Raw genomic sequence first — 114,380 nt, 5'->3', positions numbered from 1 at the left:
ACGAACTGGATCGAAACGCTTAATACCATGTTTAATCTTTTGCTGACCAATTTCTTGAACAACTTTCCCACGCTCGTTTAATAATTCAACGATTTTTAAATTAATCTCATCAACCTTATCACGTAATTGCACTAACTCATTATTTGTACTCATTTCTTTTTCCTCCTCAAATTTTAAATGTCTATTCCAATACCACTTCTTTTTTCAAGAAGTAAGTATGTAAAAAATGAAAACAAAAAGTCCCTACTGAATAAACAGTAGGGACGAATTATTTAATCGCGGTACCACCCTAGTTGTGAACAAAAACTCTGTTCACCACCTTCATTTTGTTAACGATCAAAATGACCGTTTCTATTTTCATTAAATGAAATAGAAATTGCTCCAAGAATGTAATTCAGCATACCTTATGTACTGACTCGCAGCTTCCGTCAGCTCTCTTAAACAGGGAAGTTATGCCTACTGTGCCCTTATCAACGCAATATATTTAATTGTCAAAAGATTCATTAAAAAAGTTATTAATGAGGATTATAAAGCACTTTTAAATAGGCTGTCAATGCATTTTTTTTCTAGAATATGTAACGATTTTAAAAAAGATACATCGTTATTGGAATGGTAGCGCTTACTATTTTCAACATTTTTTTTACACAGCTTACATTTTTTTTATGGTACAGACACACAGAATTTGTACATTACATAAATATATAAATAACAACTAACCTTACCTTCCTTAGGAGTGATTATATGCCTGGTTTATTTACCGCCTTAAGTCTTTTCTTAAAAGAAGTGTTTGTGTTTGTTTCCTATGTTAAAAATAATGCCTTCCCTCAACCTCTTTCACAAGCTGAAGAAACGCTCTATTTAAATCGTATGGCAAATGGAGATGGAGAAGCACGAAATTTATTAATTGAACATAATTTAAGACTTGTTGCTCACATTGTTAAAAAATTTGAAAATACCGGAGAAGATGCTGAAGATTTAATTTCGATTGGCACAATAGGTTTAATAAAGGCAATTGAAAGCTTTGTTCAAGGTAAAGGAACAAAATTAGCCACATATGCTGCTAGATGTATTGAAAACGAAATACTTATGCATTTACGTGCTTTAAAGAAAACAAAAAAAGATGTCTCCCTTCATGATCCGATAGGCCAAGATAAAGAAGGCAATGAAATTTCACTATTAGACATATTAAAAACTGAGACAGAAGATGTAGTTGATCAAATTCAACTTAATATGGAATTAGAAAAAATCAAGCAATACATTAAGATTCTAGACGACCGTGAAAAGGATGTCATTATTCAGCGCTTTGGTATTGATATGGATAAAGAACTAACTCAACGTGAAATTGCAAAGAAATTAGGAATCTCAAGAAGTTATGTTTCGAGAATTGAAAAACGTGCTTTAATGAAAATGTACCACGAGTTTTTAAGAGCTGAAAAAGAAAAGACAAAAGATAAAAAATAAACCACTAAAGATGAATATGACCTCCAATTGTTAGTCAGATCTAACAATTGGAGTGAATTCATTTTAGTGGTTTTATGCTTGCTCTTCTTTTTGCATTTTGCGTTTAAAATAAGTTGATGTCAGAAAGAAACCTAATGCAAAAATCAGCATTGTAAAAACGATACTTTCGACTATTAATATTTTATGCTGGGTTAATCCGTCCTTTGGAAGGAGAGTCCCGATATAGAAAAAAGTAGCCAATGCTGTTGTTATTGCTCCAAATGTTTTAAAATCATTAACCTTCGCCTGTAGCTTTTTTAAATTCACGAATACAACACCTTCCCTTCTTGTTGACTTAATAACTTTAACATACTTTATACAAGAAAAGTGAAGGTAATTAAAGGCAGTATATGTAGAGATTAGTAAGTACAATTTGTCAATAAAATAAGTATAGTCTTGTAGATTTCCCTTTTATCTTTTTCTCTAAAATTATATTGATAAAGTATTACCAGTGTAAATTTCAACACAAAGAAGAAAGTGATTATTTATATAAAATCACTTTCTTCTTTGAATGTTTTCACATATCTTAGCTATAGATTATTTCAATCCATTCTTAATAAACTCAATCGTACGTTCAGTTTCCTGATCTTCGTTCCAAAAAGGTGTATTTTCTAGGACGATTGAAGAGATAACTAGACCAATTACTGTTGAGATGATTAATCTTAGTACTGTCGGTATCGGAAGTTCTTTTATTTGCCCTTTATCGATAAACGATTGTAATACAATGGCTACTTTAGGGTACATTTTATCTTTAAAGAGTCTTTTTAGCTCTTCTTGCATATCGTCTTGGAATGGCATTTCTTGTATGATTATTTTTACAGCTGCCTTATTTTTCTTTGCAAATTCTATGCGATTTTTAATAAGCGCATTTAGAAAATCTTCAAATGTTTCGTACTCTAAATGAAATACTGCTTTAGAAAAACGATCCATTTCAAAAGGAGCAATTGTTTTTACTAATGTCGGCTTGATGATACTTTTTAGTAAATCCTTTTTTGTTTTAAAGTAACGAAATATAGTACCTTCAGCAACATTTGCTTTTTTGGCAATTTCATTGGTAGATGTACTAACAAAACCTTTTTCTGCAAAAATTTCAATTGCAGCTTCAAGGATTTTTATTTCTTTTTCATTCATTTCTTGTAATTTTTCTTCTGGAAAAAACTCTTCTAATTTAATTGGTAACACTCCTTAAATTGAACGCTGTTTCTTTAATGCAACTATATTTAAAGAAATAAATACTAATGAAAATCCAAGAAGGATCAATAATTGATATACAATATCAGAAAGCGACTGCCCTTTTATCATAATACCTCTAAGAGCTTCTGCTCCATATGTCAGTGGTAAAATACCCCCGATAAATTTGAACCAATTTGGTAAAAACGCCGTTGAGAAAATACCTGAAAAAAGTATTTGTGGGACAGCAATAACTGGAATAAATTGTACAACTTGAAATTCATTATTTGCATATGCAGATAACAGCATACCAAGTGTAAGAGCAGTTAAAGATAATAGAATATTAACTACGCAGACTTCCCATGCACTTCCTACATTATACATATCTAATACACTGATTGAAAAGACTGTTATAATGATCGATTGGATTAAAGCAAAAAATCCAAAGCCTAAAATATAACCAACAACAATTTCCCATCTTTTGACTGGCGTGACGAGTAATCTTTCAAGTGTTGTTGTTAATCTTTCCCTTACAAATGAAATACCTGATAAGATAAATACAAATAAGAACGAGAAAAATCCAATAAAAATTGGTCCAATTGAATCAAATGATTCCATATTTTTACTACCATAAATTGGGTCCATTACAATTTTAAGATTAGAAGGTGTATTTTCTTTAACTGCAGATTGAATAGCATCCATTACTGCAGTTGTTCTTGCTTTATCTGTCCCTTCAAACTGTACAACTATCTCTCCTGATTTGAACAAGACTGCACCATCAAGATCCATATTTTTCAATTTATCTTCAATGTCTGAGGGATTTACATTTTTTACTTTTGCATACTCTTTCACAATTTGCTCAAATGCTGGAGGGGCATCTACGAGTGCTAAAGTTGGCTTTGTTTCATCTTGTTTTAAGATATAAGAAAATAAAAACAATAATACGATAGGAGCAACAAAAATCATTGCAAGAGATCTTCTATCTTTTAAAAATTGTTTTATTATACGTTTAGAAATAGCAAAGACTCTCATGAGCTCACCTCAGTATTAAAATATAGGTCTTCGATTTTTCCTGTTTTTGATTGCGAGATTAAATTTTCAGTAGTATCTAAAGCGATTAATTCTCCTTCTCTAATTAATCCGATTCGTTCACATTTTTCAGCTTCTTCCATGATATGGGTTGTAATGATTATCGTAGTACCTTGTTTTTTCATTTCAAAAAATTGATTCCAAATTTGCTTTCTTAGTACTGGATCAATTCCGACTGTTGGTTCATCAAGGATTAGTAATGTAGGTTTATGAAGGATTGAGATAGCAAGAGATAGTCGTTTTTTCATTCCCCCAGAGTATTGATTAACTTGCTTGTTTAATGAATCCTCTAACCCAACGATTTGGGCTACTTCTTGAATTCTCGACTTAAGTTCTTTACCTTTTAGATTATAAAGGGCACCAAAGAAACTTAAATTATCAGCACCCGTTAAATCGCTATATAAAGCGTCAGATTGTCCCATATAGCCTATTGACGGAAGGACTATAAAATTAGGCATTTCATTATTGTAAACTAATACTTCTCCTTTTGAACTTTTATCGATTCCAGCAATCAATTTTATTAACGTTGTTTTACCAGAACCTGATGGACCTAAAATCCCAAATATCTCTCCTTCTTGAATGTTCATTGAAATATTTTTTAGCACAGCTCTTTTTCCAAATAAACGGTCAACATTTTGGATTTGAACAACATTGTTCATCTTATTCCTCCGTTCAAGACTATTTCTTTTATAGTACCCAAAATGAGTGAGTACTCACTTTTTACTTTTATCTTAATTCACTTTTTATTGCCAGTCAACAAAAAGTGAGTACTCACTCAATTGTATTTTAATAAAAAAAGAAAGATGCCTATAAGACATCTTTCTTTAAACGATTTATAACGCTTTAATCATTTCCTCAACCATTAATGTTGAGTTAACAGCTGCAGTATGAAGGAATTGATCAAATGAAATATTTGATTCTTTACCTGCAATATCTGACAATGCTCGTGTTACAACAAATGGCACTTTAAAAGCATAACAAACTTGAGCGATTGCAGCTGCTTCCATCTCTACAGCATACAGATCACCAAATTTCTCTTTTACGAAGTCAACTCTTACTGGATCGTTCATAAAAGAATCACCCGTTACGATTAATCCTTCAACAACTTGGATACCATTAATTTTTTCAGCGCATTTTTTAGCGATAGACTTTAATTTATCATCAGAAGGGAATGCTGCTGGCATACCTGGAACTTGACCATATTCATAATTGAATGCAGTAACGTCTACGTCATGATGACGCACTTCAGTTGAGATAACAACGTCGCCAACATTTAAGTCAGTATGAAGTCCGCCTGCAGATCCTGTGTTAATAACAACATCTGGCTGATATTTTTCTAAAAGAATTGCTGTAGCCATTGCTGCATTAACTTTACCAATTCCAGACTTTAATAAAATTACTTCTTTTCCTTCGTATGTACCTATGTTATATTCTGAACCTGCAATTTCTTCTTTTCTTAGGTTGTCTAATTTATCACGTAATACATGTACTTCTTCTTCCATTGCTCCAATAATAGCTATTTTCATTCTTTCAATTCCCTACTTTCTCTTTCAAACTTTAATCATTTTACCATATAGCGACATATCATTCATCTTTAAGAATGCGTACAACAAAAAACACTTTAATTCTTAAAAAGAAGGACGTTATTTACCCTACAGGAGCTCGCTTTCTATGTGGCATAAGCTTTCTGTTTGCTCTTGTAGGGACTCAATATTTAATACCGCTAATACTTTAACTCTTTTACTTCTTGTACCAAAATAGGGAGCCAGCCTTCTTTTACAACCCAGTGTAAGTATACGACATATTTATAACTTAAGTCGTTTGTCGCAACGTATACTTTTATACTTTGTGGATCGTATCCTTGACCAATATGCCAAACTGAATAATCTTCTTTTGTTAAAGAAATCGCATTTGATACTGCTTCTTCCATTTCATAAAAGTCTTGAGACTTATGACTATAGTGAACTGTATGAGGCTCAATTTGTCTTGTTTTGTTAGGTGTCCATTCTTTTACAGTCGATTCGATAATATTTTCATCATTTATTGAATCTTTAATAATCTCATTTACTTTTTCACGATATTTCGCTTGATATGGATTCGGTATATCAGTCATTTGCTTTGGTTCTTGAGCAATCGTAGTAATTTTAGCTTTTGCAGTATTAGGCTCTATGTTTTGTTGGTTGACGATTGGTAAAGTTATTTTTATCCCTAAATAGATGATTCCAAAAAGAAGAGGAATAAGTAGTATTCTGTAAAAATAATTCCCTCTTCGTACTCGTCTTAATTTTTGGACCCTTTTGTTTGGTTCAATCGAAGACATTGACAAAATCCTCCAAAAACAACTAATTTTTCCCTATTTTAACATAGAGTTAATTAATTAAAAATAGCTATTTTGTGTGGTTTTTATCAAAGTTATAGATAGATTTTATTAAACTTGTAACAGTGTCAGAAGTAGATGTAACTTCGTTTGAAACATTTAAACTAACTACTGCGAATGCATACCTTGGCTTATCATATGGAAAATAACCTGCAAACCATTTGTTTTGTTCGACTATTTTACCATCTACTACTTTTGTTTCCGCTGTACCACTTTTCCCTGCTAAAGGGTAAGGCAAACTAGTATATCGATTTCCCGTTCCTTTCGCATCCGTAACTACACCTCGAAGTAACTCTCTTAATTGTTGCATTGAATCTGGAGCTAGATAATCATCAGCTAATGTCTGTTCTGGGAATTTAAACATTTCTGTACCATTTTTATATAATACAGAATCTACTACTTTTACTTGTTTTGGGCTTCCACCTCGCGCAATGGTAGCCATCATATTAGCTACGGCTAAAGGGGATACTTTTACATCCTGTTGCCCAATGGATGTATTTAAGAGCTTATCACTTAAAGAGTTTCCTACAAAATAAGTTGGTTTCCCTTCATTTTGAAATTGACTAAAACTAGACTCATGATAGACAGATCCTGTCCATCCTACTGGACCATCTAAACCTAGCTTTTTGGCATATGTTTGAAACATATCTTTATTTTTTAAAGTTAATTGCTTACCTAATTGGCCAAATGTGTAATTACAACTTTCATAGAAACTTTGTTGAAAAGTTAAATTACCTTTTCGCTTTTTCTCTTCATCTTCGTATTTACCGACTAGATTATTATTGCAATTATACATTTGATTTTCTTTCACAATACCTTGATCTATTGAGGCAGCCGCTACAACTGTTTTAAAGACGGAACCAGGTGTACTAGCTAATAGTGCATAATTAGTCGCCGTATTATCATTCGAAGAAAATAAATTTTGGAAATTCATATTTGGTCGGCTAACCATTGCTAATAAATTGTTCGTCTTTACGTCAATTAGCACTGCTGCACCTTTTTGAAGTTTAGCTTGGTCAACAGCTTGTTCTAAAATTTGTTGTAAATCTTTATCTAGTGTAGTAGAAAGGGCAACTGGATAAAATGGATTACTAGGTTTTGCATATTTTACTTCGTTTCCAAACATCGGTTTACCTAAATTATCTACGTGAAGCATTAAATTAGATGTGCCATCAGATTTTAAGAAATCTTCAAACTGAGCTTCTAAACCAATTACTCCAAATTCTTTAGGCTTAAAATCTCGATCACTTTCATACTGTTTTTCATATTGTTCTTTATTTTCTCTAGCTATTCCAATTAGGTGTTCTGCCAATTGTTTGTCGTCTTTGTCTTGAGACAACATGGAAATTAATCCAGAAACATGTAAATTATTTATTTCATCAATTTTTTCCGATGTTAATGTTTTTTTCATTCCTTCTAATGTAAAAGGTTCTTTTTTACCATTAAACTGATTTTTAATATTTGCAACCGGTACTCCTGTAATCGACGATAATTTATCAATCGGCCAATCGATTGTTTTTAAAAATGGAAATAAAATTACTTTTGGAGTGTAAGCTGCACTTAATAATTTTCCATTTCGGTCAAGTATTTTTCCACGTCCATTATCAATCCGAAACTGAAATGTTCTTTGAGCAACACTGCGTTCAATTAAATCTACCTTTTGTGGGCCAAAATTCTTTTGATGAAGTACACTAATATCGAAACATCTGTATACGATTAAAGAAAATAGTAACGAAATTATAATTAATATGGCTTTTATCCTTCTATGCATATAAAAAACACCTCATCTACAGTGTAGACGGGGTGTTCTTTTTTCAAACAATTAAATTGTTAAACAAATCAAATTATTTAACAGCAAGTATTCTTACTTGCATATCTCCACCTGGAGTATTAATTGTTACTTCTTCACCAACAGTTTTGCCTAATAAGCTTTTTGCGATTGGAGAATCATTTGAAATTTTACCTTCAAATGGATCAGCCTCTGCACTACCTACAATTGTGTAAGTTTCTTCGTCACCAGCTGGTAATTCTAAGAAAGTTACAGATTTACCTAAAGTTACTGTATCTGATGCATCATTATTTTCAGTAATAATTTCAGCATTACGGATCATATTTTCTAAAGTTGTAATACGTCCTTCAACAAATGCTTGTTCATCTTTTGCAGCATCGTATTCAGAGTTCTCTGAAAGGTCACCAAAGCTACGAGCAATTTTAATACGCTCTACTACTTCAGCACGCTTTACTGTTTTTAAATTTTCTAATTCTTGTTCTAATTTTTGTTTCCCAGCTAAAGTCATAGGGAATTTTTTTTCGTTAGCCATTTTGTACACTCCTTTTAGTATCCACCGTATCTTTTATGTAGAACTTCTAAATTTATGTTTATACAATGTAGTTGTACAAACAGTGTATGAGAATAATTATTGAAACATTCTACTTATGAAAACGCATTCTTTTATATAGAAAGATGAAGAAGTGAGTGCTTCTCCATCTTTCCAAAATTATATTTAGGAATTATTCTCTCATATGAACGTATTATAATACACTTACTCTTTCAAGTATAGTCTGAATTTTTGTAGCCATTAAATCAATAGCCACAAAGTTCTGACCGCCTTCTGGTATGATAATATCTGCGAATTTCTTAGATGGTTCACAGAATTGATTATGCATAGGGCGTACAACATTTACATATTGATCTACCACAGAATCGACTGTTCTTCCACGTTCTTTTATATCTCGTTGTATTCGACGAAGTATTCGTAGGTCAGCATCCGTATCTACAAATATCTTTATATCCATTAAATCACGTAAACGCTCGTCTTCTAATACTAGAATACCTTCTAAAATAATAACTTCTTTTGGCTCTACAGGGATTGTTTCTGAAGATCTTGTATGAATTGTATAGTCATATACAGGTTTTTCAATTGCTTTATATTGCAATAAATCTTTTATATGCTCAATAAACAAATCATTATCAAATGCTAATGGATGGTCATAATTTGTTTTCAATCTTTCTTCCATTGGTAAATGCGTTTGATCTCTATAATAAGAATCTTGCTGAATCATTAAAATTGAATGACCTTTAAATTGATCATAGATTGCTTTTGTTACAGAAGTTTTACCAGAGCCAGTCCCTCCAGCAATTCCAATTACAATGGGCTTATTCCCCATACTTCAATCCCTCTTTCTTATCAAACTAACTTTTTTCTCATCATGTTGTAAGGATAGACTTTTTGATCCACTTTAATTTTTATAATTTCTAATGGATGTCTTGCAGCGTCTACTTCTGTTTCATCTTCATTAACAATTACACCAACTGTTTGTTTGAAGTTTTCAATTTCAGGTCCAAAGAATTCAATTTGGTCACCTGGTTTGAAGTAGTTACGTTGTTGAATTGTTGCGATACCAGTTTCATCATCATAGTCTAATACAAGACCTGCAAAATCATACGTTGTTTTTTTGCTATGATTTCCATACATTTGCTCTTTCATTCCTGGGAATCCTTCAAAGAATGAAGAAGCAGTGTCACGATTCGCACATTTATCTAGTTCTTCAACCCATTCTTCTTTAAATTCAAAGTTTTCTGGGTCAGCACAATATGCATCAATTATTTTACGATAAACAGATACAACTGTTGCTACGTAATGAATTGATTTCATACGTCCTTCAATTTTCAAACTATCTACACCCATTTCAATAAATTTAGGAATTGAGCGTAATAAATTTAAATCTTTCGGGCTCATTGCAAATGCTGCATCTTCTTCAGCAAATAAAGCATTTTCTGAAGCACCTGGATTTTGTGACTCAGTTTGAACTAAATCGTAATCCCAACGACATGATTGACAGCATCCACCACGGTTCGAATCACGTGCAGTCATATGATTACTCAAAGTACAACGGCCTGAATAAGCAATACACATTGCTCCATGAATAAATGTTTCAATTTCAACGTCTACTTTTTCTTTGATTTCTTTTATTTCTTCATAACTTGTCTCACGTGCAAGTACTAATCGATGTAATCCTTCTTCTTTCCAGTACTGTGCAGCACGATAATTTGATAAAGATTGTTGTGTACTTAAATGTACCTCTAATTTAGGTGCAGCTTCTTTACATGTTTCAATAATATATGGATCAGCTACAATAATACCTGTAACGCCTGCAGCTTCAATTCCTTGTAAATACTCAACTAATCCGTCCATGTTCTCGTTATGAGCAAATATATTTGTTGTTACATAAATTTTTGCATTAAATTTGTTTGCAAATGCTACCCCTTCAGCCATTTCTTCAATAGAGAAGTTATCTGCATTCGAACGTAAACCAAACTCTCTACCACCAATAAATACAGCATCTGCGCCATATCTTACTGCAATTTTTAATTTTTCTAAATTACCAGCCGGTGCTAATAGCTCAGGTTTTTTCACGATTACACGTTTGCCATCAACTATTTTATCTAATTGTCCAATTGCCATTATTAGTCCTCCTCTTTAATACAAGTAAGGTACAAGGTTCTAAGATACAGCTTTTCCTGATTTCTAGAATTCCCTGGCTTTCCTGCTTTTCCATCATTAATCTAACCCCTATTAATACACTGTTTCTTTAAAGAAGAATCCTGTGTCCAGTGGTCTGTTTACAGGTTGGATTGCTTCGATTTTGTCGAAAAGTTCGTCTTTGATTTCTTCGTAAGCTTCACGGTCTTCTACACATAGGTCTATAGCTTGTCTGTATAGTTTTGTTACTTCAATGATATACTCTGAAGATTTTAAGACACCATCAATTTTGAATGAATCAATACCTGCATCAACTAATTCTTCTAACTCGTTAACAATACAAATATCATTTGGACTCATAATATGCGTTCCATTTTGATCTTCAAAAATTGGATATTTATTATTACGCTCGTGGTCAACTAAGAACATATTTTCTTCGTATTTCTTTTGTTCAACGATTTCTAAATTCTTTCCTTGGTATTCAAAATAGTTACCGACAAGTGAACGTTTTGATTGGAACATAGCAGTCATTCCATGTACTTGTACTTCGATTTCTACTTTAGCATTTTCTTTAATTTCAGCAACAGCTTCAAAGCTTAATTCTCTAGCTAATACCGCACGTTTAGATCCACGTTTACCCCAGTAATTACAAGTAAACCAGTTTGTAGCCGTTGTTTCTGTATTCCAATGTAATTGCATATTAGGTGCAATCGCACGTACTGACATAAGAACTGCAGGATCTCCAAATACAATTGCATCCACATTTGCATCTCTTAAAAAAGCAATATAATCTTCAATTTCGTCAAGAATTTCATTATGGTAAACGCCATTCATCGCTACATATACTTTTACATTTTTTTTATGTGCAATTTCTACTGCTTCTTTTACAGCTTCACGATTAAATTCACCCGCTAAGCGTAATCCAAAACGTTGTTCACCAATAATAACTGCGTCTGCACCAGCATCAGCTAATTTATCTATATCATTTAGGTTAGTTGGCGTAACTAATAATTCAGGCTTAATCATTATTAACTCCCCTTTTCTTACTAATAGCAACTCCATCACCAATTGGTATAATCGTTGAATCATACTTAGGGTGATTCATTAGCCATTCATTGTAATTTTGAATCTTTTTTATTAAAGCTTTCTTTCGTCGATCATCAACTAAATCCGCACTTTCAGCTACTTGGCCTTTAAATAAGACATTATCCGAAATGATTACACCTCTGTCCGATAACAAAGGCTCATATAATTCAAAAAATCGTTTATATTGAGCTTTAGCTGCGTCGATAAAAATAACATCAAATAGTCTGTTCTCAGGCAACTTTTCTTTTAAAAGTAAAGCATCACCTTCTAAAAGTAGAATTCGATTACTGTAATCACTTCGCTCAATAAACTCTTTTGCTTTTCGAATTCTCTCTGCATTTCGCTCCATTGTAACAATCTTCACATTTGGAAACTCTTTTGCCATTCGAATACTTGAATAGCCTATCGCACTACCAATTTCAAGAATGGAAGTTGGCTGTATTAAATAAAGTAAACCAAGCATAAATTCCATACCTGCTTTATCCATTATAGGCACATGATGCTCAAATGCATAAGTTTCCATTTCTTCTATAAAAGGTTCTCTATGTTTATAAAAATTCGCCAAGTATTGACGAACTAAAACGTCATCCATTGCTTATAAAGCCTCCAATAGAAATACAACCTTGTCTAAAAACAAGGTGTAAGTAAAATTTCTGAGTATCTGAATTTTTTTAGACCCGTAATATTCTAACATAAAAAAAAGACCCTTGGCTAGTACCAAGAATAGTTGCAACGCTTTCACTGTTTTTTAATTTACAAAATTCCTCAGTAGATTATTTATACTACTGAGGAATTTAATATTTAGTATACAAGTATTTCCAAGTTTTTATTTTATATGCTTTTCTTTTTCAGTATTGTGCTCTTGTAACGATTTTGTAAAGATTACTTTACCTGTTTTATCAGCAAGGAAATATAAATAATCTGATTTGGCAGGCTCCAGAGCAGCTACAATACTATCAACGCCAGCACTTGCAATTGGCCCTACCGGTAACCCTTTAACATAATAAGTATTATAAGGAGATTTAACTTCTAAATCTTTATATAATACACGTTCTTTATGTTTACCCAATGCATACAAAACTGTTGGATCCGTTTGTAATGGCATTCCTATTTTAAGTCGATTATAAAATACACTTGAAATTAACTTTCGATCTGTTGTACCAGTTGCTTCTTCCTCAATTAACGAGGCCATTGTTAATGTCTGATGAGGCGTAAGTTTTTTGTTACTCATTTCCGCTTTATATTGGTCTAAAATTTTCACTGTTTCATTTAGCATCGGTGTGATAATTTCCTCTAAGCTCGGAGTAAAATCCCCATACATATAAGTTGAAGGATATAAGTACCCTTCTAATGGATAGCGAATTCCAGGTTTAAAAATATCATTCGTTATTAATTGAGGAAACTTTTTTTGTAGCCCCTGAATAAATACTTTATCATTCAACTGTTTTAGTACAGCTGCTTGATCTAATTTAAATTCTTTTGCAATAATCGCTGCGATTTCGTTTAATTGAGAACCTTCAGGAATCATTAAATTCTTTACTGCAACCTGATATTTACCACCTACCTGTAAGTGGTTTACAATCGTTGCAACCCCTTGGTTTTCGCTAAAATGATAATTCCCAGATTTTAGACTAGCGTTGTTATGCAACTTCACATATAGTTTAAAAATTGATGTATTTTTTATTAAGTTTTTCTTTTTAAAAATTGCTGCAATATTATCAACAGAGCTTCCTTCAGGAATTGTTACCAATTTAATTTGTTTATTTGCTGAATTAACAGGTTTTAACATATATTTATAAGTTGCAAAACCCGCTCCAACTACGACAATACAAGCAATAATTAAATATGTAAAAATAAGCATACCTTTGCTTTTTTTATTTGTATTCTTGTATCCATTTTTATCAAAATCATTAAATGTCAAACTTATCTACCTCCTTTTCCACGTTATAGTATACTACAAATATGTGCTAAATCGGCAATTTTCTACATAAAAAAAAAATGCTAAACACTTTTATAAGCGCTTAGCATTTTTAAATCCAGAGATATTATTCTCCTTCTTCTTCGTCAAAGAAAGTGTTTAATACTTCTTCAACCATTTCCCACTCTTCGTCAGATTCGATTGGATATAACTCTCCATCTTCACCATCTTCTGCAGGAATGAAGCTAGATGCATGGTAGATTGGGTCTCCATCTTCATCAAACTCTTGTCCAACCGGACTATAAATTACGTATGATTTACCATAATCATCTGATTCAAAAGTCATGATAATATTACAAAGTATCTCATTACCTTCCTCATCGACAATTGTAATTTGTCTGTCTTCACCGTGTTCCATTTATATCACCTCAATTATTTTAATCCTCTTATGTATAAGTGAATAGTTGGAGGGGCCGCCCAATAAGGTATACTGCAAGTATTGTCGGCCATTCCCCATTCTTCTTTATCACTTTATACTATCTAAGTAGTTTTGTAAAATAACTACTGCTGCCATTTTATCGATTACTTGTTTTCTTTTCTTACGACTTACGTCAGCAGAGATTAGAAAGCGTTCGGCAGCCATTGTTGAAAGTCTTTCATCCCATAGTATAACCGGAAGATTGAATTCTTCTTCAATCATTTTTCCAAAACGCGTACATGCTTCACCACGTTCTCCAATACTTCCGTTCATATTTTTAGGTAAACCTACAACTATTTTTTCGATTTCGTAGCTGTCGATGATTTCTTTTAGTCGGTCTAGTCCAAATTTCTGACGTTCTTCATCAATTTTGACTGTCTCAATACCTTGAGCTGTCCAACCAAGAGCATCACTTACAGCTACACCAATTGTTTTAGTACCTACATCTAGCCCAAGTGCTCTCATTAATTATTCTCCACGATGTTGTAGTAAATAAGATTTAACTAATTCTTCAATGATTTCATCACGTTCTAATTTTTTCATCATACTTCTTGCGTCATTGTGACGAGGAATGTATGCAGGATCACCTGATAATAAGTATCCTACTATTTGATTGATTGGATTATAGCCTTTTTCTTGTAACGCGTCATGAACCTTTAACAAAACTTCATTAACTCGTATATCTTGACCTTCATCTTGCAAACTAAACTTCATCGTTTTATCAAATGAATCCATACAAAGCACCCCACTTATCCGTATATTTTTAGCTAATTACATTGTACCATTTTTATTACGCAGTTACGAATTAGCTAAAAATTTTTATATCTGTTATTGTACACGATTTTTGTATTATTTTGAAATCGTATTCATCCATTTTTCAACAAAAGCAACAGCCTCGTCTAATTTTGAAGGATCTTTACCGCCAGCTTGAGCCATATCAGGACGGCCTCCGCCTCCTCCGCCACAAATTGAAGCAGCTTCTTTTATTAGATTTCCTGCATGATATCCTTGACCTACTAAATCTTTTGTAACACCAGCAATTAAGTTTACTTTACCTTCATTAGCAGAACCAAGTAATACAACAACAGAACCAATTTTATTTTTAAGGTCATCAACCATTGTGCGAAGACTATTCATATCTGCTCCATTTACTTTAGCAGCAACGAATTTTACTCCATTTACTTCTTTCACGTTATTACTAATATTTCCTGCTTCAATATTGCTTAATTTTGAAGAAAGTGATTCATTCTCTTTTTGTACTTGTTTTAAATCTGATTGTAAAGTTTCAATACGAGCAACAACGTCTTTCGTATTTGATTTTAATAGGCTAGCTGCCTCTTTTAGTTGACCAATTTGTTCTTGCATATATTCGTAAGCTGATTTGCCAGTTACTGCTTCAATACGGCGCGTACCAGCTCCAATTCCTGACTCAGAAATTATTTTAAATGTACCGATTGATGCTGTGTTATCAACATGACATCCACCACATAGCTCAAGACTATAATCTCCAACTTGTACTACTCGTACTACATCACCATATTTTTCACCAAATAATGCCATTGCTCCCATTGCTTTTGCTTCAGCAATTGCTTTTTCAGAAATTTGAACTGGAATGCTTTCCCAAATTTTTTCATTCACAATTTTTTCAATTATTTCAAGTTCTTCAGACGTTACTTGACCGAAATGTGAGAAGTCAAAACGTAAGCGTTCTTGATTTACTAATGAACCAGCTTGATTTACATGAGTTCCAAGTACATCCTTTAATGCTTGGTGTAATAAGTGAGTAGCTGTGTGGTTCTTGACAATACTTGAACGGTTAGCTTTATTAATTGTTGATTCAACTTTAGCACCAACTGATAACGCACCTTCAACAACCTTCACTCGATGTAAATTTTGTCCGTTTGGAGCTTTTTGAACATCAAGCACTTCTACCTTTAAACCAGGAGCAGTTAAAGTTCCACGGTCTGCAATTTGACCTCCACTTTCAGCGTAGAAAGGAGTTACATCAAGAATTAAATGAGCTTCTTCGCCATTTGCTACATCTTCAACTTTTTCTCCGTCTTGTACTAGAACAAGAACTGTAGATTCAACCGAACCTTCGCTATAACCTACAAAAGTTGAAGTTTCCTTGATTTCACGAAGTGCTTCACTTTGTACCTGCATTGAGTCAACATCTTGTCTAGCAGAACGAGCACGCTCACGTTGTTTTTCCATTTCAACTTCGAAACCGTCATGATCAACTGTTAATCCTTCTTCTTCTGCATATTCTTCTGTTAATTCAATCGGGAACCCATATGTGTCATAAAGACGGAAAACATCCTCACCTTTAATTATAGAACTTCCTTTTGCTTTCGAATCCTTCATTACATTTGTAAGAAGTGATAATCCTTCATGTAATGTTTCATGGAAACGCTCTTCCTCATTTTTAATTACTTTTTGAATGAACGGTACTTTATCTTTCACATTTGGATAGTAGCTTTCCATAATTTCTGCAACAACTGGAACAAGTTCAAACATAAATGGACGTTCAACACCTAATTTTTTAGCAAAACGAACAGCACGACGGATTAATCGACGTAATACATATCCGCGACCTTCATTTGAAGGAAGAGCGCCATCTGCAACAGCAAAAGATACTGTACGTATATGGTCAGCAATTACTTTAAAAGCAGTATCTTGATCAAATTGTCCATTTCGATATTTTTGTCCAGAAATTGTTTCAACAACATTGATAATCGGCATAAATAAATCAGTGTCAAAGTTTGTGTCTACTTCTTGTAGTACACTTGCCATACGTTCTAAGCCCATGCCAGTATCAATGTTTTTGTTTGGTAATTCAGGGTATTCTTTACGGTCTAAACCATCTTTAGAATTAAATTGAGAGAATACAATATTCCAAATTTCTAAATATCGATCATTTTCTAAATCCTCTTTTAATAATTTAATTCCAATGTTTTCTGGATCATATTTTGTTCCACGATCATAGAAAATCTCTGTACATGGTCCACATGGTCCTTCACCAATTTCCCAGAAGTTACCTTCTAACAGGATAATATGCTCAGTTTCTAATCCTAATTTAATCCATAAATCATACGTTTCTTTATCTTCAGGATAAACAGTAACGAATAATTTTTCTTTTTCAAAACCAAACCATTCAGATGAAGTTAAAAGCTCCCAACCCCATGTTACAGCTTCTTCACGGAAATAATCTCCGATTGAAAAATTACCTAACATTTCAAAAAATGTATGGTGACGAGCTGTTTTCCCAACATTCTCAATATCATTTGTACGAATAGATTTTTGTGAATTTGTTATCCTTGGGTTCTCTGGAATTACTCGACCATCAAAATATTTTTTTAATGTTGCTACACCACTATTAATCCATAATAAAGTTGGATCTTCTACTGGTACTAAAGATGCACTTGGCTCAATAGAGTGACCTTTTTCTTTAAAGAAGTCTAAGTACATTTGGCGAATTTGAGCAGCAGTTAGCTTTTTCATTATATTAACCTCCATTTAGTAAATTTATAATGTTATAAAAACAAAAAAATCCCGTCCCTAAAACAGGGACGAGATGTACTCGCGATACCACCCTGATTATGAATAGAAAGCTTATTGCTTAGGCAAAATACCTCGAAGTCTATTCATCACCTCAAGAGACCGTAACGTGGTCTGACGCGTCAGTGATTAGCTGCATTCAGGAGTAGCTTTTCTGTCACCCTTCATTAAAGTTTCTTTCAGCCTAGGAAACTTCTCTCTTTCGCATACGCTTAAATGGTTTAGTGACATACTTGTTCCTTCAAAATTTTGCAAATATAAATTGTATGAAAAAATAGTATCATTGTCAAAAATGAAAGTCAAGTTGAGAGACGTTCTTTTCTATTACTGTAATAGCGAATAACAGAAATGATAACAACTAATAATGGTACGGCAATTAACAAGCCAATAAAACCAGCTATTTCCCCTGCAACTAATAATGAAAACATAATAATAACTGGATGAATATGAATTGACTTTCCAATTATCATCGGAGAAAGGACGTTACCTTCGATTAATTGTAAAATAATTAATGTAATACCTACTCTAATTAATAAACTTGTCCCTTCCGAAGCGGCTAGAAACAGAGTTGGTACAGCACCAATAACAGGTCCGAAATACGGAATGATATCTGTTAGTCCAATGACCACTCCTAATACTAGCGCATATTTCATTCGAACAATCCATAGAAATATTGTTGCTAATACAAATAGTAAAAAACAAACTAATATTTGACCACGAATATATTTTCCAAATGTATTATTAAGTTCTTTTGCTAAACCTTTTGCTTCATATCGCCATTTGTAAGGGATAATTTTCCAAAACATATTCGATAAGACCTTATAGTCTTTTAAAAAGTAAAAAACGATAAACGGAATGATAAATAGTGAAATAATATTATTTACTAATTGCTTCATCCATTCACCAGATTTATTCAATAATGATAATCCCGATTTTTCAGCACCATTAATCATTAAATCAACACGATTATGAAGAAAAATTGGCATCCTCGAAGTCTTTCGTTCGATTTTTGATAAGAAATTATCATATAATGCCATTACTTTAGGAAAAGCTCTTAAAATATCTTGCCACTGTTGTTTAAAAATAGGGAGTAATAAATAAAGCCCTAATACACACCCTCCAAAAAATAATAAATAGATCAATAAAATCGCAATTACTCGTTTTATCCCTTTATTATGAATATATTCAATTGCTGGATGTAACAAATAGGCAATGATTAAACCAATCAAAAATGGAACCATCGATTTTAAAACACCAATAACAATATGCAAATAAACCGGTTTTAAATAATAAAAAACGATTCCAACTAATCCAATTAGCAAAATTAAACATAATCGGTATATCCATTTTAACTTTAAACCGTCCATAAAAAACCTCCATACTGATAATAGTATGGAGAATTTCAATTAAATTATGTGACTCGTTAAAAATTTTACAAAGTCTTCTCTCTTAACAACATTCAATACACATTTCGTTTTTGCCTCTTTTTCAACGATTGTTAGTTCATTTGGAAACTCCTTCTCTACACTAATTGTCATATAAGCTAATTTCTCTTGTGCACGCCTTGATCTAGTATTTGACTCTTTTGCTCCAGCAAAAACATAGTCCATTTTCAACTCGTTAAAAGCAATTTTTAAAATTTCTATTTTTGAAGCTTCATTATACCCTTGCCCCCAAAATGGAACCCCTATCCAGGTGCCAATATGCCAAATTCCATCACCTCGGTCAATATGCTTTAAACTAGTTATACCAACAACCTCATCTTGCTCATTCAATATTATTCGATTTATTACCTTACCTTCTAATTCCTGCTGAACAATATAGCTAATAAATCCGATTGTATCATCAATATGATCTACTTTTATTCCTAAAACATCTTTCACACCTGGATCTGATGATAACTTAAAAACCTGCTCTGCATACTTTAAATCATTCTTAACAAGCTTAACTCCCACTCCCATATTTACCATCTCTTTTCCATGTTTTTATAAATGATAAAAGAAGATGACCATTTTCTCAATGAAAAAATTTAAAATAAATTAGGAATGTATTGGATTTAATACATTGAATAAACAAAGCACATGTAGTTAAAATGTTTGAGCGGTTTTATAATATCAAAAACTCTAGTAATTGTTTATTCTTGAGAAGTTAGAAAAACAAGTTCAAATGATTATAATTACAAACTGATTAACAAAGCTGTTAAATACTTTATAGACATGTGAAAGTTGCTTTTTTTAAATACGATAATTCTAACCGCAATGGACTTCTTTACAAGGTTAAATACAGTAAAAAAGCACATGCCCTATAGACATGTGCTAAAAAAATTAAAGCATTTTTTTCAATGACTTTCTCATACGTTTCATGTTCTTTGAAGTAAGCCATTTGTTATCGTACATTAACTTCATCGCAAGTGCACCTGCACCTAAACCTAAACCTAATAAAGAGCTTTTTCTAGCCATCAATTACCCACTCCTACATACTAAGTTTTCGATCCTCTTCGTCAAACAAATCATCTAACGAACTTAACGTACCATCTTCTTCAACTTGGTGGGTATAAATTATACCTTTATTAATTGTTAGTTCAATATAACATCCCCAACAATAATATTGATTTACACCTATTTTCCCTAAGTCTTTACTTTGACAATTTGGACAAATCACAACGCTCGCTCCCTTAGCCTAAAAAAGGCAATGTTTCTAAGCATTGTGACCAAATTTTCATAAAAATATACGTTAGTACAGGAATCGTCTTGCACTATATATTCTTAGTCATTTACATGAAATCATAAGGTGAAAGATTTGGTAATTCGTCTGAAAGCTGAAATGGTAAATCTTCGTTTAGTTGTACTTCACCATTTTCAATCCCTTTTAGTTTCATACATAGAGTAGTTTGTCTTTGACCATCATCCGTTCTTCCAATGCCTTGAATAAATGCATCTTGTTCACCGCACATGATTAAGAACTTCTTACTTCTTGTCACTGCAGTGTAAATTAAATTTCTTCGAAGCATTCGATAATAACTTTTAACAATTGGAAGCACAATAATATCAAATTCACTACCTTGAGACTTATGGATTGAACAACAGTAAGCAAGAGTTAATTGAGAAAAATCTGGTCTAGTATAAGTCACTTCATTTCCATCAAATGAAACGATAATAATATCTTGTTGTTCTACATTTTCTTTGGCGAAAAAAATGTTTACAATTTCACCCATATCTCCATTAAAAACATTATTTTCAGGAACGTTTACGAGTTGGAGGACCTTATCACCTGTACGAAAAGTTGTATCACCAAAATTCATTTCACGTTGCTTTTCTTTTTTAGGATTAAACACTTCTTGTAGCCCTTCATTTAGGGCATCAATTCCTGCTGGACCACGATACATCGGTGCTAATACTTGGATATCTCTTACAGGAAAACCTTTTTTATTGGCGTTTTCACACACTTTTTTGACGACTTCAACAACTTGTTGACTTGAACAACCGATAAATGAACGATCTTTTCTTTGTTCAAATAAATCCTCGGATATTGTTCCATCTTTTATATAATGTGCAAGCGTAATAATCGAAGAATCTCCTGATTGACGATAAATATCTTTTAATCGAACGGTTGGAACTGTACCAGAGTTTAATAAATCCTTTAAGACTTGACCTGGGCCAACAGAAGGTAATTGATCCTCATCCCCTACAAAAATGACTTGGCATCCTTCTTGAATACTTTTGAGTAATTGATTCCCTAACCAAACATCGACCATTGAAAACTCATCAATGATCAGTAACTTTCCATTTAAAGGATTTTCCTCATGATGGCTAAACTCCCCTTCTCTTGTCCAACCAAGTAAACGATGGATTGTTACTGCCGGTAATCCAGTTGCTTCACTCATTCTTTTTGCCGCTCTACCTGTAGGTGCTGCAAGCAAATAAGGGAATGGAACATCTTTAGGGTAAGAATGCTGATCTAATGATAAATCATGGATTGTTGAAAACAGATTAACGATTCCTTTAATAACTGTCGTTTTACCTGTACCTGGTCCACCTGTAAGGACCATCATAGCTGACTCCATAGCTTTTTTTATTGCTTGCGCTTGTGAAGGGGCATATTTTACATTCATTTTTGATTCGAGGTCTTCTAGCTCTTTTGCAAATCTAGTTTCAGTCATTTCTCCTAAATCTGGAGCACTGCTTAATAATTTTTGGATCGCATTTACAATGCCTTTCTCAGCATAATAAAGTGCAGATAAATAGATTCTCTCATCTTCCATTACTAGCTTTCCGTCTGCTACCAATCGTTTCATTTCCCGAGAAATGTCGACTGCTTCGACAAGCTCTTTATCCTGTTTCATTAATAATTGTCTAGTTTCATCAATAAACTGATCTTGCGTTATATAAACATGTCCTTCTTGCATCGATAAATGTTCTAAAATATATATACAACCAGCTCGTATCCGATCTGGATGATTTCCTGTAATACCGATTGCTCGACCAATTTCATCTGCTCTTCCAAACCCAATCCCATCCACATCTTCAATTAACTTAAACGGATTTGTTCTGATAACATCTAGAGTTGATTCATTATAGGTCTTATAAATTTTAATCGATAAACCCGTTCCAATACCGTAGCTACTTAAAAAGCTGATTACTTTTTCAAGACCTTGATGAGATAGTATTGTTTCATAAATTTCTTTCGCTTTGGATTTTGCCAGCCCGGGAACACCTTCTAAGCTATCAGCATTATCTAAAATTTTATTAATTGCACCTTCACCTAAATGGTCAACGATTTTCTCAGCTGTTTTCTTTCCAATTCCTTTAAATAAATCTGATGATAAATATTGAATAACACCTTTTTTAGTAGATGGAAGCTCTTTTTCAAATGATGAAATTTGAAATTGTTTACCATACCTCGGATGGTCTTTTACAATCCCCTTAAATGTATATGTTTCATCTTCATTCATTCTTGGTATATTCCCAGTAATGGTCATTTCCTGTTCACAATTTGATAAATTTGTATCAACTACTTTTACCTTTGCAACAGTATAGAAATTTTCTGCATTATAAAAGATGATTGTTGTGATATGCCCTTTAATATATGGTGTCTCATCAACAAACAATTCCATTTCACTTTGGGTTTGCATTTCTCCACCTCCCAGATCTAAACTAGCTTCATTCTACTCTTTATTTTCAATTACTTTTAAAGCGTGCATAGCAAGCATATGATCATCTTGACTTTCAATCGCTTTATTAAAATGGTCTTTCGCAGTTGTAACTTGATCATTAAACATCGCAATTATGCCTAGATTATAATGTGCATCAGCATGAATTTCATCTAATTGTAAAACTTTTTCTAAACTAATTTTTGCTTCATCTAACATTTCTAATTTAGCTAAAGTAAGGCCATATTGGAATAATGCGTCTACATCTTTATCATCAAGCTCAATCGCTCGTTGAAAAAATGGAAGTGCAAAACGATCTTCTCCATTATTAACACAGCATAAACCAATCATAAAATGGACATCACTATCATTCATGCCAAGTTTCACACAATGTTGAAAATGTTTTTTAGCTAATTCAAACTTTCCATCTTCAAAATACACTGTTCCAACTGCATAATGCGCTGCTGCCAATTCCGGATCAATTTCTAAAGCCTTTTCAAAAAAACGACAAGCTCGTTCGACATCTCCCATCGATAGTAAAAGCTGACCAAAATTAACATACGCTAATGAATTAGTAGGATTTTCTTCAATTTCTTTCGTTAAAAAATTAGCTGCATCCTCTAAGTTACCCTCTTGCAGGGCTGCTACTCCACGTTCAAAATTATTCATATATGACACCTCTATGTATTTTCTTTCAATTATTTTTGATAGACTCCATTTTCTATACTAATCAGATTAAGAAACTTAATATATCTATTTAACACTATCACACCATAGTATACATTTCAAAGGAACGTTTCTTCAAAAATTCTACGTTAAATTAAGTATTTCCATTCATAAAAACAACCCCAACCATTATGATTGGGGTAAATAGATTTATCTTAAATAAGTTAATTCATTACCATCGATAAATGCACGATCAATTGTTCCTCCACCTAGGCAGTCTGTCCCGTCGTAAAATACAACAGCTTGGCCTGGAGTGATTGCACGAATATTTTCGTGGCAAAGAATTCTTACTGAGTTATCAGCTAAAATGTGAACTGTTACTTCATTATCTTCAGAACGATAACGGAATTTAGCAGTACATGTAAATGAACCTTCTTTCGGTTTATTTGATGTCCAACTGATATCAGAAGCAAGTACTTCATTACTATAAAGTAACTCATTATGAAAACCTTGTTCAACTAATAAAATATTATTTTTTAAGTCTTTTCCTACAACGAACCAAGGGTCTCCATTTCCACCGATTCCAAGTCCATGACGTTGACCAATTGTATAATACATAAGTCCATCATGTTTACCTTTAACTTCCCCGTTCATTGTTCTCATTTCACCAGGTTGTGCAGGTAAATAATTACTTAGAAATTCTTTAAAGTTACGTTCACCTATGAAGCAAATTCCGGTACTGTCTTTTTTCTTAGCTGTCGCTAAATCTGCCTCTTCAGCAATTTTACGGATTTCTGGCTTTAAATAACCTCCAAGTGGAAACATAACTTTCGATAGTTGTTCTTGACCTAGTTGATTTAGGAAATAAGTTTGGTCTTTATTGCTATCGATTCCTCGTAACATTTTATATTCATCGTCACGGAACTCAACTCCAGCATAATGACCTGTCGCTACATAATCTGCTCCAAGTTCCATTGCATGTTCAAGAAATGCTTTAAACTTAATTTCTTTGTTACACATTACGTCTGGGTTTGGTGTTCTACCTTTTTTATATTCATCTAAGAAATAGGTAAACACTTTATCCCAATATTGCTTTTCAAAATTCACTGCATAATACGGAATTCCTATTTGATTACAAACTGCAATTACATCTTCATAATCTTCAGTTGCTGTACATACGCCAAATTCATCTGTGTCATCCCAGTTTTTCATAAAAATACCGATGACATCATATCCTTGTTGTTTCAATAAATATGCTGTTACAGATGAATCTACACCACCTGACATTCCTACTACTACGCGAGTGTCTTTTGGATCTTTTTTATTCATAAATTATATCCCCTCGCACTTTAAAAATTTATATTTTAACTAATCGTTTGACAATTGAAGATACACGCTCACCAAGTATACGGATTTGTTCGTCTGTATTTCCATAACCAAAACTGAATCGAACCGAAGAACGTATTTTAGGTGAATCTATTCCAAACATTTCAACTAATACATGTGATGGATCTATACTACCAGCTGTACAAGCAGATCCGCTTGAAGCTGCTATACCTGATAAATCAAGGTTTACCAAAAATGATTCAATTGAAATATCTTCAAATGATAAGTTTAACACATGTGGTGCAAAAAACGACTCATTTCCATTCTTTTCAAAACGAATTCCATTTTCTTTTAGAACATTCATTAAGATTTCATGGAAATGCAAATAGCTTTCTATACGTTCATCTCTTTCGATGTGAATTACTTCTACTGCTTTAGCTAATCCAACAATACCAGGAACATTTTCTGTACCCGCACGGCGTTTACGCTCTTGCTGTCCGCCATATTGTAATTGTGTAAAAATTGCATTTTCACTTACATAAAGAAAACCTACACCTTTTGGTCCATTAATTTTATGTGAGGAAATGGATAAAAAGTCGACACCAAGTTCTTCAACATTAATTGGAATTAAGCCGTAAGCTTGTACTGCATCTGTATGGAAATGAGCTTTATGGTTACTAAGAAGTTCACCAATTTCTTTAATTGGTTGAACTGTGCCGATTTCATTATTAACCATCATAATTGATACTAAAATTGTATCATCACGCAGTGCAGCCTTTACATCCTCTACATTCACACGACCTGTATGATCAACAGGTAAATACGTAACCTCAAAGCCTTCCTTTTCAAGAGCTTGGCATGTATGTAATATAGCATGATGCTCAATGCTAGAGGTAATAATGTGCTTACCATATTTTTGATTCGCATAAGCAGCGCCTAACACAGCAAGGTTATCACTTTCCGTTCCACCGCTTGTAAAAATAATTTCATTAACTTTTGATCCTATACTATTCGCACAAACCATGCGTGCAGTATCAATTTTTTGGCGAGCTTGTCGGCCAAATGAATGAATACTAGATGGATTTCCAAAAGTCTCTTGCATTTCTACAACCATCTTTTCAATTACTTCTGGATGCATTGGAGAAGTCGCAGCATGATCTACATAAATACGTTCCATTTTTATTAAACCCTTTCTTTATGAAGCGTTCACCTATCTTTGAACGCATTAAAATTAAATATAAAACATATATCCATTTAAATCATCAGATTCTAATTTTGCTAAATCCTCAAGACTCGTATGGTCTAACACTTCATTAATCGCTTTTTGAACACGAGTCCATAACTCTCTTTGTGCGGGATTTTCATCTTCAAGATTTTCGATTGGTGATAGTGATCCTTCAAGTGCAGTTATCACTTCACCTGCAGAAATTTCATTCGGTTCCTTTGTTAAAATATACCCACCATATGCTCCACGAATACTCTTAACTAATCCTGCATTACGTAATAATGAAATAATTTGTTCTAAATAATGCTCAGAAAGATTTTGTGCTTTCGCAATACTCTTGAGTGAAATTGGTTTATCACAATATCTTTTTGCTAATTCAATCATAACTGTCAGTCCGTATCTACCCTTAGTTGAAATTTTCATTAATTCACTCCGTTCAATAAACTGTATCTCTTATTTTTATCAGATTTATCCTATTTTTAAACTGTAGTATTACAATTATTGTACACTATTTATCCTATAAATTCACATGACAGGAAAAAAATGCACTAAACCAATTGGAAAAGTGCATTATCCATGTAATTGACTAGTCAGGTAAGTTTACTGACTTAAATTTCAACGTTCTATAAATTCTAAAATTTTTTCACTATCATTCTTGCAATTTATCTAGTAATCTAAAAAAACACATGACAAAGATTTTTCAAAAAAAACACCCCTAATGTTATATAGTTTAACTATACGACACTATAGGTGTTATCTATTTCAGTCTGCTTGTTTTTTTCATTTTTTGATTGCTTAACTCTTCAATTTACCAGCACGTACGAATTGAGCGGCTGCCGCTTTTTCATCGAAATCTTCAACATTTTTTCTAGATTCTTTTATGTTGTTTAAAAAGCTTATGACTTGGAATTCGATACTTTTAATTTCGTATTCAGTATCAGCATTTAATAAATCCTCTAATAAATCTAAATAAATGGCTTTCTCTTCGGGTGTTAGCACTAGCCTCATTACATGCCTCCTTCATCTTTTGCCAAGTAAATTATTGAAAATACTACACAATTTGCTTAGAAATATTATGCAGCGAACTTACCCTTTCCCGTTCAGTGTTAAGTGCTCTGCTTAAAAGAAAGCTTTGAGATGAGAGACCAGCTAATATACAGTATCCGATTACCATACGCATATCTTTTAACATGTTTTCTGGTATAAATAAAGAAACAAATAATGTCGCGGCTGTTGCTCCAAATAAAATATCTGCAAGAAAACCTAAATAAAAGCCTTTCTTTCGTCTCACCGGGAGCATAATCGTACCTTTGTTAAACAGGATGTGAAAAATAAATCCGGTCACTCCACCAATGACAACCGCCAGGACATAGAGCTTAACCATGTTCATCCTCCATTCTTAATTTTAGGTACAAAAAAAATTCCTACTTTCGTTTCGAGAATAAGTTAATCGAAATGATCGCTAGGATTGGACAAGTTCTATATAAAATATGAACAGCTTGTTCTTATTATTATAAAAGCATAAAAATAAATTATCAAAACAATTTGTAAAATTTATCCAATTGTGACAAAAAATAAGGTAAAAGACCTGGATTTTTATTTAACCAAATACACTACAAGACTATTTAACTATTTCTCATTACCCTTATTATGATATATTGGAATTAAAAAGAAGCTAGAGGAGGTTTTAAGTTGGCTGTACAAAGAAAATTCAAGAAAATAGTAAATCAATTACGCCACCAAGATCTATATCAGCGCGCAAAAGGCATAGACCAACTTAGAAAGTCTCTTCGATCAGGTGCTTCTATTGAATCATTAATTTATTTATTAGAAGAAGCGGGAAGTAATTTCCCGAAATCAATAGAAGATTGGGATGATGGAAGCTATCACTTAGTTGGATTTTGTTCAGAGTTTGCGCTTCAAGAATTAATAACTCCAATCGAAAAGAATTTTGAAGCATATAGTGAACGAGCAAAACTCCAAGCTCTTTATTTATTAATAAGTCTGAAATCAGAGTTAGCTAGAGATGCTTATATACGAATCATTGAAAAAAATAGTAAACAGTACTCGCTTGATATCGATGTTCAATTCATTTTCGAAGAGACAAATTGGGCTCCAGAACTTGTAAAAAAACTATTAGGTTTAATCGAAAATGAAGAAACTGCCGTTTCAATTTTCCATCTGATTCTATTGTGTAAAAGAAATTCAATTTCTTTACCTTTTTCATCCGCTGAGAACGATTATATAATCGAACAAATTAAAGTTTTATATAAGCTTAGACGAGATTCATATTTAAATTATGATCAAGATTACAACTTAAAATTTGTATACCAGGCTTGGAAGGAATCTTACCTCATCGTTCGAACAGAAATGGGTATTTACCTTCAATTAATGCAATATTATTTTGACGATAGCATGCATGAATATTTAAAAGAAGCAATTGAGTATAGAGATCCTTACCTAAAAGTGGATGCTATTATATCACTGATGGAACATGGCGTACAAATTGAAAAAGAAATCCTTGATTATTGTGCGCATAATATTGAATCAGCGGTATGGTTTTATACAAAATTAAATGAATTTTCAAAGAAAGATATATACACATTTACGGAAGAGCATCAACATAGTTTTGTAAAAAACAGACTGTTTCTTTATTTAATTACTCATGAAGATTTTGGTGTGATTCCCGACGAGATTGAAATTATAAAGCGTTATGATACTTCAAACTATTATGAACAAGAAGTAACTTATTATTTAACTAAATTTCGTAGTCAGCAAGAAAATTGGGAAGAAAATGATTGGATGGCTGCATATGTAGGGGCTTATATTTCTGAACAAATTCCTAGTCCACGATTTTATGATGAAACAATTACAGCATTTACAAAATGGGATAAATATAATGAGGATGAACATAGAACCCAACTTGAATTATTAAATAAAGAAGAAAACGATAAATTAGGTCAAGAAGTCATTTTGGAATCAAAGCCAAGCTGGCATTTTGGTACTTATTTTCTCGGATTTCTAACTGCTGTTAGAACAGGTACTGCTTTTGGAAATCACGATCCTATTTATTTTTTATTACTAGCTTTACTATGGATTATTTTCTTATATAAAGTATATGCAACAATTCAACTTCGAAAAGAATCTAAATTAATTTTAACAAGTAGACAACTAACCTTAAAAAAAGGTAATGAATTGAAGTCAATTGAGCTTCATAAGATAAACCGGATGTCGATCGAACTCCGAAAATGGGGTAAAAACGAAGGTAAAATGGCAGCATATCAACGAAAAGTAAATTATATTGTTTTCTATGATAAAGATGACGAAGAGATTTTATCAATCCCTTCAACTTTTATTAAACCAGATCTACTTTTCCTCGAGATAAAATTATTAACTAATCATTTAGTTGATTCTCCAACTATTGAAGTGTTTGAAAATGATGTTAGTGCTTAAAGTCGAGACTCAGACTGCCCGAAAACGCTCGCTTTCTTCGTTGCTTCGCCTGTCTGCGGTGCTCATTACCGTCAAAGGTAACTCCGCTCCTCGAAAGACAAGCGCTTGCAATTAGTCTGAGAATCAAGTTTTTAGGACATTGTTTACACACCGAGTCGAGATTGTATCTCGACTTTTTTTATTCATGTTCCGTTCATATTAGGTTGTTATGATATTCCTTAAAGATTTTTATTCTAAATTACATATATCAAACTAAATATCGGGGGACAGGTTAATTTATGAATTCTAAAAAAAGTTGGTGGATTTTATTTATTATTTCGCTTTGTGTCATTGTTCCATTTATGGCACCTTATTTTCTTATAGATCCAGAGAAAAGTCGTATCCAAATTAGTTCAACTTCAATTCAATATCCTGCTTTAATTACACATATCTTTTTTGCATTTATTGCTTTAATTGCTGGATTTTTACAGTTTGTAAAAAAGATTAGATCTCGTTATCCGAGAATCCATCGAATAATTGGAACTATTTACTTTACTAGCGTTTTTATAAGTGGAATTTTGTCATTGATAGTAATATTTTATATTGAAAATTTTTCAAAAGTAATGTCTTTTCTTGTTTTAGCTTTACTTTGGATTTTCACTACAATTAAAGGTATTCATAGCGCTAAGAAGAAAAATTACATAGCTCACCAAATCTGGATGACTCGAAGTTTTGGAATCACTTTAGTAGCAGTAAGTGGTCGAGTTTTAGTGCCATTTATATTATTAGCCTACTTTTTACTAAATGGATTGCATATACCTGGTGGAAGAGAGCGAATGGTTGAAGAAGCCCTAAATGTTAATATATGGGTAGGTTTACTAATAAATTTAATCATAATTGAGTGGATCATATTAAAAAGGAAGGTAGATTAAGCGACCAATTTCGCTTTATATCTACCTTCCTTTTTAATTTTTGACTTAATTACGATTTTTCTTAAACTGCTGTAGTTTTTCAAAAATAGCCCCGTAACGTTTTTCGTTACCTGCTTCTTTTGGTTTATAGTAAACTTGATTTACTAATCGATCTGGAAGATATTGTTGATTTACCCACCCGCCAAAATTACCTAAAGGATGATCATGCGGATAAATATAACCGATCCCATGCCCCATATCCTTTGCTCCAGCATAATGACTATCTTTTAAATGTGCTGGGATATCATCATGTAGCCCACTTCTTACATCATTTAATGCTCGATCAATTGATGTTACACTAGAATTAGATTTGGATGACAAACAAAGCTCAATTACTGCATTTGAAAGAATAATTCTTGCTTCAGGAAATCCAACTTGCTTTGCGGCTTCACAAGCAAGGACAATCTTCCATGGATCGCCAGCTAGTCCGATATCCTCATAAGCAATCACTAATAATCTTCGAATAATGCTAGTTAAATCGCCCGCTTCAATGAGCCTCGCCAAATAATAAAGTGCTGCATTTACATCACTTCCACGAATACTCTTTTGGAAACCAGACAATGTGTCATAATGAAAGTCTCCATTTTTATCATGATTAAAACCTTTTGAACGAAGAAATTCATCAATAATTTCATCTTGTACTACAATTGTTCCGTCAGACTCTTTTGTTGATCCGTATACAATTGACTCCAAAATATTTAATGATGATCTTGCATCTCCGTTTACTCCATGAGCAATTTTTAAAATTTGTTCCTCTGAAATTTGGATTTGCAAATTTCCTAATCCCCTATCCTCATCTCTTAAGGCTTTATCTAATAATTTATAAATATGTTTTGGTAAAAGCGGTTCTAATTTTAAAATGTGGTTACATCGAGAGCGTATTGCACTGTTAACATCGTGGTATGGATTCTCAGTTGTTGCCCCAATTAACGTGATAAACCCGCTTTCTACATATGATAATAAATAATCCTGTTGCAGCTTTGACCAACGATGAATTTCATCTGCAAAAAGAATGATCTCACCGAACATTTTCGCCTCATGAACGATATCCTCAAGTTCTTTTTTACCAGAAGTAGTCGCATTTACAGTGACAAAACGTTTATCAACAGTACCAGCAATTGCATGGGCAAACGATGTCTTACCTATTCCAGGTTCCCCGTGTATTAACATTGAAGGAACTCGTCCGTTATGTATTAATCGATATAAGGCTGATTCTTTTCCGATAATTTTTTCCTGACCAATTAATTCATCAATCGTTCTTGGTCTCATACGGTATGCTAGAGGTTCATGACTCATTTTTCTCCCTCCTTTATAACTCTTTTTACTATTGTAATTGAATTGGAAACATTTTTCATCTGCACCCCGCAAATATTTCTTTTTACTAACAATTTATTTGGTGAAGATAATAATAGATGAAATTAAGAAGGTGAAAAAAATGAATGCCCCAAAAACAAAATGGTCACTTGAAGATGAAAACACATTAATTGAACTAGTTGAAAAATACGAAAGTAAAGGTAAATCAAAGCAAGAAGCATTTGAAATGGTAGCAAATATTATTAATCGGACAAAGACAGCATGTGCTTCTAGATACCGAAAACTATCAAAAGATCAATTTAGTGAAATGAACAAACCTAAAGAAGTTTTAAATAAGCCTATAAATCCTCCTTCACTAAATATTGAAATGGTCATCCAATTCTTAATGAATTTCGAACAAAAGCATCAAGCTTCGGAGGAAAATAAGCAGTTAAAGGAAAAAGTAGTTAAATTAAAATTTGAAAATGAAAATTTAAATAAAAAAATTGTTAATTTAAAAACATTAATCCAAAAGAAACAAAATGTATTGATCAATCTAATAGAATAAATTTGGACAAAATAATGTAAAACATTCACAGTATATTAACACTTGTACTATTGTATAATGAAGTAACAAAATGCATGCAATAGTAAGGAGTATAATGAAATGAATTGGAAAAAAGGCGGTTTATGGATTATTATATTTTTTATTATTAAAGGTACGTTATCTACACTTTTAATTGTTACCGGTGCTAAATACTTTAACTTATCATATCTCCAAATTCTACTTCTTGTAGTTGGACTATTAGTTATTTCTCTAATTGGACGTCAATTTGTGAGAAGACGTAAAAATAGAGTTAAAAATGAGAAGGATTTAAATATGTAACCTATTATTCCCTTTAAGGTAATGTGTCCGAACAGACTAAAAACCCCCAATAAATTTGGGGGTAATGTGTAGACAAAGTACAACTTGAATTTTCAGGCTGGTTGCAGCGCTTGTCTTTCGAGGCACGAAGCCTAGCGAGGAGCGGAGTTACCTAAAACGGTAATGAGCACCGTTGACAGGCGAAGCAACGAAAAAAGCGAGCGTTTTCGGGCAGTCAGAACCCCCAATAAATTTGGGGGTCTTTTTTATTTATTTGGCTTACGTTTATTCATTTCAATCGATTCCATATCGTTAACGACGCCATCTTTGCCAACTTTACCATTTTTCTCGACAACATTATTTTTCTTTTTATACTTAACATTAATCCGATTGGATAAATTATCTACATGATGCTGTTTTGAATCTTTTTCCACGTCACTGGTACTACTACAAGCAGTTAATATTGTTAAAGATAATCCGAAAGTACAAAATATCTTCAAGGCTTTATTCAACATCAAACACCTCCTATAGAAGGTAGTTTTTACATTAATAAATAAAAAAACTGTAGGAAATTAATTCCTACAGTCAGCTTGTTATCATTATTCGTTATTCTTTTCCTACACGCTGAATTTCAATGTCCTTTATTAATTCACGAACTGCATGACTAGCTGCGATTAAGCCAGCAACTGATGGCACAAAGGCGTTTGAAGATGGTGGCATTTTTGCTTTACGAATTTTTGTATTTTCATCTGGTACAATTTCTTTACGTACATCTTCACGAATAACAATAGGACTTTCATCTGAATAGACAACTGTTACTCCTTTTTGAATACCTTCTTTGCGAAGTTTAGTTCGAATAACCTTTGCAATAGGATCGTGAGTTGTTTTTGATATATCAGCAATTTTAAATCGAGTTGGATCCATCTTATTAGCAGCACCCATACTTGAAATAAGTGGAATTCCACGACGACGACACTCTTTAATTAAGTGAATTTTATATGTAATTGTATCAGAAGCATCAATTACATAATCTAATGGAATTTCGAAAAACTTTTCAAATGTTTCTTCTGTATAAAACATTCTATGTGTAATTACTTCGCACTCAGGATTAATCTCAAGAATACGTTGCTTCATCATTTCTACTTTAGGCTCTCCAACTGTTGATAATAAAGCATGAATTTGTCTATTCACGTTTGTAATATCAATAACATCTTTATCCACTAATATTAAACGTCCGACTCCAGAACGCGCTAAAGCTTCAGCAGAAAATGAGCCAACGCCTCCAATACCTAAAATAGCTACCGTACTGTTTTGTAATCGCTCTAAACCCGCTTTACCAAAAGCAAGCTCATTACGAGAAAATTGGTGTAACATTTATTCAACTCCCACTATCTTAATCAGATTACAATGATTTAAATATACATGATACAAGCTATTTACATCAAGCTTGAATTAAAGAAAAACAGAATTTATCTTAATCCTTCAACAGAAAAAGGAAAGGATTAAGAAAATTAATTCCTTCACCCTTCCTTTTTATTTTACTCTTCTACAGTTGTTTTTAACGCTAATTCTTCTAATTGTGCAGAAGAAACTGGACTTGGTGCATTTGTTAATAGACAACTTGCTGATGCTGTTTTAGGGAATGCAATTGTGTCACGTAAATTTGAGCGACCTGCAAGTAACATAACAATTCGGTCTAAACCTAGCGCAATTCCGCCGTGTGGTGGAGTTCCGTATTCAAATGCTTCCATTAAGAAACCAAATTGCGCTTGTGCTTCTTCTTCAGAAAATCCTAAGCATTTGAACATTTTTTCTTGTATGTCTCTTTCGTAAATTCGAACTGATCCTCCACCAAGCTCGTAACCATTTAGTACTAAGTCATAAGCTTGAGCTTTTACACTACCTGGATCTGTATCTAATTTATCAATATCTTCACGAACAGGTGAAGTGAATGGATGATGAGCAGCAAAATAACGATTTAAATCTGCATCATACTCAAGTAATGGCCAGTCAGTAACCCATAAGAAATTGAATTTAGATTGATCAATTAAATCTAAGTCTTTACCAAGTTTTAATCGAAGTGCACCTAAGCTATTTGCAACTACTGAAGCATCTGAAGCTACAAATAATATTAAGTCTCCTGCTTCCGCCTCTACAGCTAATTTTAATGTAGCAAATTCTTCTTCACTAAAGAATTTAGCGATTGGACCTTTGAAACCATCTTCTTCAAGTTTTAACCAAGCAAGACCTTTTGCTCCATAACGACCAGCATATTCTTGAAGACCATCGATGTCTTTACGAGAATAATTTGCTGCTTGACCTTTTACATTTAAACATTTTACTTGGCCACCATTTTCAACAGCTGAAGTAAATACTTTAAATCCACTTTCTTTAGCAAAAGAAGAAACATCAATTAACTCTAATCCGAAACGAGTATCAGGCTTATCAGAACCGTAGCGATTCATCGCTTCATCATAGCACATACGCGGAAGTGGAGTAACTATGTCAACACCTTTTGTTTCCTTCATCATTTTAACCATCATTCTTTCGGACATTTCCATTATTTCCTCTTGAGAAAGGAAGCTAGTTTCAATGTCTATTTGAGTAAATTCTGGTTGACGGTCAGCACGTAAATCTTCGTCACGGAAGCATCGTGCAATTTGGAAATAGCGTTCAAATCCTGAAACCATTAATAATTGTTTAAAAATTTGAGGTGATTGTGGTAATGCATAGAACTCACCTGGGTGTACACGGCTAGGTACTAGATAGTCACGAGCACCTTCTGGTGTACTCTTTGTTAAAATTGGCGTTTCAACTTCTAAGAAGTCTTCACCATCTAAGAAATCACGAATTGATTTTGTAATTTTTGAACGTAACTTAAATGTGTCATACATAACTGGACGACGTAGATCTAAATAACGATATTTTAAACGAAGGTCTTCTGCTACCTCCGTTTTATTTTCAATTGCAAATGGAGGATTCTTAGCTTTATTAATAATCTCAAGCTTTTCAACAGAAACTTCAATGGCTCCCGTTTCAAGATTTGTATTAGCTGTACCTTCACCACGAGATACAACTTTCCCGTGAACGTGAAGTATAAATTCATTACGTACAGTTTCAGCTAGAGCTAAAGCTTCACCTGAAGTTTCAGGATTAAAAACGATTTGTACAAGTCCAGAACGGTCACGTAAATCAATAAAAATTAATCCACCTAAATCACGTCTTTTTTGTACCCATCCTTTAAGCGTTACACTTTGACCGATATGTGATTCTCTTAGTTCTCCACATAAATGCGTTCGTTGTTCCATTTTCAATTCCCCCATTTGTTTATTTAGAGCTTACGTATTTTACAAAGATGTCTAATGCAACTTCTTCTTGTACACCAGTCTCTTGGTCTTTTAAATTAATGACTCCACGAGATAATTCTTCTTCACCTAGAACCGCTACATATTTTGCTTTATAACGTTCCGCTGCTTTGAATTGCGCTTTTATTTTACGATCTTGGTAATCTTTCTCACAAACAAGACCAGCTTTACGCAATTGATATAAAATAGCCGTCGCTTCTTTTTTCACTTCTTCTCCAAGTCCAATTAGGAATACATCCATTTCTTGTTGAATTGGAAGTTCGATTCCTTCTGTTTCAAGAGCTAATATTAAACGCTCGATACTTAATGCGAAACCAATACCTGGAGTATTAGGACCGCCGATTTCTTCAACTAATCCGTTATAGCGACCACCACCACTTAAAGTTGAAATTGTACCGAATCCTTTACCTTCTATCATGATTTCAAATACAGTGTGATTATAATAATCTAAACCACGTACTAAATTTGCATCGATCTCAAACGGAATTTTCATAGCTGTTAAGTAAGATTGAACGGCTTCGAAATAGTTCATAGATTCTTCATTTAAATAGTCTAAAATCGATGGTGCTGTCTTCATCGAAGGGTGATCGTGATCCTTTTTACAATCTAAAACACGTAATGGATTAGTTTCTAAACGATTATTACAATCATTACATAGCTCATGTGCTACCGGTTTAAAATGATTCACAAGCGCCTCACGGTGTGCTTTACGGCTTTCTAAGTCACCTAAACTATTAAGTACTAACTTAACATTTTTCAATCCAAGACCACGATATAATTCCATTGATAGCGCTAATACTTCTGCATCGATTGAAGGATCGTTACTACCTAAAGCTTCGATACCGAATTGTACGAACTGACGATAGCGACCAGCCTGTGGACGTTCATAACGGAACATAGGACCGATATAGTACAACTTAGTAGGTTGATTGCTATTTCCGTACATTTTATTTTCAACATAAGAACGAGCGATTGACGCAGTTCCTTCTGGACGTAATGTTAATTGACGATCTCCACGATCAGTAAATGTGTACATTTCTTTTTGAACAATATCCGTTGTATCTCCAACACCACGTTGGAATAATTCAGTATGTTCAAAGATTGGTGTACGAATTTCGTTATAGTTATATCGTTTGCATAACTCTCTTGCAAACTTTTCAATATACTGCCATTTTTCAATCGTACCAGGTAAAAGATCCTGAGTACCTCTTGGGATATTAATCGACATTGTAAATCCTCCTAAATAATAAACCTTTATAAATACAAAAAACCCTCGTGCCTACTGAAATAAAAACAGTAGGGACGAGAGTTATAAGCCCGTGGTGCCACCCTAATTGAAGAACAATAAACTGTTCTCCCACTTTCATCGTTAACGCCGATTACGTTTATCCTTACTAGAAATCGTTCAGAATAAAGCCTCGGGAGTGTCTTTCAAATAGTCTACTTGTGGAAATGCTCTCAGCCACGGCACTTCCTCTCTCTACAAGAGATCCTATCCTACTTTTCTCCGTCTATGGAATGTTACTATGTATCAATATGTTATTTAATATCTTACGTTCGGATACAAAAAATGTCAAGAACAGTTAAAAATTTTTTACGAACGCTCCAACTGTCTTTTTAAATCGCGCACTTCTCTTAAAGTTAAACCAAACTCACTTGCCATCTCTAATGAATTGGATTCTTGTCCCCTATTTTGAAACTCATGAAAATCCATATTCAAGACACCTTTTCTACCTGATCCTAGACTATTACGGTTATTTATTCTCATGCTGCAGTCTCCTTCCAAGTATGTTGTTATATAGGATGTCCAAATAATTAATGGATTAAACAATTAAAATACTTTTTTGAACTTAGGCAAGTTTTATTCTGGATTAAGCAATTTAAATTGGTTCTATGGATTCAGATAAAATGAGGTGGAATTTGATTAAATTTAAGTAGTTTTGGTGTGGATTTTATTGAAAGTAGATTTTATTTAGTACAATTTGATGATTTTATTGATAATTTCATAAATCTATTAAGTTTAATGGTGAATAACAGTTTTTATTTGCGATTTCTGATTTTTATTGTGATTCTTGATTTTTATTTGCTATTCTCGGTTTTTATTTGCTATTTCTGATTTTTAATTGCGATCCCACGTTTTTATTTGTTATTCTCGGTTTTTATTTGTGATTCCTGAGTTTTAATTGCGATCCCACGTTTTAATTTGCCATTCTAGTTATTATTTACTACATCCGACATTCTCATTACAACTAAAAAAACCATGGTGCACACCATGGTCTAATGAAATATTCTTAAACTAGATTGAATGCTTTCAACTGATCCGTCTATGAAATAGATTAATCCGTAATAAACTAGGATGATTAATATAACAAATAAAAGTGCTTTAAAGAAACTTTTGAGGATTGTAAACAAAATTACACCAGCAATAAGGATTAACACGATTGTAATTATGTCCAATTAGCAACCTCCTATAAATTCTTTATAAGAACCCGTGTACTTCAGTATATTCGCTAAATGAAGTTATTATTTTAATAATTAATTCTATCAAAAAAAATTCCTCCTTTTTGAAAAAGGAGGTTAAAGATTGGCTTATTTACTTTCAATCATAATTGTAATTGGTCCCCAGTTTGTAAATGTTACATCCATATCTGCACCAAAAATGCCTGTTTGTACTTCGTATCCTTGTTCACGTAAATATGAATTAAAATATTCGTATAATTCATTTGCGATTTCTGGCTTGGCTGCATCTGTGAAGCTTGGACGTCTACCTTTTCTCGTATCTCCATATAAGGTGAATTGAGAAACGGATAGAATCTTGCCACCTACATCATTTAATGAAAAATTCATTTTTCCGAGTTTATCTTCAAAAATTCTTAGGTTAACTGCTTTGTCAGCACAATATTTAACATCTTCTATAGTGTCTTCATGCGTTATTCCGACTAACAATAATAACCCTTTAGGTATTTGACCTACTACTTGTCCGTCCACTACGACCTTTGCTTCTTTTGTGCGCTGTAATAATACTTTCATAAGTGGCACCTCCTATTAGTGGAAAATACGTCTCACAGAGTAAATGTCTGGAATTTGTTTAACCTTATCCACTACTTTTTGCAGGTGGTTTATATTACGAATAGACAAACTCATTGTAATAGTTGCCATTTTATTTCGATCATTTTTTCCTGTTACTGAAGAGATATTTGTTTTTGTTTCATTTACTACTGAAAGAACTTCATTTAAAAGGCCGCGACGATCGTAACCGAAAATTTCTATATCAACATTATAATCACGTTCAAACGTAGGGCTTTCTTCCCAATCAACTTCAATGAAGCGATCTTCTTCACTATCATTTAACATGTTTACACAATCGCTTCTATGAACTGAAATTCCTCTGCCTTTTGTGATATAACCAACAATATCATCACCAGGTACAGGATTACAGCATTTTGATAAACGGATTAATAAATTATCTACACCTTTTACAGAAATTCCAGCATCTTTACGACGTGATGGAGCTTTTTTAAGATCAGAAGAAAGTTCTTTTAATCGGTCTTCTAGCTCAATTTCAGTACGTTTACGGAATTTATCTGTTAAACGGTGAGCAATCTGTGTTGCAGTAATTCCATTGTATCCAACCGCTGCATACATATCTTCTGCATTAGAGAAATTAAATTTCTCTGCGACGCGTTTTAAATTTTCAGACGTTAATACTTCTTTTAAATCACATTCTAGAGCTTTAATTTCTTTTTCAACTAATTCCTTGCCCTTTTCAACATTCTCTTCTCTTCTTTGCTTTTTAAAATATTGACGTATTTTATTTTTAGCATGTGAAGACTGAGCGACTTTTAACCAGTCTTGGCTAGGTCCATATGAATGCTTCGATGTCATAATCTCAACGATATCACCGGTTTTAAGTTTATAATCAAGTGGTACCATTTTCCCATTTACTTTTGAACCAATTGTTTTATTTCCGATTTCAGAGTGAATTCGGTAAGCAAAATCGATTGGAACAGATCCTAGTGGTAATTCAAAAACATCACCTTTTGGAGTAAATACAAAAACCATATCAGAGAATAAGTCCATTTTTACTGATTCCATGAACTCTTCTGCATTTGTAGAATTATCTTGCCATTCGATAATTTCACGGAACCAACTTAATTTATTTTCTAACGTTTTTTGTGAAGGAAGGTTTGCATTATCATCTTTATATGCCCAGTGTGCTGCAACACCATATTCAGCAATTTGATGCATTTCTTGAGTACGAATTTGTACTTCCAGTGGTTCACCTTTTGGACCAATTACAGTCGTATGAAGAGATTGATACAGATTTGCCTTAGGCATTGCAATATAATCTTTAAATCGACCTGGCATTGGTTTCCAGCATGTATGAATAACGCCTAATACAGCGTAGCAATCTTTAATACTATTAACAATCACACGTACAGCTAATAAGTCATAGATCTCGTTAAATTGTTTATTCTGCTTAGCCATTTTATGATAAATGCTATAAATATGCTTAGGGCGTCCAGAAATTTCTGTTTTAATTTCGACATCTTCAAGTTGAGTTGTGATTTCGTTAATAACCTCTTCTAAATATTGCTCGCGTTCTGCTCTTTTTCGCTTCATTAAGTTAACGATTCGATAGTATTGCTGTGGATTTAAATAGCGTAACGCTGTATCTTCAAGCTCCCACTTTACTTTACTAATCCCTAGTCGATGAGCTAGCGGTGCAAATATTTCTAACGTTTCATTTGCAATTCGCATACGTTTTTCTTGAGGTAAGTGTTTTAACGTTCTCATATTGTGAAGGCGATCGGCTAATTTAATTAATATTACTCTCAAGTCCTGTGCCATCGCTACAAACATTTTGCGATGATTTTCAGCTTGCTGTTCTTCCTTCGATTTAAACTTGATTTTACCTAACTTTGTTACACCATCTACAAGCATAGATACTTCTTTACCAAATTGGTTCTCTAAGTCCTCTTTAGATACTTCAGTATCCTCTACTACATCATGAAGAAACCCAGCACTAATGGTTGTAGCATCCATCTCTAAGCCAACAAGGATACCTGCTACTTGAACCGGGTGTATAATATATGGTTCACCTGACTTACGAAATTGCTCACTATGTGCGTCACGAGCATATTCATAAGCACGTTTAATAAACGCCACATCATCTTCTTTTAAATAATGGGTCGCTTGCTCTAAAACCTGTTCTGCTGTCAAAACTTGCTCAGTAGCCATCTAATCACCTTAAATCATTATTTCTTTTATTATCATGAAAATTTCGTTTTTTGTAAAGCAGGAGTCGTCAAATTCCATTTTTTTTTGCAGATCTTTGATAGAAAAAGAGCACTCTGATTAATCAGAGTACCCTATTTGGATAACATTATCATATGTTAAAAATTAATATGTCATTAGTGTAAATATATCATAGCCTTCTAATTTTTTACGACCTTCTAAGTAAGAAAGCTCAATTAAGAAAGCAATTCCTACTACAATTCCACCTAATTCTTCAACTAGTTTGATTGTAGCTTCAATCGTACCACCAGTAGCTAATAAATCATCAGTGATCAGAATACGTTGACCTGGTTTAATAGCATCTTTATGCATTGTTAACGTATTTGTACCATATTCTAAATCGTAGTTGTAGCTAATCACTTCACGAGGTAATTTACCTGGTTTACGAACAGGTGCAAAACCTATTTCTAAAGCGTAAGAAATTGGACAACCAACGATAAATCCACGAGCTTCTGGTCCAACTACTAAATCAACATCTTTTTCTTTCGCATAAGCTACGATTTGATCAGTTGCTTCTTTATAAGCTTTTCCATCATTCATTAATGATGAAATATCTTTAAACTGAACGCCTTCTTTTGGCCAGTCTGGTACGACCGTTATATAATCTTTTAAATTCATTAAATAAGTGCCTCCCCATTTTCGGAAAAATGACTTTTCATATTTTGAAAAAATGTAGTTAATTCATCACATTTTGAGTACAGAAACAAACGTTCTAGTTCAATACTAGCTAATTTTCTTGCATACGTATTAGATAAAGAGAGATTTTTCTTCTCAGTTTGTGGCAACAAACGAATTTTCCCATCCTCTATTGTAACAAATTCTAAATCAAAAAACACCTTTGTCATAAAATCGACTTGTTCTTTTTTCCATCCCATCTTACGACATAATGCCACTTCATACATGTTCATGTCAAATGGATTGGTATTAGCTAAGATTGAATAGAATTTTTTAAAACTTTCTCTACTCGGAATTGGTGAGAAGAAATGTAATTCTTCTTGATTAAAAATTAAGTAGATCCGTTCTGATAACCCTTTTCGAAAAACCTCTTTCAAATCATTTTCAGAATTAGGTAAATCAAGTAGAATCACATAATTATTTTGTATATTAATATCTAAGTTTAGTACATCTTCATATGCAACAAACGTAGAAATAGGATATTTAGTCTTTAAATTTTCATATTCATTTGTTGATTGATGTAAAAATATGAATTTTTCTTCGGTATGAGGTAAGGTTAATCGATGTGGCTCTTGACCTCTTAAGTCAAATAACTGCCAATGATTTACTTTAATATCATGAATCATTAACTGTGGCTTTCGTTTACCATTCCATTCGTTAATAGAAGCCATTCCTAAGCATGATATTTTTGATCCACTTGCAATTTCATTCGCAACATGTCCAAATCCAAACCCTACAGCATCAAGGAATGTAACGTCATCTTTTAGTTGTACTTTAAGATGTGCACCTTCATTACCGATTTGTTTAATATTTAGAGCATCAACCTCGTTAATTTCTAAAACAGGTTTTGGATTATGCATACCAAAAGGTGCTAGCATATTTAATTCTTTAATAAATGAGATTGAAACTTCACTAGCCTGACATTTTAAATCGACTTCTTTTAATGGGATAAAATCTTCATCTGTCATAATTAGATCTGCATATTCATTTAAACGATGTCTCAATAGCTCGACATCTTCAATAGCCAATGTCATACCAGCAGCAAGAGTATGACCTCCAAAATGAGGTAAAATATCTTTACATTTTGTTAAGTTTTCAAATAGAGAAAAACCTTCAATGCTCCTCGCAGAACCTTTTGCTATTCCTTTTTCGTGATCAATACTTAGAACAATTACTGGTTTGTAAAAACGATCAACTAATTTCGAAGCAACGATTCCAACTACTCCTGCATTCCAGCCTTCTTTTGCGACAATAATCACTTTATTTGAACAAGATGAATCAAGTTCATTAACTTGCTTAATTGCCTCTTCTGTCATACGTGAAACTAATTCTTGTCGTTCCTTATTTAGGATTTCAATTTGCTCTGCTCTTTTTTTAGCAAGTGCTCTATCATTTTCTAAAACTAAATCTACTGCAGGCTTAGCATCACCAAGTCTACCAACTGCGTTAATTCTAGGACCAATTGCAAATCCAATTGTTTCTTCCGTAATTGAATCTGTTGTAGTTCCACTAATTTCTAAAAGAGCTCTTAAACCTTCACGCTTAGTTTGCTTCAGTTGCCTTACACCTTTTTTTACGATTAGTCGATTTTCATCAACTAAAGGTACTAAATCAGCAACAGTCCCAATAGAAACTAGTTCCAAATATTCCTCTGGCTCCCTACCTAATAATGCGGAAGCGAATTTAAACACAACTCCTACACCTGCTAATTCTTTAAAAGGGTAGCTAGGACTTAGCTTTGGATGAATAATTGCAATAGCGTTTGGTAATTCCTCTGGTGGTTCATGATGATCTGTAATAATTACATCCATACCTAGTTCATTTGCAAAATTAACTTCCTCAGCTGCAGAAATACCCGTATCTACAGTAATGATTAATGAATAACCTTGTTCGTTCGCCCATTTAAATGCATTCTTATTTGGACCATACCCTTCAGTAAAACGATTTGGTATATAAAAATCTACTTTTGCTTCTAGTTCGATTAATGTTAAATACAATACTGAAGTACTGCTAACTCCATCTGCATCATAATCGCCAAAAATTAATATTTTTTCATTTTCTTCAATCGCTTGAAATACTCTGTCAATTGCAATATCCATACCCTCTAATAAAAACGGGTCATGAAAGCTCATTTGATCTTCATATAAAAACTTACTTGCTGCATCTACTGTATTAAATCCACGAGTAACAAGTAGCTTAGCTAATAGAGGGGAAATCTGTAATTCTTTACTTAATAATTGCTCTTCTTGGTGATTCGATAATTTCGGTTTCCAACGTGCTTTTGACTTTAACAATACTCTCACCCCTAACTGTACTATTATACTAAAGTAAACTTATTGGATGAAAGAGTTATTTTTATCATTATATGGATTAATATGGACAAATACATTTTCCACATCTTTTTGTTCCATCAACTTTGCTTTAACATTTTTACCGATCTTATGTCCTTCTTCAACCGTTATATATGGATCTACTGAGACTTTTATATCGATTATGACATAATAGCCGTGTTCCCTTGCATAGAGAGAATTTATTTCTTTAACACCTTCTACGTTCCTAACGATTTCTTTATATGGTTCAATATCTTCTTCATGAAGGACATGATCCATTGTCGTATGTATTGATTCTGCTCCAATATCCCAGGCCATTTTTAAAATCATAATTGCTACAATAAGACCAGCTGCAGGGTCTGCATATAATAGTACTGGCATATTAAATTTAGTACCTAGAATTGCAATACCAATACCAATCATAGCTGCAGCAGATGAGTATACATCTGAGCGATGTTCATATGCATTAGCGATGATTGCGTCACTATTTAACCTTTTCCCTAAAGCATATTTATAACGAAACATCCATTCTTTTAAAAATATAGATATAAAAGCAGCTAATAAAGCGATTAACTCTGGTGGATGAACTGGCTTAAAAAACGCAGTTATAGAGGATTTAGTTATTTCAATTCCAACGATAAATAAAAGTACGGCAACAATAATTGCAGCGATTGATTCAGCTTTACCATGGCCATAAGGATGATCCTCGTCCGGTGGCATTTTCGCAGCTCTTAAACCAAATAAAACGGCTATCGAACCGACCACATCTGACGCTGAATGTACTGCATCGGCCATTAACGCTTTACTGTTTCCAATATATCCGATAATTGCTTTAACAATTGCTAGAAGTAAATTTCCATATATTCCAATATAAGCCCCTTTCTTGGCTTCCTTATAACGCTCTTCTTGTTCCATATACTTTACCTACTTCCCTTTTTCTAACTCTAAAAAATACACTTATCATTATTAACACATTATATTAGTATCTTCAAATCATAATGAATTTAATACAAAAAAGAGTATAAGCATGAGCTTATACTCTTTTTAATTTATTTAGCTTCTTCAACATCAATTACTTGGTTTTTATCAAGTTGGCGACCTTTAATAAATAACCAAATTTGTGAAGCGATAAAGATTGAAGAATATGTTCCAACAACTAAACCTATTAATAATGCAAGTGAGAAGTTAAGAATTGCATGACTTCCGAATAAAAGCAATGCAAGTACTGCTAATAGTACAGTAAGAACTGTTTTAACAGATCGGCCTAAAGTTTGACGAATTGATTCATTTACAACTTGTTTCAATTCTTCTCTAGAACGAATTTTCTTCTTAAGCTTCATATTTTCACGAACTCGGTCGAATGTTACGATCGAGTCATTAATTGAATAACCAACAATCGTTAGAACCGCTGCGATGAAAGTAATATCTACTTCTAATCTAAAAATACTAAACACTACAACAATGAAGAATGCATCATGTAGTAGGGCAATTACTGAAGCAATTGCATATGAGAATTGGAAACGTAATGATACGTAAAGAATGATACCTGCTGACGCGATAATCAATGCTTTAATGGCATTACCTGCTAATTCTCTACCAACAACTGGATCAACAGTACTTACGTTTGGTTCTACCCCAAATTTAGTCGTAAAATCTTTTTTCAAATCATTAATTTGATCTTTTGTTAATACGCCTTTAAATACGATTGAACCTGTTTTTGCATCATTTGTTGAAATAGTAATACTTTCAGGCTTCAAGTTCATTTTTGAAATTTCATCATTAACAACTTGTTTTGTAACTGCTGATTTTGATTCAAATGTTACACGTGTACCACTTGCAAAATCAATTCCTAGATTTAATCGGAAAATAGAAAGTATAATAACCCCTACAACTACTGTAACGATTGAAAAATAAACAAATTTTCGACCTACGCTTACAAAATCGACTTTATCATATTTTGTAGGAGGATGTGCTAGGTTATGATTTAAACCAAGAATTTCACTTTGTTTAATACCAAACCATGTTTTCTTATTATTTAAATAACGACTTTGAACTAATAAAGAAAGTAATAAACGAGTACCGAATACTGCAGTTAAAAAGCTTACTAAAATACTTACAATTAAACTTGTTGCAAATCCTTTTACTGAGCTTGTACCGAATGAGAACAATACTACAGCAGCAAGTAGAGTTGTAATATTAGCATCAAAAATCGTTCCAAATGAACGCTGATTACCTGAACGATACGCAGATGCAACTGATTTTCCTAGTTTAAGCTCGTCCTTCAATCTCTCGAAAGTGATAATATTGTTATCAACCGCAATACCAACACCAAGTATTAATGCCGCAATACCGGGAAGTGTTAATACTGCATTCATGCCGTCAAATACTAGTAATGTTACATAAGTATATGCCATTAACATGATGCTTGCGATTAAACCTGGTAAGCGATAGAAATAAAGCATAAATAAGAAAATTACTGCTACACCAATAATTCCAGCAAAGATCGTTTCATGAAGAGCATCTGTACCAAATTTTGCACCGATTGATGTTGAATACATTTCATCAAGGTGAACTGGAAGAGCCCCTGCATTTAATAAATCTGAAAGTTCTTTTGCACTTTCAACTGTGAAAGTAGAACCAACAATAGAAAGTGAATCGTCGGTAAATACTTGATTTACACTAGCTGCTGATAAGAATTTAGGTTTTGCTTTTGCAGATTCCTTTTTGAAAGAGTCTTGTCCTTCTTTGAAATCTAACCAAATAACCATCATATTATTTGGAGCACCCATTTTTAATACTTTAGTTGTAACATCTTTAACCTTAGAAGCATCCTTAAATGTGATTGATACACTAGGTTTACCCATTTGGTCAAATGTTTGCTTTGAAGCGCCTTCTTTTAAATCCGCTCCAGTCATAAGAACCTTATCATTTACGTCACGAATTGTTAAGTTCGCTTCCGTAGAAAGAATATCACGTGCTTTAGCTTGATCTTTTACACCAGCTAATTGTACACGAATACGATCTTTCCCTTCGATTTGAATGTTTGGTTCACTTACTCCTAAAACGTTTACACGTTTTTCAAGAGCTTTTGCTGTACTTACTAAAACATTTTTGTTTATTTTGTCGCCTTTCTTAATTGGCTTAACTTTGTAAAGCACCTCAAACCCGCCCTGTAAATCCAGACCAAGCTTAATATTTTTTGCGGTACCAAATACAGTTGTGCCGATTACTGCTGCTAATACAGCAATAATTAAAAAGAAGGCAACAATTCTGTTACGCTTCACCATGTTGTGAATTTCCTCCTCTAACTAGTTCAAGTTCTAGTACTTAAAATGGTATGTTTTCATTCTTATATTATACAAATGCAATTTTTTTATTGTCAATTAATGGTTAAACTGACTCCCCAAACTGCCAAGTAGGTGATTTAAATGCTTCGATTCGAATATAATTCATATAATCGTTTACAGTTAATGAGAGTATGTCTTCTACCAGTTGAAAAAGCTTTGGTTCATCCTCTTTCTTTCGCCATATGGTTCTTTCGAGGCATTCCCATAATTCATCCTCACTGACAGTATCGAATCCAAGCATTCTAAATTCATCCAATTTACTTTCAATTACTACCTGTAGCTTAGGTTTAAATTCTGCAGCTTGTTGATGAAAAGTCGACATACTCTTCCCCCCTAATTTTCTGTATTTTTAGAAAAATGATTTTAGACCTTCATATTCATTTACTAGATGTTGAACTAACTTGTCATGCTTGCCTACATTTCTAGCATATATATAATTGTAAATCATTCTAGGCTGTTTGAGAAGGTGGTAAAAATAATGACAAAGCAAACGTTTTTAAGAGGAACGTTTTTTTTACTTATTGCAGGGCTCATCACAAGAATATTAGGATTTTTTAATCGAATTGTTGTAGCAAGAATTATGGGTGAAGAAGGCGTAGGATTATTTATGATGGCAGTCCCGACACTATTTTTGGTCATGACGCTTACACAGCTTGGCCTACCAATTGCCATCTCAAAATTAATTGCAGAAGCAGTTGCTCAAAATAGACAAGATCGGATAAAAAAGATTTTAGCTGTCTCAATGTCAATAACTGGCATATTAAGTATTATTTTTACAACAGCAATGATCTTTTTATCCCCTTTCATTGCTAAAAACTTATTAACGGACGCAAGGACTATGTACCCATTAATTGCCATCGCTCCAGTTGTTCCAATTATCGCAATCTCATCAGTTTTACGAGGATATTTTCAAGGCGTACAGAATATGCGACCTTCTTCCTTTTCCCAAGTTATTGAACAAGTTGTTCGTATAGTACTAGTTGCAGTTTGTACTAAAACTTTTTTACCATATGGAGTTGAATTTGCCGCTAGTGGCGCCATTATCTCTTCTGTATTAGGAGAATTAGCTTCTTTAATTTATATGCTTTATGTTTTTAAGAAAGAAAAAAATGCAAAGTTCATTTCAGGATTTAAGAACAATATTAAAGATGGAAGAAAAACGCTTAGCGACCTATTAAGTATTGCACTACCAACAACTGGAAGTCGTTTAATTGGTTCAATATCAATGTTTTTAGAACCAATCGTTGTCTCACAAAGTTTAGCGATTGCAGGGGTAACCGCAGCTGTTGCAACTAAACAATATGGATTACTTGCAGGTTACGCTTTACCTCTATTACTTTTACCAGCGTTTATTACTTATGCACTATCTACTTCACTTGTGCCAGCGATTAGTGAAGCAATGGCCAAAAAAGATCGTGTAACTGTTGAAAGAAGATTGCAGCAAGCACTACGCTACTCAATGATTGCTGGTGGTTGGTCCGTTGTCATTTTATACGTATTTGCTTCCCCGATTTTAACACTAATGTATAAAAGTGACCAAGCTACGAATTTTATATTACTTTTAGCACCTTGCTTTATTTTTTACTATTTCCAGGGACCACTACAAGCTGTATTGCAGGCACTTAATCTTGCAAATTCAGCTATGATTAATAGCTTTGTCGGTTCAGTCGTTAAAATCGCTAGTATTTTATTACTAGCTACAAATCCAAAGTTCGGTATTAACGGTGTTGCCTTAGCTATGAATATTAGTATTGTAACGATAACAGTTCTTCACTATTTCACTGTTTTAAAGGCGATCAACTTTTCAATTTTTGTTAAAGATTATGTTTATTGTTTAATGATTTTAGGAATTTGTATTTATGTCGGAAAATTCATCAAAGAATACGTAGTTTTTTCAACTTCATTATTAGTACAAACCTTGGCAAGTATTTCTGTTGTTACATTAATGTATATCTTATTAATTCTATTATTTAACCTAGTTAAGAAAGATGAGATCATCCGAATCCCATTCTTTAAAAAGCTAATTACAAGATAATTGACAATAGAATAGCCCAAAACAAAACCACAAAGTAATTAATGTACTTTGTGGTTTATTTATTTTCTTATATGTATATGTTAGTTAATTTCCACCGCAGGATATTGTTAACTCTAGATCCTTCATCATTCATCTTTCTTATCAAAAAATATTTCTCCGCCTCGTAAGCTACAATAAGATACTTGTTTAAATTCATCATAACCATGTTTTTTTAACTCTTCTAATAACCATTGTTTATCTTTATGATACTGATTTAAATTATCTTCTTGTACGATCCCATCTAATATTAATGGAAATGTGAGTGAACTATAATTTATGTCACCGTTTATTTCTTTTTTAAATATTGATAATTTCCCTGTAGGTTCTAGTAATGCATAATCAACATCCCGTACATCTCCAATATCCTTCTCTCTAAGTTGGAGTAATAGGTCGTCAAACGTGTATCTCTGTTTTTTCATCTCTTTCTCTAAAACTTTACCTTTACTAATGATTAATACAGGATGTCCATCTAATATTTTTCTAAATTTAACACTTTTTAGCGAAATTAAAGAAAAAATTATTTGGATAACGACTATTAAAAACATTGGATAGATTACTTTTACGATCGGATCATCATGGTTTTCGATACCGATGGCTGCTATTTCAGTTAACAATATATAAACGACTAAATCTAATAAACTTAACTCTCCTATTTCTCTCTTACCCATTAACCGAAAGAAAAATGCAATAATTAAATAAATTAAAATGGTACGAATCGTCATAGAACCTAATTCCATTTTACTTACCCTCACATCCAAAACTTGTTGATTTTAAAAAACATGTTCTTCAGTTATCACTTAATACCTGTAAATATGAGTCCAAATACAACTAATTTTTCATAAAGAAAATAATAGTAGAATTTTGTTCATAATTTTACTATTTCTATTTGCTCTATAAGTATTCTAAAAATTCATCTCATGAATATGCTTGTATTAAAAGAGTGTACAAGGGGGAAATATGAATGAAAAAAACAGCTGTAGCTGTCTCTTTTGGCTTTTTAACTATTCTATTATTAGTATTGTCAATTAGTTTGATTTTATCATTATTACTTAAACTAACTTCACTTACAGAAGCAAGTGTTACAACAACAACACTTATCCTATCATTTATCGTTATGTTAATTGGTGGTTTTGTTACAGGAGCGAAAGGGAAAGAAAAGGGTTGGATTCTTGGTTTATTAACGAGTGGAGCGTATTCTATTTTTGTATTTTTTGTACAGTTTCTTGGCTATGACCGAACTTTTTCACAGGAACAAATAATGTATCATGGGATCTTTTTAGGGGTTTGTATGTTAGGGTCAATTTTTGGAGTGAACGCTGCAAGTAATAAATCTTATAATAAATAATCAGACACTGCCCGAAAACGCTCGCTTTCTTCGTTGCTTCGCTGCCTGCGCGGTGCTCATAACCGTTTAAGGTAACTTCGCGCCTCGAATGACAAACGCTTGCAATCAGTCTGATAATCAACTTTTTTGAGTGTTTTAAATTCCTTGAGGCTTAATTTAAAATTCTTATAAAATAAACAAAACGCTAGTTTCCAAAATGGAACTAGCGTTTCTTACGATACAATTTTTAAAATTAAGCTTGTGTTCTTGTTTCACGAATTGCGCTTTTTTCAAATACCATACGTGATCCATCAGCAGTTTTTAAAGTAATTGTATTATTTTCTTCGTTAACAGCATCAACTAAACCGTGTAATCCACCGATTGTTACAACCATATCGCCTTTGCTAATTCCAGCTTGCATATTAGCAGTTTGCTTTTGACGCTTTTGTTGTGGACGGATTAGTAAGAAGTAGAAAACTATAAACATTAATATTAGAGGTAAAATCCCCATTAAACCATTACCCATCTTAATCTTCCTTTCAATATGTAAATTTTAGAAGTTCCTAGCGTTCGGCTTATTAAAACCGTATTGTTCAAAAAACTCTTCTCGGAAATCACCTAAACGGTCTTCGCGGATTGCTTGGCGAACTTGTTCCATTAATTGTAACAGAAAATGTAAGTTATGGTAAGTAGTCAATCGCATTCCAAACGTCTCTTCACATCGGATTAAATGACGAATATATGCTCTTGTATAGTTTTTACATGCATAACAATCACATTTAGGATCAAGTGGAGAATAGTCCTCTGCATATTTTGCATTCTTAATAACTAATCGCCCTTCACTTGTCATACATGTGCCATTTCGAGCGATACGCGTTGGAAGTACGCAGTCAAACATATCCACTCCTCGAATTGCGCCATCAATTAATGAATCAGGAGAACCTACACCCATTAAATATCTTGGTTTATCCGTTGGTAGTAAAGGAGTCGTAAATTCTAAAACTCTATTCATTACATCCTTTGGTTCACCAACTGATAATCCACCAATTGCATAGCCTGGGAAATCTAAAGAAACTAAGTCTCTAGCGGATTGTTTACGAAGTTCTTCGTATTCTCCACCTTGTACAATACCAAATAATCCTTGATCCTCTGGTCTTTGGTGAGAATTTAAACAACGCTCTGCCCATCTGCTAGTTCTTTCAACTGAACGTTTCATGTAATCATACTCAGCAGGGTATGGTGGACATTCATCAAACGCCATCATGATATCAGAACCTAATGCATTTTGAATTTCCATCGCCTTTTCAGGTGAGAGGAATAATTTATCGCCATTTAAGTGATTTCTGAAATGTACGCCTTCTTCTTCAATTTTTCGGAATTGACTTAAGCTAAATACTTGGAAACCTCCTGAATCTGTTAAGATTGCACGATCCCAGTTCATAAATTTATGTAAGCCACCAGCTTTTTTAATAATCTCATGACCAGGTCTTAACCATAAATGGTAAGTATTACTTAAAATAATACCTGACCCCATTGCTTTTAAATCTTCAGGAGACATTGTTTTAACAGTGGCTAAAGTTCCAACAGGCATAAATGCTGGAGTTTCAAATGAACCATGTGGAGTATGGACAATTCCTAATCTCGCACCTGTTTGCTTACAAGTTTTAATATGTTCATAACGAATTGCTGTCATTTTTCGATTCCTTTCAATTCTTAAAGTATTAACATTGCATCGCCAAAGCTAAAAAAGCGATATTTTTGATCTACTGCTTCTTTATAAGCAGATAAAACTGGTTCTCTTCCAGCTAAAGCACTAATCAGCATAATTAGAGTTGATTTTGGTAAATGGAAGTTCGTAATCATCCCGTCAATTCCCATAAATTTATATCCTGGGAAAATGAAGATAGACGTCCAACCACTAGACCCTTCAAACTTACCGTTATTAGCTGTAGCAATCGTTTCAACTGTACGAGTAGAAGTTGTTCCAACAGTAATGATTCTACCACCGTTTGCTTTCGTTTCATTTAACAGTTTAGCCGTTTCATCAGACATATAGTAGTATTCCGAGTGCATATCATGTTCTTCAATAGATTCTACACTTACTGGTCTAAATGTACCTAAACCTACATGCAATGTAATAAATGCTAACTTTACACCTTTCTCTTGAACTTTAGCCAAGAGTTCTTTTGTAAAATGTAAACCTGCCGTAGGCGCCGCAGCTGAACCAATTTCTTTTGCAAATACAGTCTGATAACGATCTTTATCTTCTAATTTTTCTTTAATATATGGAGGAAGCGGCATTTCACCTAGTTGGTCTAAGATCTCATAAAAAATCCCATCGTATTGGAATTTTAATTTTCTTCCACCTTGATCACTAGAACCTACACATTCAGCCTTTAATCTGCCATCACCAAATAAAATGATTGTACCTTCTTTTACTCTTTTAGCAGGCTTAACTAATGTTTCCCATACATCCTGCTCTTCTTGTTGAAGTAATAATACTTCAATTTGGGCACCTGTATCTTCTTTCACACCAAATAATCTAGCAGGCATGACTTTTGTTTCATTTAAAACTAAACAATCGCCCTCTTGTAAATAATCTAACACATCTGGAAACTGCTTATGCTCTACATTCCCAGACTCTTTATGTAATACCATAAGTCTCGATGCTTCTCGGTCCAACAAAGGAGTCTGAGCAATCAATTCTTCAGGTAAATCAAAATCAAATAAATTTACATCCATTTCTATACACCTCATAAAATTCAGGAGTAAGGACAAAGGGAGGTTATCCACAATTCCCTTTTCCAAACTCTATTTATTCCTACTCATTTATTTTCTCCCAAATAGTGAAAAAATAAGTGAAAGTAAAATACTTATGATAATACATGTTACTATCGGGAAGTAAAACGATACATTTCCTTTTTTTATAAAAATATCGCCTGGAAGTTTCCCTATAAATCGAATAAACAATCCAACAACTAATAAGATAATTCCTAATGTAATTAAAATTTTTGACAAATCAATCATTGCTCCGGCACCTGCAACCCGAAATGTTTATATGTTAAATCAGTAACAATTCGTCCCCTAGGAGTCCGCTGTAGTAATCCAATTTGAAGTAAATATGGCTCATATACATCTTCAATCGTTTGGGACTCTTCCCCGATCGAAGCTGCAATCGTATCAACCCCAACAGGACCGCCTTTAAATCGCTCAATAATAGCTAGTAACAATTTATGATCGATATGGTCTAGACCTGCTTCATCTACCTGCATTTGAATTAAAGAGTCTTTTGCTATTTCAAAGGTAATAATTCCACTCCCTTGAACTTGAGCAAAATCTCTAACTCTTCGTAATAAACGGTTTGCAATTCGAGGTGTACCTCGTGACCTTCTAGCTACCTCTAAAGCAGCGTCATTTTCAATTTCCATTCCAAATAACTCTGCTGTTCTTTTAACGATCAATGCTAGCTGTTCAACTGTATAAAATTCTAACCGATTTAATACTCCAAAACGATCTCTAAGCGGTGAAGAAAGAAGACCTGCTCTAGTTGTTGCACCTATTAATGTAAATGGAGGCAACTCAATTCTTACCGACCTAGCAGTTGCATCCTTGCCAATTACGATATCAAAGAAAAAGTCCTCCATTGCTGGGTAAAGTACTTCTTCCACTGTTCGAGGCAGTCGGTGAATTTCATCAATAAATAATACATCACCTGGTTGAAGTGAAGTCAAAATAGCTGCTAAATCTCCAGGACGCTCGATCGCTGGTCCTGAAGTCGTTTTGAATCCAACACCTAGTTCATTCGCAATAATCGCTGCTAAAGTGGTTTTACCTAATCCAGGAGGACCGTATAATAGAACATGATCTAAAGACTCATTTCGCATTTTTGCAGCTTCAATAAAAACTTGCAAATTCTTTTTAACTTTATCTTGCCCTATATATTCCCTTAATGATTGAGGCCTTAGTGAAAGCTCTTGATCAAATTCCTCGCCACTACTTTCACTTGATAAAATTCGGTCATCCATTTTCATCACCTCTTAGCTTGCAATAGTAATTGAAGTGCTTTTTTAATATATTCATCAGTTGAAAGTTTTTCATTCTTTAATAACGGTACGATCTTTTTAACTTCTTTTTCCGCATAGCCTAATGCTTTTAAAGCTTCAATTGCATCATCTAATGAAGATGCTGCACTTTCTTTCTCCTCAATAGCATCTAGGTCAGTAAATAAATCGACTTGAACTGCTCCAAAGACTTTTTCAAGTTTTCCTTTTAAATCAAGGATCATTTGTCTTGCTGTCTTTTTACCAACACCAGGAAATTTTGTTAAAAATACCTCGTCCTCTTCTTCTATCGCATGAACAATTTGATTTGGCTCTCCAGTCGCAACAATTGCCAAGGCACCTTTAGGACCGATTCCTGATACACTTAACAATTTTTGAAATAAAGTACGTTCATCTAATGTTTTAAAACCATATAACATCATAACATCTTCTCGTACATAATGATGAGTATAAACTTTTAAGATTTCATTTGAAGGTCTAAAAACATATGGATTAGGTGTAAATAATTGATAACCCATTCCATTGTGATCAATTACAATATATTCTGGTCCAACCCAATCTATCTTTCCAATTATGTATTCGTACATGGTTTTCTCCCCTTTTTACATGTATTCCATTGTACCATAGATAGAAGAAGGAAAAAAATAGTCGGCTGTCGAAAATAAAAATTTTATACATATGATTTAACTAAAAAATTCATTTTAAAATGACTAATAAATATAGCAAAAATTTAAAAGCTCGATACTTAACCATAGGGAGGCCATTCGATTTGAACATGTTTCCAATTCTAACTACAGAGAGACTTTATTTAAGAGAAATTAAAGTCACTGATCTTAATCGGATGTTCAATATTTTATCAAGAGAAGATGTCACCAAATATTATGGACTAGATGCACTAAAAAATAGTAGTGAAGTATTGGACGTAATTCATTATTTTAGAGAAATGTATGAAACACGAAATGGCATCCGTTGGGGGATGATTGATAATGAAACAAACAAATTAATCGGAACATGTGGATTTACTGCCTACCAAGAACGAAACAAAAGGGCAGAAGTTGGCTATGAACTACACCCAGACTATTGGAGAAAAGGTTTTGCGACAGAAGCTTTAAAAGCATTATTATCATATGGATTTGATGTTCTTCAACTAAATCGAATTGGAGCAATCGTTTATCCAGAAAATCTCCCTTCCCAAAAACTCCTTGAAAAAATAGGATTTACGAATGAGGGTCTACTCCGCGAGTATTTAATACAAGGAAGTACAGCGCATGATACCTATGTTTATTCAATTTTGCGAAGTGAATGGGAAAGGACTCAGGAAAAGGAAGTTCGAGATCGAAAAAATGACTTGAACCATAAAAACACAAAAAATCCACAAGGAAAATAAATCACCTTTGTGGATTATTTTTTATATTTAGTTAATCATTACGGATTGACCAGAGTCAAATTCCGAAGTTCAATTTACGATTCTTTCATACTCTTTTAAGTAATGTAATAGATATTCGTAATGACTTTTGGTCGAAATTTTAATCCCTTTCTCAAGCTGTTTTTGTTTGTTTACTTCTAATTTATTCGTATCTATTTGAAAAAAAGATTCAATAATATTATTACCACTTGGCACTCCAATATATAAGTTCAAAACTCCATTTGAATTTATTCCTAAATAACCTTTCGACTTTAAAGTAGGTGAAAGATCATTTATTTTTTTCATTAATACGATTTGATCATCATTTTCCTCTATGACTTTCCAACCCTTAAATTCTTTTTTGACTTGGCCCAGGGTTTTGTGTTGATTAATATAAATTTCCTCAATCACTTCACCGTTTATATATACTTTATGTAAAATGATTGTAATCCCCTTTTTGTTAGAACTATGATGAATATCATTATGAGCTGCCAATGTTTCAGTTTGTGCCGGTATTAATAAAGCTAGTAAACAAACAAAAATTAAAATGAACTTTTTCACAAACATCCACTCCTTTAGACAAAATCATACAAGCTTTTTTAGTTTGACCATTCCTTTTATCTTTATCCAAGATGTTTAAAATTTTTATAGGTAAATGGCCATTAATCTTTTAAACAAAAAAACCTAAAGAGTTGTCTTTAGGAAAGGGGGATGAAAGCTAATGATTCTCATCTAGAATCTTATCTATTTAACTTTGTAATCTTATCATTAATGCTCAGATGTATTTTCAAAAAGAGAGATAAAAAAATTAGGTGCCACTTCAATTTTCTTATAAAATTTAAAACCAGAAGTTTTATATAAGTTAATGGCCGGTAGGTTATCTGATCCTGTTGTAACAATTACCTTTTTCTTTTTAGCAATTTCATTTAAAAAATAATTAACTAATTTTCTTGCTATCCCCCGCTTAAAGCAACTAGGATGTACTACTAATCTACATATTTGATATTCGTTATCGCCTTCTGAATAGGCCAAAAATCCTTTTAAATCATTCTCAATCACATAACCGATAAAGATTTCTTTGGAATCTATAATACTTTCGACATTGTCCTTTAATTGTGGTATTCCTTCAAAATTGATTAACTTCGCCTCTACCTTATATGCAGGTAACTGTACATTTAAAATTAAATTTGCCATTTTTTTATCTTTATTGTCTAATTTAAAAATCAAAATTTTATCCTCCTAATCCACTGACCCTTAATCCTACCCTTTTGATAAACCATTTAGGATATAAAAGTTAAATAACTCAGTAATTTTTTTAGGACTTAGTGCTTCGTGCTCTTTCTCCCAATCGATTTTAAGTGTTGTATAAAGTCGAAACATTACCAAAGCAGTTATTTCAGGATCACATTCAACAATTTCTTTCTTTGCGATTGCCTCTTCAATTTTTTTTTGTATGTATAGAATGATTGAATGATTCAATTGTTTTAAAGCATCATGTACTATAGACGTTCCAATTTCTTTTTGTTCCTGAAGTAACTTTATTGTTAATTCATGTTCATTATGAAAGGCAATAAAAACTTCAATTCCTTTATGTGCTTTTTCGATGAATGAATCCTCATCACGAATGGATTGTTCTGCTAAAAATTTCATTTCAGTAATCAAATTATTGATGATTTCATCAAACAATTCTTCTTTATTTTTGAAGAAAGTATAGATTGTTCCCTTTCCAACATTTGCCTGTTTTGCGATTTGACTCATTGTAGTTGCTTTATAGCCAAAGATGGTAAATGACTTTGTGGCAGCTTGTAAAATATTTTGCTTTTTCAAAAAACTCACCTCAAATTCTCTTATTAACCAATTGACCACTTCGAACTTTTGGTCAATATAAAAATCACTTTACCATATTGTTTAACCCTCATCAAACGAATTATTTAACTATTCTAAGAACTAACAGTAAAAAACTTGATGAAATCCGATCCCTAAATCTGAACACTTAAAAAAGGAAGAAGCAAGAGCTTCCTCCTTTTTAATGTAAAAACTGATTTTTAACGGTTTGGATTAGTTGCATCCTTAACATCATTTTTTACATTTCGATACATATGTTTAACATTGTTTTTTGTATCGTATAATACATTTTTAGTGGCATTTGGAACATTATTTGTAATGTTATTTAAATTATTTCTAATTGTTCCATCGAATGTTATATATACTTTTTTACCACTCGTGTATGGTGATAAAGCGTCTTTAATTTTTGATCGAAATGCGCTTTCATCAACATTTTCATTTACCAAATCTACTGCAACAAGTACCTGATCACCAACAGCAACCGTGTTTGCTTTGGCTACATTTGACATTTGTTCTACTCGTTTAGAAATTTGGTCCGCAAACTTTCGTTCACCCGCATTCATATTAGTGTTTGTACTAATATTTGTATATGGTACAAGAGGAGCTGTGTTTAAATCGTTATTATAACGAACTTGATCCATCGTGTAGTTTCTATTCATATTGTTGACATTTCTTCCATATGTTCCGTCATGGATTACGCCATCATTAGAATACTCACTACTTAAACCTTCATTTATTCGATCATTTCCGTAGTGATTATTTTTCTTTGTGAAATAATCTTGGTTATTAGGATAGTTTACGTTTTCATAACGGTAATTAACCGCATAAGGGTTTGTCGGTTTATTGAAGTTTACTTTTTCATAACCAACATTTCTTTTATGGTCATTCATGGCATTATTGTTAGTTCCACAAGCAGATAATGTTAAAGCTGTTAGCACCGTACCTGTAGCAACGATAAGACCTTTTTTATTCAATATAAAACCCTCCCTTTAATTACAGCTAATTGTAATACTAAAGATGTATTACAAAGTTAGGTTGACCTTTTTAGGTGGATTTTAAATTGTTAATTGATGGTTTGAAACTCATTTTAAGTAAAAAAGTGGCCTTTAAAGGCTGTTCTATGAGAAATTAATTTCTACTCCAATTAATTCCTGTATGAAATAGTTAAAATAAAAAAAAGACGATTAGAAACTAATCGCCTTTTTAAATAAAATTCTTTATTGATCATCTTCCTCAAAATATGGCACTCCATATGAAGACTGATTTTGTGCATAAGGAGTAAATAATTGCGAATTAGGATCAAAATAAGGTTCTGATGCATCACGATACATTGGAGTCGGTCCAGCAGCATACGGTGAAACAGCTGGGCCGCCTTGGAATTTTGGATAGTCCATAGCTGGTAATGTTTGTGGGAAGTTTCCGTTCGGTCCCATATATGCTGGTAATGTTTGTGGGAAGTTTCCGTTCGGTCCCATATATGCCGGTAATGTTTGGGCTACATTTGGATTTGGCCCCATATATGCTGGTAATGTTTGGCCTGTATTTGGATTCGGTCCCATATATGACGGCATTGTTTGCCCAAAATTCCCTGGCATTGGTGCTGGTAATGGTGTAGGCATTGGTGCCGGTAATGGCGTTGGCATTGCAGTTGGCGGAACTGGTGCTTCTCCAGTTACTCCGGGCAGCATCGGCATAGCTCCAAAACTCGGTAATGTTGGTAATGCCCCTCCTTCTCCTCGTGGATAGAAAGGATAGTGTGCGTTTGGTCCCATATACGCTGGTAATGTTTGTGGGAAGTTTTCATTCGGTCCCATATATGCTGGTAATGTTTGTGGGAAGTTTGCGTTCGGCCCCATATATGCTGGCATTGTTTGTGGTGCATTATTTGGCCCCATATATGCTGGTAATGTTTGGGCTTTATTAGTTGCTACTGGTGATACTTGCGCATTTGGTTTTCCTGTTGCCGCTGGCGATACTTGCATATTTGGTTTTCCTGTTGATACTGGTGATACTTGCATATTTGGTTTTCCTGTTGACACTGGTGACACTTGCATATTCGGCTTTCCTGTTGATACTGGCGATACTTGCATATTTGGTTTTCCTGTTGATACCGGTGATACTTGCATATTCGGTTTTCCTGTTGCTACTGGTAAGACCTGCTCTTTTGGTTTTCCAGTTGATACTGGTGATACTTGCACATTTGGTTTTCCTGTTGATACTGGTGATACTTGCACATTTGGTTTTCCTGTTGATACCGGTGATACTTGTTGATTTGGTTTTCCTGTAGATACAGGCGATACTTGTTGATTTGGTTTTCCTGTTTCCGCTGGCGATACTTGCGGAGTTGGTGTTGACGGAGAAACCAATGATCCTGGGAAGTAGTTCTTTTTCTCTGACATGCTTTGTCCTCCCTTGGTGTTCACATTTGATTTATTATCATTTATCGGATTTTTAACTGCCACTGGCGAAACAACTTGCGGTATGTTCGCATTTGGTTTTCCAGTTTGAACAGGAGATACTTGTTGATTCGCATTATTTGTCGCAGGTGATACAGTTGGTTTCGCAGGTGGAATAGGTACCTGAATTACAGGTTTTACTGTCGGTGTAACCTCTACATTAATATTCAAATTATTATCAACTGGCTTTGTATTCGGCATGACAGCAGGTTGTGTCTGAGCTACAGGTTGAACATTTCCTTTTTCTACCTCCAAAGCAACACTTGGCTTAGGTTGCTGTACCTCCTTTTTAGAACCTAATGGGGCTGGTTTTTCTCCCCTTTCTGGCACTTTTATTTTCATGCCAGGATAGATCATATCTGGATTACTTAGTTGGGCATTTAATTTAACTATCTCTTCGTATTCGATGTTATATTTTTGAGCAATGCTCTTAAGGGTATCGCCCTTTATTACTATGTGAATTCTCACCTTTTCCCCTCCTGACCAATTGCCTCTACGTTGGATTGTACATTAGTACCTCACAACAATGTATGTCTGAATATTTCTATTTATGATAGAAGGTATTTTAATTTATGACGAGTAAGCTTGTATAAGTATTTACTTTATTCTTGTTTTTTCTATAAAAAAATCATTTAGCTCAGATTGAACTAAATGATTTTTTTATACTATATTATTTTTAAGCAAGCTCAAGCATTTTATCTAATGCCTTAATTGCATCTTTTGCAGTTTGTTTATCAACTTTTATAATATTTTGGATGTTACCTTTTTCGATATTTTCTAAAGACCATAATAAATGGGGTAAATCGATACGATTCATCGTTAAGCATGGACACATAAATGGATTTAATGAAATGATCTCCTTATCAGGATGATTTTTTATAATTCTTTGAACTAGATTCATTTCAGTTCCAATTGCCCATTTACTTCCTGCAGGAGCAGCTTCAATTTGGTCAATAATATATTTAGTCGATCCATTGTCATCACTTGCTGCTACAACTTCTCTAGAACATTCTGGATGCACAATAATCCTCATATCCGGATGATTTTTTCGTACATTCTCAATATTTTTCACTGTAAAATTCTCATGAACAGAGCAGTGACCTTTCCAAAGTATTACTTTGATGTTATTTAGTTCGCCGCCCTCATATTCTAAAGTGTCCGTTATTGGATTCCAAATCGCCATATGCTCTAGTGGTACACCTAATTCAAATGCTGTGTTTCTACCTAAATGCTGATCAGGTAGGAACAAAATACGTTCTTTTTGTGTGAAAGCCCACGAAACAACCTTTTTAGCATTAGATGAAGTTACGGTTGCACCATCATTTCTACCGACAAACGCTTTAATTGCAGCTGTTGAATTAACATATGTTAATGGTAAAATTGTGTCTCCGAAAAGCTTCTGTAACTCTACCCATGCACGATCAGTTTGATGGTGATCTGCCATATCTGCCATTGAACAGCCTGCTCTCATATCAGGTAAAATAACAATCTGTTCATCTTCCGTTAAAATATCTGCGGTCTCTGCCATAAAATGTACACCACAGAATACAATATATTTCGCTTTTTTATTATTAGCAGCAACTTGAGCAAGTTGTAGAGAATCTCCAGTCGAATCTGAGAAAACTACAACTTCTTCCTTTTGGTAATGATGACCTGGAATGAAAAGAGCATCACCTAATCTCTCTTTTATATCTTTTACTCTTTTTTCCATTTCCTCAGTTGATAATGTATAGTACTCATCAGGAATTTGATATCCTTCATTTTTTTGTATCATATCTAAAACGTTCATTGTCCCCACTCCAATCCCTCTTTATTACAAGTAGAAGCTTATATCTAATGCTTTTGCCGAATGTGTTAAACAGCCTAAAGAAATAACATTTACTCCACAGTTTTGAAAACCTGCTAAATTATCTAAAATAATTCCACCAGAAGCTTCCGTAACAATCGTTTCTGGAACAAGCTTAACGAATTCTTTTATTTCATCTGGAGTACGATTATCAAACATAATGACATCTGCACCAGCTTCAATAGCTTGAAGAACTTGATCTTTGTTTTCAGTCTCGACTTCAATTTTGACCATATGACCTAATTTATTTCGTAATGAATCAACTGCATTTTTAATTGAACCTGCGTAAGCAATATGATTATCTTTAAGCATCACTGCATCATATAAACCGAAACGATGGTTCGCTCCTCCACCACAAGTAACTGCATACTTATCAAACAAACGTAAACCTGGCATCGTTTTTCTTGTATCGACAAGTTTGATTTTCTCGTCGTTTAATGTTTCAACTGCTTTTGAAGTAAGGGTTGCAATCCCACTCATTCGTTGTAGAAGATTAAGCATAACTCTTTCACCTGATAATAACACTTGAACTGGTCCTTCTATTTCTGCGATTAGCTGCCCTGCCTGAACAGATTCACCATCTTTAACGTGTAGTGTTACTTTTATATCTTCATGAAGTAATTTATAAGTTATTTCGACTAAATCAGTACCCGCAATTACTCCATCTGCTTTTGCAAGAACTTTTCCAGTTGTTCTTTCATGCATTGGAAAAATATGAATTGAGGATAGATCCCCTTCTCCAATATCCTCTAGTAAAAATTGCTCAATCATTTTTTTAGCTTTTAATGTATTCATGAATTTCTCTCCTCAAATATTAGCTGGTTGATCTATATATTCTATAAAATGTGAGCCGATGCTTTCTTTTCTTCTTATAGCAGATTCTGCAATTAGTTTTCCAGTAATTAGCATATTGTATCTTTCTAGTTCCTCTTTGTTCATCGGACGTGAATCAACTGTTTTAGACTCTAAGAAGTAAGAAAAATAGGTGATTGCTTTATTTAAATCCTCTTCATTTCTTACAATACCGATATACTTTATCATAATTTCTTTAATTTCATCTTTTGTAGGTAAAGTTCTAAATCTTGGTATCATGTATTTTGGTGGATTCTCATTTATTTTAGCTAAAGGAAGGTCAGCAATAAATTTCGCAACCTTTTTACCAAACACAATCCCTTCCAATAAAGAATTACTAGCGAGTCGATTTGCACCATGCACACCTGTACAAGCAACCTCTCCTACTGCATACAATCCTGGAATTGTCGTCTCTCCATTTGCAGATGTCTTTACCCCACCCATGTGGAAATGTGCGCCTGGAACAACAGGAATCAATCCTTGTTGTAAATCAATTCCGTTATTAATAAGATTGGCAGTAATTGTTGGGAAACGTTGTTCAAATCCATCAATCATTTCGATCGATAAAAAGATTTCTTCCCCGTTTTGCATTTCATTAAAAATCGCCCTACTAACAACATCTCTTGGTGCTAAATCTTCAAAAGGATGAATTCCTTTCATAATGCGACGACCAGTTTTCGTTACTAAAAAAGCTCCTTCACCTCTAACAGCTTCTGATACTAGACCTTTACATTCCCCATTAATGTAAAGCATCGTAGGATGAAATTGAATAAATTCCAAATCAGCCATCTCACAACCCGCTCGAAATGCCATTGCAATTCCATCTCCGGTTATGGCCTTATTATTAGAACTAAATTGATACATTGCCCCAATACCGCCCGTTGCCAGAAGTGTAGTGTTTGCAAAACAGGATTCTAATTCCCCATTTTCATTAAGTATATAAACACCCTTACATATTCCATCTTGTATGATTAAATCAATTACCATTTCATGTTCAATAATCGTTATTTTATCTTTTAACCGTGCATAAACAGTTTCAACTAAATGCTTTCCAGTGGCATCCCCGCCAGAATGTAAAATTCTATTTTTCCGATGCGCTCCTTCTCTACCAAGATGGAACTGATCTGATTCATCTTTGTCAAACTTCATGCCACTAGAAACAAGATCCTTCATAGACGTTGTTCCGTTCTTTACTAGTTCTTCTACTGCTTCTATATTATTTACATTACAACCCGCTTCGAGCGTATCTTGTTTATGAAGCTCCCAAGTATCATCATCAGACATTACAGCTGCAATTCCACCTTGTGCAAGCATCGAATTGCTGTCCCAAATTTTTTTCTTTGTGAATAGAATCACATTTTTAGACTGACAAATTTCCTCAGCAGCCATTAAAGCAGCAATCCCACTGCCAATAATGACAACGTCTGCAGTTCGCATAGTTGCCCCCTCCATTTACAGTACATCTATTTAAATTTTATCTTATAGATAAAAAAGCTGTCTTGACACCTATATTTACATATATTTAAACTAATGACAAGAAATTTTTTTTTAATGCGCAAAAAAGGAGACTTTAATTTGATTTATTTAGACTATGCTGCTACAACTCCAATGAGTGAAGAAGCCATTGAGACATTTGTCACTGCCTCTAAAAATTACTTTGGAAATGAGCGAAGTTTACATGATATTGGCTCAAAGGCATCACTGTTACTTGAAGCATGCCGCAAACAATTAGCAGGATTTATAAATGCTAGCCCCGCTTCAATTTACTTTACAAGTGGAGGAACTGAATCAAATTTAATTGCTATTCAAACCCTCTTGAAGAGTACAAAAAAAGTCGGAAAACACATATTAACCACCACATTAGAGCATTCTTCAATTAGTAATTATTTAAAAGTACTGGAAGAACAAGGATATGAAGTTTCTTATTTGCCAGTTACAAATAGCGGGATTATCTCATTAGAAGAGATTGAAAATGCAATTCGTGAAGATACTATATTGGGTATTTTTCAACATGTAAATTCTGAAATTGGAGCCATTCAACCGATTAACGAAATTGCAAATTTATTTAATTCATCAAATATTCTACTTCATTGCGATTGTGTACAATCATTTGGAAAAATAGCAATAGATGTCTCAAAATATGAAATTTCTAGTCTTAGTATTTCAGGTCATAAATTATATGGACCAAAAGGGATCGGTGCCCTTTATTTAAATCCTAAATTAACTTGTCAACCAATCTATCCCGGTACATCTCATGAAAGTGGGATTCGTCCCGGTACTGTTAATGTTCCAGCAATTGCATCATTCGTAACAGCCGCTGGCCATTTAATAAAAAATCAAGACGAAGAGCAAAAGAGATGTCACTATTTAAAAAATGTTTTAAAATCACAATTACAAGATGTTCAGCATCTTGTAAAATTTGAAGGTTCTGATGGAGAGTGTATTCCAAATATAATTGGAATGAGAATCATTGGACTTGAAGGTCAGTTTGTCATGCTTGAATGTAATCGACATCAATTTGCCATTTCAACGGGAAGCGCTTGTGCAATTGGCATGCAGAAACCTTCAGAAACGATGTTAGCAATTGGAAGAGACCCCCATGAGGCAAAACAATTCTTCAGAGTCTCAGTCGGGAAACAGACAACAGAAGAAGACTTAATCAAATTTTCGTCTGTGTTAAAATTAATCATAAATCAAAATTTTTAATCGAGGAAATTAAAATGAATAAAAAACTTTTAGGGGAAGAAAGAAGAAAGAAAGTTTTACAATGGTTAAAGGAGTCTGAGTCGCCCTTATCAGGCAATTCCTTAGCTAAAAGAGCAAATGTTAGTCGACAAGTTGTTGTAGGTGATATTACACTTTTAAAAGCGAAAAATGAGCCTATACTAGCAACTGCACAAGGTTATATTTATATACATCCTAATAAGGAAACAGACAAAATTAGAAAAGTAATTATTTGTCATCATACAGCTGACGAAACTCAAAAAGAACTAGAAATATTAGTCGATCACGGTGTTACAGTTAAAGATGTAATGGTTGAACATCCCGTCTATGGATATATCACAGCCCAATTACAAATTGCGAACCGATATGATATAACCTTATTCCTTCAAAAAATGGGAGAAACAAGCTCCGTTCCACTATCTAATTTAACAAATGGAACACATCTTCATACGATCGAGGCAGATAGTGAACAGCAGCTAGAAAGTGCTATCTTACAATTAAAAAATGAAGGTTTTTTGGTAGACATACTATAAGTGAAGGTTTAAAAGGATTGAAAAGGTGTATTGGTAAATCTCTTTGATTAAACAATAAGGGGCTGTCTCATGTGTCAGAGTAAGGGACATATGGACATCCCTTTTTTAAGGTAGAGCAAGGGTATCTCAGTCAAACTTTAAATTGTAGTTGATGTTTTCGATCTTGTTATGATCATTTCAACAAGCATTAATTAATTTTTTAGTCGAAATAGGAAAAATTAGAGTAAATTTGCTCCTTTCCCTTTTAAGTGGTGCTATTTTTGTATAATGTGAAGTCAAAATACCTTTACTAGTATGGGTAAAACTTTATCTTATTTGCGATTCTTGGAAATTTAATTGCAGTTTTGCTCAGTTTATTTGTGATTCCCGAATTTTAATTGCGATTTTGTCAATTTTATTTGCGATTCCCGAATTTTTATTTGCAGTTCACAATTTATTTGCGGATTGAGACTTCTTATTTGCGATTCCCCAAATATTATTTGCAGCATATTATTTATGAATAAATAAGAAAGAGGGTGTCCAAATTGTAAAACTTTTGGACACCCTCTTTTTATATAGGAATAATTAATCGATAAATTCGAATTCGTATTCAGAAATCTTAACGATATCTCCGTTTTTCGCGCCGCGTTGGCGTAGTGCCTCATCAATCCCCATTCCACGCATTTGACGTGCAAATCGACGAATTGACTCTTCACGTTCAAAGTTAGTCATTTTGAATAGTTTTTCAAGCTCTTCACCTGTAACAACGAACGTTCCATCACTTTCACGAGTAATCTCAAAAGTAGGTTCTTCTTTTTGATATTTATATAGAACTCGTAATGGTTTGTCTTCCTCTTCGTCATGAAGTGGGAATTCTGGAGTTGTTTCAACTAAATCTGCAACAGTAAATAATAAATCACGTAAACCTTGACGTGTTACTGCAGAAATTGGGAAAATTTGAACTTCATCTCCAACTTGTTCTTTAAACTTATTTAAGTTTTCTTCAGCTTCTGGAATATCCATTTTATTTGCAACGACTACTTGAGGTCGTTCAGTTAAACGTAAATTATATTCTTTTAGCTCTTGATTAATTGTTAAGTAATCGTCATATGGGTCTCTGCCTTCAAGACCTGACATATCAATTACATGAACAATTACACGTGTTCTTTCAATATGACGTAGGAATTGATGCCCAAGTCCAACACCTTGATGTGCTCCTTCAATTAACCCTGGTAAATCGGCCATTACAAAACTACGATTATCTTCAGTTTCTACAACACCTAAATTAGGAACAATTGTTGTAAAATGATATTCAGCGATTTTTGGTCTAGCAGAACTTACAACAGATAGTAATGTTGATTTACCAACACTTGGGAAACCAACTAATCCAACATCAGCTAAAACTTTAAGTTCTAGTTTAATGTTTCTTTCCTTACCTGGCTCACCATTTTCAGCTATTTCTGGAGCGGGATTTGCAGGCGATGCAAATCGACTATTTCCACGGCCTCCACGGCCTCCTCTTGCAATAATAGCTGTTTGACCATCCATTGTAAGGTCAGCTATTAATTCACCTGAATCAGCATCTGTTACGATCGTCCCAGGTGGTACTTTTACAATCATATCTTCTGCATTTTTACCATGTTGATTTTTAGACATACCGTGTTGACCACGATCTGCTTTAAAATGACGTTTATAACGGAAATCCATTAATGTTCTTAAGCCTTCATCTACTATAAATACAACATTAGCTCCCCTACCACCGTCTCCACCAGCAGGGCCACCTTTTGGAACATATTTTTCACGACGGAAGGCTACCATACCGTTTCCGCCGTCTCCACCTTTTACATATATCTTGACTTGATCAATAAACATAATTATAAATCCACCACTCTTTTATTTTTCCATTTTAAATTCGATACTGCACTCTTCTGTCTCACAAAAATATGACATCATTCTAATTTTTGAGCTGTCATTTGATGATGAAACAATCCACTTCAACATATCTTCTTTCTTTGTTAGTTTACCTCTGAAATCAAAAAAGAAACTAACTGTTTTATCATTTATTTCAATTGTTAAACTAACAAAATTTTCCTCATAAATATGTACCCAAGATTCTAGTTTTTCTAAAAAATTTTGAATCCATACCGTCATCACTTCGTCTAAATTTTTAAGCGAACATGGTTCTCCTAAAATTTCATAATCTAGTACAATTGTACGAGGCTTCCAGTTATAGGTAATGATAAATTCTGCAAACTCTGGAATTTGTAACGAACAAATTTTAGCTTCATTCAAAGAATCAGCAACAATTTTTGTAATCGTTTCTTCTAGCTGGTCAGATTGACCTGTGGCCATGTATCCTTTTATTAATTGAATTCGATTTAACCAATCATGACGTGAATGTCTTAATACCTCTAGAACGTCCCATTTCTCCTGCATTGTATTCTCCTATAGGTTTACATTTTTGGTATTTATGAAGGTAATAAAAAAGTTAGACTCGGCATTTTGATTGATCATTTTGAAAGTCTCAAACTAGTGTGTAGCTTGTAAAATGCCAAGTCTTTGGAGCATATTGTTTGAGAGGTTGCTATAACAACATCTTTTTCTATGTTGAATAGCAATTTATTTAAATAAAAATGTCTTAAGTACAGAAAAACTCTAACCTAAAAGGTTAGAGTTTCTAAGTTAGTTTCTTAAGCTTCTTGAGCTACAGGGTATACACTTACTTGTTTGCGGTCACGGCCTAAACGTTCGAATTTAACTACGCCATCAACCTTCGCAAATAATGTGTCATCTCCACCACGACCAACGTTTACACCTGGATAAATCTTAGTGCCGCGTTGACGGTAAAGAATTGAACCACCAGTTACGAATTGTCCATCAGCACGTTTAGCGCCAAGACGTTTTGACATTGAGTCACGACCGTTTTTTGTAGAACCTACTCCCTTTTTAGAAGCAAATAACTGAAGATTTAATTTTAACATGGTTACACCTCCTGTTTTACTCGTTTATAGTGACATAGTCACCGTAACTTGCAGCGATAGTTTGTAAAGATACGATCATCGCCTCAAGGATAAGTTGCGCTTTTTGCATATTATCTTCATTTAAATCAATCGGTAATTGATACTTCAAGAAACCTTTCTTTTCATCAATTACTGTATTTAATTCGGAATCTATACGGCAAATTGCTTCCAAAGCATTTACAGTTCCTACTGAAACTGCTGATATACCGGCACAAACAATGTCAGTCCCAGCATCAGAAAAAAATGCATGTCCACTTATTTTAAAGGAACCTATACGTCCATCTTTTAAACGTTCAATTGTTATTTTAGTCATTACTTAAAATTAAGCGTTGATTTTTTCGATAACAACTTTAGTGTAAGGTTGACGATGACCTTGCTTACGACGGTAGTTCTTTTTAGATTTGTATTTGAATACAAGAATCTTTTTAGCTTTACCGTTCTTTTCAACTTTTGCAGTTACAGTAGCTCCTTCAACAGTTGGGCTACCAACTTTGATGTTTTCGCCACCTACGAATAAAACTTTGTCGAATGTTACAGTTTCACCTGCGTTAGTATCAAGTTTCTCGATGTAGATTGCTTGACCTTCTTCAACTTTGATTTGTTTACCACCAGTTTCAATAATTGCGTACATAATTGCACCTCCTCAATAGTCTAAGACTCGCCACCAATAGGCATGCTAAAATAGCAATTTAATACCTATTATGCGCGGTTGTAGCACGGGTGCGCTACAAACAATAACATTATGATGTTACCACGGGGCATGTCGAATGTCAACAACTACTTCAGTTAATGACTGTTTCTAAATAGCTTGTTATTTCCATAGTCGTACCAGTTCTAACTATATTATAAAATGGTGTTTTTGAAGATATAATTTTTAAACAGATTTTTATAAACATTGCTTTTTCTAGTCTTTGTATATGATTATTCTGATCTCCATTTAACGCTTTTGCGACATCCTCACTACATTCAACAAGTAAAGCCTCGATATCACGACTTGTTGAGAGCTCCCAAAGCACTCTTTCTAGCTCAAAAACTGTCTGAACCGTGTTTTTTACAAGCCCACTACCATTACACTCAGGACATTTTTGATGAGTTGCTTCAATATGTGAATGCGCTGTTCTTTTACGTGTAAGTTCAAATAAACCAAGGTCAGAAAATCCAAATAGCTTTGTATATGCTCGATCATTTTTAAAGGCTTCCTTTAATAAATCGCCTATACTTTTTTGCTGTTCAATGGACTTCATATTTATAAAATCAATAATAATCATTCCACCAATATCACGAAGTCTTAATTGGCGAACAATCTCATTTGCAGCTAATTGATTTGTATGATATACAGTTTCTTCACGATTATTTTTCCCGCTAAATTTACCTGTATTTACATCGATCACTGTCATAGCTTCAGTTTGCTCGATTAGTAGAAATGAACCATTTTTTAACCATACAATTTGTTTAAAAGATTTCTCTATTTGTTCTTCAATTTTAAATGCAACAAAAATATTTTCATTACCCCTATAACTAATTATTTGAAGATCTTCAGGCAAATAGTTTTTATAAGCAGGTAAATCATCAATGACTAATTCACTGATTGTTTCTTTAGGATGTAATTTAAAAAACTTAGTAAACAAGGAATTCGCTTCCCATAAACAATTGATTTTTTTAAAGCTTTGATTTTTTAATGAGTCATAAAATGTTCGAAAGCCTTTTAACTCATTTAAAATCACATCTGATTCAGTATTTTCACAAGAAGATCTGAAAATTAACCCCTCATTATCACGATTGTAATCTCGACCTAATGAGTATAATTTATTTCGTTTCGATTCTTTTTTTATTTTATTTGAAACAGCAACTTGTTTTGTAAGAGGGAAATATACAACGTAATCACCAGAGAACTCAAGATTATTTGTAAGCTTAGGACCTTTCTCATCAAACGCATCCTTTATTACTTGAACCAAAATATATTGTCCTTTTTGGAACTTTTTTCTTATTAATTCGTCTTTATTGATTTCAGATTCTTTACCTTCGATTGTATCTTCGAATCTCATGAAGCCATTTTTATTTAAACCAATATTCACAAATATTGCATTTAATTTCGGCATTACTTCTTGAATTTGTCCTACATATATATTCCCTACATATGTATTTTGGTCTGCAGAAGAAAACCATTCAACTAGCTGGTCATTTTCAGTTACAGCAATTCTTTTCTCTGAATGTTTTACATTCATAATAACTTTCTTCAAATTCATCTTCCTAACTATGTATAGTGTCTATCACATTTTATTCATTTAATTAGAAAAAAGCTAGTTATGATAATCTAATTAGTTAGTCTACTCACATGAATATTAGAAATTGAATATTATATTCAGATTTCTCTTACATTCTTCTTTAAAGAGACGTTATTTTCCCCTTTTCTTTTCCTGTATTACCCTTTCTTTTACTTAATCCTGATTTAGATAGGAGCGATTATATGGATATAATTCTATCAATTCTTATACCAACCGTCCCCGAAAGAATGGGGTATTTAAATAATATTATTAATGAATTAGATAAACAGAGTAAAACATATCCAGTTGAAATATTAGTACTTTTGGAAAATAAAAAAAGAAGCATTGGTGAAAAAAGAAATGTTCTAATTGAGCAAGCAAAAGGAGATTATGTAGTTTTTATAGATGACGATGATCGGATAGAACCAAATTATATCGAATTATTATGCTCAGCAATCAACGAAACGCCAAATGTTGACTGTATTGTATTTGACGTTTTAGTAAATTTTAATAACCAATACTCTAAAGTTTGTAAATATGGGAAAGAGTTTGCACATGGGGAAGATGAAAATTATTATTATCGAAAACCAAATCATTTAATGTGCTATTCAAAAAAAATTGCTTCGGCACATAAATTTCTTAATATCAGTTTTGGTGAAGACGATGAATGGGGCAGACGAGTTTCTAACGATATAAAAATTCAAAAAAGGATCCCTTCTATATTGTATTACTATGACTATATTCCAAAAGACTCCTCGTGGTATGTATAATAAGAATTGAATAAAATTAATTAAAAAATGGCCTCACCTAGAGACCATCTTTTTTTGTTTGCTATTGGACTGACTAATTTAATTTACAACACTATAAAGATGGCTTCATATCAAGCCACCTTTAGTTTATAGAAAATGTATAAAATAAATGAAATCTAACTAATTAATTCTTCAAGCGAATAGGTTGCTTTCTTCTCAGTGAAGTAAGCATGTAATAATTCATTTTCATCTAACATTTGTTGATTTTTTTTATCAAGAGAAAAGACGACGTTGTATTTATATCCTTTTTGAAAGTTGGAAAAAACTTGAAATAATTTTGTTTCTTTATTCAAGGAGATCGATTTGATTTTTTGGATATATTGTTTGTTTCCATAAAACCGTTCCATTAAAAATCGGATAACAACAAAATGCCTATTTTTCCACTCACCCCATAAGGAAACGATTAAAAATAATAGACAAACCCAAATTGTAATATTCATAGGCTGTATTATGATTGTAAGTAATGAGGATAACACTAAAAATACAAATGATGAGTACAAGCTATATATATGAGCTCTAACGAACGGAAAAATCAATGAAAATAACTGATAGATTAATTTCCCACCGTCTAATGGCCATATTGGTAATAAATTAAAACAAAGGATACTAAGATTGTAATTGATAAAAAGCGTATAGAGGTTTTCAGGCATTAAATTCATTTGAAATAGGAAGTTAGCGAATATATATAAAGTTAAATGTTGAATGGGGCCAGAGATTGTAACAATAAACTCCTCGTAGGTTGGTCGATTTCCATGTTCATCAAGATCTACAACTCCCCCAAACGGAAGTAGCGTAATTTTATTTATTCTCCAATTAAATGAAGTAGCAGCAATGGCGTGACCTAATTCGTGGCAGAAAATTATAATTGATACAAACAATACTGACCAAAAATTAGCTGTCATAATACCAATACATGCAATTAATAAATACAGCGGATGAACTGAAATTTTGGAAGGAAGAGTTAGCCATTTATTCAAATGGAATCACCTGTTTCGGATCGATAAATTTTTCCCCCATTTTAATTGCGAAATAATAAGTACCTAAATTCCCTTCATCATTGGATGATACCGTCCCGATAACCTTTTTACTGTCCACTTCGTCATAAACTTTTACGTTAGTTGTTCCTAATTTTCCGTACCAAGATTCTGAACCATCAGCGTGTTGAATAATGACCGTATTCCCTAAATTATCTTTCTTTCCTACAAAAAGTACTCGACCTTTTTTGATTGACTCTACTTTTTGGTTAGCTTCAGTTTGAATCAATATCCCTTGGCCGTCCGTTTTAAAACTTTGCAGTACTTTACCACTTGCAGGAACAGCATAATTATCATTTCCAACATTCTCTTTTTGATCATTTAATTGTGGTAAAAAAGCAATAGGACTTCCAAATCGATCTTCATACCATTTCTGTAATGAAGCAAACTGAAATTCACTTTCATAAACTTGTGAAAGACCATGCCGAACTTGAGATGCCATAGGTGAGTTACTTTTTAAGATGATGGCTAAAGCTAGTACAATAATCGCGCATAATAAACTTCTAAAAATAAAGTTAGAGTTATTCATTATTTTCTTACCTTGCTCTTCTACCAAATCATCATAAGTATAAGTGTATCCGCCCTCAGTGTTTTGCACTTCTTTTACCGGAAATTTGCTCATCAATTGATTCGGATTTCCCCATTTTTCTTCTTGTTCACGCCGTTTAGCGATCCGCTTTCTTATATCATCTACGCGCTTACTCAAAGTGTCACCTCTCCTCGGAACCTAGTTATTAAATTTATATGAATCAACAGGACAACTTATGAGTAGATAATTTGAAAAGTGGATAAAGGTATTAGACAGGATTTTGGAAGTGATTTAAGAGGAAATTTGAAAAATAGAAAAAGAAAAACACTTCGCTTTTTACGAAGTGTTATCGGATACCAAATAATTTTTTCACTTTAAAGAAAATACTCTTTTCAGTTTCTAATGATTGTAATGGTACAGATTCCCCTAGCACTCTTCTTGCAATATTTCTATATGCAATAGAAGCTTTTGAATTTGGATTCATCGCTACAGGTTCACCACTATTAGTTGCCTTAATAACGCTTTCATCATCTTGGACAATACCAATTAAATCTACAGCTAACATTGAAGTAATTTCATCAACATCTAAGCTATCTCTATTTTCCATCATATGACTTCTAATACGATTGATTACTAGTTTAGGAGGCTCAATATCCTCTTGATCTAATAATCCAATAATACGATCTGCATCACGAATTGAAGAAACTTCAGGAGTTGTGACAACGATCGCTTTATCTGCACCTGCTACTGCATTTTTATATCCTTGCTCAATACCAGCAGGGCAGTCTATTAATATATAATCATAGTCTTTTTTTAATTCATCAACAAGCTCTCTCATTTGTTCAGGCGAAACAGCAGTTTTATCGCTTGTTTGTGCAGCAGGTAATAAATATAAGCATTCAAAACGCTTATCCTTTATTAATGCCTGATGCGTTTTACAGCGACCTTCAACAACGTCCACTAAATCATAGACGATGCGATTTTCTAATCCCATGACAACATCTAAGTTACGTAGGCCGATATCAGTGTCAATTAAGCACACTTTTTTTCCAAACATCGCTAATGCTGTTCCTAAATTTGCTGATGTAGTTGTTTTACCAACTCCACCTTTACCAGATGTAATTACTATAGCCTCTCCCACAGTTACATCATGCCCCTTTCTAACCTTGTCAAACTAGGTCTAAGATGAGTCAGAAATTGTATGCGATCGACAATGATTTGGCTATCTTCGTTTATATACGCGCATTCCATCTCATTGCCTTCATCACCATAATGATCCGGTGCTCTGTTCATTATGCTGCAAATTCTCAACTGCATTGGTCTCATTATTGATGCCGCAATAACTGCCTCCTTATTACCATTAAAACCGGCATGAGCAGTACCTCTTAGTGCACCCATAATAAAGATATTTCCACCCGCAATAACAGTTCCACCTGGGTTAACATCACCGATTAACAGTAAATCACCTTTCACTTGGAGAATCTGACCGGATCTTACCATTCTACAAATAGGTACAATTTCCTCCCTTTTCATCCATTCAATAGCTTCTTGCTTCGAAATCACATTACTTTCGATTGTTTCAACCACAAGATTATTCTTTTTACGAACAATTGAACGAATAATTTCATCTTGTTCGGGAGATAAAAAACGATTTCCTATTTTTAAACGAACTGCAAGTAAGGGACGATCATTGCTCTCAAACAAGTGGGTAGACAGTCTTTCTTCAATTTCATCTACTAAAATTTGAAAAGAACATGTATCATCGAGGTGCAGTGTTAGACCATCTTTCGTTCCTTTTATTGTAACATATTGTTGCCTCTGTTCCATGATAAGTGTTCACCCCGATTGTATAATTCGACATGCACCCGAAAAACCCTTTATTTTTCCTCATTATTTTCACTAATCGTTCTTAATAATGATGAGAAAGGATATGCAAAAATTAATATAAATAGTGCATTCAGTAATAATGTCGGAAATAATCGATGATTCAAAAAGTATGTATTATTCATATTAGTAAATCCGAATAACGCATTTAATCCGTATACTAAATATTCTAAGGCTGCTGTCCATATTAAAACAAGAATACTTCGAACGAATAAATTCGCGTAAAGTATTTTAATTGCTTGACTTATTAAAAAGATAAATAACGGAAATGCAGCTAAATATATACCTATAATTTCTGTATAAACAATATCATAAATGAATCCAAAGATAACACCATAAATAAGTGCCTTCTTCGGATTGTAATATAATGTAATAAATAATAAACCAAAAAATAAAAAATGCGGAACAATTATCGCGTTGTGACCAAGAATGTTTGGCGATACAGTTGATACATAAATATTTTCTAAAATAAACAGAAATGTTAAAAGGAGAGGTAAACCATACTTACTCATTTACTAATTACTCTCCTTTCTGTGGCTGATCAATTGAACGCTTAACAGCTAGTACATGATTTATGTCATTAAAATCTGCTTGCGGTTTAATATAAGCTGTTTGTGTTAGCCCATGTTCATCAGGAACAACTTCCTCAACTTTTCCTATCACTAGATTAGCTGGAAAAACACCACCAAGTCCTGAAGTCACAACTGTTTGTCCTTTTTTTACTTTTGCATTTGAAGGAATTCGTTTAAATAATAAAGCTTGTTTCTCAACATCATAACCTTCTATCAAACCAAAAACCGTATCTTTTTGTTGAATTTTAGCAGAAATTCGATTTGTACGATCTGAAGAACTTAATAATTGTACAGTTGATGAAAATTTAGAAACATTTTTAACTTTACCAATTAAGCCTTTAGAAGTGATAACTGCCATTTCTTTTTCAATTCCACTTATCGATCCTTTATCAATGGAAATGATTTGTTGCCATTTATCCGGATCTCTTATTGTAACTGTAGCTTGAAATGTATCATAATCACTTAAGCTTTTTTTGATTCCAATCATGTCTTTTAATTCTTTATTTTCTTTTTCTAATGCTTTCTCACGTACAGATAATTCAACATATTTATCGAGCTTACTTTTCAAAACTTGATTTTCATCATATGTATCTTTTAAGTCTGCCATATTATTAAATAAACCCGCAATAAGTTGTGCGGGCTTATTAAATACTTTTTCAGTCAAACTTACTGTATCTTTAATAAACTGCTCAGGAATTGAAAGGTTTCTATTACTTCTTAAAGAATAACCTAGTAGTGCCACTAGTAAGATAATAGCAGCTAAGACAATCATTAAACGTTTATTTTGAAAAAATTGTGGCATTCTTACACCCTCTTATAACAATTCAACTTTTTGTTCTAACGATTTCATGAATGTAATCCTCACTAATTGTAGTGAGGATTACAAATTTTAACTAATCTTCTTATTAAAGAACTTATTTAGTAGTCCATCCTTTTAGAAAACTAGCCAAATTTTTATATTACCAATCAACTTTTATCGATATGAAGTGCTTGAAGAAGAATAATTCTTTTTGAAAATATCGATATTATCTAATGCTTTACCTGTACCCATTGCAACACAGTCAAGAGGGTCTTCCGCAACTATAACAGGCATATTTGTTTCTTGAGCAATTACTTTATCAATATTACGAAGAAGTGCTCCACCACCAGTAAGAACGATTCCACGATCAATAATATCCGCTGCTAATTCAGGTGGCGTTTTCTCTAAAGTATTTTTAACAGATTCAACAATTGCTTCTACTGTGTCACTTAAAGCTACTGCAATTTCTTCTCCATGGATTGTAATTGTTTTAGGTAAACCTGAAATTAAATCACGACCACGAATATCCATTTGCTCATCTGAATCAGTTTTAATAGCTGAACCAATTTCAAGCTTTAACTGTTCGGCAGTCCGTTCACCAATTGATAAGTTATAGTTCTTTTTAATATATTGGATAATCGCTTCGTCCATATCATCACCAGCAGTACGAATCGATTGGCTAGTAACGATTCCACCTAATGAGATAATTGCAACCTCAGTTGTTCCTCCACCAATATCAACAACCATACTTCCAGTTGGTTCCATAACCGGTAAATTAGCACCAATTGCTGCAGCAAAAGGTTCTTCAATTAAGAATGCATCACGTGCACCAGCTTGTCTTGTTGCATCAATAACAGCTCTTTTTTCAACAGCAGTAATACCTGATGGCACACATACCATTACATAAGGTTTACGTGAGAAAAATCCGTTGCTCTTTTGAGCTTGATCAATATAGTGCTTCATCATTGTTGCTGTTGTTTCAAAGTCAGCAATAACTCCATCCTTCATTGGTCTAGTCGCAACAACGTTTCCTGGAGTACGACCAATCATAAGTTTTGCTGAACTCCCTACAGCAACAATTTGTTTCGTATCTGTTTTTAAAGCCACAACAGAAGGTTCTCTAACTACTATTCCTTTTCCTTTTACAAAGACTAAAGTATTCGCAGTACCTAAGTCTATTCCTAAATCACGAGTAAATCCACCTAATCCAAACATATGTATCTTCCTTTCTAAAACGTACAACTTAAATTCATATTTAAAGTATCTATACTATATTCTCTTATCGTTAGTAAATAAAAGGTTTTTATCCATAACTTACATTATAAAACAATTAGCTACTAATGAACACCCTTAAACGTAACCTTTTTCTTTTAAACTGACATACTTATGTTCACCAATTATGATATGGTCTAGTAATTCAATTCCAATTATTTTTCCACATTCAACTAATCGTTTTGTTACTTCGATATCTTCTCGACTTGGAGTTGGATCCCCACTTGGATGATTGTGTAAACAAATAATCGAGCTTGCAGATCTACGAAAAGCTTCTTTAAAAACTTCACGAGGATGGACGATCGAAGCATTTAAACTACCTTTAAAAATAGTTTCGCGGGCAATAACTTGATTTTTCGTATTTAAGTATAAACATACAAAATGCTCTTGTTCAAGAAATCGCATTTCATCCATCATAAATTCAGCACAATCATCTGGACTTTTAATCATAAATCTTTCGTCATATTGAAGACGGTTAATCCTTTTTCCTAACTCAAAGGTAGCAATTAACTGTACAGCTTTCGCTTCACCGATCCCTTTAATATTTGATATTTCTTCAACAGACGCATTCATTAATAATCTTAGCCCATCAAATTTCAATAAAAGTTCGTTTGAAACTTTTAAAACCGATTCATTTTTTGTCCCAGTCCTTAATAAAATCGCAAGTAAATCCTGGTTAGATAAACTACTGGGACCAAATTTTAACAATCGCTCTCTTGGCCTTTCATCTTTCGGAAAATCTTTAATGAGAAGCGAATTTGACAAAGTATCACCTCAAATCAAAAGTTAAAAATTTAGTTCTCTTAGTTTTTTCTTAACTTTATTGATCGGAAGTCCAACAACTGAATAGTAGTCGCCGTCTATTTTCTCTACAAATGTTCCGCCATATCCTTGTATGCCGTAAGAACCAGCTTTATCCATCGGTTCTTTAGTATTGATATAATCAATTATTTCTTGATCACTTAGTTCACAAAAGGTAATTTTTGTACACTGATAAAAGCTACTACTTTTACCTTCATTAATAATTGAAACTCCAGTAAAAACCTCGTGTGTTTTTCCAGATAGCATTTTTAACATTGCAAATGCATCTTCTTTTGAGGTAGGCTTACCTAGTTTTTTATCATTATAAGTAACGATCGTATCAGCACCGATTACTACTGCATTTGGAAATTTATTAGATACATCTATAGCTTTTTCTTCCGCCAATTTCATTACAATCTCAGAAGACTGCAAGTTCTGCTCCATTACTTCTTCAACATCACTAGTTTCAATGATAAAAGGGATATTTAACATGCTAAGAAGTTCTTTTCTTCGAGGAGATCCAGAGGCTAATATAAGTTTTTTCATTTCATTCACCTATTATTTTTTTTAAAAAGGAAGGATACATAACTATCCTACCCAAGTAATCACTATAACACAAATTAGTAAAAAACACTTTTCGTTGTCTATTCGTTATTAAAATGTAATAAAAATGAAAGTTTTGTTAAGTATTAAAATACCCTAATAATAAAATTTCATTTTAAAATATTTTATGTCTAAATCCAGTCTTTTCATAATAAAATTTGCTTAAAATTTGAATAGATATAAATTACAATAAGAAGTTTTTAATGATAAATATTAATTTCTTTCATTCATTTTGTAATAAAAAATACACTAACAAAAATAATTTGTCAGTGCATTCTCGCTGTTAAAAAATAATCTTATCAAATTTATTTTCAAATTTTCGTAAAGGAGTAGAGTGATGTTGATTTCCATTACGGGATGCTCGCTTTCCATGGGGCGAGATTCTTTAGCCTTCCCGCTTATCCCATAGGAGTCGAGCACCCCTCCATTCTAATCAACTATTTCATCAAAAAAGTCTGCAATAAAAACCTAATCAAATATCCTTTACTTAGATTAAGATAACAGTTGTTTAATAAACCGTTTGTAGTCAATTAATAACTAACATTAATTTATAAACTAATAAATCGAATTTATTTTTTTAAAATTAGCGCATAATATTTTTAACTTCTGAAAATAAACATTACTAGTGTTGTTGGAATAAAAGAATAAATCATCAAAAAATGATTATTTAACCATAATAAATGTTCACTTAAAGTACGTTTTCCCTATTGATCGTTTTAAAATTCAACAAACTGAAATACACTAACAAAGTTTAATTTGTTAGTGTATTTTTTTGTTCTTTTAATATTTTAAATAAGGATAACATGTCATATTGGACAGATTGGGTTACTTTATTTAGATTTTGCTTATTACTTGAGGACATAACTTTTTCGATGTTTTGTAAATGCTTAAGTCCATTTAGTAATTGCTTATTTTTAATATAATCTTTTTGCTTACTCAAAATTAACATCGTTGAGCTTATTTGTTCAAGCTGTTTTTCATTATTAAAGTTTTGATCTGTTAAATACGATAACATAAAATTAAATGTTTCCACTTCAGCTTTATACATATCTACTGATTGTTTTGGGCCTTTGTAAACTTGACCACCAATTGTTTCTTCTTTTAAATAAGTACTTTTTAATTTTTTCTTAACTTCATCTGCTAGAAACGTGCTATCTTTCCCACTTAAAGCAATAACGACGAAAAAATTATTATTTTTTTCATAAATGACAGGGGTAAAGCCATTTGTAGATACTTCTTTTTCATTTTTCTTCGCTGATTCCATACTTTTATACATTCCAACTTGTGCGAGATCAAACTTCACTGCTGGAATCTTCATTTGTACTTGATTACTTGCCGTACCAGAAACCGATACACTATTTTTAGTTGGGTTAAGTGCCTCTGGCTTTGATTGTTTAAATATCCCTAAAAATACAAACCCAAAACATAATCCTATTAAACTTGCACCTATAATAGAAATAATAATACTTTTCGAAGGTGACTTCTTTGTGAAAAAAGTAATCTTCTTTTTCTCCTTCACCTTTTGCTCTGGCTTAATCTTTTTCTTCTTTTTAACATCATCTAACACGATTACTTTTTTCCCTAACCCATCAGGAGTAGGTAAAACCCATCCAAATTCCCCGTTCTTCTCCTCTTTCTGATCCTGGGAAGTCACGGCACCTTCTTCAAACGCTTTTTCCTCGCCATTAATTTTAATTGATATCTTTGAGGACTTGTCCATATGAATCCTCCTATTACTTTATTTTAAAACGTAAAAAAATACTAACATATAATTCCAGAAAAACACGCCGACATTTGTCGAGGACAAACAGGTATCGTGCAACAAAAAATTACAAAAACTTGCCCATTTTTTATCTACATAAATAAATAACCACCGTAGGATTACCGGTGGTTATTTGCTATACATTGCCACTTTATTTCTTCCAGCATTTTTTGCTTTTGAATACATAGCTCTGTCTGCACATCGAATTAAGTCTGACGGTTCTCTCGCCACAAATGGTGCAACTGCTGCACCTATACTTGCTGTTACTGTTAATTTAATCTGTTGATCTTCGTTAGTCATATGATTTGTTATGTAAAATGGAATAGTTTCGAGCGATTTTCTAATTTCTTCTGCTAAATCATATGTTTCTCTTTCACTATGATCTACAAGAAGTACTGAAAATTCTTCTCCACCAAAGCGAGCAACTAAACCACTTTGTTTCACTACCATTTTAATCCGTCTTGTAACTTCAATTAATACTTCATTACCTGCTTGATGTCCGTATTGGTCATTCACTCTTTTAAAATAATCTAAATCAATTAGAAGTAATGAAATCGACTTTATCTTGAACGTTTTCAACCGTTCAAATTCATCTTTAATTTTAGATTCGAGATATTCAAAATTATATAAACCTGTTAAAGAATCAGTTTCACTTTTGATTTTTGTCTGTAAGTAAAACCTTGCATTTTCAACGGCAATTGCGAGGTATAAAGCAAGTATTTCGATTAGAACTACTTGGTATTTTTTAAAAGCATTTTTTTGTTCTGATGCAATAGTGAGTACACCAACTACTTCTTTATTTTTTATAATTGGGATAGATAATAAACTTTCTGCTTCTAAAAATTTCAAATGATCATTGGTGTACCATTGTGATCGTCTGTTAAAACAATATCTTCTTTTTTCAAAAAAAACTTTTTTAGATATTGAACCTTCCAGCGTATCAAAGTAAGGACAACTAAATATTTTTTCATCACATTTATTTTGAAAATATCTTTTTAATTTAAGGGATTGATCTTCTACTATAAATAAATTTCCATATGAAACTGGAATTAAAGTAGTTAGTTGTTCAAAAAACTCATCGATTACTTTCTCTTCTTCCATTCTTTGTGACAATTTTTGACTTATTTTCATCGTTTTTTTTAAATATTTGTTCATATTTAAAGCAGAGGATAAAGAGTTTAAAATAATCATTAAAATAATATAGTAAATAGTTATGTAAATTATCGTAATATATCCTTTTGTCTCTAACATTAAATAAAGACTTATTCCGATTGGATACATTAATAGATAAATAAACAAATCCCACTTAAATTCCCTATTAATCAATTTCATTTCTCTTTTATACAAATAAATCGTAATAAAATAAATAACGATTTGATTAATCCCAAAAGATGCAAGTGTGTAAATGAGGATTGGAATTAAGCTATTCAATATTTCTTTAGTTCCAATAGGTTCAATCTTTCCCCCAACTAAATAATAAAGTAGCGCACTTCCAATAGAACATAATGAAAACATTAACGAATTAAGCGGCATTCGGTAGAGAGTATTTTTTGTAATACTTAATCTTATATACAGAATCGAATAGGCTAATTGACTTATTAAAAGTTCTGCTACTAAACCATAAGATAAAAAAACCAATATTGAGATTCCGAAAATAAAAGAAAATGTAGCATCATTAATTTTAATCGGCATATTCGCTACAATTAGAAATAACGCGATTATAATCAAAAAATTTGAACGGTCTATATGTCTAAGAGGGCTAACCATATTAGCATAATAAAATATGATAGGCATTAGAATAATCCATGCGACCCAAATCAACCTATTACTATGCTTACTAATCAAGATTATGGGCCCTCCTTTACAATTCTAAGCGAATTTTTTTAGCAAATATCTTCTCACTACTGAAATAAAATATAAAGAACCGGTTATTAACAATATCTCGTTTTCCTGTATATCCTTTATATTCTTATCTATTGCAATAGATAAATCACTTTCAAATTTTATATTAAGTGTATTAGCATTCGAAATTAATTCGTCTTTATTCATCGCTCTAGGAAAATCAAAAGTTGTCATTACAATATTATTTGTTATTTCTCGTAATTCTTTTAACATCTCTCGGGCATTTTTATCTTTTAAGGCAGAGAACAGAATCTTTATTTCCTTATCAAGAAAACGGTTATTCATCGTCTCCACTAAACTTTTAATTCCTTCAACATTATGTGCGCCATCAATATAAATAACAGGATTAGAAGCTATTAGTTCTAATCTACCTGCTTTTTGAGCTATTTTTAATCCTCTTTTGATATGATCTTCACTTATATTCATTCCATATTTATTTTGTAATAAATGAACAACACAGATTGCGCAAGAAGCATTCCTAATTTGATGATGCCCAAGCATTGATAACTCAATGTTTTCAATTACCCTGTCATTGCCTTCGTAATTAAATTTCTCATAAAGTGAATCTTTCAAAGGAAAAGCAAAAAAATGCTTATCATATTCAAAATAATCAGCTTCATTTTTGATTGCAGCATTTTGAATAATTGTTAAAGCTTTTTCTTTCAATTCTGCTGTAACAATTGGAATTCCTTTTTTAATAATCCCTGCCTTATGCTTAGTGATTTCTTCTATTGTTTCACCAAGAATTTGTTGATGATCATGGCCAATACTCGTAATAATACTAATTAGAGGTGTCATTACATTAGTGCAATCCTCTAACCCACCTAAACCAGCTTCTACCAAAAATATATCATGTTCTTTTATTTTACCGAAAAAGTAAAAAGCCATTGCTGTGATGATTTCAAATTCAGTTGGAGCACCACAAGGTAACTGTTCAACTTCTTCAACAACTGGAATCATACAGTTTACTAGTTGAATAAATTCTTGTTCACTGATCATTTCACCGCAGAACATAATTTGTTCACGATAATCTAATATATATGGTGATGTAAAAGTTCCTACAGTATACCTGGCATCTAATAAAATACTTTGAAGAAAAGTAATAGTAGAGCCTTTTCCATTCGTTCCTGCGACATGAATTGCTTTGACACTTAGCTGAGGATTTCCTAATCTAACTAGCATTTCTTCCATTCTTTGTAGGCCAGGTACAATGCCAAATTTTGTTCTGTTATACATCCATTTCAGTGCTTCCTCATATGTATTAACCATCTTAACCCTACCTTTATAGTAAAAAACGACGAATCATTAACTCAATTCGTCGTTTTTATTTTATTAACTTTTATTGCAGATCGCTTACTTAAACTACTTATTTACTTAGTTCTGCAATTCGAGCTCTTACAGATTCTTGTTTTTCAAGATAATCTTTTTCTTTACGACGCTCTTCTTCAATAACTGCTGCAGGAGCTTTCGCTACAAATCCTTGGTTGCTTAATTTCTTTTGAACTCGTTCAACTTCACTAGACCATTTTTCTAATTCTTTCTCTAAACGTTTTTTCTCTTCTTCAAGATTAATTAAGCCTTCTAGAGGAAGATAAAGCTCAGCCCCACTAATAACTGCTGACATAGATTTTTCTGGTGCGGTTAAGTTAGTAGAAATTGTTAATTCTTCTGGATTACAGAAGCGCTCAATATATGAACGATTTTCTTCTAATGCAGCTGCAATCGTTTCATCCTTTGCAGAGATCATTAGTTGAACTTTTTTGCTCATTGGTGTGTTTACTTCTGCACGAATATTACGAACTGAACGAATTAACTCAACTAATATTTTCATCGTTTCAGAAGCTTCTTTATTTGTTAATTCTTCTCTAACTGTTGGCCAAGCAGAAACTGTAATAGACTCACCTTGGTGTGGTAGAGATTGCCAAATTTCTTCAGTAACGAAAGGCATAAATGGATGTAAAAGCTTCATTGTACTTTCTAATACGTGTGCAAGAACTGAACGAGTCATATTTTTTGCATCTTCATTGTCACCGTATAAAGGAATCTTTGCCATTTCAATATACCAATCACAAACATCGTCCCAAATGAAGTTATAAAGTACACGGCCAACTTCACCAAATTCATAACGATCGATTAAAGCTGTTACACTTTCAATCGTTTCATTTAAACGAGTTAAAATCCATTCATCAGCAACAGACTTTTCTTTCGTTAAATCAATATTTTCATATGTGAAGCCTTCCATATTCATTAAAGCAAAACGTGATGCATTCCAAATTTTGTTTACAAAGTTCCAAGTAGCTTCAACTTTCTCAATACTGAAACGTAAATCTTGGCCTGGTGAACTTCCTGTTGTTAAGAAGTAACGTAATGAATCTGCTCCATATTTCTCAATAACATCCATTGGGTCAACACCGTTACCAAGTGACTTACTCATTTTACGTCCTTGCTCGTCACGTACTAAGCCATGAATTAAAACATCGTTAAATGGACGTTTACCAGTAAATTCGATTCCTTGGAAAATCATTCGTGATACCCAGAAGAAAATAATATCATAACCCGTTACTAATACATTCGTTGGGAAGTAAGCTTGGAAATCCTTACTTTCTTCATTTGGCCAACCTAAAGTTGAGAATGGCCATAATGCTGAACTGAACCAAGTATCTAAAACATCGTTATCTTGATTCCAATTTTCAATATCAGCTGGTGGCTCTTGATTTACATAAATCTCACCAGTTTCTTTATGATACCAAGCTGGAATACGATGTCCCCACCATAATTGGCGTGAAATACACCAGTCGCGGATATTTTCCATCCAACGTAGATACGTTTTTTCAAAACGATCCGGTACAAATTTTACGCTATCATCAGAATTTTGTAATGCTACTGCAGCATCAGCTAGTGGTTGCATTTTAACAAACCATTGAGTTGATAAATATGGCTCAACAACCGCTCCGCTACGTTCACTATGACCTACAGAATGCATATGTTCTTCGATTTCAACAAGAACACCCATTTCTTGTAAATCTTTAACGATTTGTTTACGGCATTCAAAGCGATCCATACCATTGTATTTTCCTGCTTTTTCATTCATCGTACCATCTTCATTCATTACAAGAATGCGAGGTAAGTCATGACGGTTTCCAACTTCAAAATCATTAGGGTCATGGGCAGGAGTAATTTTTACAACTCCAGTACCAAATTCCATATCAACATAATCGTCAGCAATAATTGGAATTTCACGATTAACGATAGGAAGTGTAACTGTTTTACCAACCATTGATTTATATCTTTCGTCTTCTGGGTGAACTGCAATTGCAGTATCCCCAAGCATTGTTTCAGGACGAGTAGTTGCAATTTGAATGTTTCCAGTTCCGTCTGTTAAAGGATATTGCATATGGTAGAATGCACCTTGAACATCCTTATAAATAACTTCGATATCTGATAAAGCTGTTTTTGTTGCTGGATCCCAGTTGATGATATATTCACCACGATAGATTAATCCTTTGTTGTATAGCTTAACGAATACTTCTTTTACTGCATCAGATAGACCCTCATCTAATGTGAATCGTTCACGAGTGTAATCTAAACCTAAACCGATTTTTTCCCATTGAGAACGAATGTGAGAAGCATATTCTTCTTTCCACTCCCAAGCTTTTTCTAGGAATTTCTCACGTCCTAAATCATATCTTGATAAGCCTTCTTCTCGTAATTTCGCTTCAACCTTTGCCTGTGTAGCAATACCAGCATGGTCCATACCAGGTAAATAAAGTACATCATAACCTTGCATTCTTTTAGTACGAGTTAAGATATCTTGTAAAGTTGTATCCCAAGCATGACCTAAGTGTAATTTTCCAGTTACGTTTGGTGGAGGAATTACGATTGTATATTTCGGCTTTTCTGATTCCACTTGTGCTTCAAAGAATTTCCCATCTAACCAAAATTGGTAACGATCTTTTTCAACTAAATTCGGATCATATTTTGTTGGTAATGATTTTTTTGTAATTTCCATTCGGATTCATCTCCTCAAATAATTATTGAAAAATAAAAAAACTCCACTCATCCTTGAAAAGGACGAATGGAGTTGAATTCGCGGTACCACCTTTTTTTGTCAGAAAAAACTTGTGTTTAACTGACACACTTAAAAAAGATAACGGATCATCCGTTAACTTCTAATCACCAAAAGCTTTCGAAGTCACTGCTCAAGGGCGACATTCCAACTCTATTTTCTAGAAACCTCCCACCAAATGGTTTCCTCTCTGAAGAACTAGTTCGTTGTACTCTTCCCTATCATTGCATTTCATTATGAATATATGTAATAGTCTACAAAATTTACTTAAGCTTAGTCAACATTATTTCTAATTTCTTTCTAGATTATTCAATAAGTGTCAATATAGTACCACATTTTTTAATACATAAAAAAAATACGAAAAATAATTGTAATGATTATTTAACATTCTGATATACTAGTACTTATTTAATTATGCGATAATTATATAGTATGTAGATATAATTTTTAGGGGGATATTCATGGGTTTATTTAAAAATACATTAGCTCGTGTTCTCGGAATAGGTGGAACGAGAATCGATACAAAGCTTGAAAAAACAGAATATCAAGCTGGTGAACGAGTAAAAGGTGAATTATATATAAAAGGTGGTCGAGTTAAACAAGAACTAGATTCCGTCTTTTTACATGTAATGACCGAATATCAAGTTGAATCAAATGATAAGATTATTAATAAGAATGGTACTTTACAAAAATTTATCGTATCAGTTGATCGTATAATAAATGCTAATGAAGAAGTTGTTATTCCTTTCTTTTTCACCTTATCTGAAAATACACCAGTATCACTTCACAAATCCCATATTTGGATTAAAACTCATTTAGAAATAGAAAAAGCTGTTGACCAATATGATGCTGATGGAGTTCAAGTAGTTCCTTCAGTTGGCTTAAAAACGGTAATCCAGTCACTTCAAGAAGAAGGATTTGTATTAAGAGATAGTGAAAACAAAAAGAAATATGGAAAAATTATTCAAGAATTTGAATTTTACCCAATGAATGGCGAATTTCGTGGAAAATTAGAGGAGATTGAAGTTAACTATTTAAGCTTTGACAAAACAGTCGACTTAATCCTTCAACTTAATCAAAAACAAAAAGAAACAACTAGTAAGTTTTCTAAGTTATTTGGAACTGATGAAAATAATGTTCGAATCTCTTTTTCAAAGGATCATATTACGGACAAGGATTTTGTACGAAAAAGTGTAGTAAATGCAATTAAACGTCATGTAAAATAATAAACATAAAAAACATCTATCCATGTTGCTAACATTAATGCAGTGTTACATTTTTCGGATAGATGTTTTTTCTTTCTTAATTATGCAGTTTGAACTTATAAACCATCTATAGATTTCTCCGCTTCAATATCCTCTTGTATTTTAGAGACAAAATATTCAATATTAATCATATGCCAGTATGCATTTAATAAATCTCTTACATTGTCTTTTTCATTATTAACCCCGGATCGCTTTAAATATTTAGAAATTTTGGAAGAAAATTGCGTTGGATATGCCATATAGCTTAAAAATAACATTCTTTCCTCTTCTCTTAATGAAAAATTCTTTTCATACATTTTAAGCCAATTATTACGATCAGATTGCTGAATAGGATATGTCTTAAAAGAATTCTTATAATAGTTCGTTAAATCTTGAATTGGTGTAGTTTCTTGTGCATTTTCTAGATTGATAAAGACACCTTCACCTCTTTTATTTACAAGAAAGTGAGAAATAGATAAATTTCCATGGTTCATGACAACTCTAGTATTTTCAGTTTCCTTCATTTTTTTAAACCATTCATCTAACTGTCCCTTAGCAAATTGATGTGCACTTAATATTTTATGAAAATACGTACAATAGCTTAGTTCATAAGGTGACATATACCAATTATCTTCCGCAGCCTCAATGAAATTTTCCAATACATCTTTATCTTTACTCCATCTTTTTGTTAACGTATCATAATGGATTTGTAATTGATCTTTATCTACCTTTTTTTCTTTTTGTGTACTGTTGTGCATCTTACCTAGTGAAGTAAACATTCGTTGAAAATGTAAGTTCTCATCTGACTTTTCATCAACACTTTCAATCCACGGCATTAAATAGTAATGCTTCGTATTAAATTCAACAATATAATCTCCGCTCTGGGTATGATAAATTGGTACAACATTCCGAAAGCCTTTATCTTGTAAAGAACGAACATTATCAATCAAATTATTTCTATAAACTCGATTCACATTTGCCTCTTTTAGTGCGAATACACCTTGATTCGTATAGATCTTAACTACTTTACCAACAGTTTCAAAATAATTTGGTACAATATGATACTGTGCTAAAATGACGCTTATTTCATCTTTAGGTTTTCTATACAAGATGCGTCACTCTCACTTTCTAAATGCGTAAAAGCCTTGCATTAGTAGACAAGTGTCTTAACTAATACAAAGCTCTCACCATATTGTTATTGTTTTATAGCAGTTACAGGTATATAAATGATTTGCCCTTCCGATAAAAATTCATCATTCAAGTTATTAACACGATTCAACTGCTGAGTTTGTAGGTTATATTTTTTAGCTACAGATTCAATTGTATCTCCATTTTGAGCTAAATATAATTTTAATTTAGTATAAGAATCTTCTCTTCCTTCGCCAGTAAACAAACTTGAAAGTAGATTGTCACTTTTAACGCTTCTTGCTTCGCTTACTTCTTCTTTAACTTCCTTGTTTACAACTGGTTCAGCTTTTATTTCTACTTTTGGTAATTCAGGTGGTGCTTCTTGCTGCTCCACTTGAGCTTGATAATAATCCGCATAATAAGGTGGTGTTTGACGTGCATCATTTGGATTCTCGAAATTATTTTCTTGATTTACTTGAGGGAATGGATTTTGATAGAATTGCTGCTGCTGATTTTGACTATATGCAAATGGTGCTTGTTGATATTGTTGGTTAACATATGGTTGATAGTTTTGCTCTAAAGTTCGATTATATAGTTCTTCATATTTTTCTATTTCTTTTTGTGCATTGTTTTCATTATTAGCATTTTGCAAAGTGCTAAAATCATTATCTAAGAAGCTAGGTCTACTATTTAATGAATTGTTTAAATAACTGTGTACATTAAAATCATTATTCAAGAAACTAGGTCGCTCATTATACGTATTATTTTCATTGTTAGATACCTGTGCATCATTTTCACTTTGACTAGCTTCTACATCATCATTATTTATTAAGAAGCTCGGGGGTGTATCCACTGCTTGTGGTTCCATTGCTTGTGGTTCCATTGCTTGCGGCTCCATTGCTTCAGCTGATATATTAAAGCCCCTAAATACTTCTTCATATTCTTCTTCCTCTTGAGCCTCTGATTGTTCTTCTAACTGCTCTGATTGCTCTGACTGGGCCATAATTTCAACATTAGAATCTTCTTCTACTTGTTGTTCCTCTTCGTAACTTTGTTCGTTGCTTTCTTCTAACTCATAATAATGCTCCACTTCATTTTCATTTTCAACTGCTTCGACTCGATCTTCCACTACTTCTTCAGGCTGAAAAACCTCTAAGTAAGTAGGTTGCCCAGGATAAGTGTCTTGTTCTTCTTGCTCATCATTCTCTTCAAGTGATTGAATCCAATCACTGCCGTAAAGATTATCTTGTTCACTTGTTTCCTGTTCCGAAGCTGGTTGATGAAAGAACTGGAATTGTTCTTCTTGTTCTCTTTCTTCTTGATACTCATATCCTGCATTTCCTTCATTATTTGAGCGATATTCATTTTCGAATGGGTAACTATTATATTGCTCATACCCTCTTTGTTCTTGATAAGTTTCTACTGCTCTATTATGGTCATGTAGACCAGAAATACATAAATCAGCAGCAATTTGAATACTACCTTTTTCAGCTAATTGATAATCAAATGTCTCTACGGAAACAAAAAGATTTTCAAGATCAGTAATCCTAGTTAATGGTATTGAAATATCTACAGGGAACTGATGATTCATTTCACAACTTCCATCTTCAAGAACGATTACATTTTCAATCATTCTTGAAGGTGCTAATTCTCTTAATGAGTAATAATCACCTTGATTCGATAAATCAGGTGTGTAATTACCTTCTAAGGTTAAGACACCCTTCACTTGAACATATTCTTCAAATTGCTGTATAGTAATGTCTGGATTTAACGAGAGTGACCTTACCTCTTTAACTTCCTGTCCTTTTTGGAACCAGACAGTTTCTTTCAATGAAAAGCGAATATTTGTTTGATTTTCTGAAGACACCTTAATGTCCTCCTCTCATCGCCTAATTTGGTCTATAACATTACATTTTTATGAAAGAAACGAAAAATTTATGAAGAAAAGATTGTTTTTTTATATTAAGAAAGGTTTAATAATCGCAGGATTAAAGAAAAACAGTGATAAGGGAATAGAAAAAAGATAAATCAAAAGTGGCATTTAGGAAGTATTGGACGAATAGTATCAGAAAAAACTGAAGAAAAAAATGGGCAACTATGTCGTTGAAATTATTTACTAATTAGTAGTTGGAGAACTTGAGGGTCTTTTTCATTCGCTCGATCATATATATTAGTTTTTTCTTCGATATTGAATTGTTTAGTACAATATTTAACAATATCTATAGGTTTCTATTCGAAAATATCTACTTTTGTATAGTTTTTTTGGTCACTATACCTTAACTGGTATGGGTAATTTTAAATGTTAATTGCGATTCTTGGGATTTTAATTGCAGCTTTGCTAATAATATTTGCGATTCTCTGTTTTTATTTGCGATTATGCCATTTTTAATTGCGATTTCCTGATTTTATTTGCAGTTTACTTTTTTTGTAGTTTCTCCTTATCTATTTTTGCATAGATTGGCATCTTATTTGCAATTCTCCTCTAACTGTATTTGCAGCTTGAACTTCTCTATTTTTCTCTACAATCGATCTACTGAAGCTTTACCAACTCTTTTTCTAAACAAAAAATGGTGCCCTAAAAATAGGACACCACCTTAAAATTAAGCTAATTGCGAAAATGCGTATTCAGCAGCTGCAATCGTTTTTTGAATATCTTCGTCTGTATGTGAAGTTGATAGGAATAGACCCTCAAATTGTGATGGTGGTAAGAAAACACCTTGTTCAGCCATTAGTTGATAGTATTTCGCAAACATTTCTAGATTAGAAGTTTTTGCTGCTTCGTAATTTTCAACTTTTTCGTTTGTAAAGAAGAATCCGACCATTGAACCTGCACGATTAATACAATGTGGAATATTGTATTTTTCAGCTGCAGCTTTATAACCAGCTTCTAGTAAATCAGCTTTACGGTTAAATTCTACATAATCTTCTTTAGATAGCTGACTTAATGTTTCGTAACCAGCCGTCATCGCTAAAGGATTTCCTGAAAGAGTTCCAGCTTGATAAATTGGGCCACTTGGAGCAATTTGATTCATGATTTCAGCTTTACCACCATATGCACCTACTGGTAAACCTCCACCGATAACTTTTCCTAAGCAAGTGATATCAGGTGTTACACCAAAATGACCTTGAGCACAATTATATCCTACACGGAAGCCAGTCATAACTTCATCAAAAATCAATAATGTACTATATTGAGTCGTAATTTCTCTTAAGCCTTCTAAGAAACCTTCAACTGGTGGAACAACACCCATATTACCTGCAACCGGCTCAACAATAACCGCTGCTAGGTCATCTCCATATTGTTCAAAAGCATATCTTATACTTTCTAAATCATTATAAGGAACAGTGATTGTATTTGATGCAACACCTTCAGGTACACCAGGGCTATCTGGTAATCCAAGTGTAGCTACACCAGAACCTGCTTTAATTAATAAAGAATCACCATGTCCGTGGTAGCATCCTTCAAATTTTAAGATTTTGTTTCGACCAGTAAATCCGCGAGCAAGACGTAAAGCACTCATTGTCGCTTCTGTTCCTGAGTTAACCATTCGAACAACTTCAATCGAAGGCACTCTTTCGATAACAAGTTTAGCTAATTCTGTTTCTTTTAGTGTTGGTGCCCCAAAGCTAGTTCCAGTTTCTGCTGTTCGCTTTAAGCCTTCAACTACACGCTCATTTGAGTGACCTAAAATTAGAGGCCCCCATGATAGTACATAATCAATATACTCATTTCCGTCAATATCATATATTTTAGAACCTTTTCCATGACTCATAAAAATTGGTGACATATTAACACTTTTAAAAGCACGTACCGGACTATTCACTCCACCAGGAAGTACTTGTTTTGCCTCTTCAAAAGCTTCAATTGACTTGTTATATGATCTCATTTATTATTACTTCCCTTCTGATAACCATCTGCAAGCATCTTTAGCATGATAAGTCATAATCATATCTGCACCAGCACGTTTCATACTAATTAATTTTTCCATTACAACCTTTTCTTCTTCAATCCAACCATTCAATGCAGCAGCTTTAACCATTGCATATTCTCCACTAACATTATAAGCAACAATTGGTTGGTGATAGTTATTTCTGATATCACGAATGATATCTAAATATGAAAGAGCTGGTTTAATGATTAAGAAATCTGCACCTTCAACTGTATCTGATTCTGCTTCACGGAATGCTTCTAAACGATTTGCAGGGTCCATTTGATATGCCTTACGATCACCTTGTCCTGGAGCACTTTGAGCTGCCTCACGGAATGGTCCATAAAATGCTGAAGCATATTTTACTGCGTATGACATAATTGGAATATTATCAAATCCAGCTTCATCTAACGCATGACGAATTGTTGCTACGAATCCATCCATCATATTTGAAGGAGCAATAATATCTGCGCCAGCCTGTGCTTGGCTTACTGCTGTTTTTGCTAATAGTATTAACGATTCATCGTTATTAACATACCCATCTTCTAAAACTCCACAATGTCCATGATCCGTATACTCACATAAACATGTATCTGCAATAACAATCATTTCAGGATATTGTTCTTTCGTTTGTGAAATCGCACGTTGAACGATTCCAGTTGCACAGTACGCTTCAGAACCAACTGCGTCTTTTACATCAGGAATACCAAAGAATATGACAGATTTTATACCTAATGATACAATTTCATCCATTTCTTTTTTTAATTCATCTAACGAAAATTGAAATACACCTGGCATTGAACTAATAGGATTTTTTACTCCTTGTCCTTCAACAACAAAAAGAGGATAAATAAAATCTTCTTTATGTAAATGAGTCTCTCTAACCATAGAGCGTAATGCTTGTGTACTTCTTAAACGACGGTGACGATCAAACGGAATAGAATAAGTCATTTTTTTCTCCTTCTTTTTAAAGACGATCTGATTAATCCACATCATCTACTATTTTTTTAATTAAAGCCTCTGTTGTAAATTTACTAGGAACAATAATATTATTCAAACCTTTTTCTCTAGCTTTTTGTGCGGTAACTTCACCAATACAAGCAATTTGAATGTTTTTTAAATCTTCCAAACTAATTGCATTTCCAATCAAATAACAAAACTGTTCTACACTAAATGGATTCAAAAATGAAATCACATCTAGCTTATTATTTATTAATAAATTTAACAGTTCATCTTTAATACCTAGATTTGCAATGGTCTCATAAACAGTTAATAAGTTAACTATATGACCATTTTCTCCTAGTATTTTTGGTACGTTATCACTCGCTAAAGAGCCACGTAAAAATAAAAATTTTGTTCCTTTTTCTACTATGTAACTTAACTCAGAAGCAAATGTTTTACCAGTAAATTGACTTGGAAGGAAAGCTACTTCAAATCCTTCTTCAATTAATCGGTTCTTTGTTTTTTCTCCGACAGCACCAATTTTTTTTTGAAGAATTTTTTGTTTAAGATCCTTTGTAATACTTTGCACAAAGTAATTTACTGAATTAACACTTGTGAATAAAATCCATTCTGAATCAAGAACTAATTTTCCCAATTCATTAATTGAAATATCACTTTTAACTATTTTTTGAAGTGGAAGATTAATAGGACATCCACCAAACTGATGAATTAATTGATTGAATTCATCAGCTTGTTGCTCTGCCCTTGTCACTAATATTTTCATTCCATTTAAGGAATTATTCATCCGCAGCCTCTTTTACAGAATCAATAATATCCTTTGCTCCACGTTCAATTAATAGATTTGCAGCTTTTTCACCAATTTCAGTTGGATCAGTACCTTTAACAGTTTCTTTTAAGATGATTGTTCCATCTGGTTTAGCTACTAATGCAGTTAACGAGATTTCATCTTTGTCATCGATTGTTGCAAATCCAGCAATAGGAACTTGGCAACCACCTTCCATTTTATGAAGAAATACACGTTCTGCTTCTACAGTTGTATATGTTAATTCATCATTCAGTCTATTTAGTAATTCACGGATTTCAGTATCATTTTCACGACATTCGATAGCAAGTGAACCTTGACCCACTGCTGGTACACAGATTGTTTCGTCAATGTATTCAGTTATACTTTCTTCAGCCCAACCCATTCTTGTTAAACCAGCTGCTGCAAGAATAATCGCATCGTATTCATTATCCTTAAGCTTTTGAATACGTGTATCGATATTTCCACGAATCCATTTGATTTGTAGATCAGGACGAACTGCTTTAATTTGAGCACTTCTTCTTAAACTACTTGTACCGACAATTGAACCTTCTTCAAGTTCCATTAAACCTTTTCCACTATTTGAAAGTAGTGCATCTCTAGGATCAACTCGTTTTGGAGTACATCCAATCATTAAACCTTCAGGTAAAATAGCTGGCATATCCTTCATACTATGTACAGCTAAATCAATTTCACTCGTTAACATTGCATGTTCAATTTCTTTAACGAATAAACCTTTTCCTCCAACCTTTGAAAGGGTTACATCAAGTATTACATCACCTTTTGTAACGATTTCCTTTAACTCAAATTCATAATCTGGAGCTACTTCTTTTAATTTCTCTACAAACCATTTCGTTTGTGTTAATGCTAGTTTACTTCTTCTTGTACCAACTATAATTTTACGCATTGTTACATCTCCTTACGTACTCCATAAATGAAACTTTGAATATAGATTTGAAACAACATAATTTCCGAACAAAACTAAGAAGCAACAGATGTTAAATATGCAAAGAGATTTGCCATAGAAACGGTTGCTTACCTTTAAATACATAAATGTACTATACATGATTAAAACGAAAAATGAGCCAATTACTTTCATATCATACCAAACAAATGTGTGTAATCTAATACTTGCCCAAATAACACCTAAAATAAGGGAAGTTAGCATTAGTGGAACTCCAAATAAGTTAAATGTAATAAACATTTTTTCCAACTTACCTAAACTCCCCAATTTCTTTAAATGTGTAGACCATTTCTTCTTTTTTAATAAAACATATTGAAAAATGTACATAACCGAAAAAATAAAGGACAGGGTAAATGCACCGTATGCTAAGAAAGCAAGTCCAATATGGATATATAATAACTCCGATTTTAACTGATCGACTAATGTAGCTGTTTTACCCGCCTTCGGAATTAAAATTGATAATGAAAATACTAAAAATGAAACAACATTTGTAAAGAAAACTAAGTACTCTAGTTTTACTACCCAATTAATAAACAATGATAGTGATATTATAATCCATACATAAATATATAGTCCTTCCCTGGAAGTAAAAAAGGAATATAAACTGTATTGGCTAATGGTGTAAATCATTAAAACAGAAGAAAACACCCAAACAATTGCTAGCAAATAAAATGCTACCCGACTTGCCATCCTATTTGTATCTATAAAATCTATAAAAGAAAAAACGATACTCCATGCAAACAATAAGATTAATAAGTGATAGATAAAACTACTTTCCAAAAGCGCCACTAGCTAAACCTCATAAAAAACCTAAGTTTTGTTTTAAAGAAATAGTCTCTTTTTCTTGATTAGTTTGCATGTGTTTTTCATCTTTAGATTCTTGTAAAATTTCATCTAGACTAAATATTTCTTTAAAAAGGGCAATTTGTGCTTCTGAGTGTTTAGATGTACCCATTTCTTTTGCTTTCATAATTGGATCTCGTAAAAGTTGATTTACGATACTTTTTGTGTGCTTTTGGATAATTTTTAAATCTCTTTCAGATAAATGAGGAAGTTTTCTTTCTAGACTACTCATTGTATCTGCTTGAATATCTAACGCCTTTTCACGTAATGCAGAGATTACAGGAACAACACCTAGCATTGATAACCAAGATTGAAAAATATCAATTTCTTCAGATATTGCCTTCTTAATTTTTACTGCCTCACGTTCACGTTCTGCTAAATTCTCTGCAACAATTCCTTGAAGATCATCAATATCATACAAGAATGCACTATCAATATGATGAATTGATGGTTCAATATCTCTTGGAACAGCGATATCAACTAAGAATAGTGGGTTACCTTTTCTTGATTTTTCAATTCGACGAATCATTTTTTCCGTAATCACGTATTCTTTTGATCCAGTTGAACTAATAACGATATCTGCTTCTTTTAAAGCATTTTCAAGTGATTCTAACCCTTTTCCGATTCCATTAAATTGGTCTGCAAGTCTAACAGCATTTTCAACAGTTCTGTTAATAACCGTAACTTTTCCTACACCTTGAGAATACAAGTTTTGTAAAGCTAAATTACTCATTTTTCCTGCTCCAACAATCAGTACATTGCAGCCTTTTAAATTGCTAAAAATCTTTTTTGATAACTCTACAGCAGCATAACTTACAGATACAGCATTTTCACCGATTCCAGTTTCTGAGTGAACTTTTTTTGCAAATGTAATTGCTTGCTTAAATAATTGATTAAAAATCGTACCAATTACCTGATTCTCTTGAGCAAGTAAATAACTATCTTTTACTTGTCCAAGAATCTGAGTCTCACCAATTACCATTGAATCTAAACCACTTGCTACAGTGAATAAATGATTAATTGCATCATTTCCAGTTTTAATGATTAAATATGGTGATAATTCCTCGTCTTTTAAGTCAAAACGTTGTAATAAAAAGCGTTTCATATAATATTGACCAGTATGAACTTGATCGACAACTGCATAAATCTCCGTACGATTACAAGTAGAAACAATAATGTTTTCCAAAATGCTTTTTTCTTTTTTTAATGAGTTCATTGCGTCCTGTAGTTCATTTGGAGCAAACGCTACCCTTTCTCGCACTTCAACTGGGGCAGTTTTATAATTAATCCCTATTGTAATGATGTGCATGCCCTAAAGCCCCCCTAAAAAACTTTGTACAAACTTGTGTTTTATATCTATCTTTGCTTAGCAAAATATCATATCTATGTTCTACTTCAATATGCTATCATAAATGTAATATTTTGTAGAATTTTTAATCCGATTTATACTAGTAAATGTACACAAATTTTATTATACAATAATTTTATAATAAAAGTGATTACAAATAATGTTAAACAGGAGTTGCTATGAAAAAAAATCGATTATTTATTGGAATCCTATTAATTGGCTTTGGCATTTATTATCTTATTTCAAAATGGCAAGTCCCAGCTTTACAAATTTTCACATTTTGGACGACTCCGATCATGATTACTGGTATTGCACTTCTCGTTCAAGCTTTTAAAGGAAGAGAAACTCATTATGTATTCCCAGGAATTGTCGTTCTTGGATTTGGAATTCATTTTTATGCCATCGAACATTTTCAAAATTGGCCAAACCATTGGTCCGTTCTTACACTCATCATTTCAATCGGAATGTTACTGCAATCTCAAAAAGGAAAAGGTGAGCTATTACCTGGTTTACTATTATTTATTATGTCTTTATTTTTCCTTTTTAATGAAAAGCTTGCAACAATGCTTAGTTCGCTCCAATCACAGGTCTCTTATTTCCAGAACTATTGGCCAATATTGATTGCTGTTATCGGTTTATATCTTCTATTTTCTAAAAAATAAACATACTTTTTTATACATTACTAGCAGTTTTAAAAGGAGGAACATCTTTGTTATACTTCCTTACACTATGGAAAAAATTTGTATCATTTAATTATGTTTCAATTCTAATTCTATCTATTCTAATTGTTTCTTTTGGTTCAATAACTATACATATTTTAGAACCACAAACCTTTCCAACTTTGTTTGATGGTTTGTGGTGGACAATGACTACCTTGACGACAGTAGGCTACGGAGATTTCTTTCCAAGAACTGTTGCAGGAAAATGCTTAGGAATGTTTTTATTTATATTTGGGGTCGGTATTATAGGCTTACTAGTATCTAAAACTGTTGATTCCTTTTCAAAATATCATCGTTTAAAGTTGGAGGGAAGAATTGTGTATAAGGATCATGATCACTTTATCTATATTGGTTGGTCTAAAAAAACAAGAGATGCTATTGAGGAACTATTCGATTCTTCACCGAATGCAAAAATTGTATTAATTGAAAATCTAGAAACATCACCTTACGAGCATCCCCAAGTTCATTTTATCCAAGGAGACCCTTCAATCGAAAGCACTTTACTAAACGCAAATATATTTGGGGCAAAACGGGTATGTATATTTGCAGATTCTACAATAGAAGATAGTGTTTTAAAAGACGGAAAAACTCTATTAATCGCTTCTGCAGTCGAATCACTATCAACTATGAAAAAAATGCCTATTCATACAATTGTTGAAATATCGAAAGAAAGCCATATTGTTAATTTTAAGCATGTAAATGTCGATGATTTTGTATTATCATATGAATCTGTTTCGCGTCTAATCGCTAAGACAACTTTACACCCTGGAACTTCAACAATATTTAGACACTTTTTAAATACAAAGTTTGATGGAAGCAATATACACGTAATAAAGCCTAATAAAGAATGGAAAACTTATGAAGATGCCTTTCTACAATTATTTGAAAAAGGAGCTACTTTGTTAGCGATAAATGAACAATTAAATATTCCAAAGCTAAAAGAGTATAAATTAAATTCTACAGATCGTTTATATATTTATTGTGAAGAGGATTTATTAAAAGCAATAGTAAAATAGGATTGAGCAGTGTTAAGGGAATAGACTTAAGTCATTTAAAAACTAGCGGATTATAAATACCCTATAATAGTAGACTTTTATTAAGTGTCTATTCTATAGGGTATTTTATTTGCTCCAATGGTCTTATAGGTAAGTACTTAATTTTATGGAATAAGTTTAAAGAGGATATTAAATCGATTAAAAATTAATAAAGGACCGCTATGAACGATAGCGGTCCACAGTCTATAATGAATGTTCCAGTTCAAATTTCACAATTTACAGTTCTTATTTACTAGTATATCAATTATTTATCACTTAATAGCTGATCCTCCATAAAACGCATCCTTTTATTTATCTGACCTTCCTTATTTTTATCATATACATTGTATTCTTTTTGTGGTTTCGCATCTGACCAAACTATATATGCAATTAGATCATTCTTATGATGTTCTAGTCGATCTGTATTCATGTAACCTTCATCAGGCTCCCAGTCCCTTGGCAACTCCTTACTTTCCCTATAAAAGGACATATCAAAAATCCTATTTTTGCCCTCTATATCTTTCTTTTCTTCATCAACTGGATGTTCCTTACTGTATTTTTCAATTATTTCTTTCAATTTTTTTAGATCTTTTGGTGGATTTAGAATCATAAAATGCTTTTTAATCTGCACATCTTGTTCATTCTTTTTACCAAGGATTTCTTCTGTGTTGTTAATTTCAAAAATCTTTATTTCACCACTTGATTCCTCATTCTTATTACATCCAATTAAGTATAATAAAAGTATGGATATAACAAACATTAAAACTATCATTTTATAATTAAACTTAGTCACTTAAATTCCCCTCAAATGGTACATCCATTTCCATTACAGTAACAAATGGCTTATATTTACCATCATAATCATCATAATGCTGTAAGACAAACCAAGAACGGAATCCTGCTAGGTTAACATACACCTTTTCAACATCTGGCAGATCCAACCCGAAATGATCATATAAACGAACACGCATAACTCCTTTAAAGTGATTATTCTCTACAGAATAGTTTTTTACGGTGATGGTATTTCCCCAAGTATCATTTACTGTAATTGTAAGTCCACCTATTCGATCACCCCATGTGCTAAATGTCGGATAACTAGCATTTCTCTGTACAAAATTATAAAATTCATTTGTATCCTTTGTACTTTTATCAAACTTAAGTGCGGTCAAATTCCCTCCATTATTCTTTAGCTCATCAACTAAGGCATTTTTGACAAATTCAATATAGGATTTCGTTGTTGCATGCTCACTCGCTTCATTAGTTAAAGTCTGGTTTCTATATTCTTTTCCAGTTCCATCTTTAAAATGATCAATCATATCTAAAACAACATCTTCCATATCACCCGTTGAGAATAAGCTTGTCGACATATCTTTGAACTCAGAAAAGAGTATACTTGGGAAATAAGATTCAAGTAATTGAAGTCTGAACATCCAGTTAATGTCTTTTATTTCATCTTCTGTATAATCATTTGTTGTCATATCGTTCGCTACATTTCCATTTTCATCATAGCCTTCTGGTCTATCTGACTGAAACACTACTGTATCGGAATAATCTGCGTATAAGGGTCTCAAATCCTCATTATCAAACTTTCCATCTCCGTCACTATCTTTTCGGTCTGGGAAACTCGTTGGAAAGAAACCTTCAAAATGAATTTTAATGCCAAAAATTTCTATCGTAAATGATTTTAATTCCCCCATTTCTTGACCATCGGTTAATCCATCTCCGTCACTGTCTTTCTTATTAGGGTCTGAGTAAAATATACCGTATGGTGTTTTCATTCCTTCAATTTCATATATGTCGTATAAGCCATCTCCATCGGAATCTTTTGGATCTGTCCCTCCATCGTCATCATCGCTAGTAACAATGCCACTCGATTTCTCGTTGCTTTCAGCTTGATAATTTTCTATGCCTGTATTCATTGTACTTTTTTGAAACAGCATTTCATTTATAACATTGGGTTTTGAGTAGTCTATTTCTCTACTCCAAAGTTCCAACCATTTTGTCTTATCTACAACCATAAATTCCCCAAAATGAGTAGTTTCCACACTTATTGTATTTTCATGTGTATTTAACACAGCTTGAGGGCTTTCAAACATTTCTTCATCTGCGTTGTACCAAATAATGGCTAGATCATCTTCCAATGTGTCTCCTAGTTTCGTTTCATCGTACGTAAACTTAATACTTGCTTTTTCAAATTTCGAGTGCGTATTGATGCTTACAGGAGAACCAATAATACCTTGTAATTTAGTTGTTTTTATATTTATATTGTTTGTGCTACTAATTCTAGTCGTTTTATTAATATTATCATTTGCTCTAAACTCAACTTCTACGCTTTTAATTTCTGATTTATCAGGTTGAATCAATGATTTACTAATTGATTGTGTATAGAGTTCTTTTGAATCCTCGACTCCGTTATTGTCACTATCTTTAGCATTCGGATTTGTCTTAAGTGCATATTCATCTCCATCACTTAGCCCATCGTTTTCTGTATCAAGTGTATTAGGTAATGAATCAAACTGGTGTACTTCAAATCCATCAGTTAGACCATCTTGGTCTGAATCCCCCTTAATTAAATTAGTTTGATAAGCTTGCTCATCTTTATTACTTAGCTCGTCTTCATCGATATCTTCATCTGCATCACTTACACCATTTTGATCAGAATCATATTTTGTTGGGGAAAGAAATGATCTAACCTCATATTCAATATTATCCTGCAATCCATCACCATCAGTATCTTTTTTAAATGGATTCATTCCCTCTAGGAATTCTATTCCATCTGTTATAGAGTCGCCATCCGTGTCAGAAGTAGATTCAAAGAATTTTGTGTTAACTGAATAGCCGGCTTTCTCAAGTCCGAATAAAACTTGTTTATATGCATTTTGATAAGATTTTGCTGCAGGGATTGCAAGATCTTTTTCTAGAAATCCATTAGCTTTTTCAGACATTTTCACAGCGTTATTCAAATGAGCTTTTAGTTTATTTCCATTGTGTTCTACTTGATCCGAAATATCTTTTAAGATGCCGATAGCATTTTTATTGACAATTTTATCAGATAAATAAAAATTAAAGAGTATATCTGAAAGTAATACTTCAGTTGGTACATTGAAATCGTTTTTTGTTACATACCCCCATAGACATATGGTTAGCTTATGTTTGATTTCCAAAAGCCGATTGCTTTTAAGAATCTCCTCTTGTATGTATTCCTCTTGAACAGCTTGTTCATATTCGTTAATCAATTGTTGAAGTGTATCAAGTTCATTTATTTCCCCTTGTTTAAAGTCTCCGGTTTCATCAATTTGCGCTACCAGTTTTGGATCAAACTTAGCATTAGTTTCTTTTATGACTGGTACGAGGCGCTTTAATTCATTTATTGCAGTCTGATCATAGATTTTTGCTATTCTAGTGTCCTCATAGAATTCATATTCACTTAACCACTGCTTCACATTTCGCTCACTAGAATTTGTATTTCCCCCTTGATTAGCATCGTTTTTACTCTGGGCATATACCACTTGCCTAGATCCGCTAAGAATCATTGCAAAGATCAATAAAAAACTTACTAGTATTCTCACTTTATTTGCCAACATAATAGTCTCCTCTATTAAAATAGTAAATTAACCTATATACGATATCGTAGTTCTGTTCCAAAGAAATATTGTCTAAATTCTGCAGATAACTTATTAAATCAACTCCTTATAAGTGTTATTTTGTAATCCAACAAGTTGGTATCTAAAAAAGTATGTGATGGTTGTGTTATATATACCAAACAATAAGAATGCAGAAATTTCTGTAAATTAGAAAGTAAGGTGATACGAATATTTAAGATTCATTACTTTTTAAACTTACTAGACATGTATTTCTTTTTACAAATTAATGTATCTTGTTTGGCTCCCAAGTGTTTATTTGAAACATGTTAAGGGATGATGGTTTTGGTGGTCCATAGAATGCAGAATAAAGTAAAAAACATTGTAGAGGATTAAAAAAACAGTAATAGCTCTTATCGTCCTAGAGGGAAACACTCATTTTTCTCCTTTCCTCCCTAAAAAATAACTAAGTAATAGTTTACAGATTAAAAATTTGGAATAAAAGGTAAATATTTCCTAAAATGTTATTATCAGTAATATGAATAATGAACGTTCTTTAGAGATTGAACTTATATATAGTTAGAATTCTTTAAAACTTTTGTTCAATAAAATGTAAAAAAATGGTAAAAAAATTATAATTCTTTAAGCCTGCTTCTTCTATTTATAAACAAAACTAACATACGGATACGACTTTTTTAACTTTCTATTTTATAGGTTACTTTTTAATTTCCCACCAGCTTTTTTATAGTTTACGGTCAATTGCTGACCATGCTTTTTTTATCTAGCCAGTCTCAGATGAGAATTGAATTAAAGGCCAGAAGGGAAAGGTTTGAAACATAAAAAAACTGGTGGATTGTTCTCCACCAGTTTTTTTATTTACACATACGATCAATTACTGACCATGCTTTTTCTTTACCCATACCAGTTTCAGATGAGAATAAAATTAATTCATCCCCTTCTTCAATCTGTAACTTTTCACGAACTACTTTTGCGTGTTTATCCCATTTTCCTTTAGGGATTTTATCTGCTTTTGTTGCTACTATAATGACTGGGATTTGGTAATGCTTTAAGAAATCATACATCATTACATCATCTTCTGTTGGTGAATGACGTAGATCAACTAATAAAATAACAGCTCTTAATTGCTCACGGGTTGTAATATATGTTTCAATCATTTTTCCCCATGCTTCTCGTTCCTTTTTGGAAACCTTAGCATACCCATAACCTGGTACGTCAACGTAGAAAAGCTGTTCATTAATTAGAAAGAAATTTAATGTTTGCGTTTTCCCAGGTTTTGATGATGTTCGGGCTAATGCCTTACGATTTAACATTTTATTTATAAATGAAGATTTCCCTACATTTGAACGACCTGCCAAAGCTATTTCAGGAAATTGTGTATCTGGATATTGATTTGGTCGGACTGCACTAATGACAATATCCGCTGTTGTTACTTTCATTTTTTCACTCCTACTATTGCATGCGCAAGCACTTCATCTAAATGGGAAACAGGTATAACAGTTAAACCTTCTTTCACCATTGGTGGTACATCTTCTAAATCTTTTTCGTTTTCTTTAGGTATGATAACAGTCGTTAAACCTGCACGATGCGCACTAAGCATTTTTTCTTTTAATCCACCAATAGGTAATACGCGACCACGTAATGTGATTTCACCAGTCATTCCAACCTCTTTACGGATTGGTTTATTTGTTAATGCTGAAATCAATGCTGTTGCCATCGTTATACCTGCTGAAGGGCCATCTTTTGGAACCGCACCTTCTGGAACATGAATATGAATATCATATTTCTCATGGAAATTTTGGTCAATATTCAGCTCTTCTGCTTTTGAGCGAATATAGCTAAATGCAGCCTGTGCTGACTCCTTCATGACATCCCCTAGCTTACCAGTTAAAGTTAGCTTACCCTTTCCAGGATATAGTGATACTTCAATAGAAAGTGTGTCTCCACCAAATGCAGTATACGCTAAACCTGTAGCTACACCAATTTGGTCTTCACTTTCCATTTGACCATAAGAGAACGTTTTCTTACCTAAAAATTCTTCTATATTTTTATCGGTAAATATTATTTTTTGTCTTTCGTTTGAAACAATCAACTTAGCAGCTTTTCTACATAGTGTCGCTAGAACTCGCTCTAATGATCTTACTCCTGCTTCACGTGTATAATGACGAATAATTGCACTCAATGCACTTTCACGAATTTGTACAGTAGATTTATTTAAGCCATGCTCTGCTAATTTTTTAGGGAATAAATGTTTTTTAGCTATATTAACTTTTTCTAGTTCAGTATATCCAGATAAAGCAATAATCTCCATTCGATCACGTAATGGACCTGGAATAGTTGATAAATCATTTGCAGTTGCTACAAATAAAACTTGAGATAAATCAAATGGCTCTTCGATGTAATGATCACTAAATGTATGATTTTGTTCAGGGTCCAAAACTTCTAACATTGCTGATGCTGGGTCCCCTCTAAAATCGCTCGACATTTTATCAATTTCATCAAGTAAGAATACAGGGTTATTTGTTCCTGCTTTTTTCATACCTTGGATAACTCGACCTGGCATAGCTCCGATGTATGTTCTTCTATGTCCTCTTATTTCTGATTCATCTCTTACGCCACCTAGAGAAACGCGTACAAAGTTTCTAGACAATGCGTTTGCGATTGATTTCGCTAAAGATGTTTTACCAACTCCAGGAGGACCAGCTAAACATAAAATTGGACCACGTAATGAATTCGTAAGTTGTTGAACAGCTAGATATTCTAATATTCTCTCTTTTACCTTTTCAAGACCTTCATGTTCATTATTCAGTATCTTTTCGGAACGATGTATATCCAAAGTGTCTTCTGTTTGCTTAGACCATGGTAGAGCTACCATCCAATCTAAATATGTACGAACTACACCTGCTTCTGCAGCATTAGGAGGTAGTTTCTCATATCTAGCTAACTCTTTTAATACTACTTCCTTTGTTTCTTCAGGCATATTTGCCTCTTCGATTTTTGTTAAAAACTTATCAACTTCTTCAGTTTTACCTTCACGATCACCTAGTTCGCGTTGAATAACCTTTAATTGCTCTCTTAAGAAATATTCTTTTTGAGTTTTATCAATATTTTTCTTAACTTGTAAGCCTATCTTTTCTTCAAGCTTCAATAATTCTTTTTCATCTTGAAGGAAATTTAAGATAATATGTATTCGTTCAGTAACATCAATTGTTGCTAATATTTTTTGCTTTTCTTCTTCCCTTAATGGAATTGAATCGATCATTGCATCTGCAAGTTTACCCGGGCGGTCTTGCTTAACAATTGAAGCAATAGTCTCTGGCAAAATTCGCTTAGATAATTTACTGTATTGTTTAAAATGCTGCAATAAAGTTCTCATTAAAGCACGAAGCTCTTTAGATTCGTCTTCTACATCTGGATATTCTTCTACCTTTGCAGTAAAGAAATCATTTTGATCAATAATTGATTTGATTTTTCCTCTGTGTAATCCTTCGACAGTAATACGAACAGTGCCATTTGGAAGTGTAATTTTTTGTGTTAATTTAGCTAAAGTTCCAAACTGGTACAATTCGTCTTTCTTTGGATTTTCAGTATCTGCATCTATTTGAGTAACAACAAAAATTAAATGATCTAACTCATCAGCTTCTTGTATAGCTTTTATCGATTTCGTTCTTCCTACATCTAGATGTGCAATAGTGGCAGGAAATACACTAATTCCTCTTAAAGGTAGGAGGGGTACAACTTTTTCTTTTGTAACATTCATTACGTTACACCTCCATGTTTTTCATTCTATTTAGTTATTTTACCTTAACATATATATCATTTACAATGATATGCCTTAAAAGAAATAAAGAAGCGACATAATCAATCAACAACTGCCTAGAACATAACATAAATATATGTTTTTTGCGATTATCTTGTTTTTGACTAGAAATACGAAGTAAGACTTGTAATAAGATTAAATCATATAGTATGTATTTCTACAAAATAAAAAGTGTTCGCTCACTTCATTGAAAAATAGAATGCAAAAATAGTTTGTATTCTTTATTTATTCAAAATGAAATGATTCGAACACTTATTTTTATCTACATAGATTGCGATTGATTCTCTTCAAACAATGTTAATTGCTGGAAATCAGTTTTTGTTTCAGCAGGTAGTTCAAATTTCCAATTATCTTTAAAAACTTCATGGAGAACTTTTTCTATACGATCTACCGCTAATATTTCTACATCTTTATATTGATGTAATGTAGCTTGATCGTTCTCTTTCGGAACAATAATTTTTGTTGCTCCTGCTTTAACGGCTGCCTTTACTTTTTCTGGAACACCGCCAACTGGTTTTACATCACCTTGAATGCTCATTTCGCCAGTCAAAGCGATTGTATTTAATACTGGTACATTATTAACCGCTGAAAAAATACCAACTACCATGGCAATCCCTGCAGATGGGCCGTCAATTAATGCGCCACTTGGAAAATTAATGTGAATCGTAAAGTCATCGATTGGTACACCAATTTTTCGTAAGATTGTCGTAACATTTTCTAAAGAGCCTTTTGCCATACTTTTTCTACGAATGGATTTAGCTTGATTACCTAAGCTTTCTTCCTCAACAATTCCTGTAATTGTAATTGAACCCTTACCGATTTCTTTTGCCTTCATTGCAATTACTTCAATCGGTAGTAACGCACCAATATTTGCTCCATAAACGGCTAAACCGTTCACCAAACCTACTGTTGGAGTTTCTGGAATTTTGTTAACAAGTCTTGGTGATAAACGACTTACAGAAACAACCCATCCAATATCATCTTCTATTAATTCTTTTCGTCCAGAAGTTAAAACCATACCGCCAGCTAACTGAATTAAGTTAATCGCTTCACGTCCATTTTTTGCATATGTACCTACTAATTCTAAGGCTTTTTCTGAGAGGCTTAATTCAATTTTTTCAGCAGATCGTTTAGCTACTGCTTGAATTTCATCCTGTTCTAATTCTCTAAAAAATATTTCTAAACAACGTGAACGAATTGCCGGTGGGATATCTTCTGGTGATCGTGTTGTGGCACCAACTAATCTGAAATCTGCTGGTAAACCGTGTTTAAAAATTTCATGAATATGTGCTGGTATAGAAGGATTTTCTTCTTGGTAATAGGCACTCTCAAACTTAACTTTTCGGTCTTCAAGTACCTTAAGCATTTTATTCATTTGAATTGGATGAAGCTCGCCAATTTCATCAATAAATAAAATCCCTCCATGCGCGTCAGTTACTGCTCCTTTTTTAGGTTGAGGAACACCTGCTTGCCCCATCGCACCTGCACCTTGATAGATTGGATCGTGAACAGAACCGATTAAAGGATCCGCAATTCCTCTTTCATCAAATCGAGCAGTTGTAGCGTCTAATTCTATAAATACAGCATCTTGTTTAAAAGGTGTATTTGGGCTCTTCTTCGCTTCTTCTAATACAAGTCTAGCCGCTGCCGTTTTTCCGACACCAGGCGGTCCATAAATGATTACATGTTGAGGATTAGCACTGCACAGTGAAGCTTTTAAAGCTTTTATTCCATCCTCTTGGCCAACTATTTCATCAAAAGTGTTTGGTCTAACTCTCTCTGCTAACGGAACAGTTAAAGAGATTGACTTTAATTTACGTAACTGCTCCATTTCTTTTTTAGATTCCCTGTCAATCGAGACTTTAGTTGTTCGTTGACCCTTTAATAAATGAATAAAATACAATGCAACGATTGTACCTAATGCTAATTGAGCTAATAATATAATAGTTGTTAAACTCATTCTTTACCCCTCCACTGAAGTAGAAATTAATTTTAGTATCGCCCTCTAAATGGAAGGATAAACCAAATTTTAAAAATTAAAGGCAAGGTTTTTCGAGTAAAGTTCCTATGCATTTATGAAAGATTTAAAAAATCACTAAAAAAAGTCAAAATAAAAAACCAAATGCAAATGCATTTGGTTCCTTACTTAAGCTAATTTATTTGCTTTTTTCTTTAACTCTAATTCTGTTCCATCTTCTAGTACAAGCTTAGGAGCTGCACCAGTTTTAACAGTTTCTGCTGAGATAATACATTTTTGAATATCCTCACGTGAAGGTAATTCAAACATAATATCTAACATAATCCCTTCAATGATCGAACGTAGTCCACGAGCTCCAGTTTTACGCTCAATTGCTTTTTTAGCAATTTCAGTTAATGCGTTATCCTCAAACTCAAGTTCAACTTGGTCAAGCTCTAGTAATTTTTGATATTGCTTAATTAAAGCATTTTTTGGTTTAGTTAAAATTTCAACTAATGATGCTTCATCAAGTTGCTCTAAATTAGCTAAAACTGGTAAACGACCGATGAACTCCGGAATTAAACCAAAGCGTAATAAGTCTTCTGGTAATACATGGTTTAAGATTTCTTTTGAACTTAAATCACTCTTTTCAGAATCACCACTGAAACCAATTACCTTTTTACCTAAACGGCGTTTGATAATTTGTTCGATGCCATCAAATGCTCCACCACAAATAAATAAAATATTTGTTGTATCAATTTGAATGAATTCTTGATGTGGATGCTTACGACCACCTTGAGGAGGTACGCTTGCAACAGTTCCTTCAAGAATTTTTAAAAGTGCTTGCTGAACACCTTCACCTGACACATCACGTGTAATTGAAGGGTTTTCAGACTTACGTGCAACTTTATCAATTTCATCGATATAAATAATACCTTTTTCAGCACGTTCTACATCATAATCAGCTGCTTGGATTAATTTTAAAAGAATGTTTTCAACATCTTCCCCAACATATCCAGCTTCAGTTAATGAAGTTGCATCTGCAATCGCAAATGGTACATTTAAAATTCGTGCTAAAGTTTGAGCTAATAATGTTTTACCACTACCAGTTGGCCCAATCATTGCAATATTACTCTTTGATAACTCAACCTCATCAATTTTGCTATTTGAATTAATACGTTTGTAGTGATTATATACAGCAACAGATAACGCTTTTTTCGCATTGTCCTGACCAATAACGTATTCATCAAGAATTTCGCAAATTTCTTTCGGTTTCGGAACGTCTTTAAACTCTACTTCCTCTTCTTTTGCTAGCTCTTCTTGAACAATTTCAGTACAAAGCTCAATACACTCGTCACAAATATATACACCAGGTCCTGCAACTAATTTTCTAACCTGAGACTGTGACTTCCCACAGAACGAACATTTTAGCTGTCCTTTTTCTTCGTTAAATTTGAACATATGTTCACTCCCTCTAAAAATTTCTAAAAACACTCAATATGTATGTAATCCCAAAAATATGTATCTTGTAGCTATATAATAGCATACAAAATAAACAAAGCAATTAATTACTACTCTAAAATTGTTTAAATTTTTAGAATATATATATTCTAATCTTAAGCTAATAATCCTTCTTTTGAAGAATTATTTTTAGTATAGCCACAATAATTTTTTAAAATCTGTATAACAGATTCTAACATATGTATATGTGTATTTTAAAGGAATCAGTTCACTTTACCAAATATTTCATTATTTAAAAACAAGGCACGAAAAATCTCGCGCCTTGTTTAAGTCAATATATGTTTATTTAACGCTTATTTTTTTCTGCTATCTACTAATAATTCAACAGCTTTACGGATTTGAATATCATCACGTACAGCATCAGTTCCACCTAGCATAGTTATTAATTGCTCAGAAGGAACGTTGTACATTGCAGATAAACGAGCTAATTCTTCGTTCATTTCTTCTTCAGTTGCATCGATTTTTTCAGCTTCGATGATCGCATCGATAGTTAAGTCGATTCTTACACGAGCTTCAGCATCTTGACGCATTTGAGTACGAAGATCTTCTTCTTTAGTACCAGTGAATTGGTAGTAAAGCTCTAAGTTTAATCCTTGTTGTGCAATACGTTGTTCAAAGTCTTTAACCATACGGTCAACTTGGCTTTCGAACATTACGTCTGGAATTTCGATTTCAGCATTTTCAGCTGCTTTTTGAACTAAAGCATCACGTAAGCTACCTTCAGCTTGAGATTTTTTAGATTCAACTAAGTCATTTTTGATTTTAGCTTTAAGATCTTCTAAAGTTTCTACTTCGTCATTTACGTCTTTAGCAAACTCGTCGTTTAACTCAGGAAGTTCTTTAGCTTTAATTTCATGAACAGTTACTTTGAAAGTAGCAGCTTTTCCTGCTAATTCAGCACTGTGGTATTCTTCTGGGAATGTTACATTAACATCAGTTTCTACACCAGATTTAGTGCCGATTAAAGCTTCTTCAAATCCAGGAATGAAAGAACCTGAACCGATTTCTAGTGGATAGTTTTCACCTTTTCCGCCTTCGAAAGCAACGCCATCAACGAAACCTTCGAAATCGATTACAGCTGTATTACCATTTTCAACAGTACCATCTTCTTTAACTACTAACTCAGCTTGACGCTCTTGTAATGTAGTTAATTCAGCTTGTACGTCTTCGTCAGTTACAGTTGCATCCATTTCTTCAACTTCTAAGCCTTTGTATTCGCCTAATTTTACTTCAGGTTTTACAGTAACTTTTGCTTTGAAGATTAAAGTTTTACCTTTTTCCATTTGCTCAACGTCAACTTCTGGACGATCAACTGGCTCAATACCAACCTCTACAACAGCTTTGCTGTAAGCTTCTGGTAAAAGTACATCTAAAGCATCATTGTAAAGTGCTTCAATACCAAATTTTTGTTCGAAAATTGGGCGAGGTAATTTACCTTTACGGAATCCCGGTACATTGATAGTTTTAACAACTTTTTTGAAAGCTGCATCTAAACCTTTATCTACTTCAGAAGCTTCAACTTCTACAGTTAATAGACCAACGTTAGCTTCTAATTTTTCCCATTTAGCAGTCATTGTTAGTTCCCTCCAAAATTATCTAAAAAAATATATGTGTTTACGTATTTTCGTACTATACATGCTTGTCCATTTTTAATAAAGAAAATGCATGTATAATTAAGTAAATAGTCGTTACAACCATTCTATTATAACACATTCCTTTTTTGTTTCAATATTTCCTATTTTTATAAGGAGAAAATATTAGGGTTTTTTAATTTTGAATTTTAAAACAGTTTAGTTCCTATAAAAAGTAGAACGATAAATTCTATTCCCTATTGCTCGCTTTCCGTATGGCGTGATCTAAGACCCTCATCGCATTCTCTCCAATTAGAACTCGGTATTATCGCCATTTCCATCAATTTAAAATACCTTTTTTTACATAAAAAAAAACATAGAAGCCCAAATGGAACATCTATGTTTTTTCCAACAATTTCATTTTATGGTAAAGTATCCTTCATCTTCAAAACGTTTTACTAAAGCAATGGCACTTTTCACAGGAAAATATTCTACATTAAATAAGTCTTTTAGTTCCTCTTCATCTACACTACGATCAAAAAATTGTTGGACGATACAATAAAAACAAGCAGCCCATGTATTTATATCCGCTGGTATTGGGATAAACGGGAAGTAAATTGTTATAAAGTGTTGGAAGTGTGTTTTTGCGATTTCAAAAGCAGAAGGGTCTTCACTTTCTAATACGTCACTTAATTTTTTTAATATAGCATCTACAAAGATTTTATGTTCATCGACTGAAACCGATGTATTCCAAATCATCCTTTGGTTTACTTTGTTAAGTTCAAAATCTTTATCGATTGATTGTTCTTGTAAAATAAACAAAATAAAACTTTGAATTAACGGATTTGTTTTGGTGCTTTTTAATATTTCGCTAATTTGATCGATAACAAGATTACAATCTAAACCTCTTAATTCATTAA

At 33.1% G+C, this 114,380-nt stretch carries 107 protein-coding genes and 4 other annotated features (1 of these 111 only partly in view); of the genes, 14 read left to right on the top strand and 93 right to left on the bottom strand.

The window, feature by feature from the left end:
• Positions 1-153 (bottom strand): chorismate mutase (locus CN946_RS05750; protein WP_176547220.1); only part of this gene is annotated, 153 nt, incomplete at its 3' end.
• A gap of 103 nt (positions 154-256) precedes the next feature.
• Positions 257-483 (bottom strand) — a binding site (T-box leader).
• Positions 484-741: 258 nt separating this feature from the next.
• Between CN946_RS05750 and sigK the strand changes: the two genes are divergently transcribed.
• Positions 742-1,461 carry an RNA polymerase sporulation sigma factor SigK gene (gene sigK / locus CN946_RS05745; RefSeq protein ID WP_098860261.1) on the top strand — a complete coding sequence of 240 codons (720 nt, stop codon included), beginning with the start codon at positions 742-744 and terminating at the stop codon, positions 1,459-1,461.
• 72 nt (positions 1,462-1,533) lie between these two features.
• On the opposite strand, the gene CN946_RS05740 is transcribed toward sigK, so the two are convergent.
• From CN946_RS05740 to CN946_RS05605, 28 genes are all read right to left on the bottom strand, one after another.
• A complete protein-coding gene (locus tag CN946_RS05740; RefSeq protein WP_176547219.1) occupies positions 1,534-1,767 on the bottom strand; it encodes a YrhC family protein in 234 nt (77 codons plus the stop codon).
• A gap of 270 nt (positions 1,768-2,037) precedes the next feature.
• On the bottom strand, positions 2,038-2,682 hold the full coding sequence (locus tag CN946_RS05735; protein WP_098860259.1) for a TetR/AcrR family transcriptional regulator: 645 nt from the start codon (positions 2,680-2,682) through the stop codon (positions 2,038-2,040).
• 3 nt (positions 2,683-2,685) lie between these two features.
• On the bottom strand, positions 2,686-3,702 hold the full coding sequence (locus CN946_RS05730; RefSeq protein ID WP_098860258.1) for an ABC transporter permease: 1,017 nt from the start codon (positions 3,700-3,702) through the stop codon (positions 2,686-2,688).
• Positions 3,699-4,418, bottom strand: coding sequence for an ABC transporter ATP-binding protein (locus tag CN946_RS05725; RefSeq protein WP_098860257.1), 720 nt, complete (start codon positions 4,416-4,418; stop codon positions 3,699-3,701). Before CN946_RS05725 ends, CN946_RS05730 begins: the two co-directional genes overlap by 4 nt.
• 174 nt (positions 4,419-4,592) lie before the next feature.
• Positions 4,593-5,285 (bottom strand): 5'-methylthioadenosine/S-adenosylhomocysteine nucleosidase, encoded by a 693-nt coding sequence (gene mtnN, locus CN946_RS05720; RefSeq protein WP_098860256.1) that lies wholly within the window; start codon positions 5,283-5,285, stop codon positions 4,593-4,595.
• A gap of 197 nt (positions 5,286-5,482) precedes the next feature.
• A complete protein-coding gene (locus CN946_RS05715; protein WP_098860255.1) occupies positions 5,483-6,079 on the bottom strand; it encodes a YrrS family protein in 597 nt (198 codons plus the stop codon).
• A gap of 67 nt (positions 6,080-6,146) precedes the next feature.
• Positions 6,147-7,907, bottom strand: coding sequence for a peptidoglycan D,D-transpeptidase FtsI family protein (locus CN946_RS05710; protein ID WP_098860254.1), 1,761 nt, complete (start codon positions 7,905-7,907; stop codon positions 6,147-6,149).
• Positions 7,908-7,980: 73 nt separating this feature from the next.
• Positions 7,981-8,457 (bottom strand): transcription elongation factor GreA, encoded by a 477-nt coding sequence (greA, locus tag CN946_RS05705; protein ID WP_098860253.1) that lies wholly within the window; start codon positions 8,455-8,457, stop codon positions 7,981-7,983.
• 211 nt (positions 8,458-8,668) lie between these two features.
• A complete protein-coding gene (gene udk, locus CN946_RS05700) occupies positions 8,669-9,304 on the bottom strand; it encodes a uridine kinase (RefSeq protein WP_056472723.1) in 636 nt (211 codons plus the stop codon).
• 20 nt (positions 9,305-9,324) lie between these two features.
• Positions 9,325-10,602, bottom strand: a complete 1,278-nt coding sequence (locus CN946_RS05695) for a peptidase U32 family protein (protein WP_098860252.1) — start codon at positions 10,600-10,602, stop codon at positions 9,325-9,327.
• A gap of 111 nt (positions 10,603-10,713) precedes the next feature.
• On the bottom strand, positions 10,714-11,646 hold the full coding sequence (locus CN946_RS05690; protein ID WP_098860251.1) for a peptidase U32 family protein: 933 nt from the start codon (positions 11,644-11,646) through the stop codon (positions 10,714-10,716).
• Positions 11,639-12,298 (bottom strand): O-methyltransferase, encoded by a 660-nt coding sequence (locus CN946_RS05685; RefSeq protein WP_098860250.1) that lies wholly within the window; start codon positions 12,296-12,298, stop codon positions 11,639-11,641. Before CN946_RS05685 ends, CN946_RS05690 begins: the two co-directional genes overlap by 8 nt.
• Before the next feature lie 234 nt (positions 12,299-12,532).
• A complete protein-coding gene (gene mltG, locus CN946_RS05680; protein ID WP_098860268.1) occupies positions 12,533-13,567 on the bottom strand; it encodes an endolytic transglycosylase MltG in 1,035 nt (344 codons plus the stop codon).
• 184 nt (positions 13,568-13,751) lie between these two features.
• Entirely contained in the window at positions 13,752-14,042 is a 291-nt protein-coding gene (locus CN946_RS05675; protein WP_098428346.1) for a DUF1292 domain-containing protein, read from the bottom strand.
• Between the two features lie 108 nt (positions 14,043-14,150).
• Positions 14,151-14,567 (bottom strand): Holliday junction resolvase RuvX, encoded by a 417-nt coding sequence (gene ruvX, locus CN946_RS05670; RefSeq protein ID WP_069035132.1) that lies wholly within the window; start codon positions 14,565-14,567, stop codon positions 14,151-14,153.
• 3 nt (positions 14,568-14,570) lie between these two features.
• A complete protein-coding gene (locus CN946_RS05665; protein WP_069035133.1) occupies positions 14,571-14,837 on the bottom strand; it encodes an IreB family regulatory phosphoprotein in 267 nt (88 codons plus the stop codon).
• Between the two features lie 114 nt (positions 14,838-14,951).
• On the bottom strand, positions 14,952-17,603 hold the full coding sequence (gene alaS / locus CN946_RS05660; protein ID WP_098860249.1) for an alanine--tRNA ligase: 2,652 nt from the start codon (positions 17,601-17,603) through the stop codon (positions 14,952-14,954).
• A gap of 356 nt (positions 17,604-17,959) precedes the next feature.
• The gene (locus CN946_RS05655; RefSeq protein ID WP_098860248.1) at positions 17,960-19,027 is read right to left on the bottom strand and encodes an AI-2E family transporter; all 1,068 of its coding nucleotides are present in this window, start codon (positions 19,025-19,027) and stop codon (positions 17,960-17,962) included.
• 39 nt (positions 19,028-19,066) lie between these two features.
• Entirely contained in the window at positions 19,067-19,621 is a 555-nt protein-coding gene (locus CN946_RS05650) for a GNAT family N-acetyltransferase (RefSeq protein ID WP_098860247.1), read from the bottom strand.
• 363 nt (positions 19,622-19,984) lie between these two features.
• Positions 19,985-20,119: a DUF3918 family protein gene (locus tag CN946_RS05645; RefSeq protein ID WP_082459514.1), complete on the bottom strand. Its 135-nt coding sequence runs from the start codon at positions 20,117-20,119 to the stop codon at positions 19,985-19,987.
• 13 nt (positions 20,120-20,132) lie between these two features.
• Complete coding sequence (locus CN946_RS05640) at positions 20,133-20,321, bottom strand: hypothetical protein (RefSeq protein ID WP_098860246.1); 189 nt, start codon at positions 20,319-20,321, stop codon at positions 20,133-20,135.
• 112 nt (positions 20,322-20,433) lie between these two features.
• Entirely contained in the window at positions 20,434-22,791 is a 2,358-nt protein-coding gene (gene recD2, locus CN946_RS05635) for an SF1B family DNA helicase RecD2 (protein WP_098860245.1), read from the bottom strand.
• A gap of 33 nt (positions 22,792-22,824) precedes the next feature.
• The gene (locus CN946_RS05630) at positions 22,825-23,478 is read right to left on the bottom strand and encodes a tetratricopeptide repeat protein (protein WP_098860244.1); all 654 of its coding nucleotides are present in this window, start codon (positions 23,476-23,478) and stop codon (positions 22,825-22,827) included.
• Positions 23,479-23,685: 207 nt separating this feature from the next.
• Positions 23,686-24,804, bottom strand: a complete 1,119-nt coding sequence (mnmA, locus tag CN946_RS05625) for a tRNA 2-thiouridine(34) synthase MnmA (RefSeq protein ID WP_098860243.1) — start codon at positions 24,802-24,804, stop codon at positions 23,686-23,688.
• A gap of 28 nt (positions 24,805-24,832) precedes the next feature.
• Positions 24,833-25,978, bottom strand: coding sequence for a cysteine desulfurase family protein (locus CN946_RS05620; protein ID WP_098860242.1), 1,146 nt, complete (start codon positions 25,976-25,978; stop codon positions 24,833-24,835).
• Between the two features lie 54 nt (positions 25,979-26,032).
• Positions 26,033-26,449, bottom strand: coding sequence for a cysteine metabolism transcriptional regulator CymR (gene cymR, locus CN946_RS05615; protein WP_056472685.1), 417 nt, complete (start codon positions 26,447-26,449; stop codon positions 26,033-26,035).
• A 372-nt stretch (positions 26,450-26,821) separates the two neighbouring features.
• Positions 26,822-27,034: a hypothetical protein gene (locus CN946_RS05610; RefSeq protein WP_056472680.1), complete on the bottom strand. Its 213-nt coding sequence runs from the start codon at positions 27,032-27,034 to the stop codon at positions 26,822-26,824.
• Between the two features lie 43 nt (positions 27,035-27,077).
• Positions 27,078-27,410 (bottom strand): DUF4257 domain-containing protein, encoded by a 333-nt coding sequence (locus tag CN946_RS05605; protein ID WP_056472677.1) that lies wholly within the window; start codon positions 27,408-27,410, stop codon positions 27,078-27,080.
• Between the two features lie 308 nt (positions 27,411-27,718).
• Between CN946_RS05605 and CN946_RS05600 the strand changes: the two genes are divergently transcribed.
• Entirely contained in the window at positions 27,719-29,479 is a 1,761-nt protein-coding gene (locus CN946_RS05600) for a hypothetical protein (protein WP_098860241.1), read from the top strand.
• A gap of 278 nt (positions 29,480-29,757) precedes the next feature.
• Positions 29,758-30,390, top strand: a complete 633-nt coding sequence (locus CN946_RS05595) for a DUF2306 domain-containing protein (RefSeq protein WP_098860240.1) — start codon at positions 29,758-29,760, stop codon at positions 30,388-30,390.
• 45 nt (positions 30,391-30,435) lie between these two features.
• Here CN946_RS05595 and CN946_RS05590 read toward each other — a convergent pair whose 3' ends face one another.
• Complete coding sequence (locus CN946_RS05590; protein WP_098860239.1) at positions 30,436-31,725, bottom strand: replication-associated recombination protein A; 1,290 nt, start codon at positions 31,723-31,725, stop codon at positions 30,436-30,438.
• Between the two features lie 139 nt (positions 31,726-31,864).
• Here CN946_RS05590 and CN946_RS05585 point away from each other — a divergent pair, with 139 nt between their 5' ends.
• Positions 31,865-32,290, top strand: coding sequence for an SANT/Myb-like DNA-binding domain-containing protein (locus CN946_RS05585; protein WP_098860238.1), 426 nt, complete (start codon positions 31,865-31,867; stop codon positions 32,288-32,290).
• Positions 32,291-32,389: 99 nt separating this feature from the next.
• The gene (locus CN946_RS05580; protein ID WP_098860237.1) at positions 32,390-32,608 is read left to right on the top strand and encodes a hypothetical protein; all 219 of its coding nucleotides are present in this window, start codon (positions 32,390-32,392) and stop codon (positions 32,606-32,608) included.
• Between the two features lie 245 nt (positions 32,609-32,853).
• On the opposite strand, the gene CN946_RS05575 is transcribed toward CN946_RS05580, so the two are convergent.
• From CN946_RS05575 to CN946_RS05515, 13 genes are all read right to left on the bottom strand, one after another.
• Positions 32,854-33,102: a hypothetical protein gene (locus CN946_RS05575; RefSeq protein ID WP_098860236.1), complete on the bottom strand. Its 249-nt coding sequence runs from the start codon at positions 33,100-33,102 to the stop codon at positions 32,854-32,856.
• Positions 33,103-33,193: 91 nt separating this feature from the next.
• A complete protein-coding gene (locus CN946_RS05570) occupies positions 33,194-33,961 on the bottom strand; it encodes a tRNA threonylcarbamoyladenosine dehydratase (RefSeq protein ID WP_069035148.1) in 768 nt (255 codons plus the stop codon).
• A gap of 164 nt (positions 33,962-34,125) precedes the next feature.
• The gene (aspS, locus tag CN946_RS05565; RefSeq protein WP_098860235.1) at positions 34,126-35,895 is read right to left on the bottom strand and encodes an aspartate--tRNA ligase; all 1,770 of its coding nucleotides are present in this window, start codon (positions 35,893-35,895) and stop codon (positions 34,126-34,128) included.
• A gap of 19 nt (positions 35,896-35,914) precedes the next feature.
• Positions 35,915-37,180: a histidine--tRNA ligase gene (gene hisS / locus CN946_RS05560; protein WP_098860234.1), complete on the bottom strand. Its 1,266-nt coding sequence runs from the start codon at positions 37,178-37,180 to the stop codon at positions 35,915-35,917.
• Between the two features lie 67 nt (positions 37,181-37,247).
• Positions 37,248-37,475: a binding site (T-box leader), on the bottom strand.
• A 71-nt stretch (positions 37,476-37,546) separates the two neighbouring features.
• Complete coding sequence (locus tag CN946_RS23310; protein ID WP_088013656.1) at positions 37,547-37,720, bottom strand: hypothetical protein; 174 nt, start codon at positions 37,718-37,720, stop codon at positions 37,547-37,549.
• Positions 37,721-38,229: 509 nt separating this feature from the next.
• A complete protein-coding gene (locus CN946_RS05550) occupies positions 38,230-38,409 on the bottom strand; it encodes a hypothetical protein (RefSeq protein ID WP_098428364.1) in 180 nt (59 codons plus the stop codon).
• A 132-nt stretch (positions 38,410-38,541) separates the two neighbouring features.
• The gene (gene dtd / locus CN946_RS05545; RefSeq protein ID WP_098860233.1) at positions 38,542-38,982 is read right to left on the bottom strand and encodes a D-aminoacyl-tRNA deacylase; all 441 of its coding nucleotides are present in this window, start codon (positions 38,980-38,982) and stop codon (positions 38,542-38,544) included.
• A gap of 15 nt (positions 38,983-38,997) precedes the next feature.
• Positions 38,998-41,193 (bottom strand): RelA/SpoT family protein, encoded by a 2,196-nt coding sequence (locus tag CN946_RS05540; RefSeq protein ID WP_098860232.1) that lies wholly within the window; start codon positions 41,191-41,193, stop codon positions 38,998-39,000.
• Between the two features lie 162 nt (positions 41,194-41,355).
• Positions 41,356-41,868: an adenine phosphoribosyltransferase gene (locus tag CN946_RS05535; RefSeq protein ID WP_098860231.1), complete on the bottom strand. Its 513-nt coding sequence runs from the start codon at positions 41,866-41,868 to the stop codon at positions 41,356-41,358.
• Positions 41,868-44,219, bottom strand: a complete 2,352-nt coding sequence (gene recJ / locus CN946_RS05530; RefSeq protein ID WP_098860230.1) for a single-stranded-DNA-specific exonuclease RecJ — start codon at positions 44,217-44,219, stop codon at positions 41,868-41,870. The genes CN946_RS05535 and recJ overlap by 1 nt, the downstream gene beginning before the upstream one ends.
• A 39-nt stretch (positions 44,220-44,258) precedes the next feature.
• Positions 44,259-45,170, bottom strand: coding sequence for a cation diffusion facilitator family transporter (locus CN946_RS05525; protein WP_098860229.1), 912 nt, complete (start codon positions 45,168-45,170; stop codon positions 44,259-44,261).
• Between the two features lie 134 nt (positions 45,171-45,304).
• Positions 45,305-47,542: a protein translocase subunit SecDF gene (gene secDF / locus CN946_RS05520; protein ID WP_098860228.1), complete on the bottom strand. Its 2,238-nt coding sequence runs from the start codon at positions 47,540-47,542 to the stop codon at positions 45,305-45,307.
• Between the two features lie 103 nt (positions 47,543-47,645).
• Complete coding sequence (locus CN946_RS05515) at positions 47,646-47,924, bottom strand: post-transcriptional regulator (RefSeq protein ID WP_098860227.1); 279 nt, start codon at positions 47,922-47,924, stop codon at positions 47,646-47,648.
• Between the two features lie 156 nt (positions 47,925-48,080).
• On the opposite strand from CN946_RS05515, the gene spoVB reads away from it, so the two are divergent.
• Entirely contained in the window at positions 48,081-49,637 is a 1,557-nt protein-coding gene (spoVB, locus tag CN946_RS05510; protein WP_098860226.1) for a stage V sporulation protein B, read from the top strand.
• A gap of 125 nt (positions 49,638-49,762) precedes the next feature.
• Here the strand turns inward: spoVB and CN946_RS05505 are convergent, their stop codons facing one another.
• Positions 49,763-50,413, bottom strand: coding sequence for a DUF421 domain-containing protein (locus tag CN946_RS05505; RefSeq protein ID WP_098860225.1), 651 nt, complete (start codon positions 50,411-50,413; stop codon positions 49,763-49,765).
• Between the two features lie 224 nt (positions 50,414-50,637).
• Here CN946_RS05505 and CN946_RS05500 point away from each other — a divergent pair, with 224 nt between their 5' ends.
• Positions 50,638-51,021 carry a TIGR04086 family membrane protein gene (locus CN946_RS05500; protein WP_069035161.1) on the top strand — a complete coding sequence of 128 codons (384 nt, stop codon included), beginning with the start codon at positions 50,638-50,640 and terminating at the stop codon, positions 51,019-51,021.
• Between the two features lie 232 nt (positions 51,022-51,253).
• Here the strand turns inward: CN946_RS05500 and yajC are convergent, their stop codons facing one another.
• From yajC to ruvA, 6 genes are all read right to left on the bottom strand, one after another.
• A complete protein-coding gene (gene yajC / locus CN946_RS05495) occupies positions 51,254-51,526 on the bottom strand; it encodes a preprotein translocase subunit YajC (RefSeq protein ID WP_286133825.1) in 273 nt (90 codons plus the stop codon).
• Between the two features lie 27 nt (positions 51,527-51,553).
• Entirely contained in the window at positions 51,554-52,693 is a 1,140-nt protein-coding gene (tgt, locus tag CN946_RS05490) for a tRNA guanosine(34) transglycosylase Tgt (RefSeq protein WP_098860224.1), read from the bottom strand.
• A gap of 20 nt (positions 52,694-52,713) precedes the next feature.
• Positions 52,714-53,742 carry a tRNA preQ1(34) S-adenosylmethionine ribosyltransferase-isomerase QueA gene (queA, locus tag CN946_RS05485; RefSeq protein WP_088013643.1) on the bottom strand — a complete coding sequence of 343 codons (1,029 nt, stop codon included), beginning with the start codon at positions 53,740-53,742 and terminating at the stop codon, positions 52,714-52,716.
• Positions 53,743-53,829: 87 nt separating this feature from the next.
• Complete coding sequence (locus CN946_RS05480; RefSeq protein WP_098860223.1) at positions 53,830-54,027, bottom strand: DUF2905 domain-containing protein; 198 nt, start codon at positions 54,025-54,027, stop codon at positions 53,830-53,832.
• Complete coding sequence (gene ruvB, locus CN946_RS05475) at positions 54,024-55,025, bottom strand: Holliday junction branch migration DNA helicase RuvB (RefSeq protein WP_098860222.1); 1,002 nt, start codon at positions 55,023-55,025, stop codon at positions 54,024-54,026. The genes CN946_RS05480 and ruvB overlap by 4 nt, the downstream gene beginning before the upstream one ends.
• Positions 55,026-55,030: 5 nt before the next feature.
• Positions 55,031-55,648 (bottom strand): Holliday junction branch migration protein RuvA, encoded by a 618-nt coding sequence (ruvA, locus tag CN946_RS05470; protein WP_098860221.1) that lies wholly within the window; start codon positions 55,646-55,648, stop codon positions 55,031-55,033.
• 188 nt (positions 55,649-55,836) lie between these two features.
• Between ruvA and CN946_RS05465 the strand changes: the two genes are divergently transcribed.
• Positions 55,837-56,448, top strand: coding sequence for a GNAT family N-acetyltransferase (locus CN946_RS05465; RefSeq protein WP_098860267.1), 612 nt, complete (start codon positions 55,837-55,839; stop codon positions 56,446-56,448).
• A gap of 69 nt (positions 56,449-56,517) precedes the next feature.
• Here CN946_RS05465 and CN946_RS05460 read toward each other — a convergent pair whose 3' ends face one another.
• The 8 genes from CN946_RS05460 to nadB all read right to left on the bottom strand — a co-directional run bounded on the left by CN946_RS05460 (position 56,518) and on the right by nadB (position 64,902).
• Positions 56,518-57,027, bottom strand: a complete 510-nt coding sequence (locus tag CN946_RS05460) for a BofC C-terminal domain-containing protein (RefSeq protein ID WP_176547218.1) — start codon at positions 57,025-57,027, stop codon at positions 56,518-56,520.
• Positions 57,028-57,234: 207 nt separating this feature from the next.
• Entirely contained in the window at positions 57,235-57,693 is a 459-nt protein-coding gene (locus CN946_RS05455) for a GNAT family N-acetyltransferase (RefSeq protein ID WP_286133824.1), read from the bottom strand.
• A 33-nt stretch (positions 57,694-57,726) separates the two neighbouring features.
• Complete coding sequence (locus CN946_RS05450; protein WP_098860219.1) at positions 57,727-58,302, bottom strand: TetR/AcrR family transcriptional regulator; 576 nt, start codon at positions 58,300-58,302, stop codon at positions 57,727-57,729.
• 209 nt (positions 58,303-58,511) lie between these two features.
• Positions 58,512-59,285: a YhcN/YlaJ family sporulation lipoprotein gene (locus CN946_RS05445; RefSeq protein WP_098860218.1), complete on the bottom strand. Its 774-nt coding sequence runs from the start codon at positions 59,283-59,285 to the stop codon at positions 58,512-58,514.
• Positions 59,286-59,528: 243 nt separating this feature from the next.
• Complete coding sequence (locus CN946_RS05440; protein WP_098860217.1) at positions 59,529-61,235, bottom strand: LysM peptidoglycan-binding domain-containing protein; 1,707 nt, start codon at positions 61,233-61,235, stop codon at positions 59,529-59,531.
• Positions 61,236-61,443: 208 nt separating this feature from the next.
• Positions 61,444-62,556 carry a quinolinate synthase NadA gene (nadA, locus tag CN946_RS05435; RefSeq protein WP_098860216.1) on the bottom strand — a complete coding sequence of 371 codons (1,113 nt, stop codon included), beginning with the start codon at positions 62,554-62,556 and terminating at the stop codon, positions 61,444-61,446.
• A 24-nt stretch (positions 62,557-62,580) separates the two neighbouring features.
• A complete protein-coding gene (gene nadC, locus CN946_RS05430; protein WP_098860215.1) occupies positions 62,581-63,408 on the bottom strand; it encodes a carboxylating nicotinate-nucleotide diphosphorylase in 828 nt (275 codons plus the stop codon).
• A gap of 12 nt (positions 63,409-63,420) precedes the next feature.
• On the bottom strand, positions 63,421-64,902 hold the full coding sequence (gene nadB, locus CN946_RS05425) for an L-aspartate oxidase (protein WP_098860214.1): 1,482 nt from the start codon (positions 64,900-64,902) through the stop codon (positions 63,421-63,423).
• 138 nt (positions 64,903-65,040) lie between these two features.
• Between nadB and CN946_RS05420 the strand changes: the two genes are divergently transcribed.
• Both CN946_RS05420 and CN946_RS05415 read left to right on the top strand, forming a co-directional pair.
• Positions 65,041-66,171, top strand: coding sequence for an IscS subfamily cysteine desulfurase (locus CN946_RS05420; RefSeq protein ID WP_098860213.1), 1,131 nt, complete (start codon positions 65,041-65,043; stop codon positions 66,169-66,171).
• A gap of 8 nt (positions 66,172-66,179) precedes the next feature.
• Complete coding sequence (locus CN946_RS05415) at positions 66,180-66,722, top strand: transcription repressor NadR (RefSeq protein WP_098860212.1); 543 nt, start codon at positions 66,180-66,182, stop codon at positions 66,720-66,722.
• Positions 66,723-67,286: 564 nt separating this feature from the next.
• Here CN946_RS05415 and obgE read toward each other — a convergent pair.
• The 6 genes from obgE to CN946_RS05385 form a co-directional block, all read right to left on the bottom strand.
• Positions 67,287-68,573 (bottom strand): GTPase ObgE, encoded by a 1,287-nt coding sequence (obgE, locus tag CN946_RS05410; RefSeq protein WP_098860211.1) that lies wholly within the window; start codon positions 68,571-68,573, stop codon positions 67,287-67,289.
• A gap of 21 nt (positions 68,574-68,594) precedes the next feature.
• Positions 68,595-69,137, bottom strand: a complete 543-nt coding sequence (locus CN946_RS05405) for a Spo0B C-terminal domain-containing protein (RefSeq protein WP_069035176.1) — start codon at positions 69,135-69,137, stop codon at positions 68,595-68,597.
• 254 nt (positions 69,138-69,391) lie between these two features.
• On the bottom strand, positions 69,392-69,682 hold the full coding sequence (rpmA, locus tag CN946_RS05400; RefSeq protein ID WP_025672162.1) for a 50S ribosomal protein L27: 291 nt from the start codon (positions 69,680-69,682) through the stop codon (positions 69,392-69,394).
• A gap of 16 nt (positions 69,683-69,698) precedes the next feature.
• A complete protein-coding gene (locus CN946_RS05395) occupies positions 69,699-70,034 on the bottom strand; it encodes a ribosomal-processing cysteine protease Prp (RefSeq protein WP_056472574.1) in 336 nt (111 codons plus the stop codon).
• 9 nt (positions 70,035-70,043) lie between these two features.
• A complete protein-coding gene (gene rplU / locus CN946_RS05390) occupies positions 70,044-70,352 on the bottom strand; it encodes a 50S ribosomal protein L21 (protein WP_025672164.1) in 309 nt (102 codons plus the stop codon).
• A gap of 13 nt (positions 70,353-70,365) precedes the next feature.
• Positions 70,366-70,442 (bottom strand) — a sequence feature (ribosomal protein L21 leader region).
• 61 nt (positions 70,443-70,503) lie between these two features.
• The gene (locus CN946_RS05385) at positions 70,504-71,961 is read right to left on the bottom strand and encodes an Rne/Rng family ribonuclease (protein WP_176547216.1); all 1,458 of its coding nucleotides are present in this window, start codon (positions 71,959-71,961) and stop codon (positions 70,504-70,506) included.
• A 227-nt stretch (positions 71,962-72,188) separates the two neighbouring features.
• Between CN946_RS05385 and CN946_RS05380 the strand changes: the two genes are divergently transcribed.
• A complete protein-coding gene (locus CN946_RS05380) occupies positions 72,189-72,755 on the top strand; it encodes a glycosyltransferase family A protein (protein ID WP_098860209.1) in 567 nt (188 codons plus the stop codon).
• A gap of 155 nt (positions 72,756-72,910) precedes the next feature.
• On the opposite strand, the gene CN946_RS05375 is transcribed toward CN946_RS05380, so the two are convergent.
• From CN946_RS05375 to CN946_RS05315, 13 genes are all read right to left on the bottom strand, one after another.
• Positions 72,911-73,771 carry a site-2 protease family protein gene (locus CN946_RS05375; protein WP_098860208.1) on the bottom strand — a complete coding sequence of 287 codons (861 nt, stop codon included), beginning with the start codon at positions 73,769-73,771 and terminating at the stop codon, positions 72,911-72,913.
• On the bottom strand, positions 73,764-74,534 hold the full coding sequence (locus CN946_RS05370) for a M23 family metallopeptidase (protein WP_286133822.1): 771 nt from the start codon (positions 74,532-74,534) through the stop codon (positions 73,764-73,766). Before CN946_RS05370 ends, CN946_RS05375 begins: the two co-directional genes overlap by 8 nt.
• 169 nt (positions 74,535-74,703) lie before the next feature.
• Complete coding sequence (gene minD, locus CN946_RS05365) at positions 74,704-75,498, bottom strand: septum site-determining protein MinD (protein WP_097978915.1); 795 nt, start codon at positions 75,496-75,498, stop codon at positions 74,704-74,706.
• A 2-nt stretch (positions 75,499-75,500) separates the two neighbouring features.
• The gene (gene minC / locus CN946_RS05360) at positions 75,501-76,187 is read right to left on the bottom strand and encodes a septum site-determining protein MinC (protein WP_088014420.1); all 687 of its coding nucleotides are present in this window, start codon (positions 76,185-76,187) and stop codon (positions 75,501-75,503) included.
• Positions 76,188-76,234: 47 nt separating this feature from the next.
• Positions 76,235-76,753: a rod shape-determining protein MreD gene (gene mreD, locus CN946_RS05355; protein WP_098426875.1), complete on the bottom strand. Its 519-nt coding sequence runs from the start codon at positions 76,751-76,753 to the stop codon at positions 76,235-76,237.
• 7 nt (positions 76,754-76,760) lie between these two features.
• Complete coding sequence (mreC, locus tag CN946_RS05350; RefSeq protein WP_098426876.1) at positions 76,761-77,615, bottom strand: rod shape-determining protein MreC; 855 nt, start codon at positions 77,613-77,615, stop codon at positions 76,761-76,763.
• 171 nt (positions 77,616-77,786) lie between these two features.
• Entirely contained in the window at positions 77,787-78,827 is a 1,041-nt protein-coding gene (locus CN946_RS05345; protein WP_098232706.1) for a rod shape-determining protein, read from the bottom strand.
• A gap of 135 nt (positions 78,828-78,962) precedes the next feature.
• Positions 78,963-79,649 (bottom strand): RadC family protein, encoded by a 687-nt coding sequence (radC, locus tag CN946_RS05340; RefSeq protein ID WP_098426877.1) that lies wholly within the window; start codon positions 79,647-79,649, stop codon positions 78,963-78,965.
• Positions 79,650-79,670: 21 nt separating this feature from the next.
• Positions 79,671-80,231 carry a Maf family protein gene (locus CN946_RS05335; protein ID WP_098860207.1) on the bottom strand — a complete coding sequence of 187 codons (561 nt, stop codon included), beginning with the start codon at positions 80,229-80,231 and terminating at the stop codon, positions 79,671-79,673.
• An 808-nt stretch (positions 80,232-81,039) separates the two neighbouring features.
• The gene (locus tag CN946_RS05330) at positions 81,040-82,008 is read right to left on the bottom strand and encodes a hypothetical protein (RefSeq protein ID WP_098860206.1); all 969 of its coding nucleotides are present in this window, start codon (positions 82,006-82,008) and stop codon (positions 81,040-81,042) included.
• 171 nt (positions 82,009-82,179) lie between these two features.
• Positions 82,180-83,895: a sensor domain-containing diguanylate cyclase gene (locus CN946_RS05325; RefSeq protein ID WP_098860205.1), complete on the bottom strand. Its 1,716-nt coding sequence runs from the start codon at positions 83,893-83,895 to the stop codon at positions 82,180-82,182.
• Positions 83,896-83,919: 24 nt separating this feature from the next.
• On the bottom strand, positions 83,920-85,221 hold the full coding sequence (locus CN946_RS05320; protein WP_098860204.1) for a bifunctional folylpolyglutamate synthase/dihydrofolate synthase: 1,302 nt from the start codon (positions 85,219-85,221) through the stop codon (positions 83,920-83,922).
• Positions 85,222-85,318: 97 nt separating this feature from the next.
• Complete coding sequence (locus tag CN946_RS05315) at positions 85,319-87,961, bottom strand: valine--tRNA ligase (protein ID WP_098860203.1); 2,643 nt, start codon at positions 87,959-87,961, stop codon at positions 85,319-85,321.
• 55 nt (positions 87,962-88,016) lie between these two features.
• Positions 88,017-88,252: a binding site (T-box leader), on the bottom strand.
• Positions 88,253-88,479: 227 nt separating this feature from the next.
• Between CN946_RS05315 and CN946_RS05310 the strand changes: the two genes are divergently transcribed.
• Positions 88,480-89,244 (top strand): sporulation protein, encoded by a 765-nt coding sequence (locus CN946_RS05310; RefSeq protein WP_098860202.1) that lies wholly within the window; start codon positions 88,480-88,482, stop codon positions 89,242-89,244.
• A 95-nt stretch (positions 89,245-89,339) separates the two neighbouring features.
• Here CN946_RS05310 and ysxE read toward each other — a convergent pair whose 3' ends face one another.
• From ysxE to hemA, 8 genes are all read right to left on the bottom strand, one after another.
• On the bottom strand, positions 89,340-90,371 hold the full coding sequence (ysxE, locus tag CN946_RS05305; protein WP_176547215.1) for a spore coat protein YsxE: 1,032 nt from the start codon (positions 90,369-90,371) through the stop codon (positions 89,340-89,342).
• An 86-nt stretch (positions 90,372-90,457) separates the two neighbouring features.
• Positions 90,458-92,257 carry a stage VI sporulation protein D gene (spoVID, locus tag CN946_RS05300; protein ID WP_098860200.1) on the bottom strand — a complete coding sequence of 600 codons (1,800 nt, stop codon included), beginning with the start codon at positions 92,255-92,257 and terminating at the stop codon, positions 90,458-90,460.
• A 733-nt stretch (positions 92,258-92,990) separates the two neighbouring features.
• Positions 92,991-94,277: a glutamate-1-semialdehyde 2,1-aminomutase gene (hemL, locus tag CN946_RS05295; protein ID WP_098860199.1), complete on the bottom strand. Its 1,287-nt coding sequence runs from the start codon at positions 94,275-94,277 to the stop codon at positions 92,991-92,993.
• Positions 94,278-94,283: 6 nt separating this feature from the next.
• A complete protein-coding gene (gene hemB, locus CN946_RS05290; protein WP_097978417.1) occupies positions 94,284-95,270 on the bottom strand; it encodes a porphobilinogen synthase in 987 nt (328 codons plus the stop codon).
• Positions 95,271-95,301: 31 nt separating this feature from the next.
• Positions 95,302-96,066, bottom strand: a complete 765-nt coding sequence (locus CN946_RS05285) for a uroporphyrinogen-III synthase (RefSeq protein ID WP_098860198.1) — start codon at positions 96,064-96,066, stop codon at positions 95,302-95,304.
• On the bottom strand, positions 96,059-96,991 hold the full coding sequence (gene hemC / locus CN946_RS05280) for a hydroxymethylbilane synthase (RefSeq protein WP_097978415.1): 933 nt from the start codon (positions 96,989-96,991) through the stop codon (positions 96,059-96,061). Before hemC ends, CN946_RS05285 begins: the two co-directional genes overlap by 8 nt.
• A gap of 12 nt (positions 96,992-97,003) precedes the next feature.
• A complete protein-coding gene (ccsA, locus tag CN946_RS05275) occupies positions 97,004-97,837 on the bottom strand; it encodes a cytochrome c biogenesis protein CcsA (RefSeq protein ID WP_098231856.1) in 834 nt (277 codons plus the stop codon).
• 10 nt (positions 97,838-97,847) lie between these two features.
• Positions 97,848-99,200, bottom strand: coding sequence for a glutamyl-tRNA reductase (gene hemA, locus CN946_RS05270; RefSeq protein ID WP_098860197.1), 1,353 nt, complete (start codon positions 99,198-99,200; stop codon positions 97,848-97,850).
• Between the two features lie 218 nt (positions 99,201-99,418).
• On the opposite strand from hemA, the gene CN946_RS05265 reads away from it, so the two are divergent.
• Positions 99,419-99,901 (top strand): hypothetical protein, encoded by a 483-nt coding sequence (locus tag CN946_RS05265; RefSeq protein WP_098860196.1) that lies wholly within the window; start codon positions 99,419-99,421, stop codon positions 99,899-99,901.
• A 47-nt stretch (positions 99,902-99,948) separates the two neighbouring features.
• On the top strand, positions 99,949-100,974 hold the full coding sequence (locus tag CN946_RS05260) for an ion channel (protein WP_098860195.1): 1,026 nt from the start codon (positions 99,949-99,951) through the stop codon (positions 100,972-100,974).
• Positions 100,975-101,257: 283 nt separating this feature from the next.
• Here CN946_RS05260 and CN946_RS05255 read toward each other — a convergent pair whose 3' ends face one another.
• From CN946_RS05255 to CN946_RS05220, 8 genes are all read right to left on the bottom strand, one after another.
• On the bottom strand, positions 101,258-101,785 hold the full coding sequence (locus tag CN946_RS05255) for a hypothetical protein (RefSeq protein WP_098860194.1): 528 nt from the start codon (positions 101,783-101,785) through the stop codon (positions 101,258-101,260).
• Positions 101,778-104,573 (bottom strand): DUF3289 family protein, encoded by a 2,796-nt coding sequence (locus CN946_RS05250; RefSeq protein WP_176547214.1) that lies wholly within the window; start codon positions 104,571-104,573, stop codon positions 101,778-101,780. Before CN946_RS05250 ends, CN946_RS05255 begins: the two co-directional genes overlap by 8 nt.
• 872 nt (positions 104,574-105,445) lie before the next feature.
• A complete protein-coding gene (gene yihA / locus CN946_RS05245; RefSeq protein ID WP_069035199.1) occupies positions 105,446-106,030 on the bottom strand; it encodes a ribosome biogenesis GTP-binding protein YihA/YsxC in 585 nt (194 codons plus the stop codon).
• The gene (gene lon, locus CN946_RS05240; protein ID WP_098860192.1) at positions 106,027-108,351 is read right to left on the bottom strand and encodes an endopeptidase La; all 2,325 of its coding nucleotides are present in this window, start codon (positions 108,349-108,351) and stop codon (positions 106,027-106,029) included. Before lon ends, yihA begins: the two co-directional genes overlap by 4 nt.
• Before the next feature lie 322 nt (positions 108,352-108,673).
• Complete coding sequence (lonB, locus tag CN946_RS05235) at positions 108,674-110,371, bottom strand: ATP-dependent protease LonB (protein WP_098860191.1); 1,698 nt, start codon at positions 110,369-110,371, stop codon at positions 108,674-108,676.
• A 186-nt stretch (positions 110,372-110,557) separates the two neighbouring features.
• Entirely contained in the window at positions 110,558-111,829 is a 1,272-nt protein-coding gene (gene clpX / locus CN946_RS05230; protein ID WP_098860190.1) for an ATP-dependent protease ATP-binding subunit ClpX, read from the bottom strand.
• Between the two features lie 353 nt (positions 111,830-112,182).
• Positions 112,183-113,463: a trigger factor gene (gene tig / locus CN946_RS05225; protein ID WP_098860189.1), complete on the bottom strand. Its 1,281-nt coding sequence runs from the start codon at positions 113,461-113,463 to the stop codon at positions 112,183-112,185.
• A 414-nt stretch (positions 113,464-113,877) separates the two neighbouring features.
• Positions 113,878-114,380, bottom strand: partial view of a hypothetical protein gene (locus CN946_RS05220; protein WP_098860188.1) — the 3' portion only. Its footprint extends 481 nt past the window's final position; the window shows 503 of its 984 coding nt (coding positions 482-984); its start codon lies off the right edge, out of view; the stop codon is at positions 113,878-113,880.

The sequence above is a fragment of the Bacillus sp. AFS053548 genome (assembly GCF_002575105.1).
Lineage (GTDB): Bacteria > Bacillota > Bacilli > Bacillales > Bacillaceae_G > Gottfriedia.
Note: the sequence above shows the minus strand (reverse complement) of the source record. Positions and strands in the feature narration are given on the sequence as shown.

Bases quoted from the DNA above. Each gene is read 5' to 3' on its own strand.
- CN946_RS05330 (WP_098860206.1), bottom strand. From the start codon at position 82,008: ATGGACAAGTCCTCAAAGATATCAATTAAAATTAATGGCGAGGAAAAA.
- CN946_RS05650 (WP_098860247.1), bottom strand. From the start codon at position 19,621: ATGGGAGTGGGAGTTAAGCTTGTTAAGAATGATTTAAAGTATGCAGAG.
- clpX (WP_098860190.1), bottom strand. From the start codon at position 111,829: ATGTTCAAATTTAACGAAGAAAAAGGACAGCTAAAATGTTCGTTCTGT.
- obgE (WP_098860211.1), bottom strand. From the start codon at position 68,573: ATGTTTATTGATCAAGTCAAGATATATGTAAAAGGTGGAGACGGCGGA.
- CN946_RS05535 (WP_098860231.1), bottom strand. From the start codon at position 41,868: ATGAATTTAAAAGATTATATAACGGTCGTACCAGACTGGCCAAAAGAA.
- CN946_RS05575 (WP_098860236.1), bottom strand. From the start codon at position 33,102: ATGTTGAATAAAGCCTTGAAGATATTTTGTACTTTCGGATTATCTTTA.
- CN946_RS05645 (WP_082459514.1), bottom strand. From the start codon at position 20,119: ATGGCTAGAAAAAGCTCTTTATTAGGTTTAGGTTTAGGTGCAGGTGCA.
- ruvA (WP_098860221.1), bottom strand. From the start codon at position 55,648: ATGTACGAATACATAATTGGAAAGATAGATTGGGTTGGACCAGAATAT.
- hisS (WP_098860234.1), bottom strand. From the start codon at position 37,180: ATGTCGATTAATATCCCAAGAGGTACTCAGGATCTTTTACCTGGTACG.
- CN946_RS05320 (WP_098860204.1), bottom strand. From the start codon at position 85,221: ATGGTTAATACATATGAGGAAGCACTGAAATGGATGTATAACAGAACA.
- CN946_RS05585 (WP_098860238.1), top strand. From the start codon at position 31,865: ATGAATGCCCCAAAAACAAAATGGTCACTTGAAGATGAAAACACATTA.
- mtnN (WP_098860256.1), bottom strand. From the start codon at position 5,285: ATGAAAATAGCTATTATTGGAGCAATGGAAGAAGAAGTACATGTATTA.
- CN946_RS05710 (WP_098860254.1), bottom strand. From the start codon at position 7,907: ATGCATAGAAGGATAAAAGCCATATTAATTATAATTTCGTTACTATTT.
- CN946_RS05310 (WP_098860202.1), top strand. From the start codon at position 88,480: ATGGGTTTATTTAAAAATACATTAGCTCGTGTTCTCGGAATAGGTGGA.
- CN946_RS05405 (WP_069035176.1), bottom strand. From the start codon at position 69,137: ATGCAGGAGAAATGGGACGTTCTAGAGGTATTAAGACATTCACGTCAT.
- CN946_RS05725 (WP_098860257.1), bottom strand. From the start codon at position 4,418: ATGAACAATGTTGTTCAAATCCAAAATGTTGACCGTTTATTTGGAAAA.
- CN946_RS05525 (WP_098860229.1), bottom strand. From the start codon at position 45,170: ATGGAACAAGAAGAGCGTTATAAGGAAGCCAAGAAAGGGGCTTATATT.
- secDF (WP_098860228.1), bottom strand. From the start codon at position 47,542: ATGGTGAAGCGTAACAGAATTGTTGCCTTCTTTTTAATTATTGCTGTA.
- lonB (WP_098860191.1), bottom strand. From the start codon at position 110,371: ATGAGTTTAACAACTATTATATTATTAGCTCAATTAGCATTAGGTACA.
- CN946_RS05605 (WP_056472677.1), bottom strand. From the start codon at position 27,410: ATGGTTAAGCTCTATGTCCTGGCGGTTGTCATTGGTGGAGTGACCGGA.
- CN946_RS05480 (WP_098860223.1), bottom strand. From the start codon at position 54,027: ATGATTGATTTGTCAAAAATTTTAATTACATTAGGAATTATCTTATTA.
- CN946_RS05590 (WP_098860239.1), bottom strand. From the start codon at position 31,725: ATGAGTCATGAACCTCTAGCATACCGTATGAGACCAAGAACGATTGAT.
- CN946_RS05715 (WP_098860255.1), bottom strand. From the start codon at position 6,079: ATGTCTTCGATTGAACCAAACAAAAGGGTCCAAAAATTAAGACGAGTA.
- hemA (WP_098860197.1), bottom strand. From the start codon at position 99,200: ATGCACATCATTACAATAGGGATTAATTATAAAACTGCCCCAGTTGAA.
- ruvB (WP_098860222.1), bottom strand. From the start codon at position 55,025: ATGGATGACCGAATTTTATCAAGTGAAAGTAGTGGCGAGGAATTTGAT.
- mreC (WP_098426876.1), bottom strand. From the start codon at position 77,615: ATGCCACAATTTTTTCAAAATAAACGTTTAATGATTGTCTTAGCTGCT.
- greA (WP_098860253.1), bottom strand. From the start codon at position 8,457: ATGGCTAACGAAAAAAAATTCCCTATGACTTTAGCTGGGAAACAAAAA.
- CN946_RS05655 (WP_098860248.1), bottom strand. From the start codon at position 19,027: ATGGACGGTTTAAAGTTAAAATGGATATACCGATTATGTTTAATTTTG.
- ruvX (WP_069035132.1), bottom strand. From the start codon at position 14,567: ATGAGAGCACTTGGGCTAGATGTAGGTACTAAAACAATTGGTGTAGCT.
- CN946_RS05315 (WP_098860203.1), bottom strand. From the start codon at position 87,961: ATGGAAATTACAAAAAAATCATTACCAACAAAATATGATCCGAATTTA.
- recD2 (WP_098860245.1), bottom strand. From the start codon at position 22,791: ATGCAAACCCAAAGTGAAATGGAATTGTTTGTTGATGAGACACCATAT.
- CN946_RS05695 (WP_098860252.1), bottom strand. From the start codon at position 10,602: ATGGCAATTGGACAATTAGATAAAATAGTTGATGGCAAACGTGTAATC.
- aspS (WP_098860235.1), bottom strand. From the start codon at position 35,895: ATGGAACAACGAACGCATTTATGTGGAGAACTAAGAGAATCACATATC.
- CN946_RS05345 (WP_098232706.1), bottom strand. From the start codon at position 78,827: ATGTTTGGATTAGGTGGATTTACTCGTGATTTAGGAATAGACTTAGGT.
- CN946_RS05570 (WP_069035148.1), bottom strand. From the start codon at position 33,961: ATGTTACACCAATTTTCTCGTAATGAGCTTGCTTTTGGTAAAGCGGGT.
- CN946_RS05465 (WP_098860267.1), top strand. From the start codon at position 55,837: ATGTTTCCAATTCTAACTACAGAGAGACTTTATTTAAGAGAAATTAAA.
- udk (WP_056472723.1), bottom strand. From the start codon at position 9,304: ATGGGGAATAAGCCCATTGTAATTGGAATTGCTGGAGGGACTGGCTCT.
- hemC (WP_097978415.1), bottom strand. From the start codon at position 96,991: ATGCGTAAAATTATAGTTGGTACAAGAAGAAGTAAACTAGCATTAACA.
- sigK (WP_098860261.1), top strand. From the start codon at position 742: ATGCCTGGTTTATTTACCGCCTTAAGTCTTTTCTTAAAAGAAGTGTTT.
- nadC (WP_098860215.1), bottom strand. From the start codon at position 63,408: ATGAATACATTAAAAGCTAAAAAAATGATTGAGCAATTTTTACTAGAG.
- lon (WP_098860192.1), bottom strand. From the start codon at position 108,351: ATGAATGTTACAAAAGAAAAAGTTGTACCCCTCCTACCTTTAAGAGGA.
- rplU (WP_025672164.1), bottom strand. From the start codon at position 70,352: ATGTACGCAATTATTGAAACTGGTGGTAAACAAATCAAAGTTGAAGAA.
- CN946_RS05335 (WP_098860207.1), bottom strand. From the start codon at position 80,231: ATGAAAAAACTTATATTAGCCTCTGGATCTCCTCGAAGAAAAGAACTT.
- CN946_RS05500 (WP_069035161.1), top strand. From the start codon at position 50,638: ATGAAAAAAACAGCTGTAGCTGTCTCTTTTGGCTTTTTAACTATTCTA.
- dtd (WP_098860233.1), bottom strand. From the start codon at position 38,982: ATGAAAGTATTATTACAGCGCACAAAAGAAGCAAAGGTCGTAGTGGAC.
- CN946_RS05610 (WP_056472680.1), bottom strand. From the start codon at position 27,034: ATGAGGCTAGTGCTAACACCCGAAGAGAAAGCCATTTATTTAGATTTA.
- CN946_RS05620 (WP_098860242.1), bottom strand. From the start codon at position 25,978: ATGGAACGTATTTATGTAGATCATGCTGCGACTTCTCCAATGCATCCA.
- CN946_RS05265 (WP_098860196.1), top strand. From the start codon at position 99,419: ATGAAAAAAAATCGATTATTTATTGGAATCCTATTAATTGGCTTTGGC.
- tgt (WP_098860224.1), bottom strand. From the start codon at position 52,693: ATGACAGCAATTCGTTATGAACATATTAAAACTTGTAAGCAAACAGGT.
- CN946_RS05630 (WP_098860244.1), bottom strand. From the start codon at position 23,478: ATGAATAATTTTGAACGTGGAGTAGCAGCCCTGCAAGAGGGTAACTTA.
- alaS (WP_098860249.1), bottom strand. From the start codon at position 17,603: ATGAAAAAGCTAACTGCTGCTCAAATTCGCCAAATGTACTTAGACTTC.
- spoVB (WP_098860226.1), top strand. From the start codon at position 48,081: ATGACAAAGCAAACGTTTTTAAGAGGAACGTTTTTTTTACTTATTGCA.
- CN946_RS05685 (WP_098860250.1), bottom strand. From the start codon at position 12,298: ATGGATGACGTTTTAGTTCGTCAATACTTGGCGAATTTTTATAAACAT.
- CN946_RS23310 (WP_088013656.1), bottom strand. From the start codon at position 37,720: ATGAGAATAAATAACCGTAATAGTCTAGGATCAGGTAGAAAAGGTGTC.
- nadA (WP_098860216.1), bottom strand. From the start codon at position 62,556: ATGAACGTTTTAGATATGATACAAAAAAATGAAGGATATCAAATTCCT.
- CN946_RS05505 (WP_098860225.1), bottom strand. From the start codon at position 50,413: ATGGAATTAGGTTCTATGACGATTCGTACCATTTTAATTTATTTAATT.
- CN946_RS05285 (WP_098860198.1), bottom strand. From the start codon at position 96,066: ATGAATAATTCCTTAAATGGAATGAAAATATTAGTGACAAGGGCAGAG.
- mltG (WP_098860268.1), bottom strand. From the start codon at position 13,567: ATGCTTATTTTTACATATTTAATTATTGCTTGTATTGTCGTAGTTGGA.
- CN946_RS05380 (WP_098860209.1), top strand. From the start codon at position 72,189: ATGGATATAATTCTATCAATTCTTATACCAACCGTCCCCGAAAGAATG.
- CN946_RS05675 (WP_098428346.1), bottom strand. From the start codon at position 14,042: ATGGAACACGGTGAAGACAGACAAATTACAATTGTCGATGAGGAAGGT.
- mreD (WP_098426875.1), bottom strand. From the start codon at position 76,753: ATGAGTAAGTATGGTTTACCTCTCCTTTTAACATTTCTGTTTATTTTA.
- rpmA (WP_025672162.1), bottom strand. From the start codon at position 69,682: ATGTTAAAATTAAATCTTCAGTTATTTGCTTCTAAAAAGGGAGTAGGT.
- cymR (WP_056472685.1), bottom strand. From the start codon at position 26,449: ATGAAAATTTCAACTAAGGGTAGATACGGACTGACAGTTATGATTGAA.
- CN946_RS05690 (WP_098860251.1), bottom strand. From the start codon at position 11,646: ATGATTAAGCCTGAATTATTAGTTACGCCAACTAACCTAAATGATATA.
- hemB (WP_097978417.1), bottom strand. From the start codon at position 95,270: ATGACTTATTCTATTCCGTTTGATCGTCACCGTCGTTTAAGAAGTACA.
- CN946_RS05540 (WP_098860232.1), bottom strand. From the start codon at position 41,193: ATGGCTACTGAGCAAGTTTTGACAGCAGAACAGGTTTTAGAGCAAGCG.
- tig (WP_098860189.1), bottom strand. From the start codon at position 113,463: ATGACTGCTAAATGGGAAAAATTAGAAGCTAACGTTGGTCTATTAACT.
- CN946_RS05730 (WP_098860258.1), bottom strand. From the start codon at position 3,702: ATGAGAGTCTTTGCTATTTCTAAACGTATAATAAAACAATTTTTAAAA.
- CN946_RS05395 (WP_056472574.1), bottom strand. From the start codon at position 70,034: ATGACTAAAATAACAATTGAACGTTTAAAAGATGGACGTATAGGTTCC.
- CN946_RS05595 (WP_098860240.1), top strand. From the start codon at position 29,758: ATGAATTCTAAAAAAAGTTGGTGGATTTTATTTATTATTTCGCTTTGT.
- yihA (WP_069035199.1), bottom strand. From the start codon at position 106,030: ATGAAAGTAACAACAGCGGATATTGTCATTAGTGCAGTCCGACCAAAT.
- hemL (WP_098860199.1), bottom strand. From the start codon at position 94,277: ATGAGATCATATAACAAGTCAATTGAAGCTTTTGAAGAGGCAAAACAA.
- yajC (WP_286133825.1), bottom strand. From the start codon at position 51,526: ATGGGTAATGGTTTAATGGGGATTTTACCTCTAATATTAATGTTTATA.
- CN946_RS05665 (WP_069035133.1), bottom strand. From the start codon at position 14,837: ATGGATTCATTTGATAAAACGATGAAGTTTAGTTTGCAAGATGAAGGT.
- queA (WP_088013643.1), bottom strand. From the start codon at position 53,742: ATGGATGTAAATTTATTTGATTTTGATTTACCTGAAGAATTGATTGCT.
- nadB (WP_098860214.1), bottom strand. From the start codon at position 64,902: ATGCGAACTGCAGACGTTGTCATTATTGGCAGTGGGATTGCTGCTTTA.
- mnmA (WP_098860243.1), bottom strand. From the start codon at position 24,804: ATGAATAAAAAAGATCCAAAAGACACTCGCGTAGTAGTAGGAATGTCA.
- CN946_RS05580 (WP_098860237.1), top strand. From the start codon at position 32,390: ATGAATTGGAAAAAAGGCGGTTTATGGATTATTATATTTTTTATTATT.
- CN946_RS05515 (WP_098860227.1), bottom strand. From the start codon at position 47,924: ATGTCGACTTTTCATCAACAAGCTGCAGAATTTAAACCTAAGCTACAG.